The organism is Thermosynechococcus sp. B3 (assembly GCF_030323045.1).
GTDB lineage: Bacteria > Cyanobacteriota > Cyanobacteriia > Thermosynechococcales > Thermosynechococcaceae > Thermosynechococcus.
In genome coordinates this window covers 341,858-451,320 of the sequence record NZ_CP097584.1, presented here as the reverse complement: position 1 = coordinate 451,320, position 109,463 = coordinate 341,858, and the positions used below count along the sequence as shown (strand labels likewise).

The following is a 109,463-nucleotide window of genomic DNA, read 5'->3' as shown; positions in this document are numbered from 1 at the left end:
CGGCCAGCCACTGCCAGAGTCATACTTGGTCTCAGAGCGAAAGAGCGGCGTGCCACAGCAGACACAGCGATAGAGTCCGGGCTTTTTGTTGTTCCAGTAGCAGCCCGTGAAGGCACGCTCCGTTCCTTTCTTGCGGGTGACATAGTACTGCTCAGGGGTAAGTTGAGCTTGCCATTCCGCATCTGTTTTTACAACCTTAGCCATGCTTGCCTCAGAAATAGACAGTGATCCTACTCCTCAGCATAATCAGGCAGACAGGGAAGTTCCAGTCTTTTTGCCAAAGGTTCCCTGCCAAGGGGAAAATGTAAGGGCAATCTTGACCTTGTTTGGTTATGCCCGTTTCGCTGCCCCTTACTTTTGATTTGTCCTCTGAGTCCGAGTTTTATACTCAGGTCAGCGCTGGAATGCAGGCAGCACAGCAGGCCAATTGTCAGTTCCTGAGTTTAGGCATCTCCTTACCCACCGTTGATCCCCTGATCCTATTGGCTGGGCTGATGCAAGTCAGTGGCGAAAGTGAGCATTTTTACCTTGAGCAAGCGGGGGAGATTGTTGCTGCCTGTGGTGCGGTGGCGACCCGCAGTGTTCAGGGACATCAACGGTTTGTGGAACTCCAGCGTTTTAGTGAACAAACTCTCAGCCGCGTGTGGGCGATCGCTCCAGCCGAACCGCGCCTGTTCTGTCAATTTAGTTTTTGGGATCACCTAGGCTCTAACTGGGGGTTCTTACCCCGCTGGCAGGTGATTCAGCGTCTGGATCAGGTTTGGCTCACCCTCAGTTGTGCCCTAGAGACCAGTACACCCCATCGCCTCTGGCAAGACTGGCAACTAGTGCAGCGGGCACTGACCCACATTCTGGCTGAGCCGCCCCCCTGTCCAGCGCCCTCGGCGATCGCTCTTCCGCCTCTAACTGAGCAATACGGGCAATTTATTACCAGTGTCCAGCAGGCTCTCAAGCTCCTTGAGGAGGGAGACCTCGAAAAATTGGTTTTGGCCGCTGCCCTCACCCTAGAGCAGCCTCAGGGGTTCAACTGGCTGGGAACGTTGCAAAACCTGCGTCAGCAGTACGCCAATTGCTACATCTTCAGTGTTGGCCAAGAGCGGCAGCAGGTCTTTTTGGGGGCGAGTCCCGAACGCTTGGTCAAAATTGCCGATGGCGTTCTCTGTGCCGATGCTTTGGCGGGTTCCCGTCCCCGCGGGCAAACCCAACAGGAGGATCAAAGCCTGCGCAATGGCCTTTACCACAGCCCCAAGGAGCGCTACGAGCATCAGGTCATTGTTGAATTTCTCTGCCAAACCCTCCAACAGTTGGGCATGACCTGTGAGGTGCCGACCAAACCACGTATCCTTGAGCTAAGTCATATCCAACATCTGCAAACGCTGATTCAGGCCCCGCTGCCGCAACCCATTCATATTCTCCAAGGGGTGGCGGCCTTACATCCGACGCCAGCAGTGGCAGGGTATCCTGCTTCACGGGCACAGGACTGGCTGCGGCAACTGGAACCCTTTGATCGCAGTGGTTATGCTGCCCCCCTTGGTTGGGTGACACCCAGCGGAGAAGGGGAATTCATTGTCGGAATTCGCTCTGCCCACCTTCAGGGCAACTCTGCCCATCTTTTTGCTGGGGCGGGGATTGTCAAAGGCTCTCACCCGGAACGGGAATGGCAGGAAATCCTGTGGAAATTTCAGACGATGATCTCGGCTTTGGCTTAGCGCAGGGGGGGCTGTTTTTTGCTCATCGTCAGCATCGGCAAGGGCTGGGAGGATTGGGGCGGCAGCGCATACTGGGGCACTTTCTCAGGGAGAGGACGTTCGGGCGATCGCTGGAGCAGGCGATAGAGCAGCGCGCTGCCCATCAAACCTAGACCCAATAGCAGCAGACCGTTGTAGCCCCCCAAGCCACCAATGGTCGAATCCACCCCTCCCATTAGCAGAAGGAAGGCGGAGATGGGTTCTTTACGGTAGGCTTTGCGCAGAAAGCGAGGATAAATCATAGGCGATCGCTGGGTACTCACCATACCATTAGAAGAATACGAGAATGCTCATGACTTGGCGTTAAATAGGCTACATTCTAGCAACCGTACGCCAAACATCTTTCAGGAACAGCTCCATCAGGCGACTTACTTCTATCCTGACAGATCCAAAGGGCAATTGGCATTGAGGAAAAAAGGGGGCGATCGCCCCCCAACTGATCTTCCTAGTAGGTTTCCACGTGCCAACGGCCTTCTTTTTTGAGCGTGCCCTTGAGGAACTCTTGCCAGTCGGCACCATTTTTGGCTGCCACTGCTGCCATTGCTTCATCAATACCCGACTCCATGCCCTTCAGACCACACATATAGACATGGGTGTTTTTCTTCTGCAGGAGTTGCCAGATCTCATCCGCATGCTCAGCAATGCGACCTTGGATGTACATCTTGCCGCCGTCGGGGGTTTTCTGCTCACGGCTAATGGCATAGGTGAGGCGGAACTGATCGGGATACTTCGCCTGCAGTTCTTCTAACTCATCCTTATAGAGGATATTCGCGGTATAGGCAACGCCAAAGAAGAGCCATGCCAGACCCTTGAATTGATAGTCTGGATTATTTTCTTTGAACATGCGCCACAAAAAGGCACGGAAGGGAGCAATCCCCGTTCCTGTTGCCAACATAATGATCGTTGCTTCTGGATCATCGGGCAGGAGCATTTCTTTACCGACAGGCCCAGTGATTTTCACTTCATCGCCAGGTTGCAGTTGGTTCAGGTAAGAAGAACAGACCCCATAGATGGTTTCGCCGGTTTCTTTGTCTTTGTACTCTAGACGGCGCACACACAGGGAGACGGTTTTGTCATCTTGAAAGTCGCCGTGGCGGGTCGAGGCAATCGAGTAGAGGCGCAGCTTGTGGGGTTTGCCGTTGGCGTCAGTACCCGCAGGAATAATGCCAATACTTTGGCCTTCGAGATAGCGCAACTCAGTACTAGAGATGTCAAAGATGATGTGCTTGACGGTTCCCTCGCCCCCTTCGCGCACCAACTCTTCATTGGAAATGACCTTACCAACGCAGGGATTATTGGGACGATAGATATTGACGGGAATATCAACTTTCTTTTCTTTAACTGGGGCAGCACTATTATTGGATACGGGTTCCGTGGTGGCAGCCGTACCATCGAGGGGTTGAATGCTCACAATTTTGCCCCCCCAGCGGGTAATCTGCTGCATAAACTGATTCATGCGGTCATAGGGAACGTTGAAAAATTGACTGCCACTGTTGCGGATGGCATAGTCGGTTTTATCGGTTTCGGCATTTTGTCGCAGTCCCACCACTTCATAGCGAAACATCCGACTGCCAGAATTCGTCGCATTGTACATGGGCTACACGATCTCCAAAAATTTACTCAGCTTTACATTCTGCAACACAACGTCCCAACCGCGATCAACTATCACGTTTTGGCTACGGGATTGCCGTGCTTTGGCCACCCACATTATATCTAGCAGAGGCAGCTACAGGGGCTTTCCCTAGGGGTAGGGCTGAATTTCTTGGCTGGAAGAGACAGGCGCACTCATCCAAGCATAGGTTTGTAACACATAGCGATCGCGCCCTGAGCGTTTGGCCTCGTACAAGGCAGCATCAGCAGTCGCTAGCAGCTCTGCCATTGGGCAGTCCCTAAGGGTGGCGCTCACGGTGCAAATGCCGGCACTGACGGTGAGGTAGGGTTGCACTGGTGAACTGGCATGGGGAATCCCTAGGCTGCGAATGTAGTTAAAAATCCGCTCTAAAACGCAAATGGCAACGTCATGGTGGGTGTGGCGCAACAGGAGAATAAACTCTTCACCGCCATAGCGAGCCACGAGATCAGCTTCCCGCACTTGGGATTTAATGGCATGGGCAACCCGTTGCAGGGCGCGATCGCCCGCCAGATGGCCGTAGGTGTCGTTGTAGCGCTTGAAGTGATCAATATCCAGCAGAGCAATGGCAAAGGGAAGATGGGTGGTGGCCGATTCCCGCCAAGCCGACCGCAGACCGTCTTCAAAGGCACGCCGATTCGCCAATTTGGTCAGGCTGTCCTGCTGGGAGACCCCTTGGAGATGGCGATTTTCCGCCTCTAGCTGTTTTTGCCGCTGCTGTAGCTCCACAATTAGAGCTGTTTGCCGAGCCATTTGCTCTTGCAAGCGCTGAAACTGCTGCCGTTGGACGATGAACTGTCGCAGAAAACGGGGCTGGCGAAACAGGCGCAGGAGAATCAAGGGGGGCTGGCAACGGTGGATACCCACGGCTTCCACTTCGATTTTTTGTCCTTGGGGACCTCGAAGAGTGCCGGGCACCATTTGCGTCGCCTGTTGCCAGAGGGGCAGCCATTTATTGAGTTTCTCTGGGGGGGTGGCGACCAGTTCCCGAAGGTTGCAATTGAGCACACTGCTGCCAAAAAATTCACGGCCACTGGGGTTAATGGCCACAATGTTGCCTTGGACATTCATGACCAGCGTTGGCTCTGGCAACAGATCGATCCATGCGCCAATATCGAGTGTAAAGTCGCTCATCTTAACCCCGCCGGAATGTAAGGACTTGACTGGCTTAGACTGACTCAATGCGATAGTATTCTCGCCCCTTGGCCGCTGAGGCCGCAGCAGTAGGTTGGGTATAGATCACCACGTGGCACCCTTGATCCCCATTGGCGATCGCCTTTTCAATACAGACCTTGGCATAGCCCAAATGGTGCGCCACAATCACGCCAAACACATTTGAGGTCATCATGCACAACGAGGGATGACCCACCACACCATTGCCAAGGGGGCAACGCTGATTCCCTAAGATAATACGTTCCTCATCCTGCTCAATCAGGAAAAATCCCCCTTCAATGCGATTTTTGAGATCCACAAGAATTTGGGCAATCGTCTTGGCATCAAGGGGGCGATCGCCAAGGGCTTGAGTGTAGAGAGCGTTGATTTGATTGCCCATTTGCTGCCCTACAAGGGCAATAAACCCAGAGGCATCATCGAGACCCACGACATCTTCTAGCGTCTCCGCTACCAACCCCAGCAAACTTTGCAGAAAGCTCGAGGACTGTAGGCTGATTTGCAGATTCCCTATCTCTATGGGAGTCTCAACAGGGGACGGTTCAGTGGCTGTCATGGGTAATGTCCTCAGGGAACCGCGGTTAAGCGACCCTCGCTATATGAGTGTATAGTAAATAATATCGAGAAAAGCAACTAGAATTTATCAAGAATTCTTTATACTTTTTTGATTTTTTAATCAGAAGCTACTCCTCGCCTCAAGGGGTGCGCTTACTCGGCATTTTGCGATCGCTGGGCTTGATAGGCTTGCCAACTCTCGATCACACGACCAAAATTGGTGCGAAACTCTCGCCAGCCGAGCCAACTTCCCTGCTCGTGCTCATCCCAAGACGCAGAAAGAATGCCATAGCTCAGTCCCAGCGCCCCAAGGCCAAACAGGCCTAAGCTAACGATAACCACTGCCACATTGGGCAACTTGAACCAGCCCTCGTGGACGACCAAATAGCTCAGGGGAAACGTCATCAATCCCAAAAGCGTGGGGGTACCGCAGCAGATTGCCATCCGGGTAACCATGCGTTGGCTGACAATTTCTGGAATGCCTGGACTTTTTTTGGCTGGCTTGGCTGGGGATTTTGGGGCATTAGAACGGACGGCTGCGGCAGCAGGAGCTTTGGCAGGCTTGGTTGCTCCTTTTTTCTTTTTAGGCTCAAAAGGCAGATCCGACCGTTTTGCCATTGTCTTTAACCCCGAATTCCTAAACGTTCAATGAGTTGGCGATAGCGCTGGGCATCGTGGCGATGGATATAGGCCAGTAGCCGCTTGCGACGGCCAATAATTTTCAGCAGTCCTCGGCGAGAGGCGTGATCTTTTTTATTCGCCTTGAGATGCTCAGAAAGCTGCTTGATCCGCTCTGTGAGGATGGCAACTTGGACATCCGCAGAGCCAGTATCGGTACCGTGAATCTGGTAGGTGTTGATGATTTCTTGTTTAACGTCGTGTTGCAGGGCCATGGTCATCAGTTATGAATAGCGCGATCTATTATCATACTCCGATCTTTTGAAATAATAAACTCTCCTGAGCGCGACTATTCTGCCTGTTGGCTGCCACTGCGTCGCCCTAAGAATTACTGACATTGGTGCTGTTTTCCTCAAGGGGGGCGATCGTCAGCAGTTCCTTAAGGGGTTTTTCACTATCGGAGATGGGGGACTTGGCCGTTGTCAGTTCTGTATCAATGGCAAAGGTGGCAAATTGGGTGAGAATTTCACGGCAGAAGACCTCGGCTGCCCGCGATCGGTAGCGATTGGGATTGGTAATCAGTGACAGGGTGCGTTTCACCACCACATTTTCGATACCTATCCGCCGCAGGCTCCCCAGTTGTAACTCCTTCTCAATGGCGGAAATGGAGACAAAGGCAGCCCCCAAGCCCGACTGCACGGCGTTTTTAATCGCCTCAATGGAATTCAGCTCCATCTCCACCTTCAGGCGGCGGGGGTCAATGTTGGCGCGCTGCAGCACCTGATCAATCACCTTGCGAATGGTGGATTGGGCATCGAGGGCAATAAAGCCCAGCTTGTACAAGTCTTCTTTGGTGAGGGTTTCGGCACTAGCCAAGGGATGATCCACGGGTAAGACCAGTGCCAGTTCATCCTCCGCATAGGGGGTGATGGTAATTTGCTCACTCAGTTCTGAGGGGACTTCCCCGCCAATAATCGCCAGATCAATTTGACCGTTGACCAAACTCCAGCAGGTGCGGCGGGTGGAATGCACATGGAGTTGAACAGCGACTTCGGGATATTTGCTGCGAAACAGGCCAATCATGCGGGGCATCAGGTAGGTGCCGGTGGTTTGGCTGGCTCCAATGATCAATGTCCCCCCCTGCAATTTTTGTAGGTCTTCGATGGCACGGCAGGCTTCATGGCACAGGGAGAGAATTTGATCGCCGTAGGCCAGTAGGAGTTGTCCGGCTTCGGTGAGTTGGGCGCGGCGTCCCCCGCGATCAAAGAGGGGAACATCCAGTTGGCGTTCAAGGTTTTGCACCTGTAAACTCACTGCGGGTTGGGAGACGTAAAGGCTGTCAGCGGCTCGCTTAAAGCTTCCTTCGAGGGCGATCGCCTTCAGGATTCGCAATTGATCAAGGGAAAAGGGCAGTTCGGACATAGGCATTGAGGCCATAGGCGTGCCACTAAGAGGCGTTTTTCTGAACTTATCAGGAATCATGCCCAATTGATATCTATCCCCGCACAAGAAAGCTGAGTTTGGCTTGCCAGTGACGCAAAATAGCACATCTGAAACCTATTGTAAGGGTTCAGTTTCCCCCGCGCGATCGCTGACTTTTGTTACATGTTGTTACATTATTGCGCTGGGGAGCGAGCGATCGCCATCTAGCACCAAGAGAACAGTTGCCTCTATTGGCTGCTTCTTAACCCCCTATCCCGTTGCTCATCCCCTAGCAGCAGCGGAAAGGGAAGATGGCGGTTCGCTAAAATCGGTCTAGCGATGCTCTCGGGGCGCCGCTGCACAATTGCGCGAGGAGTTGAAATCGTGCCCTACCCTTGGCCAAAATGGCTGCCGATGCCGGTTGTTGCCACCACACTGGGAGTAACCGCTGTGGTGATCGGTGTGCGCCAACTGGGACTGCTTCAGCCGTCGGAACTGAGTCTGTATGACTTCTATGTGCGATCGCAACCCGCCCGTGACCCTGATTCGCGTATCCTGACGGTGCTGGTGACGGAGCAGGACATTCAAGCCCAAAAAACGTGGCCCCTGCCGGATGCTACCGTTGCCGATCTCCTCACCCGCCTTAATGCCGCTAGCCCGCGTGCCATTGGCTTGGATATTTTCCGCGATTTGCCCCACCCCCCCGGCCACGACGAGTTGCAAAACATGATTCGCATCAACCCGCGCATTATTCCAGTGTGCAAATCAACGGGGGAAACAGCGGAGCAACCCGAAGTGCCACCACCACCCAGTATTCCCGCAGCACAGGTGCCAGAGCGAGTGGGCTTTGCCGATATCCCCCTCGATAACGATGGTGTCATTCGCCGCAATCTATTTGTGATCAGCAATCCTAAAGCACAGCGGTGTACAACGCCCTTTTCCTTTGCCCTGATGCTGGCACTGCGCTACCTAGAACAAGACCCCGCTCAGACTATCAAACTCGATGACAAGGGTTTGACGCTCAATGATGTGCATTTTCCCCTCCTCAGCAGCGATGCCGGTGGCTATGTGGGGGTGGACGATCGCGGCATGCAAACCCTGCTGAAGTACCGCTCACGCAACGCAGTGGGGCCAACGGTTTCCCTAACGGATGTACTGACCGGACGGGTAAGCGAAGACCTGATTCGCGATCGCGTCGTTTTGATTGGGGTGTCTGCGCCGAGCATCAAGGATATTTTCCTCACCCCCTATAGCGGTAGTGATGCCGTGACGCAGCAAATGCCGGGGGTGGTTGTTCATGGCCAGATGGTGAGTCAATTCCTGAGTGCGGCCCTCGACGGCGAAAGTCCCATTTGGTATTGGCCGCTGCCAGTGGTGCTCGGCTGGATTCTGCTGTGGGCTGGGGTGGGCAGTGTCCTTGGCTGGTGGTTGCGGCAACCCCTGGGGTTGGGGGGCGCGGTAGTGGGGGGGCTAATTGTCCTTTTTGGTGGTGGCTTTGGCATTTTTGTCATGGGGAGTGGCTGGATTCCCGTGGTGCCGCCGGCGATCGCCCTAGTGCTCAGCAGTGTCGGCATGGTTGGCTACGTTAGCTATCAGGCGCAGCAGGAGCAAAAATCTTTCCAAGAAAAAGTACAGGAACAGGAAAAAGCCTTGGCACTGTTGCGATCGCTGATGGCCGAGGATACGGCAGCCCTCAATGCAGCCCTGCGAGAACCCACAGAAATTACCGGCAAACCCCGTTCTCTCCTCAGTGGTCGCTACAAAATCCAAAAAGTCTTGGGGTCAGGGGGCTTTGGCCGCACCTATTTGGCTCAGGATACCCAGCGACCGGGGAACCCCCTCTGTGTGGTCAAGCATTTGCGACCGGGACGCACCGATGAGCGCTTTATGCAGGTGGCGCGACGGCTCTTTAATACCGAAGCAGAAATCCTTGAAAAGCTAGGACGCCACGATCAAATTCCCCTCTTGCTGGCCTATGTTGAGGAAAATCAGGAATTCTATCTGGTGCAGGAGTTTATTGATGGTGCTTCCCTAAGTGAGGAACTGCAACGCAAACACACGGAAGCTGAGGCCATTCAACTCCTACGGGAAATCTTGGAAGTGCTGAGTTTTGTCCACAGTCACTATGTGATTCACCGCGATATTAAGCCCGATAATATTATTCGCCGTGCCAGCGATCGCAAGCTGGTGCTGATTGACTTTGGGGCAGTGAAGCAAATTCAACCCCAAGAAGTGGAGAAAACCCAAGGGAGCACCGTGGTCATTGGTACGATGGGTTATGCTCCGCCAGAGCAGCTCTCCGGTCAGCCCACCCTCAGCAGTGATATTTACGCTGTCAGCATGATTGTGCTGCAGGCTTTAACGGGTATTAAACCCCGCGATCTACCGCGAGATCCGCGCACGGGTGAAGTGGATTGGCAGCAGTGTGTCACAGTGAGTGAAGGTCTAGCGGCAGTGCTCAATAAGATGGTGAAATTTAACTTTAGCGATCGCTACCCCTCCGCCAAGGAAGCCCTTCAAGAGGTCCGGCGCTTGGCGACACCTGCTTCACCCGTCTCATGAATTATCCTGTGGTGCTCTCTGACCTCCCCCTTGGTACTTCGGCGCGGATTACTGCCATTGAGGGAACCCCCGCTTGGCAACGGCGCCTTGCTGCCGTGGGGTTTACCGTCGGCCAAACCGTCACCCTGTTGCGTCGTGCCCCCTTCAGTCAAACCTTGGCCGTACGGGTGGGTGCCCTGACCGATGTGGCCATACGGGCAACAGATGCCAGCACTATCCTTGTGGAACCGCTGCGAAATCTAGAGGCTTGGGACTAACTGTGAATTGTCACGATTAGAATTCTTGGCTGCCGCTGCCAGCAAGCCGTAAAAGAGAGGATGAGGCGCATTGGGGCGGGAACGAAACTCGGGGTGAAACTGCACCGCAATAAAGAAGGGGTGAGCCGGATACTCGATAATTTCTACTAAGCGGCCATCAGGAGAGGTGCCTGTAATTTGATAGCCCGTTTCTAAAAAGAGGCTGCGATAGGCATTGTTAAACTCGTAGCGATGGCGGTGCCGCTCGTAGATGACCGTTTCGCCGTAGAGCTTTTCGGCAAGGGAATTGGGGGCTAGGCGGCAGGCATACAAGCCCAAGCGCATCGTTCCCCCCAAATCCACAATGTCCTGCTGTTCAGGCAACAGGTGAATCACCGGATGGGGGGTATTGGCATCAAACTCAGCACTGTTAGCATTTTCTAAACCGGCAATATGGCGTGCCCACTCAATCACCGCGCACTGCATCCCCAAGCACAACCCCAAAAAGGGAATTCCTTGCTCACGGGCGTACTGAATGGCGGCAATTTTGCCTTCGACGCCGCGAATACCAAACCCCCCCGGCACAACAATCGCCGCGACATTGCTGAGGGCATTTTCTACACCATTTTCAACAATTTCTTCGGAGTTGACCCAGCGGATACGCAGTTCCTGATCAAGGGCGATCGCCGAGTGCCGCAGGGCTTCCACCACCGAAAGATAGGCATCGCTGAGGCGGACATATTTGCCCACAATCGCCACCTCCAACGGCGTATGGGAACGGTAGAGCCGCTCCACCAGAGCCTGCCACTGACTGAGATCCGGTTGCCGTTGCTCCAAGTTCAAAAGACTCAAAACTTGGGTGGCTAACCCTTCGCGCTCAAGCAGCAGAGGCACTTCATAGATACTTTTGGCATCCGGCGAGGGAATGACACATTCCACAGGGACATCACAAAATTGGGAGAGCTTTTCCTTGATGCCCGGTACAAGGGGGCGATCGCAACGACAGATCAGAATATCCGGCTGAATCCCAATGGAGCGCAATTCCTTCACCGAGTGCTGGGTGGGTTTTGTTTTCATCTCCCCTGCCGAGGGAATCCAAGGCACCAAGGTTACATGCATAAACAGCACATGGTGCCGCCCCACCTCCGTGCGAAACTGACGGATGGCCTCTAGAAAGGGCAGCGACTCAATATCGCCAACGGTTCCCCCAATTTCAATAATCACCACATCGGGGTTTTTGTCCTTCGCCACCCGTAGAATGCGTTCTTTAATCTCATTCGTAATGTGGGGGATGACCTGCACCGTTCCCCCCATATAGTCGCCGCGTCGCTCTTTGTTAATCACCGCTTGGTAAATGGATCCCGTCGTGACGCTATTGAGGCGGGACATGGGTGTATCCGTAAAGCGCTCGTAGTGCCCCAAGTCCAAATCCGTTTCGGCACCATCGTCGGTCACAAACACTTCCCCGTGCTGGAAGGGACTCATCGTGCCCGGATCCACATTGATATAGGGATCAAGCTTGAGAATTGACACGGAATACTGCCGCGATTTCAATAGACGCCCCAGACTAGCGGCGACAATTCCTTTCCCAATACTGGAGACGACACCGCCAGTCACAAAAACATATTTCGTCATTGCTGAATGCTAGTGCTAAGCCGCAGAGGCCATACTCATCAAAACCTACGCAACTATTCTCGCATATTGGGGCATGGCGCCTAGGAGAAATTGTGCACCAATTCCTTGACGACTTGGGATTGCTCCTCAATGCGCTGCCTCAGCCGCTGGCACACCAGATCACACAGCGGAAAGATCGTCGGGTCAGCAATTTCGTAATAGACGGTAACCCCTTGGGGTTGTCGCCGCACCAGACCCGCCTGAGCAAGGGTTTTCAAGTGCTTTGAGACATTGGCCTGCCCCAACCCCGTTTCCTGAATAATCTCCGAGACATTGCGCCGTCCCTGTTTTAGGGCACAGAGCACTTGCAGGCGACTCGGTTCCGACAGCACTTTGAAATACTCGGCAACGTGGGTGAGCAAGTCAGGGGAGGGGAGGTCAACCATAGGGGATATCGCACACTAGAGACACAGATCAAGATAACTTAGCTTAATAACTCTATTATATGACTGTACAGTAAATAAAGCAGCCCATCCTAGGGATGGGGAATGCTGCGAGGAGCGTTAGCGCAGCTTCACTGGCAACTTGATGGCCGATTTGGGCGAGGTGGCCGTTGTGTTTTTTTGCCGTAGCCGTTGGGCATAGAAGGACGCCGCCTCATCACCACGGGCACATTCTTGGGCAAAGTTAATCAGATGATGCCCCACCACACCCACGTGGATCACTTGTTCAATTTGGCCTTTTTTCAGGGCAGGCCCTGCCAGCTTCCAGAACGTCTTGCGGTAGCTCCCCCAAAGCCCCACGTGCCAGAGGAGATTTTTCATGATCCGCAGTCCCCGCAGGATATTTTCGCGGCTGAGGCGAGCTGGGCTATTCGGCACTGCAATGCGGTTGGGATACGTGTGTTCCATTTGATAGGCAAACCGCTCGTAGAGAAACTCCGGTTCATAGGCGGTGGTGATGGTGCGGCGCCACATTTCCACTACTTCTTCGTAGGGCATCAGGAACTCAACATTGGATTCGCGGTTTTCGTCATGGTTGAGGCGGCCTTCTGCTTCCAGCCGACGCCAGAGGGGGGTACGGGGTAGGGCGTGCAGCAGGTTAATCGTCAATGTGGGAATGTGGGAAGCGCGAATAAACTCAAGAATGCGATCGCCCGTTTGGGGTGTATCGGTATCAAAGCCAATAATGATCCCAGAAACCACTTCCATGCCGTAACGATTGAGGGTTTGCACCGCCTGCAAAATCGGCATACTTAGGTTTTGATCCTTGTGGATGGCGTGGAGCGCTTCAGGTTCCGGGGTTTCAATGCCACAGAAAATCGTACAGAAATAGGCTTCCCGCATCATTTCTAGAAGTTTTGGGCTTTGGGCAATGTTCAGGGTCGCTTCACAGGCAAATTGCAGCGGGTAGCCATTGGCCCTTTGCCAGTCAATCAGATGGGGCAGCAGTTCCATGACGGCGCGGCGATTGCCAATAAAGTTATCGTCAACGAAATAGACCGCCCCCGGATTTCCTGAAGCCAGCATTGTATCCAGTTCCTTGAGGATTTGCTGCGGCGTTTTCAGGCGCGGATTGCGGCCATAGAGTTCGGGAATATCACAAAACTCACAGCGAAAGGGACAGCCACTGGAAAACTGCACACTGCCGAGGAAGTAATTTTCCATGCGCACGTGCTGGTAGGCAGGCACAGGAAATTCACTCAAGGGTAACCGTGCCGTGGTTTCAAAGATCAGTTGTTGGGGCGGGCGCTGGCTGCCGTACTCGTCAAAGTAAGCAATCATTTTATCGGTGGCATCCCCCAGTTCCCCTAGGTGGAGAATATCCACATCGGGATAGTATTCCGGACAACTGGAGACCGAAGGCCCGCCGAGGGCAGTGAGTTTACCGTGACGATGGGCAATGTCGTTGATTTCTAAAATTTGTGGCCGCTGAATGTGCATGCCGCTAGTAATGACAATATCAGCCCAAGCATAGTCAGCATCGGTTGCTGGCCGTACATTTTCATCAATCAGGCGCACTTCCCAAGAGTCTGGAAGATAGGCGGCCACCAACAAAATCCCTTGGGGTGGCATAAAGGCGCGTACCGTGCCCATGAGGGGGTAGGCGTGGTGAAACGTACCAAAGGAGCGGCTATAGCGGGGGAAAATGCAGAGAATACGGCGATGGTTGCGGGGGGTATAGGGGACTCGACCACCGGTCATCTCGGGAACCAGTTTAATCTCATCGGTGTTCCGACTGAGGTTCATAGCCCACCACTCCTACCTACACGCACTTTTCAATAGGTATAGCCTACAAATGCGGCTATCGCCTAGGTTTTAGTACCCTTTGGCACTAAAGTCCAAGGTGAGGGGAATCTCTACCCGTTCAATGTGGGTTCTAAAGGTGCCATCGGGGTATAACAACAGATGACGAAAACCGGGACCAATGGGTTCAAGGGAAAATTCAGGGGCGCGAGGCAAAAACTGGATACAGGTGGAGGGGCAGCCGAGATACGTCACCCCTTGCCGCTCGGTGGCAAATTCCTGATGGATATGACCAAAGAGGACAAGCTTCACCTGCGAATGGCGATCCAAGACAGCAAAAAGGTGCTCAGGGTTTTGTAGGCGGCTACTGTCGAGCCAAGGGGCACCGGTCTCAAAGGGGGGATGGTGCAGGGCAATGAATGTGGGGCGATCGCCCGCGCGACTCAAGGTTGCCTCTAGCCAGCTTAAGGTTTCAGGACGCAATTCACCATGGACTTTGCCATCCGCTTGGGAACTGAGGAGCAGGCCTTGCCAAGTCCCAAGATTGATCTGGCGATCGCCCCTCAGCGGCGGACGTTCCAACGCCGGCAGCATTACCCTTGGTTCATCATGGTTACCGGGAATCCAATATACGGGACATTTAAAGTCCCCGAAAGCAGTAGCCAAACGGTCGTAGGTGGTGGCAACGGGTTCCTGTGCCAAGTCTCCCGTCAGCAGCAGGGCAGCAGGGGCATGACGGTGAATTACCCCTAAAACAGCAGCTAGGGATTGAGCCGTGGGCAAGCCAAGGAGTCTGCCTTCATCTGTAGCAAATAGATGCAGATCTGATAACTGGATCAGGTGAAAGGGATCATTCATAGACTTGCTGGGGTGTGGGGACGCTGGGCAGGAAACTGACCTATTTGACTGAGGTTAATCGACTACTTTTGATCGACTACTTTAACGCTGACCGAAGTTGCCGATTCCCGCAAGCGGGTGGGTAAGGGGAGTTGTTGCCACCACCGCCCCAGCACTTGGCGCTGATTGATGATGTAAATGCTAACCAGCGTCAGACCCACTCCTAGCAACTGAACTTGACTCAGGGTTTCCCCCAAGAACCAATGCCCAAAGGTGAGGGCAAATACTGGGGTGAGGAAGGTTAGAGCACTGAGACTAGTCAGATTCCCCTTGGCAGCGAAATAAAAAAAGACACCGTAGGACAGGGCACTACCGAAGAGGGTGGCATAGCCCAAATTAAAGACATCTGGCCACTGTAGAGCCGCCCAAGGTGCTGGGGTATTCAGGCTCGGCAAGAGCAAGAGGGGCAACCCGCCCAAGACCATGTGCCAGCCGGTAGCCACAACGGGATCCGCATAGCGTGCCAAGGGACGCATGAGAATGGTTCCCACGGCCATTGAGAGGGCAGCCAACAGCATCCACAGTTCACCTCGCTGCCACCACTGTCCCCAAGGAATACCTTGCCATGCGCTGGGTTGATGGAGCAACGTCAAGAGATCATCGCCTAGACCAATACCGCTAATGCCCACTAAGCCAAGAAATAGCCCCAGCCAGCCCCAGCCGCCAACGCGCTCTTGATATAGCCAGCGGGACAGCAATGCCACCGCAAGGGGTTGGGAGTCAATCATGACAGAACCCAGCCCGGCTCCCGTTTTTGCTAAGCCAGTGGCCAGAAGCCCCTGAAATAAAAAGCCATCCACAAGGGCAAAAAGACTAATCCATCCCCACGCCCGTAAGCTATTGGGTTGGGGCTTACCGAGGGCGATCGCCACCGCTAACACCAGAAGGCCTGCGGGCACAAGGCGCACACCGGCAACCCACAGCGGCGAGGTATGGGGCATCACCTCTTTCATGGCCACCATGGCAGTTCCCCAAAAGAAAAAGGGGGAGATTAAAATCAAGCGTTGCCAGAGTGCGGTCACAGGCGTTGCAAAATCAGGAGAAATGTTAAGGATTATTGCGATTCGTATCCTTAAATTATAATCCTGCCGTGGGAAACGGCAACTTCAGGAGGGAATTGCCAAGTTGATTTGCTATAAAAGTTCTAACGACCTCCCTAGTATCCTAGGGAAATTTGAGGCAGTGGGTGAGGAGCCGCAGCAGGAAATGAAAGCACTAGAGGTTTGGCAACGGTGGTTGCGGCGGGTTCCTAAGTCAGCGGAGCTAGCGATCGCCCCTGTGGGGACAACAGTCACTGCATCTCTGCCCTCCCGCTGGCAAACCTACCGCCAACGACTCATGGCCTATGAGGGGTGGCCTTGGCTCATCCCCTTTTTAATCTCCGGCGCAACCCTGATGACCGCCAGTGCTTGGCTATTGGTTTTACCCCCCTTGCCCGATTGTCGTCGCCCCGGCCTCGTCATGAGCGATGGCGATCGCCTCTACTGTGCCGATCAAGCCGCCCTCCACGGCAACTTACCCTCTGTTGCTCAAGCCATTGAAACCGTCGGTCAGTGGCCCGAAGATCACCCCCTTTTTCCCCAAGCGAAGCGGCGCGTGGATGAATGGTCAGCCGCCCTACTCGTGATTGCCCGCCAACAGTTGAGCCAAGGCAACATCGAACTGGCAACGCTGCTGCTGAAAAAAATCCCCACCACTGCAGCCAGCTACTCCCAAGCCCAAGAGCTACTGAGCGCAACCAATGTGGGAGAAGGGGGAAACTTGTTGGCCACGGCGGAGGCGGCACTGCGCCAGCAGGATTGGGGGCTGGCATTACTGCAAGTGAAACTGATGAACCAGTTGGGCACCGACTACTGGCGCGAACAGGCCCAAAAGCTCTCGGTGCGTATCTCCCAAGAACAGGATGCGTGGGTGCAATTGGTACAGGCACGGGATTTGGCGGCTTGGTTAACAGCCAATGAACTGGCCGAGGCGGTCATGCTGGCTCTGCAAATTCCCCCCGAGGCGGTTGTTTATTCCCAAGCCCAAGCGGATATTCGCCGTTGGATTCCCGAAGTGTTTGTGTACGCTGAAGAACGCCTAGCGGCCGGCGATCGCGAGGGTGCCCTAGCCCTCATTGAAAAAATTGCCCCCGCTCTCGATGTGTCCTACCACGATCGCCCGATTGTCATCTTGGGGCAGGCCAAAGCCCTTGCGGCCAAGGGAACGGTTTTGGGCTACTGGGAAGCGATCGCTCGCGTGCAGCAGATTCCCACCACGGATCCCTTCTATGCATCGGCTCAGGCCTACCTCAAGACATGGCAGCAGCAGTTGCGCAACCAGCAGCATCTTCAGTGGGCATCGTGGCTCGCCAATTCTCATCTGCGCTGGGGGTATGCCTTGGCCATTGCTCAAGCTCGGCAGGTGCCCCTTGGTCAGCCGGAACGGGGTCAAGCCCAAGGTTTGATTGCCCTTTGGCAGCGGGATCTGCGTACGATTGATGAGCAGCCCTTGCTCCATGCGGCGATCGCCCTCGCAGAACAGAAACAGTATCAGGCCGCCCTAGGGGTTCTGCAATACTTCCCCAGCAATGCTGTGCTTGCTTCTGTAGTGGCCAACTACCGCAACGAGTGGCAGGAAAAACTGGAAGAAATTGAGGATCGTCCGATTCTGGATCGAGCCATTCGCTTGGCACGGGAAGGCAAACTAGAGGAAGCCATTCAAACCGCTGAGCAAATTGGTCGCGATCGCGCCCTCTACCGTGAAGCCCTCAATCGCATCTGGCAGTGGGACTATGAACTCAGCGTGCGCCAACGTCAACAGGCAGCACCCACGCCCGCTTGGTGGGAAAGCCCCCCCAGTCCCCCTGAAAGGACTTCTGAACCAGTAACCGAACCAGAATCAGTGCCGCCGGCCACACCCACCCCTGAAGCCACTGCTGCTCCTAAGCCGACACCTGAGACATCTCCAACGCCTACGCCCACCCCTGAAACCACCGTTGCTCCTACCCCTGCCAGTCCTGCACCGACACCTGAGGCCACGGTTGCCCCGATGCCGACACCTGTTCAACCGCCAGCAGCGGACCCCGAACCAACGGCTACCCCCTAGCGATCGCTGGTCATCGTAAAATAGAGGCTCTGTGCAGTATCGGTAGCCCAGCTATGCGCCTCTCGCAAATGCTTTTTGTCACGCTTCGCGAGGATCCAGCGGAAGCGGAAATTCCCAGCCACAAATTGCTCCTGCGGGCGGGGTATATTCGACGGATTGCCAGTGGCATCTATAGCTATCTGCCCTTGATGTGGCGAGTGCTGCAAAAAGTGAGCGCCATTGTCCGTGAGGAAATGAACCGCAGTGGTGCCTTGGAATGTTTGCTGCCGCAATTACAACCCGCTGAACTGTGGCAAGAGTCGGGACGCTGGGATACCTATACCAAGGCCGAAGGGATCATGTTTTCCCTCACCGATCGCGCTGAGCGGCAGTTGGGACTAGGGCCGACCCATGAAGAGGTCATCACCACCCTTGCTAAGGACTTGATTCGCTCCTATCGTCAGTTGCCCGTTCACCTGTACCAAATTCAAACCAAATTCCGCGATGAGATTCGCCCGCGATTTGGTCTGATGCGGGGACGAGAATTCATTATGAAGGACGGCTACTCCTTCCATGCCGATGTGGCCAGCCTCAAGGAAACCTATCAGGTGATGTACGACACCTATAGCCGTATTCTTCAGCGCTGTGGCCTGACGTTTCGAGCTGTAGAGGCGGATTCGGGTGCGATCGGCGGATCGGGATCCCATGAGTTTATGGTGCTGGCTGCCGCCGGCGAAGATGAAGTGCTCTATACGGCTGACGGCCAATATGCCGCCAATGTGGAAAAGGCCGTTTCGCTGCCCCCTGACGCGGTGCCCACAACCTACAAAAAGGTGGCGACACTAGATACCCCCAATACGGCAACCATTGATGCCCTTGTTGAGCACTTGCAGTGCCATCCGACGCAAATTGTGAAAAATGTCCTCTATCGAGCGGTTTTCGATAATGGGCGGGTGGGTCTCGTGTTGGTGAGTATTCGCGGTGATCAAGAGGTGAATAGCGTCAAGCTGCACAACACCCTCACTTCCCTTGCGCCCAACTACGGGGCAACGAAATTGCTGGATCTGCGGGTGGCGGATGCCAATACCGCCCAAGAGTGGGCAGCCACCCCCATTCCCTTTGGTTACATTGGCCCTGACATAGAGGACGGCGTTATTAAAGCCGATCCCCAGATCATTCCCCACTGGATTCGCATTGCCGATCACACCGTAACGGAGTTAAAGCGGTTTATTACAGGAGCCAATCGCGATCAACAGCACCGTGTCGGTGTCAATTGGGGCAAATCCTGTCCATTACCGGCCATTGTCGCCGATGTGCGCAAAGCCCAAGCCGGCGATCGCGCCTGCCACGATCCAACACAGCACCTAGAGACGGCCCGTGGCATTGAAATTGGCCATATTTTCCAGTTGGGGACAAAGTATTCTGAGGCGATGAAGGCCACCTACACCAATGAACAGGGGGAAGAAGTGCCTCTGGTGATGGGCTGCTATGGCATTGGGGTTTCCCGCTTGGCACAGGCGGCAGTGGAGCAGCACCACGATGCTCAGGGGATCATTTGGCCGCTGGCGATCGCCCCCTATCAGGTGATCATTGTCGTTCCCAACATCGAGGATGGGCAGCAAATGCAGGTGGCTACTGACCTCTACGATCAACTTCAGGCGGCAGGAATTGAGGTGCTCCTCGACGATCGCGATGAGCGGGCAGGGGTGAAATTCAAAGATGCGGATCTCATTGGCATTCCCTATCGCCTAGTGACGGGGCGGGCGATCGCCAATGGTGAAGTGGAACTGGTGATCCGGGCAAGCGGTGCCAAATCCACCCTCCCTATCAGCGAAGTTGTTCGTTATCTTCAAAAGGAGATTGCTCAGCAGTTAGGTCGATGATTCTCAATCCCTACCAGCGCACGAAACTGGATAACCGCAGCGATGATCTCTTTTACGCGGCGCCGCGCTTTGTAACCCATGTGGATGATTTCTTTCTGGCGCGCCTCACAAATCTCTACCGCGAATACCTGCAGCCACAAATGCGGGTTTTGGACTTAATGAGTAGTTGGGTGTCCCATCTACCACCAGAGCTATCCTTTGCGGAGGTGGTGGGTCATGGGATGAATGCGGCGGAGCTAGCCCGCAACCCTCGGCTGGATCGCTACTTTGTCCAGAACCTCAATGAAGCGTTGGCCTTGCCCCTAGAGGAGGCCAGTTTTGATGCCGTGCTGATGGCGGTGTCGGTGCAGTACCTCCAGTATCCTGAGGCCACTTTTACAGAAATTGCCCGTATCCTCAAACCCCAAGGGGTGGTCATTGTCAGCTTCTCGAATCGCATGTTTTTTGAGAAGGCGATTCAGGCGTGGCGCGAGGGTACCGAGGGCGATCGCGTGCGCTTGGTGCAAACCTACATTGATAGCATTCCCTCCCTCAAGGTGGTAGAAACCCAGCTGCCCCGTCGCTGGCCTTGGCTGGGATTCACCGATCCCTTCTATGCTGTCGTGGGTCAAAAGCAGTCGGCGTGATGGTCAGAGGGGGCGTCTATGAGCAGTTTCGCGGTGCCCTCCTTGGACTTCTGTGGGGCATCGCTAAAGAGGATATCTATCTAGCCCAAGCACTGCCCCACCAATGGTTAACCCCCAACCAAGGGGAGTGGCCCGTTCAGCTGCCGCAGTTGTTGGCATCATGGGATCAACCTTTGATCTCAGTCCCCGCGGCGTTGCAGGAGATTCAGACCCTACTCCATGAATACCTCGCGGCGGCTTGGGCACCTGAGCCTTTGGCCGTACCTCTAGAGAGAGGAGAGGTGATCCGCTATGCCTTGGCGATCGCCCCTTGGGACTTAGAATTAGCCCATGAAATTGTTATCAAGCAGCAACCCAGCGCTGGTTTTCTCTTAAGCTGTCTTTTTGGTGCCTATTGGGGGGCATTGGCCTTGCCCCTTAGCGCATGGGAACATTGGACGCCCACCGTAGCTGCAGTACTGGCGAATGTGATGGCGCAATGGACAGGGGGGATAGGAACCGAGATGGCACTTGCCCCCAAGGACGGGCTAAAAAACTGGAGAAGGGGCTGTACTCGGAACATAACGCTCTAGCTGTGCACCCAAACCCCGCAGCTTGGCTTCAATTTGCCAGTAGCCCCGATCTAAGTGCTGCAAGCCATAGACGTGGGTTTCGCCGTGGGCAGCCAGTCCAGCAACGACTAAAGCCGCTGTGGCACGTAAATCTGTACCTGTTACCGGTGCACCGGAAAGATGGGGCACCCCTCGGATGGCGGCGTGATTTCCCTTGACGCGAATATCGGCACCCATGCGATTCAGTTCAGCCACATGGCCAAAGCGATTTTCAAACACCGTTTCGCTGACTAAACTATTCCCCTCACTGATGGCCAGCAATGTCATCATCAAGGCCTGCATATCCGTGGGAAAGCCGGGGTAGGGGAGCGTTTCAATGTCGGTGGCACGGTAGTGCAGAGCAGGGGTAAAGCGGACACGGGTGGGATCGGGAAATTCAATCCTCGCTCCCATTTCTTCCAGTTTGGCAACCACAGGTGTCAGGTGACTGGGAATGACCGGTGCCAATGTAATGGCAGAGCGGGTGACGGCAGCCGCCAAGAGAAATGTTCCCGCTTCAATGCGATCAGGGATAATTTCGTATTCAGTGCCGTGGAGGCGATCGACCCCAACAATGGTAATCGAATTGGTGCCTGCGCCATAGATTTTTGCCCCCATGGCGATACAGAAGTTGGCCAAATCCACCACTTCCGGTTCTTGAGCGGCATTTTCAATCGTGGTTTCCCCCTCGGCAAGGGTGGCGGCCATCATCAGGGTTTCCGTTGCACCAACGCTGGGATAGTCCAAATAGATGCGGGTTCCCTTCAGTTTGGGGGCACTGGCGGTAACAACACCGTGGTCAATCGTGACTTCGGCTCCCATCGCTTGCAGACCGCGCACATGCAGTTCCACCGGACGAGCGCCAATAGCGCAGCCGCCAGGCAAGGGAACACGAGCAATCCCCAACCGTGCCACCAATGGACCAATGGCAAAGAAACTCGCCCGCAGTTGGCTGACCAAGCGATAGGGGGGATCATTGGTATTTAATTCCGTGGCATCAATGGCGATCGCTTCACTACCGAGGCGTTGTACCTTGACCCCCAATGCCTGTAAAATTTCCCCAAGGCGACGAATATCCGCCAAGTCAGGCACTGCATGGAGAATGGTTGTATCGGCTGCTAAGAGTGCCCCCGCCATCAAGACTAATGCTGAATTCTTGGCTCCGCTAATCCTCACCTCCCCCGATAACCGATAGCCCCCCTGAATCTTGAGGTGTGCCTGCTCTGTGGTCAGCGGCGTTGCGGTCGAGGTTAGCATATTTCACTCTCACAGCCAAAAGAATTCCAAGCGATTATATCCTATCAGTGCGAATTTTATGCAAAGATCAACAAGAGAAAGACTGTGATTGTGCAAGTAATTTAATCATTCATTTGATGGAACACCAAAACCTCAGCGATCTACTGCGGCAAGAGGCAGCCAAACAAAGTCAAGCGCCCAGCAAGCGGAGTCGACACCAGCCCACCAAGGCAGAACTAGAGCAAGAACTGGCCACCCTCAAAGCAGCGTTAGCAGCGGCAGAAGCTGAGAAAACCGCTCACAGCACCCAGATAGAGCAACTGCAACAGGAAGTGCAAACGTGGCGCGATCGCGCCCAAGCCCTCGAAACTGAGCTTCAGGACCTCCAAACCCGCCATCAGGCTCTAGAAGCCGAATTTGAAGAGGCCAAAGAAGTCATTCGCCAACTCACGGTGCCTCAGCCCTACCGCTTTGAGGATGTGGGATTTAAGCCCCTTGTCAATGAAATTCCCATCTCCAATCCCAATGCCTCTCACCTTGGCGATGCAGAAATTGGTTGGTTTGATTAGGGATTGTCCAAGGGATTGGATCACTCTTTGAGAAGATTAAAAAAATGTAAAGGCAGATAAATCAATTATTAAAATTCCCGCAGCGGTAATCTAATGTACATTTCACAAATCTGTATTAGCCTTAAGTTAAGTTATTTCCGATTCCTTCAGAGCCACAGGTTGCATGAATAGTTCCTCCACTCCTAACGGTCATCCTGTTCATTCAGTTTCCCACACCAACCCTACTGCCAACGACGAACACTGCGATTTGTATATCGAGAGCGATCGCACAGGGATGACAGTGCAAACCCTGAAGCGCGCCTTTGTGGATAACCTGCACTACATCCAAGGCAAGGATGCCATGTTTGCCACGCCCTACGATTACTTCATGGCACTGGCCTACACGGTGCGCGATCGCCTGCTGCATCGACGGATTAAAACTGCCCAAACCTATTTTGAGCAGGATGCGAAGGTGGTCTATTACCTGTCGGCAGAGTTTCTCATTGGTCGCTTGCTCCTGAATAACCTGATTAACGTCGGCCTCTATGAGCAAACCAAACAGGCCATGACCGACTTTGGCTTAGATCTCAATGAACTCATGGATCGCGAACCTGAACCAGGCTTAGGAAATGGCGGCCTAGGACGGTTGGCGGCTTGTTTCCTCGACTCCTTAGCCACCCTCGAAATTCCCGCTGTTGGCTACGGCATTCGCTACGAGTATGGAATTTTCGAGCAAATCATCACCAATGGCTGGCAGCACGAAGTCCCCGACAACTGGCTGCGCTTTGGTAACCCTTGGGAGATTGCCCGGCCCGACTACAATGTCGAAGTTAAGTTTGGCGGCCACACCGAAGCCTACACCGATGTCCAAGGGCACTACCGGGTGCGGTGGGTTCCTAGCACTACCGTTTTTGGCACGCCCTACGATACGCCAATTCCAGGCTATGGCAAAAATACGGTGAATACGCTCCGTCTGTGGAGTGCTCGTGCTGCTCAGGATTTTAATTTACAGGTCTTCAACGCCGGTGACTACACCCAAGCGGTCTCGGAAAAAACCTTTAGTGAGAATATCTCGAAGGTTCTTTACCCCAACGACAACACTCCCCAAGGCAAGGAGCTGCGCCTGCGGCAACAGTATTTCTTTGTCTCCTGTTCGTTGCAGGACATTATTCGCCTTTACCTGCGGCGGCACACCAGCTTTGATGCCTTCCCCGACAAAGTAGCCATTCAGCTCAACGATACCCACCCTGCCATTGGTGTGGCTGAACTGATGCGATTGCTGGTGGATGAGTACCAACTCCCGTGGGAAAAAGCGTGGGACATTACCCAGCGCACTTTTGCCTACACCAACCATACCCTGCTGGCGGAAGCCCTTGAACGCTGGTCGGTGGAACTTTTTGCGCAACTACTGCCGCGCCACCTTGAAATTATTTACGAGATTAACTACCGCTTCCTCAACGAGATTCGCCAACGCTATCCCGGCAACATTGCCCGCTTAGCACGCATGTCCTTGATTGAGGAAGGTCATCCCAAGCAGGTGCGCATGGCGCATTTGGCCTGTGTCGGCAGCCATACGGTCAACGGGGTCGCCGAACTGCACACAGAGCTGATCAAGCAGGAGCTGATGCGGGACTTCTACGAGATGTACCCCAACAAGTTCCAGAACAAAACCAATGGCATTACCCCCCGCCGTTGGCTATTGATGAGTAATCCCCGCTTGGCCAGCCTGATTACCGAAACACTGAAGAGCGATCGCTGGATTACCCACCTTGAAGACCTGCGCGGCCTAGAACCCTACGCCACGGATCCCGCCTTTCAGGCCAAGTGGCAGCAAATCAAGCAAGCCAACAAAGAACGCCTAGCGGAGTACATCTGGCGCCACAACCAGATTGAAGTGGATCCCTATTCCCTGTTTGACATTCAAGTGAAGCGGATCCATGAGTACAAGCGGCAGCACTTGGCGGTGCTCCACATTATTACCCTCTACGAACAAATCAAGGCCAACCCCAACATTGACATTCAGCCGCGCACATTTATTTTTGGTGGCAAGGCAGCCCCCGGCTACTTCATGGCCAAGATGATCATTAAGCTGATCAATGCGGTGGGGGATATGGTCAACCATGATCGGGATGTCAATGGCCGTCTGCGGGTCGTGTTCCTCAGTAACTATTCCGTTTCCCTTGGGGAAATGACCTATCCTGCGGCTGATCTTTCAGAGCAGATCTCCACCGCTGGTAAGGAGGCCTCCGGCACCGGCAATATGAAATTTGCCCTCAATGGCGCCCTGACGATTGGTACTCTGGATGGGGCAAATGTGGAAATTCGCCAAGAGGTGGGGGCAGAGAACTTCTTCCTCTTTGGTTTGACGGCGCAAGGGGTAATGAGCCTGAAAGCTGAGGGCTACAATCCCCGCGAGTACTACAACAGCAACCCAATGCTCAAGAAAGTGATTGACAGCCTGATTTCCGACTACTTCAATCCGCGTGAGCCGGGGCTATTTGAACCGATTGTCAGTTCCCTGCTCAACGAAGATCCCTATATGCTGTTGGCGGACTACCAATCCTATGTGGACTGTCAGCAACGGGTTGCCCAAGCCTTCCGCGAGAAGAGCCACTGGACACAGATGTCTATTCTCAATGTGGCGCGCATGGGCAAATTCTCTAGCGATCGCACGATTGCGGAGTACTGCAAAGACATCTGGCACGTCAAACCCGTCCCCGTTTCCCTAGATACCTGTCGGCCCGCTTTTCGCCCCAGTCGCATCAATCAAGCCAGTAGTCTTTAGGTGACTGCCCCTTTTGCTCTACACTAGGGCAAGTCTCAAGCAGGGGAACGACATGAATGGCGGGAATCGGCGCAGCTCTACGGGTGTTTCAAAGTCGCAAAATGGCGGCCCTGCTCTTGTTGGGCTTTTCCTCAGGGTTACCCCTGTTTCTCACCAGCCGAACACTGCAGGCATGGATGACCGTTGAGGGCATTGACTTGACCGCCATTGGCCTTTTTAGCCTCGTGGGGTTGCCCTACTCGCTGAAGTTTCTCTGGTCACCCTTGCTAGATCGCTATACAATTCCCTTTTTGGGACGGCGGCGGGGCTGGTTACTGCTCATTCAGGTGCTCCTCTTGGGGGCGATCGCCCTAATGGCGGTACAGGATCCCAGTACGAGCCTACGGCTATTGGCAGTGAATGCCTTCGCCATTGCTTTTTTGAGCGCCAGCCAAGATATTGCGGTGGATGCCTACCGTGCCGATGTCCTAGAACCCCTTGAAATGGGGGCGGGTGCGGGTATTTACGTCCTTGGCTATCGCATTGCGCTCTTGGTCACGGGTTCCCTAGCCCTGATTCTTGCCGATCAACTGCCTTGGCCCGTGGTTTACGTCCTGATGGCGCTGCTGATGCTCGTGGGCATGGTCACGACCCTTTGGGCACCGGAACCCGAAGTCCATCCCCCGGCTCCTCCTTCATTGGCGCAAGCAGTGATTCGCCCCTTCCTTGATTTTTTCCAGCGCTACGGCTGGGGAACGGGGCTGATTATTCTGCTCTTTATCTGCCTCTACCGCTTGGGGGATGCCCTCACAGGGAACATGATGACCCCTTTCCTGTTGCAGCAGGGCTTTAGCCAAACCCAAATTGGTGCGGTGCAAGGGGGTGTCGGGCTGATTGCCACCATTGTTGGTGCCCTTGCCGGCGGGGCGGCCATCAGTCAAATCGGTATTCACCGTGCTCTTTGGATCATGGGGGGATTGCAAGCTTCTAGCAATGTCTCCTATTTTGTTTTGGCCAATGCCGGTGCCAATCCAACGGTGATGGTGGCCGCCATTAGTATTGATAACTTCTGTGCCGGACTGGCGATCGCGGCTCTAACGGCACTCTTAATGAGCCTGTGCAACCCTCAATTTAGTGCAACACAGTATGCCCTGCTCTCCAGTTTGTTTGCCTTTAGTCGGGATGTGTTGGCAGCGCCCGCGGGTAAAGCGGCAGAGATCATGGGCTGGCCGCTCTTTTTTCTCTTTACGATTGGTGCTGCCCTACCGGCACTTCTCCTCCTGCCGTTTTTTGCCCCTTGGCAAGCGAAGCCAGCCTTTCCCCGCCCCGGCAGTGATGACTGAAAATACTTAAAGATACTTAATGTAGTTGTCCCCAGCAAATCCAACAATGACGACCCTGATTCCCGTTCCCCTTGGTGAGCACGCCTACCGCATTGCCATTGGTGTCAACACACGGCGGCAGTTGCCTGCACTGTTGGCCGAATATACGCCGTTGACGCCGAAAGCACCCGCCCTCATCGTTTCCAATCCGCAAATTTGGCAGCACTACGGCACGGATGTGCAAGAGGCATTAACGCAAGCAGGCTGGCAGGTCACCCCCTGTATTCTGCCAGCAGGGGAACGCTACAAAACCCTCAGAACCGTCGAAAAGATCTATGATGCGGCCCTGAGTCAGCGTTTAGAGCGGGGTTCCACCCTCTTTGCCCTTGGCGGTGGCGTCATTGGCGACATGACTGGCTTTGCAGCGGCCACTTGGCTGCGGGGGATTGCCGTGGTTCAGATTCCCACCAGTCTCTTGGCGATGGTGGATGCGGCGATTGGCGGGAAAACAGGGGTGAACCATCCCCAGGGCAAAAATCTCATCGGTGCCTTTCATCAACCCCGTCTTGTGGTCATTGATCCCGATGTTTTGGCAACCCTGCCCCCCAGAGAATTCCGGGCTGGTATGGCAGAGGTGATTAAGTATGGTGTGATTTGGGATACTGAGCTGTTTGATTTGTTGAGTCAGCTGCCGCGCTTGGATCGCATGGCTGCTTTGCCTACTGAGCAGTTGCTCCAAATTCTGCAGCGTTCCTGCCAAGTGAAGGTGGATGTGGTCAGCAAGGATGAGCGCGAAGCCGGACTGCGGGCCATTTTGAATTACGGGCACACCATTGGCCATGCCCTTGAAAGTATGGGCAACTATCGTCTTTTGAACCACGGCGAGGCTGTGGCCATTGGCATGATTGCCGCTGGAGAACTGGCGGTGGCCTTGGGGTATTGGTCAGTAGAAGCCGCCGCCGCCCAACGGGCATTGATTCTCAAAGCAAAACTACCGACAACGATCCCGCCTCACTTTGATGTCGAGGGACTGCTGGCACTCCTCCAGCATGACAAGAAGGTTCAGGCACAACAGGTGCGGTTTATTCTCCCCACTGCCATTGGCCATGTGGACATTTTTGATCAGGTGCCGACCGAACTGATTCGGGAGACGCTTCATCGCCTCCAAGCCTAGCTAGGGGGCGCAGTATCTAGCAGCGCTTTTTTGGTTGCTTTCAGTTCTTTCCAAAGGCGTTTAATTTGCTCATAGGCTTCCTGAGGGGAAAGCTTGCCACTGTTTTCCAGACCGGAAATGTAGCTCACTTGGGTCGCAAACTCCTGTAAGTTGGCATCAAATAAAAAGTTTTCGGGTGTAAACTCACCGTGGTAACGGCTGTGGGGATGTAAAAATTCGTATTTATTCATTGCTTACCTATCCTTTTTTCTCAGGGGTTAACCTATTCTTAACTTCATTTTAACCGTTTTCTCTCGGATAACCGTAGCTGCCGTAACAAAACGGTGATCTCGCTGGTGGCAAAACGGCGCTTTGTTAACAACTATGGGCAAAAAATTAAGCATTATTAACTTTGATTGATCAAATAAAGGAGACTTATCACACTACATATACGAGAGTGATCCCTTGCGATCGCTAGATATCAATGCTGTGATTTAGGAAATGGATAAATGATGCACGGACTCTCCTTGGCTCCCCGTTATCGCTTAGATGATGTTGATCCTTGGCTTCTGGGAATTGATCCCAGCCGTCATTATTGGCTGCAAGTCAATGGGGATCCCCAGCAGCGGGTGGCCATTCCGGGGGTCTGTGTCCAGAGCATCTCGGAACTACGGGAGATTATGGACGCGGTGCGATCGCTCCTACCGGGGCAGCAGTTGCAAATTCAGCGAGCAGCCACCTGTTTAGAAATTCACTGCGTGGCTGAAAATCTGCTGGCGATCGCCCACCATGTTGACGGTGCCCCTGTTTGGCATCTTTTTGATCGCGAAACCCTCGAAAGTTTAGTGATGAGTGCCCATCCCCACTGGCAATGTCGGCCTGAGGATGTGGAGTTGGGGCGGCAGCAATTGTGGCAGTCGTTTCAGTTACCAGTGGCCGCCTGAGCCGTGTCAAGGGCTTCACTGATCCGCCGCAGCACACCATTGATAAAGCGATGACTACCTTGGTCGCTGTAGCGCTTGGCCAGTTCGATCGCTTCGTTGATGGCCACTGGCTTGGCCACGTCAAGATAGCGCATCTCTGCGACGGCCATTTCAATAATGGCGCGATCTAAGTGTGTCAGTCGCTCCAGTTGCCAATCCACCATTGAGCGATTCACCAGTTCTTGAATCTCCGTTTGGTGTCGCTGCAAACAGCGCAGTAGGGCGATCGCGTAGGCTTGAACTTCCTCTTGATGGGCAAAGTAGAGAATTTCGGGTAAATCGAGGGCAGCACCTATTTTGTTCAAGCCCTTTTCCGCCCGATTGAGGGCATCTTGAAGCACCATCTGTGCCTTTTTGAGGTGGGGCAACTGAAACTCGCTATGGTTGAGCAGTCGCTGACTTTCACTGAGTTCAGTGCCGGCCTGTTCGAGGGTATCGCGCACATCACTCGCCAGCGTCCGTACCGCCATCAGGATCAAGCTGCGGCAGTCACTTTCATCGAGCAGTTTCGGTTGGCGTAACACTTGAGCGGCACTGAGCAACGCCAATTCACGGGCAACACGACGAGCAGTAATCATGGGTAAATCCTCAAAAACGAGTTCTTAACGCAACGACGCAGGGGCGGGGGGCAGGGTCGAGGTCGGAACTGATCCCGGTGTGACAATCCCCCCGGAAATAATCAGCTTAAAGGCATCCTCGATCGAAATATCCAAATCTCGCACATCCCGCTCACTGGCAATCACATACCAACCGGTGGTGGGGTTAGGCGATGAGGGGATAAATAGACTCAACATTGGCTCGGAAAAAACCGTTTGCAATGAACCATTAATCGTGCCAGTGACAAAGGCCACGGCCCACAGACCCGGCCGCGGGTATTCTACGAGCACTACTCGGCGAAAGCGATCGCGCGAGTCCCGCAGAATCGTCTCTAGGAGTTGTTGCAGCACTTTATAAATAGTGCCCGCCAAGGGGATGCGCTTGAGAATGCTCTCACCTGTGTTCAACAGCCACTGGCCAAAGATATTGCGTGCCATCAAGCCAATGAGCAAGATCCCTGTTAAGGGCACAACAATCCCCACCGCCACATTGAGCAGATCCACCAACAGGGGGTGCCATGTTTTGAAGGGGTTCACCTGCTTAGGAATACGGGTGAGGAGATCCAAGACCCAACTGGAAACAGAAATCGATAGCCAAATCGTTGTTGCCAGCGGGATCACCACCAGCAGACCAGCAATGAGATCATTTTTAATTGCTTGTTGGAGTCGGTGCAGCACAGATACTCGCACGAGCAGACTTCTGTTTCTAGCTTAGCGGTTGCTGCCACTGCGGTCACGGTGAAAGGCCAAACTGCTGTAGAGCATGAAGGCGGCATCCCAAGGACTTTCCTCACGGCGAAAGAGGTTAATGTGGGGGGGAATTTTACTCAGGAGTTCCGTAAAGTCCAAGGCGGTTTCGGCAAAACTGGTAAAGTCTTGCCACACGGGGCGATCGCCACAGTGCTGCTGCCACAGACTCGATAACTGCCGCCACTTCACCCATGAGGTATTTTGATCCAAATCCAAATCACTCTGGATCACCTCTGCCACTTGATTGAGGGGAATCCCTTGGTGAAACTGGTAACCGCCGCGATAAAAGCGCAGGATTTGATTTTGCTGAAACAGGTGAAGATCACAGCACTGGGCATGATCCTGAATTTGTTCTTTACGGGTAACTTTTCCTTGGCGATCGCGATCGAACACCTGCTCAAAAATCGGCAGCAACCCCTCTACCCGCTGGCTCACCTGCGACCAAGTAAACGTTAACGCCACTGGCTCTGGCGAGAGCGAAGTGGTACACACCACACGCGGCTGTGGCTCCAAGGCCACAAAATAACGCACCTGCAAGACGGGTGTGGCTGTCAGTGCCTCAAAGGGGACACAAAAGAGGGTAAACCCCTGCTGTTTCAGTTCTTGGCAATAGACCCTGAGTTCCGCAAAATTGCCCGTGCGGATCAAACGCCAGCCCCGCGACGGAATCAACAGTCGCGCCGTGTAGGGGTCAATCTTAAACATGGTGGCCAAAAGACGGGCGAGGATCGTCCGCTGCTCAGAGCCAGCCACCCCCTCCAAAACCAGAACGCCCTGCTGCTCGACTCCCACCACGGCATGGGTTGCTAAAATGGCCTGTTGCCGCTGCTGTTGGCGAATTTGCTCAATTTTTTCGAGGCCACGCCGAGCCATTTGCGTCAGCTTGGGGCCACAGTTCAGCCGCAGTAATTGGCGAAAGTCTGACTCCGCCTCCTCTAGCCGCTCTGTCTTGAGATAGAGTTGACCTCGGCACAGGAGGACACGGGGATCCTCAGGAGGCAAGGTGGCCAGCAATTTTTCTGCCTGTTGAAAATTTCCTTGATCCAGTGCTGTCAAAACCTCAGTCAGCATGGCCGGCGCCCCCAACGGTTTTTTCTATTTTAGGCAACACGCCCTAACCACCAAACAAGCTGCCGAGGAAGCCCTCTAGACCGCCTTTGCCCATACGCTCGCCGCGAATCTTGGCCAATTTCTCCAGCAGTTCTCGCTCTTCATGGGTGATATGGGTGGGAATTTCGACATCAACGGTAATGAGGTGATCGCCCCGCGCCACAGGATTGCCCACACGGGGGACGCCTCGGCCTTCTAGGATGAACACCGTACCGGGTTGGGTGCCTGCGGGAATCTTCAGTTCTGCTTCGCCATCCACGGTACTCACGGGAATCCGACAGCCCAGAATCGCTTGCAGGTAGCTAATTTTAATCCGCGATAGGATGTTGTTGCCTTCGCGCTGAAACTCGGGATCGGGTTCGACAAAAAGATAGACGTAGAGATCGCCGGGAGGGCCTCCGCGCAGACCGGCATCCCCTTCCCCTGAGACCCGCAGCCGGGTGCCATTATCCACCCCCGCAGGAATCGTAATTTTCAGCTTTTTACTGACTTGGATGTGGCCTTGGCCGCCACAGGACTCACAGCGAGATTCAATCACTTCCCCCGAACCGCCACAGGTCGGACAGGTGGTCAATTGGGTAAAACTGCCGAAGGGAGTGCGTGCCGATCGCCGCACTTGACCGATGCCACCACAGGTACTACAAGTGACTGGCCGTGTGCCGGGTTTGGCCCCTGTGCCTTGACAGGTTTTACAGGTTTCCAAATGATTAATGCGAATTTCCTTCTCACCGCCAAAAACAGCTTCGCGAAATTCTAGTTTGAGGTCATAGCGCAGATCTTCACCGCGGGTTGGCCCCTGTGACCGCCGCCCACTGCTGGTAAATCCACCAAATCCACCCCCAAAGAAGGTTTCAAAAATATCGGCGAAGCCGCCCATGTCACCAATGCCAAAGTCACTGAAGCCAGCAGCCCCGACGCCACTGACCCCGGCTTCACCAAAGCGATCGTAGTTGGCTCGCGCTTGGGGATCCGAGAGCACCTCGTAGGCGCGGTTGATTTCCTTGAACTTTTCTTCAGCGCCCGGTTCTTTATTGACATCGGGGTGATACTTGCGAGCCAAGCGCCGATAGGCTCGTTTTAATTCTTCAGCATCCGCAGAGCGTGAGACACCTAAGATCTCATAGAAATCACGAGCCATAGCCACCGTTACCTAAATTAATCAACCGCTTCATAATCTGAAACAACTGTTTCTTCATTATCGCTGATTATTGTGGCCTCACTATCTAAAACTTGAGTGGCTTGGGAACTAATCGTAGCACCTCCCATTGTCGGGGTTGAGGTCATCATGGAACCGCCTGCGGTTTGTTGATACACCACCGTTCCCAAGGTCACCAAGGCCTGCTGCAGGGCTTCCATCCGCTTGCGAATTTCATCGGGAGTAATATTGTCATCCACCATTGCTGCCTGCATACTCTGAACCACCGGCTCAATCCGTGCCCGTAGATCGGGAGTTAATGTGATGCCATGGTTTTTGATGGTTGATTCATAGCTGTACAGCAGGGCATCGGCTTGGTTGCGCAATTCGGCAATCTCTTTCTTGATTTGGTCGGCTTGGGCATAAATCGTTGCCTCTTGGCGCATGCGCTCGATTTCCATAGTGCTGAGGCCACCGCGATTGGTAATGCGCACACTTTGTTGGCGACCGGTGGCGCGATCGACGGCAGACACACTCAGGATACCGTTGGCATCAATATCAAATGTGACATCAATTTGCGGCACACCCCGAGGGGCGGGAGTAATGCCGGTGAGTTCAAAGCAGGCCAGTTGTTTATTGTCCTTGGCAATGGGGCGCTCCCCTTGATAGACGGCAATTTCAACCACGGTTTGGCCATCAGTGGCGGTGGAAAAGGTTTGGGTTTTGCTGGTGGGGAGGGTGGTATTGCGCTCGATAATTTTTGTAAAGACACCGCCCAGGGTTTCCAACCCCAAAGAGAGGGGCGTGACATCCAGCAGCAGGAGATCTTTAACCGTCGTTTCCTTGCCCAGAATGCCCCCTTGAATAGCTGCCCCGACAGCAACGGCTTCATCAGGGTTGACGGAGCGATCGGGATTTTTGCCACAGAATTGCTTCACTAACTCCTGAATCGCAGGAATACGAGTAGACCCACCGACGAGTAAGACGCGGTCAATATCCTGAACAGTCAGACCCGCATCGGCGATCGCCTGCTGCATGGGTTCGAGGGTGGCCTGAACCAAGTGGGCGCAGAGTTCCTCAAACTTACTGCGGGTGAGTTCCATTTCAAGGTGCTTAGGCCCCGTTTCATCAGCCGTAATGAAGGGCAGGTTAATGGAAGTGCTCAGGGTGCCCGATAACTCCACCTTAGCTTTTTCGGCAGCTTCCCGCAGGCGTTGCAGTGCCATTTTATCTTTCGAGAGATCGATCCCCTCCTGCTCCTTAAAACAGGCCAAGAGCCAATCAAGAATACATTCGTCAAAATTATCGCCCCCTAGGTGGTTATTCCCCGCTGTGGAGCGCACCTCAAAGACGCCATCCCCTAGTTGCAGAATCGAGACATCAAAGGTGCCCCCGCCCAAGTCAAAAACCAAAATGGTTTGATCTTGATCCTGCTTGTCGATGCCGTAGGCCAAGGAGGCTGCCGTTGGCTCGTTGATAATGCGCATTACCTCAAGGCCGGCGATCGCCCCCGCATCTTTGGTGGCTTGGCGTTGCGCATCACTAAAATAGGCTGGCACAGTAATGACGGCTTGGGTCACGGGTTCCCCCAGATAGGCTTCCGCATCCTGCTTCAGCTTTTGCAGGATCATGGCGGAAATTTCTTGGGGGGTATAGGTGCGATCGCGAATCTGCACATCCACCATGCCATCGCGACCCGGCACACAGGTATAGGGCACGCGCGCCCGTTCTTCAGCGGTTTCCTCCCAGCGGCGACCAATAAACCGCTTGATACTGAAAATCGTGTTCTCGGCATTGGTGACCGCTTGCCGTTTCGCCAGTTGACCCACCAACCGTTCGCCCGATTTGCCAAAGGCAACAATACTAGGGGTGGTGCGCCCGCCCTCTGCACTGGGAATTACGACGGGATTCCCCCCTTCTAAGACTGCCACACAACTATTGGTGGTTCCAAGGTCAATGCCAATGACTTTACCCATAGCCGTAATCGCCGTTTCCAAAAATGCGTTGTTAGGAGGAGACTGCTTGCAAAAAAGTCTTACTCTTTAGGCTAGAATGCCGCAATGATGATGCTATCGTAACACCTGAATTCAAGGCAAAACGGTTTACCAATCATCTTAGTCAACTGGAACAGGGTTGACCACAGCCTTACTCGCGCATGAGTGCCACCGCCACACGGTTGTTTCCCTGATCCATAATGCTTACCCGAATATTGGGGCCAAAGAATGTCTGCATCTTGGCTTGCTTCGATTGCCACACCTCAAGGGGAACCGCCGGGGAGTCAAATTCTAAAATTAATGTATAGGCACCGTCCGTTAAGGTCTCGGCGATCGCCACCAAGACAGGACGCTCAGCATCCGAGGGACTCAAGCCTAAAGTAGCCAATGTGCTATCTAGGTGTGCTTCTTGGCCATAACGATAGCGGGTGACATCCTTACGGATTTGGGTTTGGGTGGGGGTTGCTTGGGCACGGCCAGCGATCGCCGCCGCGGTGGGGGCTTCACGATAGGTTACCGGCTTGAGTTCCGCCGCTTTGAGTGCCAAGCCGCCCAAGAGTAGGGGCACACCGTAGAAAAAGCCCGCTAGATTCAAGGTGGCATTCCCCGTGGCATAGGCCACCACTCCCACCACCGTCAGCAGTGAACCGACAATTAACCCCAACGTTCCCAGCGATACAGACCCCAACATGACCCTTGAACCACTAACGGTAATTTGTAAATTGTAATGGCACGGGGTAATCCTCAGTTTTCAGGCGTTGGATCACCGCTTGTAGATCATCCTTTGATTTGGCACTGACCCGTACCACATCCCCTTGGATCGAGGCTTGCACCTTCTTAAATTCATTGCGGATAAGCTTGCTAATCTCCTTGGCTAGTTCTGAATTGATCCCGCGCCGCAATTTGATCAACTGTTTGACCCGTTGACCACCCGCTGCTTCCACAGGCCCATAGTCAAAAATTTTCAGAGACAACTGCCGCTTCGCCGCCTTCTGTTGCAGAATCGTTTGCACTGAATTGAGCGTAAATTCACTATTGGTGTGAATCGTCAGTCCCTCTTTGGTTAATTCAAGGGTGGTCTGGGTATCCTTGAGGTCATAGCGGGCTTTGATCTCTCGCTCCGTTTGATCCACTGCATTGACCAGCTCCTGCCAGTCAAAGTCACTCACAATATCAAAGGAAAAGGTGCTTGCCATGCCTAGGGTTTTTGGGGATTCACTTGACCAATTACCTTTAATTTACCGTCATCCGTGACCTGCCAAATGTCGTACACCCCCACAACATCGCCATTTTCATCAATATCGACATTGCCACTAGCGCCTTGGTAGTTAATTTCTTTGCCTTCCCGCAGCAGCGCTAGGGCAGCGCACACATCATCCACTTCTTCCCCCGGTGCGTTGGCCACCTCTCGCACTTTGCTGCGAATCCCTTCACCCGTATTTTGTCCTGCGGCTTGTGCAGCCAGTACAAGGAGCGCGGCGGCATCCCAAGCTTGGGCACCAAAGGCCGGCAGATCGCTCCCTTTTTTAGCACGCCACAGTTCTCGCAGGCGACTCAGGGCTTGACCATCGGCGCCGGGAACCGTTCCCTTGGCACCGGCAATAATATATTTGCCATCGGGAGTACGGCCCACTTGCTCAGGGAAACTTTCGGACTTGACACCATCGGTGAGGAGAATGGCCACGTTTTGGGTGAGACCTTGCTCAAAAGCGGATTTCAAAAGCAAGCTCCCTGTTTCGGGATACAAAATCGCCACTACCGCATCGGGCTTGCCGCCAAAGGCAGCAGCAGCTTCTGTCGTGAAGGTGGTTGCCCGCTCATCATAACGGGTCGGGCGGTCTTCATTGATCACTGTGCCCCCTAGGGCTTTGAAGGCGCGGGTAAATTCCTGCTCAAAGCTGCGGCCATAGTCATTGTTGATCACCACAGTGGCGACTCGTTGATACCCCTGTTCTTTGGCCAGTTGGGCAAGGGCTTGGGCTTGGTAATTGTCGGGGGGAGCAGTGCGTGCCCAATAGCCGTTAAAGTCTCCTTTTTTGGCGCGTTCAGTCAGGAGTGTACTCGTACTGCCGGGGGAAATTAGCATCACTTGACCCCGGGTGGCAATATCGGCGGCGGCATTGGAGACACTACTGCCAAAGGAACCAACGACTCCGGCAACTCGGTCAATCTCCACCAACTTCGTCATCGCTTCTGCCCCAGAGGCAGGATTGGATTGATCATCGGCAGCAATGAGCGTAACGGGCTGGCCATTAACACCACCACAGGCATTCACCGTTTCCACCAGCAGGGGGACAACTTCAGCTATAGGGGTTCCCACGGAGGCTAAGTCACCGGTTGAGGGCAATAATGAGCCAATGCGCAGTCCCTCACCCGTTGGGGTTGTGGTGGTGGTGTCCGCCTCGCAGGCACCAATGGTAAAGAGGAGAAGTAAGCCTGCAAAAACCTTGGCGGCTGCCCATCCGCTTGACGGTTTTTGACCCATAGTTGTACACCCTCGTAATTTGCCAGCATCCTACTGCAACTGGGGGCATCTTGCAATGCGCAGAGAGGATACCTTGCACAAAAAAAGGGGCATTCCCACATCAACAGCCCCTTTGCATCCAATGCTCTGTGGATGAGGTGTCCTAGGTAGAGGGACGAACTTGCCGCGCCATATTCAAGAAGGCAGCCATATTGGCTCCGGGACGACGCCGCGCAAACCGGGTGTAGGGAACACTGGGGGTGACAGGGGTCGGTGTGGGTGCTGCGGGAGCTGTGGCAACGGGTTGAGCGGGTTGAGGGGCAGTAGCAGGTTCAGGGGTCGGGGCAGGTTCTACCACTTTAGTAGGGGTTGGCGGTGCGGCAGGGGCCGCCGTGCTCTTATCTAATTCAATGTAAAACTCGCCCTTTTTGCCCAAACCAAAGAGTTTCGCGATCGCCCCCAATAGGCCAAAAATCGCACCAAAGAGTTTCTTCAACAGATTCATCTCAAAGCCTCCCAAGCGGTCGTTGTGAGTAAGGTAGCAGAGGAGACAGCCCCAAGTCAGCATCCTGAAGCTGTTGAGACTTTATTATCGGACGGTGGGTGGCAGCAATCAACTGAATATGGAAAGTCTGAGAGGGCATATGTTACATTTTTCAAAGTAAAGCAGCGGTTTCGCAGGACTAATCACTGTTATGAACAAAGTTTACGACTGGTTTGAGGAACGCCTCGAAATTCAGGCGATCGCTGACGACATCACCAGCAAGTATGTACCGCCCCACGTAAACATTTTTTACTGTCTGGGTGGCATTACCCTCACCTGTTTTTTAATCCAATTTGCCACGGGCTTTGCCATGACGTTTTACTACAAACCGACGGTGGCTGAAGCCTTTGCCTCTGTGCAGTACATCATGAATGAGGTCAACTTTGGCTGGTTGATCCGCTCCATTCACAAGTGGTCCGCCAGCATGATGGTCTTGATGATGATTCTGCATGTCTTCCGCGTCTATCTTACCGGTGGCTTCAAGAAACCCCGCGAACTCACTTGGGTGACGGGTGTGGTCTTGGCGGTGATTACCGTCAGCTTTGGTGTCACGGGCTACTCCCTGCCTTGGGATCAAGTGGGCTACTGGGCGGTCAAAATCGTTTCTGGTATCCCTGCGGCAATTCCCGTGGTGGGTGATCAACTGGTGGAACTGATGCGTGGTGGTGAAAGTGTCGGTCAAGCGACCCTCACTCGCTTCTATAGCTTGCACACCTTTGTGCTGCCTTGGTCGATCGCCGTCTTTATGCTGATGCACTTCCTGATGATTCGTAAGCAGGGCATTTCGGGTCCCCTGTAAGCCAAGCATCAAGAAATGTAACAGGGCCTGCTATTCTCGGCGGTTTCCCTTGTTATGCTCCAAGTAATCTCCCCCCTTGCTGACCCTCTAGGAGAACGATTGATTTATGGCAAAAGTTTTGAAAAAGCCTGATTTAACGAATCCGGCGCTGCGGGCAAAACTGAAAAAAGGCATGGGCCACAACTACTATGGCGAACCCGCTTGGCCCAATGACCTGCTCTATATCTTCCCCGTGGTGATTATGGGCACGATCGCCCTTGTGATCGGTCTAGCGGTGATGGATCCTGCCATGGTCGGTGAGCCAGCGGATCCCTTTGCCACCCCCTTGGAAATTTTGCCGGAGTGGTACCTCTATCCCACCTTCCAGATTTTCCGGGTGGTGCCCAACAAGCTGCTGGGGGTGCTCATGAATGCCTCCATTCCCTTGGGCTTGATGCTGATTCCTTTCATTGAAAGTGTCAACAAGTTCCAGAATCCTTTCCGTCGTCCTGTGGCCATGACGGTCTTCCTCTTTGGCACATTGGTGACGCTATGGCTGGGGATTGGTGCTGCTTTCCCCTTGGATAAGTCGCTGACTCTCGGCCTGTTCTAGGCATTTTAAGAAAACACTTCATTTGCTTGCGCATCTGGCGATCGCTGGATGCGCTTTTTAGTTGGGATTTTGCGAGTCAGTTTTTTCAATAAAAGGCCGAATTTCGTTCAAATCAATGTAGCGATCGGTGGCATTGCGCAGCTCACGGGCAATCATGCCTTCGGTGGAGACAACCGTAATGTGGGTGTTTTTGGAGCGCAGGAGTTCGATCGCCCGCTCAAAATCGCCATCGCCACTAAAGAGAACCACGCGATCGTACTGACCGACGGTGTTGAACATATCAATCACAATTTCAATGTCTAAATTGGCCTTTTGGTAATACTTGCCTAGGGTCTCGTCGTAATATTCCTTCAACAGTTTTGTGCGTACGGTATAGCCAAGGTTAATGAGGGCATCGCGAAACGAACGCTGATCTTGCATGTCCTTGAGGCCGGTGTACCAAAAGGCATTCACCAATACAATGTTGGGATCACGGGTGAAGAATTCGAGAACACGACGGGGATCAAAAAACCAGCCATTTTTCTGCTGGGCATAGAACATATTATTCCCATCGATAAAAATTGAGAGCCGTTCTTGATGGGTAAGCATAATTAGGGAGAACCTATAGATCAGTGATGTATGTGTAATAGAAGAACCGTTGATAGAAGTTTGAATAGGCGATGGGTTTTATACATTCTATAGGAGAGAATTTGACAGGATTCAAGAGAGCAAGAGCTAGTCCTTCAACAGGTAACAAGATAAAAAGAAGGTAAAAGGAAATATACGATAAGTTTTGCGATCGCTCGTAATCAGAAAAATAAAAGTTCGCTAATGGTTCAGTGGGAACACTTTTAAGAAAAAGAAAACATTTATTAATGCTTTTTAACCACTGCAATCTATTTTAATAGAACTGCATAGCGGATGCTATAGTTTTTTCCTTGGCGATCGCCCCTTAAACACCAAAAAAGGGGGCAGTGCCCCCAATCCTTCATGTTGTTCACTGCGTTTAATACAGGGCACGTACCGGCGGAGCTGGCATCACCGCTGGGGGGGGTGGGGGGGTCAAGAAGGGCGGTTGCGGTGGTGGTAAGGGAGACTCCACCATCAAGTTACAGGGGAAGGGAGTACCATACATTGAAGTGCAGAAGGGGCTATCGAGATCGCGGGTGCGAATCGGTGGTTGGTTGCTTTGCTGGTACCAAGCATCGGTGGAAAGGTAGTTGATCCGCCGTCCTCGATTCACGATATCATTATCGCGAAAAGTGGGAGCGCCAAATGTAAAAGCAGCATCTCCTGCGATCGAATCATCTTGCCAGTACCCCTGACTGCCATCAATACGCTCAAAAGCTTGGGGTAGGGTAGGTTGGCTAATGGGAAATTGTTGGGGATTGATGGGTTGGCGGCGGCTTTGGGCAGTTGCCGGAGCGACCACCGCTGCCAACATTGCCACGCACACCAGCGGCACAAATTTCATGCCCATAGGTTCATCTCCATAAGCGTTTTACACTTCGGCAACAGTGATAGGCCTAAAGGGTCTTAGGCATCCTAGGATTTCTTGCTTAAAATTATTCTAAATTCACTCCTCTTGCTGTTCCCAGAAGACTGTGCCGCTTTTTGCAACGCTGAGACTTCTCATCAAGGCTTAAGCCAGTGCAATGCCGGATGCCGATATAGATCTCATACAGGCCGCCCTACAACAATACTGGGGCTATTCTGAGTTGCGATCGCCTCAAGCAGAGGTGATGACGGCACTCTTACAACGGCGGGATGCCTTAATTGTCCTCCCTACTGGAGCGGGCAAAAGTCTCTGTTTTCAGTTGCCAGCAGTGCTGCAGGGCGGATTGACGCTAGTGATCTCGCCGCTGCTTGCCCTCATGGAAAATCAGATCACTGAATTGCGGCAACGGGGTCTGGCGGCCGCAGCCTATCATAGTGAACTGCCCAGCCGCCAACGCCGCCAGATTCTCTCGCACCTAAGGGACTACCGTTTGCTGTATCTTTCGCCGGAGTCCCTATTTTCCACACCCCTTTGGCAGCACCTCTGTGCAGCACCGATTCAACTCAATGGCTTGATTGTGGATGAAGCCCATTGCCTTGTACAGTGGGGCGATCGCTTTCGACCTGTTTATCGTCGCTTGGGAACCGTGCGGCCTGCCCTGCGCCAATGTAAACCACTGCACCCGCGGCTGGCGATCGCTACCTTTACTGCCACTGCCGATCCCAAGACCCAGCGCACCCTCATTGAGGTTTTAGGTCTAGAGCAGCCTGTGCAGATCATTCACAGCCCCTATCGTGCCAATCTCCATTTAGCCGTACGCTCTGTGTGGAGTCGGGGGTATCGCCGCCATTGCCTCCAGCAATTTCTCAAGCAGCAGGGCAGAACCTCAGGCTTGATCTATGCCCGCACCCGCCGCGACTGTGAAACCCTTGCCACTTGGCTTCAGGAGCAGGGGCACCGCACCACCGCTTACCATGGCGGACTACCGGCAGCACAGCGACGCCAAATCGAGAGCGATTGGTTGCAGGATAAGCTGCCCTTTGTGGTCTGTACCAATGCCTTTGGTATGGGGGTCAATAAACCCAATGTGCGTTGGATTTGCCACTATCAGCCACCCCTGCAACTCAGTGAATACCTCCAAGAGGTGGGACGCGCTGGGCGAGATGGCCAACCAGCACAGGCACTGGCCTTGGTGAGCGATCGCTGGGGTTTAGATTGCGAAGATCAACAGCGTTGGCACTTTTTTCAGCGCCAAAGTCAAGATACTTACAATCGCGCCATGGCACTTCAGACGCATCTGCCCCTCAGGGGTAATCTTCCGCAATTGCGACAACACTTTCCTGAGGTGGAATTGACCCTAGCATTACTGCATCAACAGGGGGCACTCCGCTGGCAAGACCCTTTTCACTATTGCCGTCAACCCTTAGCACAGGTGCCACCGCCGCCCAAAGACACTCAAGAACAGTTGATGCAAGAGTTTCTCTATCACCGCGGCTGCCGCTGGCAGTTTCTCCTCCAAGCCTTTGGTTTTGCCACTGAGGCAAGGGGATTGCGTTGTGGCCATTGCGATCGCTGTCGGCCTGCGAACCGCACCTGTAAAATACCGTAAATTCACAGATTTGTATCACTGGGACTTTGTGTACACTGGCACATAGAATGGCAGATTTACCATCGGTAAGCAAAGGTTGCCCAACAGTCATTCTGTTGCCACAAGGTAGGGGTTGCGGGCATGGGGCTACTACAAGTTGAGCAAATTCGTGAAATCCTTCAGGACGTTCTTTCAGAACATGCCGTTGTGGTTCAAGTCAATCAGTTTCGCAACCAATTAAACATTGTTTTGAATAAGCCCCCCGGCACCGTTGCCCATTATTCTGCCTTGGTGGATCTGCTCAAATCCCGCTTGGGACAGTTTCACCTCGACGATATTGCCCGCATTAAAATTATTGGCCGCATTCAAGGGTCGCCTAAACCCGATTGGGAAGAGGTGATTGATCTACGCCCCCCCAACCCAGCCCTAGCTGCCCCTGTGTATGCTTCCTCAGCTCCGTGGGTGGTGGCGATCGCCGCTGGGGTTGTGAGTTTACTAGTGATCTTTGGCTATCATCTCGGTCAGTGGCAGCAACAGCAACGCATGCAGCAGTTGATTGGCGGTACCCTTGCGCAACAAGGCGTCACCATGGCCGATTTTAAGTGGCACCTCGAGGGCGGTGCACCGTTTATTGTGGGCGTTCTGAAAAACTACAGTGAAGAGCACTTTCGCATGATTCAGGCGGATTTTGAACTCTTTGACAAGGCCGGGCAGCGGGTCGGTGCCGTTTCGGTACAGGTTTATGGCCTTGGTCCTGAGGAAACTTGGCACTTCCGTGAACCCGTGGGCAATCATCAGGCAGTGCGAGCACGACTGGTAAAATTACAGTCATTCCATTAAGTTTTCCCCTAAAAGGGGTAGAGTAAAAACCCTCTATGGCTCACCTCAAAGCCCTGATTTTTGACGTGGATGGCACCTTAGCGGACACTGAGCGGGACGGCCATCGCATTGCCTTCAATAAAGCCTTTGCTGCGGCAGGCCTAGATTGGGAGTGGGATATTCCCCTCTATGGTCAACTGCTGGCGGTGGCGGGGGGTAAGGAGCGGATGAAGTATTACCTTGATCGCTTTCGTCCCGATTGGCTACGTCCCCAAAATTTGGATGCCCTGATTGCCGACCTGCACAAGGCGAAGACCCGCTACTATACGGAGCTATTGGCAGAAGGGGCGATTCCCCTGCGGCCGGGGGTGAAACGGCTGCTCACTGAAGCCCGTGAAGCAGGATTACGTTTAGCGATCGCCACCACGACCACCCCTGCCAATGTCACCGCGCTCCTTGAAAATGCCCTTGCTGCTGATGGCGTCAGTTGGTTTGAGGTGATTGCCGCTGGGGATGTGGTGCCCGCCAAGAAACCTGCGCCCGATATTTACTTCTACACCCTTGAAAAGATGCGCCTCTCGCCCCAAGAGTGCCTTGCCTTTGAGGATTCCGCCAATGGGATTCAGGCAGCCACCGCCAGTCGCCTAGCGACCATTATCACGATCACCGACTACACCAAGGATCATGATTTTCGGGATGCAGCGCTTGTCTTGGATTGCTTAGGGGAACCCGACTACCCCTTTCAAGTGATTCACGGTGAGGTGGGTTGGACGACCTATGTCGATGTGCCCCTATTGCGATCGCTCCACCAACAGTGGACAAGTACGTTGAGTCACCGATGATTTTCTGGCCACAGCGTTTTACAGTGAAGAATATACGAACCTAGCCTGAGTGATTAAAGAACGCAATGTACACGATTGATTTAATTCTGCGTCATGTCCCCATGCCCGTGAGCATTGAACGCAAGGAAAGTGCCGCAGCGACAGCAGCCTATCAGCAAATTCAGCAGGCGATGGCCAGTGGCACCCCGACTGTCCTCGAACTGACGTGCGATCGCCAAGTGGGCAAGAAGTTAACTGTCCTCACCTCAGAAATTGTGGCTGTGCAAATGGCTGATAAGGATGCTCCCTCCAGTGTCACCAGTCGTGGGGGATTCTTTGCCCAGCTCGTGCAGCAAACCAGCAACTAAGGAAAAATCTCTCAACAAAGTTTAATTTTTCTTCGCAATGGTGATTCTTTGCCGTTAGGATACTAAGCAGACTGATCCGTAGGGGAACGTCTAGCGAATCCTCCCCGTCTGAAAGTCAGGTATCTGTGGTGTGTCGTAATAGGGTTGTCTATGGTGAAGCGTTTCCTACCGGTTCTGATTCTGTTGGGGTGTAGTCTTGGTCTTGTGACCCCTGCCCTTGTGCGAGCCCAAGCCAATCAGGGCTTTACGTTTACTTGGGGAGATGGCCCTAGTGGACGGCAGCAACTCCAATACCATCTAGAAAACGGCACCCCCGGTTTTATGGGCGATCGCTACTGGCTGCGCTTGGGTGAACAAAAAGTCGCGATTAATCGCATTAACATTACTTATCCCGATTACTACAATGGCATTATTGATCCTAGGGGTATCGAGGTGCGGGTAGGGGGCGATCGCGGGAATCGCTTTTTTCAATTCCGCCGTAATCTTGGCCAAAAAATTGAATTGGCGGAGGTGTCCCTTGACCGCGATAACCGCGTCATTGACATTGTGCCCGCAGAGGTCATTCCCGCAGGTACGCCAGTACAAGTTGTCTTGAACAATGTCCGCAATCCCAATCATGGCGGGATGTACTACTTCAATGCGCGCATTGGCTCCCCCGGCGATATTCCCCTGATGCGTTATATCGGGACTTGGATTCTGAGTATTGCCAATAACTAAGCCAATAACTCACTGGAACTCAATTTGCCAATTTGCGAACTGGTTCGCCATCCCTAGCCAGATTCGGGCGATCGCCCTAGGCTAGTCCTTGTGTGTCACAGCCGGTTCACTCTTCACGCCTGATGCTAGATTCTGTCAAGTCCTCATTCCCCCACATTTCGCCTCTCCTCACTCCCCTGATGTACCGTCTGGTGGGGGATATTGTCCTGCGGCGCTATTTTCGTACCCTTGAGGTGCAAGGGCAGGAGCAGATACCCAAAAGGGGGCCTGTGATCTTGGCACCCACCCATCGTTCCCGTTGGGATGCGCTCATTATTCCCTATGTGACGGGACGGCGGGTGAGTGGCCGCGACCTCTATTACATGGTCTCCCACGATGAAATGCTGGGACTGCAAGGCTGGGTGATTGGTCAGTGTGGTGGTTTTCCCGTCAATACCCAAGCGCCTTCGGTGAGTGCCTTGCGGACAGGTGTGGAACTTCTGCGGCAGGGACAGGCGTTGGTGGTCTTTCCTGAGGGCAATATCTTTCGCGATCGCCAGATTCATCCCCTAAAGCCGGGCTTGGCGCGTTTAGCCCTTCAGGCAGCTCAGCGCTGTCAAGAAGCGATCCAGATTCTGCCGATTTTACTCGATTATGCTCAGCCCTATCCGCAGTGGGGAAGCGAGGTCAAGGTGATCATTGGTGCCCCCTTGAGTACGGGCAATTACGATGTCACCCACCCAAAAAGTGCTGCCCAAGAACTGACGAGTGATCTTTTGAGGGCACTGCAGCAGCTTCAAGAGGGGCGATCGCTCCTGTGCTTGGCTTGAATCCCTCTAAGAATCCGTAGGCACAATCAAGGCTTCAAATTGTTGGCGAATCTGATCAGTGACTTCCTTGACGGCCTGACGTGCCCCTTGGCGATCGCGCCGATACAGCGGCCAATAGCTCTCTAAATTGAGCGGGTCTCCGACACTGAGGCGCACCTGCCGCAAGCCCACCAAGCGATTCACATTTGGGCTTTTTCCCTCGAGCCAATCAAACGTCCGCCAGAGAATCAGTGCCACATCGGCAAAGCGATCAATCGTGAATTTCTCACGGATATAGCTACCCGTAATCGAGGTAAATCGCTCCGCAAGGCGCATATGACGTAATCGCACATTGGCTTCCTCGGCCAACCAATCGGCTAGACAGCGCTCTACGGCAGACAGTTGTGCCAAATCACCGCGAAACATCCGTTCCCAAGCAGCCTGCTCAATCCGTCGGCAGCGACTCACAAAATCTTCACTGGCCTTAAGACCAAAGTAGGACTCTGCCACTACAAGGGCACTGTTGAGGAGTCGCTGAATTCGTGCCGCCAATTCCGCATTGGGGGAGTCAAAGGGGGGCAGCTCTGGAAAGACTTGGCGGTAGGACGTGGCATAAAAGGTCTCTAGGCGATCCAGTAGGTGCATCGCCAAATTGAGCAGGCGGCGGTAGAGTTCCTCTGGCTGGGTACTGTCGCTATTGGTGGGGCAGCCGAGGCGGTTTTCCAGTTGAGTCATCAGCCAACCCATGCGTTCCCAAGAGGGCTGACTGAGGCTGTACTGAATGCCAACGGGGAGAATGACCACAGGGAGCGATCGCCCCGCCTTAGTTAAATCTTCCAGACACCAAAATCCCAGTTGTGCCACGCCCGGCTCTAAAGGTGCGACCAGTTCATTGTGTTCATTCGTTGCCCCCTCCGGCGCTGCTGCTAGGGGAAATCGTCCCTCCAAGAGTAACTCCCGTGCCGATCGCAGGGCTTGGCTATCGAGCTTGCCGCGCATGATGGAAATCCCCCCCAACCGTGAAAAGAGCCAACCAATTTGCTCCCCTGCCCAGAGGGGAATTCCGCGATCGTAGAGAAAATAACCATTTGTCGGTGGTTGCAGCCGAATCCCCAGTCGCTGAGCGGTCTGGGGCAACAGATGCCACATCAGGTAGCCCATCACCAAAGGATCATCCGTACAAGGATGGCGAAAGGCAATCAGCAGCCGTACCTGCCCCCGTTGAAACTGTTCGTAATAACGGGCAAGGGTCTCGACATTCACCCCTTCCACCCGATTGAGACCAAGGCCGTAGCGGATGTAAAAGGGCAGGAGCCGTGCCGCCGTCCACCAAACTGGATAGCTAAACCGCTGGGGGAGAAAATCCAACGGGGGTTGGGCAGTCGCAACCACACTGGACATGACACAAACTCCTCAGAAACAAGAGTTTAGACTGAGGCAGTGGCCAACTCCGCAATCAACTGTTCCAACATCGGCTGATCCGCCCAATAGACAGCATTACAGAACTGACAGGTGGCTTCCGCCTTCGCCTCTGTGGCTAGAATATCCTTTAATTCTGCCTCCCCTAGGAGCTTGAGTGCCGCTAGCATCCGTTCATGGGAACAGCCACAGTGGAAGCGCACCATTTGCCGTTGGGGCAAGATTTGCAAGTCCATATCCCCAAGGAGTTCCTGAAAGATATCTGGCAGTGTCCGCCCCGCCTGTAGCAGGGGTGTAAAGCCCTTGAGATTGGCCACCCGTTGTTCAAGGGTGGCGATCAGGTGTTCATCATTGGCAGCTTTGGGTAGCACCTGTAACATCAACCCACCGGCGGCAGTCACCCCGGCCTCTTCAACAAAAACACCCAACATGAGGGCTGAGGGGGTTTGCTCTGAAGTGGCGAGGTAGTAGGTGACATCTTCGGCAATTTCCCCGGAGACAAGCTCTACCGTGCTGGAATAGGGATAGCCGTAGCCAAGATCGTGGATGACGTAGAGATACCCCTGATGACCCACTGCCGCACCCACGTCCAGTTTGCCCTTGGCATTGGGGGGCAGTTCAACACTGGGATACTGCACATAGCCGCGAACTGTGCCATCGGCACCCGCATCCGCGAAAACCGTTCCTAGGGGGCCATTGCCTTGAATGCGCACATTCACCCGCGCTTGGGGCTGTTTGAAACTAGAGGCGAGAATTAAGCCAGCGGCCATGGTTCGTCCCAAAGCAGCCGTGGCCACGTAGGACAGTTGGTGGCGTTGGCGGGCTTCATCGGTGAGTTGAGTGGTAATGACGCCCACTGCACGGATGCCTTCAGCCGCAGCCGTTGCTCGCAACAGAAAATCTGCCATGATTAGCCTAAAGAAATGTTTCGTTACACTTAGTTTATCTCCTTTCAATTGACCCTAAGGGCAGCCACCTGACGGGCAACATTTGGGAGACCCCTAGCAAGAACCTCAGGAAATTGGCGATGATAGGCAAACAATCGTGATGCAGCGTCCAGTGATTGCGCCTATGGCCATGTCCTTAACTGTTTTGTCGGCGGCAACTGTCTTGGCAGAAGCAACAGAATTGCCTGAAGGGGGTCTGATTACGGAGATTCCGACGCTGGCGATCGCCCACCGCTTGGCACACCACCTCCGCCACCACTGGCCTTTAGAGACACCCTTGACACTCATTGACGCCCAACACCAGAGCACACTCCTCACCCTTGGCGAATTAGCAGAACTAACGGAGGCCACCTGCCCGCTACAACTGTATGTGCCACCCCCCCTACCAGAGGTACTGATTCAGTTTCAACGCTTGATTGACGTGGTTCGAGAACTGCGCCATCCTGAGCGAGGCTGCCCTTGGGATTTGCAGCAAACACCCACCACCCTCATTCCCTACGTTCTTGAGGAGGCCTATGAAGTCGTCCATGCCCTTCAAGAGGGAGACACCGGGGCGATCGCCGAAGAATTGGGAGACCTGTTGCTGCAAGTCGTGCTCCAGAGTCAACTGGCCCAAGAAGCCAACCAATTTACCCTTGCCCAGGTCATTCAAGGAATTACCGATAAACTGATCCGTCGCCATCCCCATGTCTTTGGTGAAGTGGCTCTCACCACTGCGCAAGAGGTGCGCGACCAATGGGAGCAAATCAAAGCAGCTGAAAAAGGGACAGAAGAACCTCTCCCCCTGAGTCAAAAGCTGCAACGCTATGCCCGTACCCTGCCCCCCCTGATGGCGGGGATGAAAATTGGTGAGCGAGCTAGTCGCGCTGGCCTAGATTGGCCGACCATTAGCGGTGCGTGGGAGAAATTTTACGAGGAACTGGCGGAATTTCAAGAGGCGCTTCTGCAAGGGAATGCCGAGCAACAGGCTGCGGAATTGGGAGACCTGCTCTTTAGTGTGATTAACCTCGCCCGCTGGTGCCAACTTGACCCCGTGCATGCCCTGCAACAAACCTACCAACGCTTTATCCAACGCCTCGAACGCATTGAGGCTGCCATCGATCGCCCCCTTGAAACTTACACCCTAGAAGAACTGGAAGCCCTATGGCAACAGGCCAAGGTACAGTTAGCCGCAGACAACCGAACCGAAGTGCCACCGGAGACCAAACCCGAAGAGGCCTAATCCATGGCTGCCATTTCCACTTTCAGTTCATCGAGATTCCACAGGGCACCCCCCAGCGCCGTGGGATTCGCGCCCACCACATGATTGCGAAAAGCCGTGAGGGAGAGGGGATTCACCAAGTAGATAAAGGGGAGATATTCCTGAGCCAGCCGCTGGGCTTCAGCATAGATTTGCTTGCGCTGTTCTAGATTGAGTTCCTGTGCCCCCTGTACATAGAGATCACTAATGCGCTGCTCCCAGTCAGCCACGACTCGACCCGTAATCGGCGGTTGGTTGGGGGCCGGTTGCTGATTGAACGTATGCAAAAGGCCATCCACGCGCCAGATATTGGCACCGCTATTGGGTTCATTGCCACCCCCTGTAAAACCAAGGATGTGGGCTTCCCACTCTAGGGAATTGGACAGGCGATCTACTAGGGTACTAAAAGCCAAAAATTGCAGATCCACCTGCATCCCGATCGCCCCCAAGTCCTGCTGAATTTGTGTCGCTATCGCCTCACGGATTTTGTTGCCCGCATTGGTAATCAGTGAAAAGCGGACGCGGTTCCCTTGAGCATCAAAGAGGCGACCTTGATTGTCGTAGCGGAAGCCTGCCTCTTGCAGTAATGCCTTGGCTTTGGCCACATCGTAACGGTAGGTGGGCAGTCCCTGCTCTGGGGAGAAGTAAAAGGGGCTTTGTACGGGAATCGTTGAGTGTTGGGGCGCCCCTAGGCCTTGGTAGATATTGTTAATCATCCGCTGGCGATCGAGGGCATAGGCCACTGCCTGCCGGAAGCGGACATCGTTAAACCACGCCGATTTCACCGGATCTACGAGGGGCTTGCCATTGCGCCGCCCACGATTCAGATTAAAACACAAGAAGAGGGTGTTGGGACTCGGTCCACTGTTGTAGATGCGAAACTGGCCGCGCTTTTCTTCCCGCTTGAGGAGGGAAAACATCTCAGGGGTAACGGCAAATAAATCCAGACCGCCTGAGCGAAATTGCAGCATGGCGGTGTCGGTGGATTCCACAATTTGCCAAATAAACCGTTCAAGATGGGGTAGGGGCGATCGCCAGTAAAAGGGATTGCGCCGAAAAATCAGCCGCTGGCTATTCACATAGCGATCCATGACAAAGGGACCATTCCCCACAATCTGCCGTGGATCCGTATCAGTTCCCCACATTGACAAAAACTTCAACCGCCCTTGACTATCCCGTTCTCGTACGGCCTCCCGCAGCAGATGGGCGGGCAAAATCGGCAGACCCGTGTTTCGTAAAAAAGGGGCAAAGGGTTCGGGGAGCTTAAAGGTTACTTGGCGATCGCCTTGGGCAGTCACTTCAGGGAGCAACCCCTTCTGGCCAATACGGAGAATATCGCGGCTACTGGTGGGAATTTCCGGATTGAAATAGATCTCGTTGTAGGTAAAGACCACGTCCTCACTGGTGAGGGGCATCCCATCCGACCACTTTAGGTTGGGCCTAAGTTGGAAAACAATCTCTAGCGTGTCCGGCTTGATTTGCCAAGACTCAGCAAGGGCTGGCTCCAGCTCACCTGTAAGGCCATTTTCTTGAATTAACCCTGTGTAAAGGTAGCCAAAGACATTGGGGGATTCTTGACTGAGGGCATAGTTAAAGGTTTTTGGGTCTGAGGTGACGGCGGTCACCAATTGGTTGCCACGCGGCGTAATTAGGCCAGCACAGCTTCCGAGGCTGAGGGTGCATAGACAAACCAGTAGCGCAATTAGAGGCCATCGCCACCCGCGCATCAGCCGCCACCGACAATCGTGACAATTTCCAAGCGATCGCCCGCCTGCACATAGGTGGTGTCCCAAAACTGCCGATGCAAAATCTCACCATTGTATTCAATGGCAACAAGGCGGGGATGAATATTGAGCAGGTCACAGAGTTCTGGAATTGAGAGCGATCGCCTCAAGGTGTGAGGAGTGCCATTGACATGGATGACGATCGCTGGCTCAACAGGAACCATAGTGACAAGGGCATATCCAACCTAGAGGAACTGGGCAAGGGTTGCTTCAATTTTGGTTTTGGGTACTGCACCCACCAAAATATCCACCTTTTGACCGCCCTTGAAAATCATCAGTGTTGGGATGCTGCGAATACCGTAGTCGGTGGCCACTTTAGAGTTTTCATCGGTATTCACCTTGACAACCTTGACCCTGCCCTGATACTCATTGGCAATTTCGTCAACAACGGGAGCCACCATGCGACACGGTCCACACCAAGGCGCCCAAAAATCCACCAGTACAGGAATATCACTATTTAATACTTCTTCTTCAAAGGTGGCATCCGTGACGGACAATGCACTAGACATAAACAGAACCCTTATAACGAATCAGCAGCCTTAAAAATATACTCTAGCAACCTTTAGGCCACCCTTGGGCTTCGGATTATTTTTTGGTGTTCCAGACCCTAGGCAGTTGCAGCTAGAATTCATTTGAAGTATATCATGCTGTCCCAAGCATCCGAGGGGCTATCGGCGTATAATAAAGTTACCGTTTCCTATCCAGAGGATGTCAACTATGGCAACAAAATCTGCAAAACCCACCTACGCTTTCCGTACCTTTTGGGCTGTGCTGCTGTTGGCCATTAACTTCTTGGTTGCCGCCTACTACTTTGGCATCCTCAAGTAGGACTTCAGAGGAAGGGATGGAGGGGGCACCCTAGCCCCCCATTACTGGTAATCACTTCAACTCACGGCCAAAGGGCAGTAATCCTAAAATCATCAGCTTGAAATGCTGCTGTGCAAAGGGCAGGCCAATAATCGTCACCGCCAAGAGCAACCCCCAAAAGAGGTGATTGAGGGCAATACCCCAGCCCACGACCAAAAGCCACAGGATATTAAAGATCATCGTTAGGGTGCTGTTGGCATCGGGCGCTTCAACAACTTGCTTCCCAAAGGGCAATAGAGCACTCCAGCCCAGTTGAATGGCTTTAATCCCAAAGGGAATGCCAATGATCGTCAGGCACAGCGTCACACCGCCCAGCATATAGCCAATGCCCGTCAGGAAGCCGCCAAAGATTAGCCAAATGATATTGCCCAGAAGACTCATGATCCGCTGCTCCAAACATTACCTAAGCCTAGCCTAGCAAGTAGCCAGTCGAGGAATTCTGCATAGGCAATCTAAGTCTGGAACCATGACGGTGGCAGTTGTCCAAAATAGGTCATCGCGAGGATCAGGGTGAGAATCGTTGTTAAAACTGCAAAAACAGTATTTTTGAGCAGGTTTTGGGGAACGCGATCTTGGCGATAACGGGTAATGGCCTCACGAATGGGCTGGGCGAGTTCAATGGCTATTTCTTCTTGCGTTTCTAGGCGATCGCCCACATCGGCTTTTGTAATGGTGACGAGCGGGCGGTTGTCTTGAACCACGCTGACATTGTCGCGATCGCCCACTCTTTTGATCGTAATGCTCTCAACGGGAATATCTTCATCCTCTGCCACTTGCAGGATACGGCGTTGAATCGCTGCCGCCCGTTCCTCGGGGGTAAAGGAGCCAATGCCTTCACGCACCTCAAACAAAACTTCGCCATCATTGATCGCCTTCACGGGTGCGAAAGGTGACGTCGGGAACCCGTTGCCCTTCACGGTTGGGTAGCATGGTGGAGTCCTCTACATAACGTTGCTTTCTAAAGCGTAGTTGTTATGACTTTAATTTGTCAAGCGACAATGGCTAGTTTTTGATCTCAGGTGCTCCCCTCTAACCTAGGAAGTGATCTACAGCCTTCTGATAGGGTCTCCTGATTGACAGGCTATTTGGAAAACTTTGTGGTTTGACTCAAGTTTGCTATCGTACAGGTAGACTTACTCAGCGTACGATTACGACCACAACCTTTGGCGAGCTTCTGATGGAAGAACTGCTTAAAACCAGCCAAGAATTAGCTGAACTGTTCCCTGACGGTGCGATTTTTATTGGCGGAATCGCAGTTTATCTGCATAGCAAATCCCAAGGTCTATTGCATCTTGCTGAAAGCAGTCATGATGGAGACTTCTACATCTCCCTTATTGATTTTGCAGATTTACGAGATTTGGAAGAGATCACACCAAACCGGCGCTTAAATAAGTATCAGCTCATTAAGAATGGATGGGAATTTGATGTCTATGTTGAAAGAAATAATCATCTCGCTATACCCTTTTGTGAGGTCAATGCAGAAAAAATAGTTATTGATAATTTGCCCTGTGCGTGCTTAGAGCATCTATTAATTCTTAAGTTAGATGCTTATTCTGACAGGTTTCATTCATCAAAAGGCGATAAAGATAAGCGAGATATTATTCGCATCTTAAACATGATGAAAAGTCCAAGAATTGATATTTTGAAAAACTACTTAGATCAAGAAAAAATAAAACTTATTAAATTGGCAATTAGTGATAATTCAAAGTATCTAGAAATGTGCAAAAACAATTCTCAACAAGCAAGTGCATTACGTAAGTCAACACAGAAAAATAGTCAAATTTTGCTCGATTTAGAAGTATGAGAAAACTATATCGCGTTTTTATACCACCGCCAAAATATGAGAAAAGGTGTTACTCCTATGAAATGATTTATACACTTGAGGAAATATGTGAAAAAGCGGGCTACAAATTAAAAGTAACAGGATGCCTAACACCGAAAATAATTTTAGCAGAAAAAGAAAATACAATTGCTTTTGATCGAGAGGGAAATCCAATCTATATCGTAGATGTTAGAGGTATTGATTTGTCGAGACCTGAAGGGTGGGAAATGATTTTGGAAACATTAGCCTATGGCTTTATGGATTACGCCACACGAGAAACGGTGCGTCACCGGTCTTGATTGAACTTCACGGGAGCGTTGATGGAGCAGCAAATTGTCCATGCCACAACAGGACGGGTGCGCTTTCGCGTGCCGCGTGTGCAGCGAGATTCGGCCTACGGAGAGTTATTGGTGCAGTTGCTGGAGTCTTTGGCCATTGTCGAGCGGGTACGGCTCAATCCCCAAGCGGCAACGGTGGTGGTGGAGTATCAACCCCATTTGCTCCATGAAGCGGCGGTCTATGAAAGTTTGAATCACTGTTTTCAGCAAGCCATGGTGGCCATGCCGCAGCCCTTGCCGGATAGTGCGGCTCCTGCGGATGCGATCGCCCTTGAAGATTACGAAGCACAAGTAGAGGCCGATGCTCGCCTTGAAAGCGATTGGGAACGCTTGGGACTGCCCTTGGTGGCCTTGGGGGTCTCGCTCCTCAGTGTGCCCTTGGAATTGCCCTTCGCGGTGGTTGGGGCTACGGTCTTGGCCAGTGCTTGGCCTTGGTTTCAGCGGGTGGGGCATCAGATGTATCAGGGACATCCCCCCAATGTGGATTTGCTCGATAGCCTCTGGATGGCACTGCATACCGTCAATGGCCAGTTCTTAGCGCCTGCCTTGAAGACTGCCCTAGTGGGGGTACGGGCAGATGTGCGCGATCGCCAGCGACGACAACAGTTGCATCGATATCCCAGTGTCTTGATGGCTCACTACGAACACCTGACGGTGGAACGCCAAGGACATTCCCTGACGATTGAAAGTCAGGAGTTACAAGCGGGGGATCTCCTGTGGCTGCGGCCGGGGGATGTTGTGCCCGTAGATGGCAGTGTTGTTGCTGGATTGGCGGAAGTGGAGCCTGCCCATTTTGAATTCTCGCGACAGGTGTGGGTGTGTCGTCCCGGCGATGCTCTCTATGCCGGCTGTCAAATCCTGACAGGACAAGTCCAGCTGCGGGTAGTGCGTACTGGCTGGCAAACACGCCTTGGTCTCATTACAGATCTGCTACACACTGAACCGGTCTATGACAGTGCCCTTGCCCACCAACAGGGGGAATTTGCGCGCCATGCGGTGCTGCCAACCCTTGCCCTCAGTGGTGCCCTCTGGTTGGCTACGGGAGCCTATGGGCCAGCGATCGCCCCCCTACAATTTGACTTTGGCAGTGGTGTGCAACTGTCGCTGCGGACGGTAATGCTCTCGGCGCAGGTATTTGCTGTGCAACAGGGGATCTATTTACCCACCGCTGGTACTTTAGAGCAACTGGCACAACTAGAGAGCTTGGTGATTGATGCGCGCGCAGGTCTTCCCCAGCCCCAACGGGCACAAATCCTGATTCAGCAATTGCGACACCTTGGCCTTCATATCTATCTGCTGCAAGATCAAGGCTCGCCCCTTGAGGGCACCACAGATCTGACGAGCGATCGCCTCACCGATCTGCAGGCCTACCTCGTGGGTAAGCGGCGGCGGGTGGGTTGGATTAGCTTTGGTGACACCTGCTCCTGTCCTGAAGCCACATGGCTACCGATTCGCTGGCAGCCCCCTACCTTTGCCCCCAATGCCAAAGTGGTCGTTCTCTTGGATGGCGACTGGTCTGCCCTTGGCCGTGGCATGGCCATTGCCCGCGATGCCCTAGAGCGCACCTATCAAAATGTCGCCTTGATTTCTCTACCCAATTTAGCCGTTACCTTTGGCGGCATGTTTTTGGGCTTGCATCCTGTGGTCAATGTCGTTACCAACAACGCCACTGCCTTTATGGCCGAGTTTTGGCATGGAAACTCACCCCAGTTTCGTACCGCCCTATTGCCAAGTACACCAACGACCGTCCCCCTGCAACCGCTGCCCCTAGAATCCCCGCAACTAGCGGTGGCCTTATAGAGCGAGGCTATCAAAGCGTCAATAGCGCTGCTTCAAGAAGGTGAGCAGCAACCAAAGTCCCGTCAACCAACTGGCCATGGCAAGGATTAAGAAAATTCCTCCCGGCAGCATCGTCAGCCAACCGGTTCCTCGCAAGAGGTAGAGAATGAGGAAGACGGTGAAACAAGTACCAAAAACATAATAGGCACGGCGCACGGCAAATTAGGTAATGAAGTGTTATAGTGATCTCGTAATGTAAGGGCATGGGACTTGTCAACAGTGAAACAATTGACGTTGATGGGCTATCCCAACATCACCACTTGGTATCTCGAAATGGGGTTGCGCCAACGGCGAGCAGCCATCCCTGCACTCTCGGTTGTGGATAATTGCGAAGGACCGAGTATGAGCTGATCGGCCTGCAACTGGAGGTTCACACCGTTGTGAACTGGGTCGATCAGAAGTGTTGAGCACGTTCCGCCCTGTTACGGCACTTTAAGTTTTTAGCTATTCAAAATCATGAAACACCCCTCAGCGGGTTAAGCAATGCTATGGTTGGGGTAGTTCCCGCCTGAGCGGCTGCGCCTGCTGTGGAATTAGCTTGCGAGGAACGACCGATGTCTGCATTTGCTACCCCCATTACCCCTGCTCCCATTCCCGATAATATCAGCCTGACAGAACTCATTGATAAATACTTCACCGCCTATAACTCAGCACGGCTACGGGAAATTTGCCAATTGTTGAGCCAACGGGTGTTTCGGCCAGAAGTGACGGTTGGTCTGAGCCTCTCAGGGGCGATGACGCCTGCGGGTTTGGGAATCTCGGCTCTGGCGCCTTTGGTGCGCGCTGGGTTTATTGATTACATCATCAGTACTGGAGCAAACCTCTACCACGATATTCACTATGCCCTCGGCATGGATCTCTATGCGGCGCATCCTTTTGTCGATGATGTGCAACTGCGCAAGGAAAGCAAAATCCGCATCTATGACATTATCTTTGACTACGATGTGCTCCTTGAAACTGACGCCTTTTTGCGGCAAGTGCTGCGCAGTGAAACCTTCCAACGCCGCATGGGCACCGCCGAGTTTCACTATCACCTAGGGCGCTATGTCCGCGAACTGGAAGTGCAGCGGGGACAAACCCATTCCTGTCTCTTGGCCACGGCCTATGAGTGTGGGGTGCCCATTTACACCTCCTCCCCCGGTGATAGCTCCATTGGTATGAATGTGGCGGCGATCGCCCTCGAAGGGTCGAAACTGATCATTGACCCCGCCATTGATGTCAATGAAACCGCTGCGATTGCCTACTTTGCCCGCGAAGCCGCTGAAGGAAATGGTAAGAGTGCCGCTCTCATTATTGGTGGCGGGAGTCCGAAAAACTTCCTGCTGCAAACCCAGCCACAGATCCACGAGGTTTTGGGATTAGAGGAACGGGGGCACGATTACTTTATTCAGATTACCGATGCGCGGCCGGATACGGGTGGCCTCTCGGGCGCTGTGCCCAGTGAAGCCGTCAGTTGGGGCAAGGTGGATCCCCAAGGGTTGCGGGATACCGTGGTCTGCTACACCGATAGCACGATCGCTCTTCCCATCCTTACCGCCTACTGCCTCAATCGCTGTCAACCCCGTCCCCTCAAACGCCTCTACGATCGCCGCGGCGAAATGGTCGAACGCCTCCAACAGCTCTACCTGCAAGCGCAACTTCAGCACAAGGTGAAAGACCTGCCCCCTGCAGCACCTGTAGCCACCTATCCCTGTGGTACACCGATTCGTCGGGGCTAGTCACAGCGGCGGGGGATCCGCAGGGATCCCTCGAAGGCTCGCGCGAGATTTTCAGGGGTAAAGACCTCACTGGTGCGGCCATAGGCTAGGATGCTGCGGTTCACCAGCACCACCTGATCACAAAAGGTGGTAATCGAGGAGAGATCATGAGTGGAGATGAGAATTGTGTGCCCCTTCTCCCGCTCCGCCATGAGGAGATCAATAATCAGTTTCTCCGTTTTTACATCCACACCCGCAAAGGGTTCATCCAAGAGCAACACCTGTGCTTCTTGGGCAAAGGCGCGGGCAAGGAACATGCGTTTCTTTTGTCCGCCGGAGAGTTCGCCAATTTGGCGGTGCCGCAGAGGCCACAATTCCACCTGTTCTAGACTTTCCCCTACCCGCTGGCGATCGCGCGCGGTTGGTTGGCGCAGCCAGTTCATTTTGCCATAGCGCCCCATCATCACGACATCCCAGACCCGCAGCGGGAACTGCCAATCGACATCTTCACTTTGGGGTACATAGGCCACAAGGGACTGCCGTTGTACCTGCTGTCGGGGTAAGCCATGAATGCGTACCTGACCTCGGATCGGCTTGACAAACCCCATGATGGCCTTGAAAAGGGTGGATTTACCAGCCCCATTCATCCCCACGACCCCACAGATCGTGCCGGCGGGCAGTTGCAGCGTTGCCCCATGGAGGGCAAGATGGCGATGATAGGCCACCGTCACATCTTGTAAATCAATGGCAGGGCTAGAAATCATGAGGCTGTCCTCCCGGTAAGACCGCGAATCAGGGTGTGGATGTTGTAGCGCAGGAGTTCAAGATAGGTGGGTGCATTGCCCTCAGGGGGCGATAGGGAATCCACATAGAAAATGCCGGCAAAGGTAGCGCCAGACTCCCGTGCCACCTGTTGTTGCGGACCTGCATTAACCGTACTTTCGCAAAAGACAGCGGGAATCTGTTGCCGTCGCACAATGTCAATCACCCGTGTCATTTGTCGCGGCGTCCCTTCCTCATCGGCATTCACAGGCCAGAGATAAACTTCTGTGAGGTTGTAGTCCCGTGCTAAATAGGAGAAAGCGCCTTCACAGGTGACGATGTAGCGTTTGTTGGCGGGGAGGGCTGCTAGGGCTTGACGTAGCTCTTGATCAAGGGCGCGAATTTGGGCTTTATAGGCTGCGGCGTTGGCGGCATAGATCTCCGCGCCAGCAGGATCGAGCTCTGTGAGCGCTTTGCGAATGTTGTCAACATAAATCAGGGCATTTTGGGGTGACATCCAAGCATGGGGGTTGGGTTGTCCGCGGTAGGCATCCTCTTGAATGGGAATGGGGGTAATCCCCTCTGTGAGCGTGACGCGGGGCACATTCGGTAGGCTGCTGTAGAAGCGATCGCCCCAGCGTTCGAGGCCAAGGCCATTTTCTAAAATGAGGGCGGCTTCCTGTCCCCGCACCAAGTCACTGGGAGTAAATTCATAGCTGTGGACTTCCGCTCCCGGTTTAAGGAGGGATTCCACCCGCAGGCGATCGCCCGCCACCTGCTGCGCCATATCCGCAAGGACTGTAAACGTGGTCAGCACCAAGGGGCGTTCATCCCGGTCGGTTTGCATTTGACCAGTTGTTTCCCGCTGCTCAGGCGCAAGAGCGGCACATCCCCCCACTACGAGTACTCCCACCAATAACCAACTCAGTTTCCGCATTGCATTTTCATAATCCTTTCATAATTCTCAGGCTAACACAGAAGCTTCAAGAAAATGAAATAAAAATGAAAAGCTCCCCCTTGGAGGGCGATCGCCCCGTCCGATACACTGAGGGGAGACGAAGTCATGGGAAAAAACGGTGAAACGACGCAAACGCTGGCTCGCTCTTTTGGTGATACTGCTCCTCTGGTTGGGAACCTTCCTGCTGCCGCCGCTGGCGATCGCGCTGCCTGTTGAACATCCGTTAATTGCTGCCCTGCCCCAAGGGAATGCCATTACTGATCCCAAAGCGCTGCTCCGTTGGGCCTTACCGATTGACAATCCAACGGTACGAGAACTGCAAAAGGATCTGGAACAAATCTCTTTTTGGGTGCGGGGCAAACAGTGGTCAAAAATTGCCAGTAACATCAGCAAGGCGAAAGCCATTGTTCGCGATCGCGCCGATGAACTGCTCAAAAGTATCCCTGCCGAGAAACAGGCGGCGGCCAAAACCCTCTTGGCGGAGTTAGAGACCTCCCTCGATACACTTCAGGAAGCCGCCAAAGCCAAAGATCGCAGCCAACTCTTGCCCGCTAAAGCCGCTGCCCTCGACAAAGTGGGGGACTTGGAGGCCATGATGGTACAAAACGTGAGCTATACGCCTCCCAAGGGCTACGAGAACCTGCCGCGATTGCTGGGGCGTGCCACCGTGGAAATGGAAACCACTAAGGGGAACCTGACGATTGTTGTCGATGGTTACAGTGCCCCCCTGACCGCCGGCAACTTTGTGGACTTAGTACAACGCCACTTCTACGATGGCCTCCCCTTTACCCGTGCTGAGGAATCCTATGTGCTGCAAGCAGGGGATCCCCCAGGGCCAGAGGTGGGCTTCATTGACCCCAAAACCCAGCAGTACCGTGCCATTCCCCTTGAAATTCTGGTGGAGGGCGACAAGTATCCCCTCTATGGCATCACCCTTGAGGATGCAGGGCGTTACTTAGAACATCCCGTGCTCCCCTTTTCCGCCTATGGCACTGTCGCCTTGGCGCGTCCCAACGATGATCCCAATGGTGGCTCGTCACAATTTTTCTTTTTGCTCTTTGAACCCGAACTGACGCCCGCCGGCCTAAATCTCTTGGATGGTCGCTATGCCGTCTTTGGCTATGTCGTAGAGGGAGAAGAAACCCTGCGGCAATTGCGCCAAGGAGATAAAATTCTCTCGGCTAAGGTGGTGGAGGGCCTTGAAAATCTGATACAACCGGCGTAGGTTAGGATGTCCAGTATAGACACCGTTGAGAGAGTGCGATGATTGTCAAGGTTGCGCCTGCCCTTTGCCTGCTCCTAGTCAGTACCCCTGCTTGGGCTGCCAATCCAGCCCATTTAGAACAACTGCGGCGCACGGGCAACTGCCCCAACTGTGATCTCAGCTATGCCCGCTTGCGGGGTCGGAATCTTCAAGGAGCGGATCTGCGGCGGGCAAACCTCAATGCTGCCAATTTACGCGGTGCCAACCTGAGCAGCGCCAACCTCAGCGGGGCTGTCCTCAATAATGCTGATTTAACGAAGGCCAATCTCACCAATGCCAACCTCAGCGGGGCAAGCCTACTCATCACTCGTTTGGATCGAGCCATTCTCGTGGGGGCGAAGTTAGTGGATGCGATTCTCGGGGGGCGCGATCGCCTAGCACGGGTACGGACATTCCGCGATGCCACCTTGCTCAATGGTCAAAAGGCGCTCTTTCTCGAAGAACCAACTGGCCGCTAGCCTATGGGGATTGCGATCGCCAGCTTTATTATTTTGTTCCTGCTCAGCGAAGCCGTATTGCACCTACGGCAGTGGGTAATTCCCTTTCCTGTCGTCTTAATTGCTGCGGTTGGTTTAGTGGTGGCCTCCAATTGGTCGCTCCTTCGCCGTGAGTAGCCTCCCTATCCTAGACATAACGGCTAAATGTCTAGAGGAACTCCTCGCGTGGCATCAGGTGCACCATCCGCAATTGAGTGCCCAATGGCAGCCCCTCTATGAGTTGCGCGATCGCCTCCACCAGAGCGCATGGCACATTGTTGTCTTGGGTCAAGTGAGCCGCGGCAAGTCCACCCTTTTGAATGCCCTCTATGGCGAAGCGATTTTTCCCGTGGGCGCCCTTCATGGCACGACTCAATGGCCGCGAACGGTTCGCTGGCACTGTCAAGATCAAATCGTCGATCTCACTGATACCCCTGGGCTGGATGAAGTAGCGGGTAGTAACCGCGAAAGCATGACATGGAGTGCCGTTGAGACTGCCGATCTTGTCCTTTTTGTGACCCAAGACAGCCTTACCCCCGTCGAATGCCAAGCCCGCGATCGCCTAAACACCCTTAGGATTCCCCACAAGCTGATTCTCACCAAGGCGGATCTCTACCCGCCAATGGCCGAAGGTATTGCCGTGAGCAGCACAACAGGTCAAGGCATTCCAGAACTGCGACAGCTTCTTCAGCAGTGGTTACAACAGGAGGCTCCCCAAGCCCGTGCCCTGCGAATTCTCCACCAAGCCAGCCAAGTTGAACAGAACCTCGGGGCAGCTCTTGGCACGCAAGACACGTCGGCATGGTCTTGGTTAACCGCACAGATGGTGGGTAGCCTGCTGCTGCCGGGGGGATTTTTCGATGTCGTGCTGGCGATAATCAGTACCCTTGCCTATATCCGCAAAGCGTGCCAAGCCTATGCCGTGCCCTTTCCCCTACCGGCCTTTGGGAGTCTGAGTCAGTTTGTCTTACTGTGGTATGCGGCGATTTATCTTTCTAGTTGGCAAGGCTTGACCTTCGGCAGTGAACTCTGGGGAGTCAATACGACTGTTGTCCTCCAGGGGGGAGTGATCTTCTGGGGCTACCAACAGATTCGCCGCCGCCTAGACCCCTATCTTCAGCAGGGCTATCAATGGGGACACCATGGACCCCAACGGCTGTTGCAGCAACTCACTCAAACCCGTGCCAATGTGACGGCCTCCGGCTGATCTTGGTATTTGCCCCGCCGCGTTTCATAACTGACATCGCAGGGTTCACCCTCAAAAAAGAGCAATTGCACCACTCCCTCATTGGCGTAGATGCGACAGTCTGCACTGGAAGAATTTGAGAATTCTAAGGTCAGATGGCCTCGCCAGCCCGCCTCTGCCGGTGTCAGGTTAGCAATAATCCCCGCACGGGCATAGGAGCTTTTACCAATACACAGAACCGTGACATTTTCAGGAACCTGTAGGCGTTCTAGCGCCACCCCAAGACCGTAGGAATGGGCGGGCAAAATAAAGAAGGCACCATTGGCATCTTCATGGAGGGGCGCAGATTCCAGATTGGCAGGGTTAAAGTTTTTGGGATCCACCACTGTCCCCGGCACATGGCGAAAGATACGAAACTCCTTCGGGCTGAGGCGAATATCGTAACCGTAGGAAGAAAGGCCAAAACTAATCACGGGCTGCTCAGCCACCCGCCGCACCAGTGTCGGTTCAAAAGGCTGAATCATGCCCTGAGCCGCCATGGCCCGAATCCAAATGTCATTTTTAATCATTGTGCTGTCGCGATCGCACAAACAACCAATGTATCTTACAGCCCTTTTCCCATGAATAGAACACGCTCAACACTGTGCAGAGACTTAACGCTTTGCTTCCCACTGACCCCAGCGATAGCCGAGTTCAAACCAAATCAGCGAATTGACAAAATAGATCGCGACCACCGTTAACCCTTGCCATAGTTGACCCAACTCAGGCCAAAGCCACGGCAACAGAACAAATCCAACGGCGAGACCAATGAGGAAGCCAAGACCTGTTCCCCCTGCCATGACAAGCATGATGAACAAGCCCCCCAGTTCTAGCTTGCTAGGCAACTTGCGGCGAAATAGCCAAAAATAAAACTGCATGAGGTAGAGATGCGGCCACGTCAGCAGGAAGATAACCGCCAGTAAGAGACTAGAGAATAGGCCTCCCACACTCTAGAAAATTCCAGAAACAACAGTGGTGCTGCGCCCCAGTATAGCGAGAAGGCGCTAAATCCGATCCAAAACCCGAATCCCCAGTAGGGATAGCCCTAGCTTCAGGGTCTGAGCAGTGAGATAGGCGAGGGTCAAGCGGGATTGCTTCGTTGGCTCAGTTGCCGAAAGGATGGGACAGCGATCGTAGAACTGGTTAAAAAGCTGGCTCAGTTCAAAGAGGTATTGGCAGAGGCGGTTGGGCAATAGCTCAGCGCTCACAAGGTCAAGGGTTTCCTCCAGTTGCACAAGGTGCTTGGCCAAGTTTTGCTCGGTCTCATCCTCTAGGAAGAGGGGGGTATCTGGTGAGAGGGTGCGCCAATCAATGTCGCCGCGCCGTGTCAGTCCTTGGACACGCACATAGGCATAGAGCAAATAGGGAGCAGTATTCCCCTGTAGGGAGAGCATCTTGTCGTAGCTAAAGACGTAGTTACTGTTGCGGTTTTGGCTAAGATCTGCGTATTTGACAGCACCGATACCGATCGCCCGTGCCACGGTGTCAATGAATTCTGGAGATTCACGACGGCCTTCAGTGGCAAGGCGCTGTTCTAAATCCGCTCGACTGCGGGCGATCGCCTCCGTCAACAAATCCATCAGGCGAATCGTTTCCCCAGAACGGGTTTTCAAGCGTTTGCCATCTTCCCCCAACACTAAGCCAAAGGGGACATGGGTGAGGGTGACATGGGGCGGCACCCAACCCGCGCGCTGCGCCACTTGAAAGACTTGGGCAAAGTGGGTGGACTGCCCAACATCGGTAACATAGATAATCCAATCTGCTCGGTCTTTGTCAATGCGGTAGCGCAGGGCGGCTAAATCCGTGGTTGCGTAGTTGTAGCCCCCATCGGACTTCTGAATAATTAAGGGTTGGGGCTGCCCCTCTTTATTGGTGAAACCTTCCAAGAAGACGACCTTTGCCCCCTGATCCTCCACCACGAGGCCAAGAGCGGCTAAGTCCTCAATCACCGCGGGCAAAAAGGGATTGTAGAAGGACTCCCCTCGTTCGGTGAGTTCAATATCCAGCAGATCGTAGATCTTTTGAAACTCGCGGCGGGATTGCTCACACAGCAGTTGCCAAGCGCGGCGACTCTGTTCTTCTCCCTGCTGGAGTGCCACCACCTGCTGCCGTGCCTTCTGCTGAAAGTTTGGATCGCTGTCAAAGCGTTGCTTGGCCTTTTTGTAGAATGTCACCAAGTCACCTAAGTCAAGGGCATTGGCGGTTGTGAGGGCGTCGGGATAAACCTCCTCAAGGTAGGCAATGAGCATGCCAAACTGCGTTCCCCAGTCCCCCACATGGTTGAGCCGCAGGACATCGTGGCCTTGAAATTCAAGAATGCGGGCAATGCAGTCACCAATAATCGTGGAGCGCAGGTGACCCACGTGCATTTCCTTGGCAATGTTAGGGCTAGAAAAATCAACCACCACCCGGCGTGGCTCTTGTGCTGGCGGAATCCCCAAGCGATCGCTCCCAATAGCGGCTTGCAGGCTGCACGCCAGAAAGTCCGGCTTGAGACGAAAATTGAGAAAGCCCGGACCAGCAATTTCGACGGGTTGACAGAGATCCTCAACATTGAGATGTGCCACCACCTCTTGGGCTAGCTCACGGGGTGCTTTGCCCACCTGCTTGGCGAGGCTCAGGCAAACATTGGATTGATAGTCGCCAAACTTGGCTTGACTGGCCGGCAGCAGGAGCGGCTGGGGATAGGTATCTAAAGGAAGTGCGGTTTGCAGAGCACTGAAGAGGCGATCGCCCAAAAGCCTTAGAGGAGCAACCATTAACGTTTGCGCCCCCGCCGTTGTTCTTTTTGCTCCGCTTGCAGCCGCCGGCGATCGCGCCACTCCGCAAAAGTCAGATAGCCAATGCCACCAGTGACGACAATCAGCAGCAGCAAGGCCACCAGAACCAGAAGATCCGCCAATGAAACCGTCATTGCCCCAGTCCTAGGTGGCTACATGCCGTGGCGACCCCACACCACAAAGGCGATCGAGAGCGTAAAGACACTGAGAACACCCACCCAACCGAGCGTGATAATATCCATTGCATGCGATCCTAAACTCAATGCAGACCTCATTTTAACTCAGATAGATTATCTTTTCTTTATTAGAGGCAGGCTACAGGCAATGACGCAGGGGATGACAGCAATTGAAACCGCCATTGAGCAAGGAGACCTGACCGCTGTCCAGGAGGCGATCGCCAACGGTATCGAGATGAAAACGGAAGCGCTGGCACTGGCAGCAGAACTGGGGCACACTGAAATTGTCAATGCCTTGATTGCCGCAGGCGTCGATGTCAACCAAGGGGACAGCGAGGGGTGGACACCATTGATGGCTGCTGCCGGCGGTGGACATACCGCCATTGTGGAGAAACTGCTAGCCGCCGGTGCCAATGTCAATGCTCAAACAGCCTTTGGTCTGACCCCATTAATGGCCGCAGCCGCTAAGGGACAAACAGCTACGGTCAAACAACTGATTGCAGCAGGTGCAGATCTCAACGCCAAGGATCAGAATTCTTGGACAGCTTTGGTGTGGGCGCTGGATGGGAAACATGCCGACGTGGTGGCAGTCATTAAAGCCGCTCGCGCACAATCTTTAGGACCATGATTAAGTACCTCAGTTTATTTTTAGCAGCAGCCCCTTCAAGTATTCTCATTGCTCAACTGGCGCGAACTCAACGGCTGCGGGTCGCGTTCATTGAAGCGGCTCAAATTGTGGGGATTGTCGGCATTGCGATTCTCACGGACTGGCTCCTGCTGAACTTGGGGATTCATCAACTGCAACAGCGGCTTGACCAAAAAGCCAGCCAACAATCCCAGCCTTGGCTCTCCCTTGGCGCTAGTCTATTGCGCCTGACGCTGCGGATTTTACTCTGGGCACTCGTTTTATCTTGGATTCTGCAATCGGTTCAAAGTCTTTCCCCTTGGCATGAGCGCATCGATAGCACAATTCAGTTTCTCCTCGAACGGGTGGCCGTGGTGTTTAACACCCCCTTTATGGAGTTGGGGCGCACCAAGGTCACGCTGAACTTTCTCTTCCTAATTCTCTTTTTGTCCCTCGCGGTGATTTTTATCTCCCGCTGGGTGAGCGAGTGGCTCAAGAGTCGGGTTCTCATGCAGTTGCGGGTGGATCGCGGTAGCCAAGAAACCATCACCCGTGTGGTTAGCTATAGCCTCAGCTTTATTGGCTTTATTGTTGTTCTGCAAACCGCGGGCATTGACCTTAGTTCCCTCACAGTGTTGGCGGGGGTCTTGGGGATCGGTTTTGGTTTTGGTTTGCAAACCCTCGCCAGTAACTTTATTAGCGGTTTAGCGATTTTGTTCGAACATCCGATTAAAGTCGGAGATTTTATTGAAGTGGATGGCCTGCTGGGCACGGTGGAGAAAATTTCAATTCGCGCTACGATTATCCGCACCAACGATAGCCAGTACGTGATTGTCCCCAACAACCGCTTTATTGAAAAGAACGTCGTTAACTGGAGTTACGGTAGTCCCGATAGCCGTATCCATATCCCTGTGAGTGTCGCCTATGGCAGTGATACAGTTCTGGTGACCGAAGCACTCCTCAGTGCCGCCCGTCAGGATCCGCGCGTCCTGCTCACCCCACCCCCCAGCGTTTGGTTTCGCGGTTTTGGCGAGAATGCCTACCTCTTTGAATTGCTGGTGTGGATTAACCGCCCCCAAGATTCTGAACCCATTAAAAGCGCCCTCAATTTTCTCATTGAGCAGGAATTACGGCAGCGGCAGATTGAAGTGCCTTTTCCCCAGTTGGATTTGCGGTTGCGCGACTTGGGGGAACTGCGCTCCTTGGCTCATTACTACCACCGTTCTGTGGCCAGTGTGCCCGAAACCGCAGCGGTGAGTGAGCCAGTAGCTCCTGAAATGGTCAAAACCGAACCCTCCCTTGCTGATTTACTGCGCAATATCAGTTGTTTCTCTCGCTGCTCCAATGCGGAATTGCAAATGCTGATTGAGTTGGGCAATCGTCAATTTTATGGTGTCGGGGAAATTATCTGCTCTGAGGGCGATCCGGGGGATGCCTTTTACATTGTCCTTGAGGGATCCGTGGAAGTCCGCTCCGAGCACCTGAATCAGATTTTAGCCACCCTCTATGAGGGGGAGTTTTTTGGTGAAATTGCCGTGCTGACGGGGATGCCGCGATCGGCCACGGTGCGAGCCTTGGAAGAAACAGTTCTATTTGTGGTGCATCGTTCAGCCGTACAGCGACTGCTGCAAGCCCAACCCCAATTGGCGGAAGATATTGCCCACGAGCTAGCGGCACGACAACAGGTTCTTCAAGAACTCGGCCTCGTGAACTCCCAAGAAATCAAAAGCCTGCCCCCCTTGCAGTGGATTCGTCGCCGTTTGCAAACGCTCTTTAATGTCTAGGGCGTCAAGCGTTCAATTAATCTCTGGTGCTGAGGAAACTGCTGCTGCAATTGCTGGCGATCGCCCAATTCAAAATCGCGAAAGTCAAATCCCGGCGCCACCGTACACCCCACAAGACTAAAACTGTCTAGCGCATCCACCGTTGCTCCAAACCATGCCCCCGCTGGTACCACCTGTTGCCATTGCTCCCCCTGATCGATATTCATCCCCAAGCGCAGGGGCTGATACTCGCCCGTTGGTAGAATCACATGAATCGTTAGGCTACTGCCCGTGTAAAAGTGCCACAGTTCATCACTGGCAATGCGGTGCAGTCGCGAACAGGCCGTGGAGGGGAGCAAAAAGTAAATACTCGTACAGTAGGCGCGATCGCCCCCCTGAAAGCCTGAAGGCAAAACCGCGGCGGGAAGCCTCCCTGCTGAGCGATAGACCTCACGGAAATAGCCCCCCTCTGGATGGGGTTGCAGAGCCAGTGCCTCAATCCACGCCTTAGCTGGCCAAGTATTCATACATTTGCTGCCGCCGCCGCCGCAGGTGATCAAGGGCTTGCCGCTCCAGTTGCCGCACCCGTTCACGGCTGAGGTTGAGTTGCTCACCCACCTTGGCAAGGGACAGTTCTTGGCCATCCCCCAAGCCGTAGCGCAGGGTGAGGACTTGCCGTTGTTGCGGGGTGAGTTCCGCCAGCCACAGGTTGACATCATCGCGGAGGGACTCCACCGTGGTAAATTGCTCTGGCGAAAGACTATCATCCTCGAGCAGTTCACCGAGTTCAGTGTCCTGATTGTCCCCAACGCGCAGATCAAGGGAAACGGGTTGGCGCGCAAGGGTCAGGTATTCACGGATTTGCTCCGGTTCGAGTTCTAGGGCTGCTGCCACCTCAGCAGGGGTGGCACTCCGTCCCAATTTTTGCGCCAATTCGCGTTGGGTGCGTTTGATCTTGTTCAGCTTCTCGGTAATGTGGATGGGCAGCCGAATGGTTCGCGCCTGTTGGGCGATCGCCCGCGTAATGGCCTGACGAATCCACCAGTAGGCATAGGTAGAGAACTTATAGCCCCGCGTGGGATCAAACTTTTCCACACCGCGTTCAAGGCCAAGGGTGCCCTCTTGCACCAAGTCCAGCAATTCAAGGTTGCGTTTTTGATACTTCTTGGCCACCGAAACCACCAGCCGTAGGTTGGCTTCAATCATTTTTTGCTTGGCGCGTTCGCCGCGCTTAAGGAGATTGCGCAATTCCGTCGGCGTGAGATGAGAGGCCGCCGCCCATTCTTCAAAGGTTGGTTCACGTCCCAGTTCTTTGGTGAGAGCCTCGCGTTTTTCCCGCAGTGCCATCATTTGCTGTACCTGTTTACCCAGAATAATTTCCTGCTCATGGGTCAGCAGCGGCACGCGCCCAATTTCCTGTAGGTAGGTGCGCACCATATCGGTGCTAACAGTGGGTGTAGGGGATGGGGTTTTGGAAGCGGAGTTCATCATAGCGGCTCAGATTCTAAACAGTATTTGGCAAGGAAGAATGTAGATAAAAGATTTATCGCGATGAAGATGACGACTCGCACTGATGAAGCTGAGGTTTGTATAGCGTTAGCCTAGCAGGTGAGAGGGAGTTGGCCTGTATCCTAATCTACTTAGACTTAAATTGTGCCCCGAAAGTTGCCAATTCATAACAGCCGATTCCTGAAATAAAGATTAAAGTTTGTCAACTAGAGACCGGGATCAGGAGATCGGCAAGGGCTTTGGGGGCAAATTCGAGGGCAAAAACACGGCCAAAGGCAGCAACAAACTGCTGGCGCACCTCCTCTAAGGTAATGTCGGCACAAAACTGCCGTAGGTTCCCGACGGGGCGATCGCCAATGCCACAGGGGACAATACGCCCAAAGCCCTTCAAATCGTTCACCACATTGAGGGCAATGCCGTGGAAGCTAATCCAGCGGGTCACCTTGATCCCAATTGCGGCCACCTTGTACCCCTCTACCCAAACACCCGTAAGGCCAGCAACGCGTTCCCCTTTAATGCCATAGTGCCCTAGGGTTTGAATCACGACTTCCTCCAACTGGTGGAGATACCAATGCAAATCGCAGCGGTGGCGGCGTAAATTCAAAATCGGGTAGGCGACCAATTGGCCGGGGCAGTGGTAGGTGACATCGCCTCCGCGCTCAATGCGCAATACCTCAATGCCCGTAGCCACAGGATCAAAGTGAAGGTGGGCGGTGGTTGCCCCTTGACCAAGGGTGTAGATGGGGGGATGCTCCAAAGTGAGTAGGACATCTCGGGCAGTGGGATTGTGGCAGCGCTCAGCCACCAGTTGCTGTTGCCAGCGCCAAGCATCGCGGTAGGGAATGATCCCCAAGGCACAATGCCAACCAAGGGCAGTTTTCATAGGGGGTGCCAGATTGTCAAGAGCTAGAGGATAAGAATTATCACAGAACACGAATAAAGGTGAAGAGCCTCAGGATGCCCTGTAATCCCCGATACGAAGATGTTAGGGTGGAAGTAGATCAGCCTTAGATGTATCTGTTTTGCTCAGGGGAGGCAACCCTATGAGGCTAGTGATTCACGGTAAAAACATTGATATTACGGATGGCATTCGCAGCTATGTGAACCAAAAAATTGAGCGAGCCACCAGTCATTTCCAAAATGTGATTAACGAAGTTGATGTGCATCTGTCCGTGGCTCGTAACCGTAGCACTGCTCCCAAGCAAACCGCTGAAGTAACCCTCTTTGTTAATGGCTGCGTCATTCGCGCCGAAGAAAGCAGTGAAAATCTCTACGCCAGTATTGATCTCGTTGCCGACAAAATTGCCCGCAAACTGCGCAAACTCAAAGAAAAACGGCAAGACAAATCCCGTGCCAAAGATACCAATAGTGTGGTGGAGCCCGCAGTGGTGACCGACTTAGTGGGCGATCGCACACCGCAACTGCCCGAACAAGTGGTGCGCATGAAATACTTTGCCATGCCGCCGATGACGATCCAAGAAGCCCTTGAGCACCTAGAAATGGTGGATCACGACTTCTATGTCTTCCGCAATCGCGATACGGGAGAAATCAACGTGGTCTATGAACGGAATCATGGGGGCTATGGCGTCATTCAACCCCGCCCCACCTCCCAAGAGAATCATCACGCTGCTGCTAAACCCATGGCGAAAACCAGCCACTAGCAGCGATTCAGCGAGCCATTGAAGAGGCTAATTTGCATCGCTGTTTGTACAAGCCTTGGCACAGCGAGGAACTGGTGGAAACCATCCGTTCGGGTCTTTCTTCAGAGGCCTCCTAGGGACGCAGGATCAACTGCCATTCCTGCGTTTGGCGATCGCGCTGAAGTTCGCTATTTTCACCAATGACATAGGGCCCCCAGTAGCGTTTGGAACCATCGAGGGTAAAGGCCAAGACAATATCCCCCGATTGGAGGGTGAGCTTACCTTCGGGCAGCGTTAATAGTAATCCCTTAATATTGCCTTCCATAGGAGCAAAATCCCAGTGAACGGCGCCCTGATCAGGATGGGCGCGATCGCGGGCAGCGAGCAACACCACGCGCACCGGAAAGGCCGTTTGATTACTGATGCGTAGCCCATTCGGTTGCGGGTTGGCTGGCGTTTGGGGAGGGGGTAAGGGCTGAACAGTAGTGGTTTCTGGTTCTGCCTCGACAATGGGGGGCGGTTGGGTCAGCAGGTCTGGCTCCCACCAGAGCGCAAAATGTAGTTGTGAAAGAATAATCGCACCCATCACCCCGACCAGCACTGCCACGAGGTAAGGAAGAAATTTAATTCGGATAGACATAGAGATAGGTTACTGCGGATGCCGCGCCTTTCTTTCCAGTTTAGAGAGTTGTGGCAGAAACCGCAGTGGGCAAAAAAGTTTGATCTCAATTGCCAGTGCCCTGAACTTCGGAGGAAAGTCGCTCTTGCAAGCGTTGCAAAGAAATCTGGGCTGCCGTCGCCACATGGGGATGCTCATCTTTAGCGAGGTATTCCAAAGCGGCTTGGGTTTTCGGGCTAGGGAGATTGCCCAGAGCTTCAGCGAGCCGTTGCCGTACCAACCAATCCTCTGCGGTCACAAAGGGCAAAATATCTTCGACAACACTGGGATCGCCAATTTCCCCCAGAGCGGCGATCGCCCCTTGGAGCATCACGACTTCCTGACTTTTCAGCGCCGAGCGCAATACATCCACCGCGCGGGGATCCTTAAGATTGCCCAGCGCCACAGCGGCACTAAAGCGCACTAACCAATCGGTGTCTTCATAAAAGGCGCGCACTAGCGGTTCAAAGGCACGTCCATCTTCGAGATAGCCCAAGGCACCCGCAGCATCGGCACGAATACCATAATCCGGTTCACTTTCGAGCAACTGCACCAGAATGTCAAAGCACTCCGGTGTGGATTTGACCCCAAGGGCAAACACAGCCATTGAGCGAATCTGTAGATTTTCGTCCCAAAGAACTTTTTTAATCAGGGGTACGGCATCCGCAGAGGGGACATCCCGTAGCGCGGCTAGCGCCAGCAGGCGATCGCGGGAATTGGGACTTTCCAGTTGATGGGCAAGCTGTTCGAGGGAAGGCATGGCAGTAACCTGAAAGCTAATTTACAAAAGTTAACAATATACTTCCTATTATAAAAAAGTCTCCCCGAAGTAAAACCAAGATCACACTCGGTCTGGTTCCTTGGGGAGCGCTTGCCCAACAATTCTACAGAGGATACAGCCGTATCAATGTCCTAGGCTGCTTTGGCTTTTTGCAGGAGCTTTTGAAACTGCTTGACAGCATAGGGCAGAATGTTACGAACTGCCCAACCCGCAGCCAGTAGGACAGGTAACAGGACAATCAGGACACGCCAATCCATACCCATAACCTCCCAAAACGTTTTCTGAAAACTTTATGAATTATTGTACAGCCTTCTCTAAGGAGAGAAGGGGAACTTTCTATGGATGTAACGAAGAAAAATCTGATTATGATTGGGTTAATTCCTGAACTGTAGGCCAAATCCTGATGGGCGAAGACAAAATGACCCTCCGTGACAACCAAACGGCGGCTGCTTTGCGTCTCAGTAAAGTGTTAGCCGCTCGTAATCGTTGGCGCACGGGTTGGCAGTCTCTGCGTTCGGTGTTGATGCCGATCGCCATGGTCACTGTCTTGGTGGCTTGGGGACTCGATTGGGATGCGGTGGGTGTGGTGGCTGCTTTGGTGCTGGGGGGACTGAGTTTCCCCTTGGTCTGGACTTCGACCTATCACTGGTTTACTGAAGATCTCACGGAACAGCAACGGCAGTTCATTTTGGCCTCACTGGGTCTGAGTTTGACGGTGGTGGCACTCATTGCCATGACTGGCGCCATGGACTGGATTCGAGGACGCTTTCAAGGTACGAATTGGGATGCGGTGGGGGCACTGGCGGAGGGCTTCGGTGCCTTGGGACAAATTTTGGTGGCGCTCTTGGCCGCCTATGTGGCTTGGCGACAATACGTGATCTCGCGGGATTTGACGACGCAACAAAACCGCATCACCCAACAGCAAACGATTGACAGTTATTTCCAAGGGATTGCCGATCTCATTCTTGACGATGAGGGGTTATTGGAGGATTGGCCGCCGGAGCGGGCGATCGCCGAGGGACGCACTGCTGCCATCTTAGGGGGACTCGATGCCGAAGGCAAGGCCAAAATCATTCGCTTTTTGTCAGGCGCAAAGTTACTCTCGCCGCTGAAGCGCGATCGCCGACTGGGACGGGCGATTTTTGATGGGCTGGGTGGCTATGAGGAAGACGTTGAGTATGGTGTGCGGGTGATTAACCTTGGCAGTATGCTAGCGGGCGCTGATCTCAGTGGTACCGATTTGCGCTGGACCGAATTGAGTGATGCCAATCTAACGGGAACGCTCTTTCGCAACTGTAATTTGACACGAGCCAATTTGGCAGGGGCGATTTTGCAGGGGGCAGATCTCACCAATGCCGATCTCAGTCGGGTTCGCTTCTTTTATGGCACCGCTGATCAGGCCAGTCCCCGCGATCGCCTGAATCCTCCCAACTTTCGCACTGGGGCGCAGACGGGTGCGGTCGTCGAGGATGTCAACTTTACCAATGTCAAGAACCTCTCCGAAGAACAACGCTACTATTGCTGTGCTTGGAGTGGTAGCCGCTCCCGTGAAACGATTCCCGGTGGCTGTGAGGGCATTCCGAATAAACTAGGACGCTAGCGCCTCGGTTAGTAGCGCGATCGCGGGCGATGATTCGCCACGGAGAGCACCATACCTAAGCCAAGATAGGTCGCCAGCAGGGCTGAGCGGCCATAACTCACCAGTGGTAACGGCATTCCTGTCACGGGGAGCAGACCAATGGTCATGCCAATATTCACCACCACTTGAAACAGGATCATGGCAAATAGACCGATCGCCAGCAACGAGCCAAAGTCATGACCTGCACTATTGGCAATTTGCAATAAGCGCAAACCGATTAACCAAAAAAGGCATAGGAGAACTAAACTGCCAATGAACCCCGTCTCCTCAGCGATCGCTGAAAAAATAAAGTCTGTATGCTGTTCGGGAATAAATCCCAACTGGGTCTGGGTGCCTTGAAAAATGCCCCGCCCCCATAGCCCACCAGCACCAATGGCAATCCGCGATTGAATCAAGTGGTAGCCAGCCCCAAGGGGATCCTTGTCGGGGTCAAGAAACATGAGAATACGGGTTTTTTGATAGTCCTTGAGCACGCTCCAAAGCAGTTGCCCCAAGCCAGCCCCCCCGAGATTGAGTACCAGTCCTCCCAAGCCACCGACCCAGCCCAAGGGCAAGCTCCGCCATGCAACGATTGCCATCGCCAGTGTCCACACCAACCAGAGGCCGATATTCAGTTGGTAGGGTAGGGGCAGGGCAACGAGAATTGCCGCCACCAAAGGGGAAAGCATCAAGATAATCCAACTGCCGGGGGTATTCGCCCAGTAGAGCATCGTCAATGTAATGGCAATGAAAACAAGGGACGTGCCCAAATCCGGCTGCGTCAAAACCAGGAAAAAAGGGGGGGCGGTGGCTGCAAAGACACTGAGAATGCCCTTCAGAGAGTGGCCTGAAATGCGGTGCAACAGTGCCGCTTGGGTAAGAATGAGGGAGATTTTGGCAAACTCCGAGGGTTGCAGGTTAAAGCCGCCAATCGCCAACCAGCGCTCTGCTCCCTTGGCCTCTACCCCCACGAGATCAACCGCTAGCAGCAGGGCACAGCTCAGGCCGTAGATGACCCAATGACTGCCCATAAAGACCGATTCCGGAACGCGGGCCAGGATCAGGGCAAGCATCGTACCCATCCCCCCCACCAATAAATGCTGGAGACTATCGTTTTCCTCTAGGTGTAGTTGACTACTGTGGATGAAGACCGCCCCAATGACCGTGGTTGCCCAAACAGCCCCCAACAGCAGCCAATCCACGCCTCGCCATGGATAAAACCAGCCAAAAGTCCGCCGTCGGGGTACTCGCCAAGTCATCAGCCACTGTCCTGTCTCTCCTAGGGGGTTAGTCTATCGGCTGGCTCAAAAGGTTGCAAACGGCCAGCGCGGACAACCGACATGGCACCTTGCCTTGGTGTATTATCCGAAGGGTTGAGCTTCTATTCCGACAAGGAGCGATCGCAGTGGCAACCCTAGGGGTCAACATTGATCATGTGGCAACGATTCGCCAAGCGCGGCGCACAGTTGAACCCGATCCCGTAGCCGCAGCCGTTTTGGCAGAACTGGGGGGAGCTGATGGCATTACCGTACATCTGCGGGAAGATCGTCGCCATATTCAAGAGCGAGATGTGCGCCTCCTGCGGCAAACGGTACGCACCCATTTGAACCTAGAGATGGCTGCCACTTCCGAAATGGTGGCGATCGCCCTTGACATTCGGCCAGATTACGTGACGTTGGTACCTGAGCGGCGCGAAGAAGTCACCACCGAAGGGGGGCTAGATGTGGTGGGTCAGCAGGAACCCTTGACCCAAGTGGTGCAAACGTTGCAAGGCGCAGGAATTCCTGTGAGTTTATTCATTGACGCGAATCCGGCCCAACTGGAAGCCGCCGCCAAAACCACGGCTCAATTTATTGAACTGCACACCGGTCGCTATGCTGAAGCCAAGGGGGAAGCGGCGCAACAACAGGAGTTAGCGATTTTAGCTCATGGTGTCCAACAAGCAAAATCCTTAGGCTTGCGGGTGAATGCAGGCCATGGCCTGACCTACACCAATGTGGGGGCAATCGCCCGCCTTGAAGGCATTGAAGAACTCAATATTGGCCACACAATTATTAGCCGCGCTGTTCTTGTGGGCATGGTGCAAGCCGTACGGGATATGAAAGCCCTCATTAGCTCTTAAACTCAGCCCTGAGGGCGTCATCATAGTCATCAGCGAGTGTCGCCACAATCGTAATTAGGCGGGAAATTTCACCCGCAGTAATCCCCCCTAGGGTGCGGGTAGCCACGACTTGGACTTGGTCTTCAGCAATGGCAAAGTGTGCCTCGAGGGTGGTGAGCCAGTTCAACGTCAGGAGCTTACGATAGAGTGCCAATTCATCCGCTACGGGCAGAGGCAGTACCGGTGACCAAATGGTGAGAAAGTCTTCCGCTGTATGGCCACTCAACTGTACAAAGACCTCGGCACTGCCATAGCGAAACATCCAAATTTTGCCACTGTCCGTTTGGCCAACGAGGGGGGCGTCCCCTTGGTGGAGACTAGAAATCACCGTTTCAATAATCTCAACCGCATTTTCTGGGGGCGTGTCAAGGGATGTTGCGGGGACGGGCTGCACTTCACTGACCATGGTCATTCCTTTCGTGAATCAGGACAACTTGTTAGAGGACTTGGTGGGTGTAGGCGTGTTGTTTGACATTGTCGGCAGCGGTAACGATACGCTCGGAGTTGAGCACCCGTTTGCGTTCTGTGGAGGTATTAAAGTTGCGGTAGGTTTCGCCAAGGGGAATATGGCGGGTACTTTGGGGACGGGCAATGTAGGTGCGTGCCGCTGCTGCAAGGCGATCGCCATAGTCATCACACAGATGGGCACTGGGGGGAAACTGCTGCTGCACCTGCTGCGGATCCTGGGCTGTACCATAGGTGAGGGCATGGGCTTCACTATAGGAAGTGGGCAAGCCATGGAGCAAGGCTTCCAACGCCGCTGAGGGAATCGGCTCAATCACCTCTACGGGCTGGAGTTTTCCCTCCACCTGCACAAAACAATGAGCCAGTCCAAGCACCACATAGGCTTCTGGGGGGGGAATCTCTTGACTCATTGCAACCTCACAATCCTGTGGTTCCCCTCAAGTCTAGCCTGCTTTTCGAAAAATTAGCCTAGGGGGCAACATAAAGATAGGCGGCAGTCGTCAGCGAAGAAACGGCTAAGATCGTTTAGGCCTATTTCACCATGAGTCCTGTCATTATTGCTGTATAGTGAGCACTCTAGAGAGTATGGAAACGGCAAACTCAATGCCAGCAACAATCGAATCCCCTGAAGTTGAGCTATTACCTCCGATGTTGGCAGCACTGCCCGACCCCCAAGGGGTGAGTGTGTGTCCTCGGCGGGCACGTTGGCAATTAGACTTATTGTTGCTTGCCCTAGAGTGCGTTGATTTGCATGCCTCTGAGTTGATGTTGCAAGTGCTGCGAGATCTGCAACTGCAAGGGATGATCCCCAATCGGGTCGTATTTTGGCAAATTCGCTGCACCAATCCCTTTCGCCAAATTACCCAGCGTACCCCCTTGCCCTTAGCGGAAACAAAGGCACTCACCGCAGTGGTTGTGCAAGTGGCGCGGCGGCAGACGGCAATCCTGCGGCATTTACTTTTGGTGTTGGATCAATTGCAGGCGCAAAATTTGCCCCCGGAAACCTATGCCCCCTTGGCGGAGTATTTAGACCGCTTTCGCCGCCATTTTCGCAAACGCATGAACCTCCAGCGATCGGGTCTCTTTCTCTACAAAAATAACCAAGCCCTCAATGAGTTGGGTCTAAAGCTGTTGGCACAACTTCTGCTCTGTGCAGGTACAAAGGGCATGGAACGCCTTTGGTTTAGTTTATTTGACGGGGAAGTAAGTTAATGCTGCTGCAACGCCAGTATTCATTGCCCAATTGCACACTGCGAATTGAAGGGCTGAGTGGTCAAGCCGGCGCAGAGCAGTTGGATATTGTCACCCTCTGCGAGTGGGAGATTATTGGCCAGAATCAGCGGGTCAAGGGCGGGAAAGAATTCCTTGTGGCATTGCTCAATAGTGTGCCCGCAGCAGCGCAAACGTGGTTGAGTGGTGTTAAGTTACGGCGATCGCCCGAGTACCCCATTCAAGTCGAGATCAAACCCTCTAATCAGGTAGTGCTGCATATTCCCCGCCAGCTATTGCAAGGCTCGCCTACAGAAAATGCCGATACCCCTGCCCAAAATGGCGCTGGTGAAACCCTAGAAGTGCAGCTCACTTGGTTGCAGCTAGCGGATTTAGTGGAGGCGCTGGATCAACTCTGTAGTGATGGCCAAACACTGCCTACCCTGATACCGACATTCCATTCCCTCCCTCGGCGGGCGATCGCCCCTGCTGTGCCTTTGCGCAAACAACTGATGCCTTTGGGTATTGGCGCTGCTAGCTTAGCCGTCATGGCTGCGATCTTTTTCCATCTACCAGTGCCCGAACGCCGTCCCCCCCGCGAGGAAGCTGTGCCCCTCACCCCCGAAGCCGTCACGCCCTCACCGGCACCCACAACACCAGAAACCCCGAATCCGTAAGCCCATTTCAGGCTTACCCGCAGTTTGGAAACTGTCGTTTAGCTTTTTGATGCTTGGGATAAAATGGTAATCACTGCCCCTAGTGCTTTTTGGCCCCCCGTTGCCAGCGATCGCGCTGCCTTTATTGCCCCCAATGCCACCCTTGTTGGCGATGTCCGCTTGGGTGAAGGCTGTAGCATTTGGTATGGCGCTGTTTTACGCGGTGACGTGGCGTACATCGAGATTGGTGCCCACACCAATGTTCAAGATGGCGCCATCCTCCATGGTGATCCGGGACAACCCACGATCCTTGGTGAAGAGGTAACTGTCGGGCATCGCGCGGTTATTCATGGGGCAACCGTTGAAGATGGCTGCTTAATTGGCATTGGCGCCGTGATTCTCAATGGCGTTCGAGTTGGAGCGGGCAGTATTGTCGGTGCAGGGGCAGTGGTGAGCAAAGATGTCCCCCCACGCTCTTTGGTTGTGGGCATTCCCGCTAAAGTGGTGCGGGAAGTGAGTGACACTGAGGCCGCCGATCTACGTCAGCATGCCTGTAAGTATGAACAACTGGCCCATGTCCACAGTGGCACAGGCACCGATCTAGGGTTCTATCCGTAGAAGTTTGTCCTAAACTGCCCCTCATCGTGTTCAGTGTCCGCCATTCTTAGGAAAAGGGCTGTCATCTGCTAAAATTCTGAAGGATTTTCTCGTAAGAGTTCAGCCAATGACTCGTGCACGGATTGCTGTGGATGCCATGGGGGGTGACTATGCTCCCGATGAGATTGTTGCCGGTGCCCTCAGAGCCAGTGAAGAATTAGATGCCGATATCCTCCTTGTGGGTGATCCGGTGCCCATTCAGCGCTACCTCAATGAACATGCCCCCACAGCCAAGCCCCAAATTGTCGAAGCGAGTGATGTTGTGGAAATGGGGGAAGAACCCCTGACCGCCCTGAAAAAGAAACCCAAGGCCTCAATTAACGTGGCGATGGATCTGGTCAAAGCGGGTGCGGCTGATGCGGTTGTTTCCGCTGGTCACTCAGGGGCAGCGATGGCTGCGGCACTATTGCGCTTGGGTCGACTCCCTGGCATTGATCGCCCCGCCATTGGTGCCGTCTTACCCACCCTCATCCCCGGCAAATCCGTTCTTGTCCTCGATGTCGGTGCCAATGTGGACTGCCGCCCGAAATACCTTGAGCAATTTGCGGTCATGGGTTCGATCTACAGCCAGTACGTCTTGGATGTCGAAGATCCCAAGGTGGGCTTGCTTAACATTGGCGAAGAGGACTGCAAAGGCAATGATCTGGCCCTAAAGGCACATCAACTCCTGCGGCAAAATCGCCAAATCTCCTTCTTGGGCAATGCCGAAGGCCGCGATGTTCTGTCGGGACAATTTGATGTCGTGGTCTGTGATGGCTTTGTTGGCAATGTTCTGCTTAAATTTGCTGAATCCTTGGGTAGTGTCCTTGTCCAAATTCTCCGTGAAGAGCTACCTCGGGGCTGGCGCGGGCAACTGGGTACGGCGCTGCTGCGTCCCAATCTCCGCAAAATTAAGCAGCGCATTGATCATGCCGAACATGGCGGTGGTTTGCTGTTGGGGGTGGATGGCATCTGTATCATTAGCCACGGCAGTTCCCAAGCGCCCTCGATTTTCAATGCCATTCGCCTAGCCAAGGAAGCGGTGGATCATCGCGTTTCAGAGCGGATTCAGGCCTGTTATCAGCATGCCGTTGCCGTTGAGGATCAGGCTTAGTGACTGTGCAGGGCGTTAAATTTAGCGGCGTGGGCGCGGCAATCCCCCGTCAATGCTTGACCAATGCCCACCTCAGTGCCCTTGTGGATACGTCTGATGAGTGGATTCAATCCCGTACGGGCATTCAAGAACGGTACGTGGCAGCTCCTGACCAGCGTCTTGTGGATTTGGCCAGCGAAGCGGCGGGCGCAGCCCTACAGATGGCCGGCCTAGAACCCACAGCAGTCGATTTAATCATCTTGGCGACCTCTACGCCCGATGATCTCTTTGGCACCGCCTGCTTGGTGCAAACTCGCATTGGTGCGGTAAATGCCGTGGCCTTTGACTTAACGGCTGCCTGTTCTGGCTTTCTCTTTGCCTTGGTTACGGCGGCTCAGTATTTGCGCACCGGTGCCTACCGCAGTGCCTTGGTCATTGGTGGTGATATTCTGTCTCGCTGGGTCGATTGGGGCGATCGCCGCACCTGCATTCTCTTTGGCGATGGCGCCGGCGCGATGGTCTTGCAAGCCAGCGATGCTGATCAACTCTTGAGCTTTGAATTGCGCAGTGATGGTCGCCTCAATGAGCACCTTACCCTTGCCTTTGCTGGTACTCCCCAGACCTTAGGGGACAATCTCGCGATCGCCCAAGGGGGATTTGCTCCCATTGCCATGAATGGCCGTGAAGTTTATCGCTTTGCCGTCACCCAAGTCCCTGAAGTCATTGAGAAAGCCCTGCACCGCGCGGGGTGTACGGTTGAGGAAATTGACTGGCTGGTGTTGCATCAGGCCAATCAACGCATTCTGGACGCGGTTGCCCAGCGTTTGGGCATTCCTCAGGAAAAGGTGATTAGCAATGTGGGTCAGTATGGTAATACCTCCGCCGCCTCGATTCCCCTTGCCCTGACGGCTCCGATTCAACAGGGGCATATTCAACCCGGAGACTTAATTGCCACCGCTGGCTTTGGTGCGGGGTTAACTTGGGGAGCGGCCCTGTTCCGCTGGCAATAGCCTATGCAAGGGGACACTGACCTGCGTACATTAACGATGCGGGTGGAGGCCATTCTCTACCTGAAGGCGCAGCCCCTGACCCTTGCTGAACTAGCAACCCTTGCCGCCACTGCTCCTGAGGCCGTTGAAATGGCACTGATTGAGCTACTCAACGACTATGCCCATCGCCAAACGGCCCTTGAAATTGTCCAAATTGACGATAGATACAGCCTGCAACTCAAGCCCGCCTTTCAAGAATTGGTTCAGTCCCTTATCCCCGTTGAATTGGGGGTTGCGGCACAGCGCACATTAGCCCTGATTGCTTTTCGTGGCCCCATTCGCCAACCAGAGGTGATTGAACTGCGGGGATCCAGTGCCTACCAACACATTCAAGAACTCCTCACCCTTGGGTTTATTCAGCGGCGGCGGGATAGCCAAAGTCGCTCCTACATCCTCCAAGTCACTGAGCGCTTTCACCAGTATTTTCAGGTGGATCAACTGCCAACTATTCAGGGGGAAAGGGCGGGCGATTGACATACTCACTGAGCAACTGGGAGGGCAAATCATCATTGGTCGCCAATTGCAGATTCAAAAGAGCCACTGCGAGCCTGTCTTGCTCTAGTTTGTTGCGTCCCAAGGCCTTGAGAATGCGCCGTAATTGAGCTGCAATTTCTGCCCCAAACATGGTGAGATTTTCATCGGGCAGTGCGGGCAGCCAATCAATTGCCCCATGTTCTACTGCCCATTGTCGCTGCATGGGGGAAATATGGTTGTCGTAGCGGTCAATAATGAAACTGCGCAGCTTGGGATAGGTTGCCTTGATCCAATTCAAAAGGTTACCAATATCCGGGGTTTCCAGTTGCGAATCAAGGAGCAACAGGTCAGGGTTGCGCTGCATCACGGTCACAAAATCACTAATAATGCGGCGGCTATTGATTTGCCCCGATTCAACGATAACTTCTAACCCCTGACTGCGCAGCAATTCTTGCCAAATTTGTACTTGAATGCCGGGGGGTTGAATGATGAGAATGGTGGGTTGAAGGGCAAGAGGGGCAGCCGGCGGGGTGGTGGAGACAGCCTCATCGGTACGAAATTCAAGGGTTGTTTTGCCGATAATAAAGCGATCGCCCGTTTTGAGGAGCGTCGGCACCTGAATCATTTGACCATTCAGCACACAGCCATTACGACTCCCCAAATCAATGAGATAATAATCATCATTATCCAGACGCTGAATCATGGCATGGCGACGGGAAGACCAGCGATCCGCCAAAACAATTGTGCAGTCTTTACCTCGACCAATCACCCATGAATTGCCTTGGGTAAGAGGGACGATATAGGTGCTGGCCTCGGTGGAGATGACCAATTGTGGATACTCTGGTAACAAGGTGATCCCTCTTCCAACTCCCTGTAGGAATAAATTCGGTCTCTCAGTCCTTTATTCAAAATGATAATCGGGACATTCAATGGCGGCTTCTGTTGCTGCCCAATCGGGATGTAGTGAACACTTGAGGCGATAGTCTCCTGAAAAGAAACGACAGCGAGAACAGGGAATTTGATGTAAGCGGCGGGCGATCGCCAGCCCCTCCTGTGTGAAGTGCCACACATTCCACGCCATGATTGCCAGCAGCAGCCAAGCAAAACAAAAACAAATTGGGACTAGTAATGGCTCTACGGTATGTAAAAAAGATGACAACCAAACAACCATAGGCTGCAACAGAAGAAGAAATGAGAATGATGTGGGCGACTGCTAGCCTTTAATTATTTCCTACGACAATTTTACCACTTGGCTATACAGGTATGAAGATTTCGTAGGATTTGGCAGTTCTTTGCAACAGTTCTTATCGTTATCTTAGCGTTACCGCCTTTTTCTAAAATATGGACTACATACAGTGCAAAATTCCCCCTGCCCTTGGCAGTTCCTCGGCATATACTAAATTTGAGTGGGGGAGTGCCCCTACAGCAATTACGGCGGAAACACGTATGGGGATTCAAGAGATTGTTGAACAAGCACTGCGCAATGGTTATCTCACACCAACGCAGGAGGCAGAAGTAGGACGCATTTGCGACAAAGCCACCGAACTCTCCGTGGAAGACTATATGGCGTTGGATCGCCTTATGGGTGCCCTATTGACGGGGCAAGTGGTGGCGGTTCCCCGCAAGCAATTTATCAACGTCATGGAAGAATTGGTGCTCACCGAGGCAATTACCCGCATTGCTGCCATTGAAGCGGAGCAAGAATGCGCCCTTGATTTGGGAGATATTGCCGCCTACGCCCTCAACCGCCTTCCCCCGCTCTACGCCACAACCGAAGAGGGTGCACAGTATCAACGCCAGCGGGCTGAAGAGGAACTCATGGATCTGATTCGCGCCCAAGTCCAAGAGGCCATTAACCGCAGCATGGCACGGCCACAATTTCATCCGGAGCGATCGGCCATTGGCAAAACCTCTGGTAAAGAGGTCTTTTCCCAAGTCAGTTCTTTGCTGCAGGCTTACGCCAATGACTATGAGCATCCCAAGGGAGAGTCGGCACAGTGAAAATTTGGCTGTACGATACCACTCTCCGCGATGGCGCCCAGCGGGAAGGTCTCTCCCTCTCCCTCGAGGATAAACTGCGGATTGCCCGTCAACTGGATCGCCTTGGCATTCCCTTTATTGAGGGGGGGTGGCCGGGTGCCAATCCCAAGGACGTACAGTTTTTTTGGCAGTTGCAGGAAACGCCCCTCCAACAGGCAGAAATCGTTGCTTTTTGTGCTACTCGTCGCCCCGGCCGCAAGGCCGCAGAAGAGCCAAGGTTTGAGCCGATCCTAGCAGCCGGTACCCGCTGGGTGACACTCTTTGGCAAATCTTGGGATCTGCATGTCACCGACGGCCTCAAGACCACCTTGGCCGAAAACTGCGCCATGATTGCCGATTCCATTCAGTTCTTGAAATCCCATGGGCGACGGGTGATCTACGATGCCGAGCATTGGTTTGACGGTTACTTTGCCAACCCCGACTATGCGCTACAAACTCTTGAAACCGCTTTAGCGGCGGGTGCCGATTGGTTAGTTCTCTGCGATACCAATGGCGGTTGTTTGCCCCATCAAATTCAGGCAGTGGTCGCCGAGGTGGTGGCGCATTTTGGTGCCTTGGACTGCTTGGGCATTCACACCCACAACGATGCTGGCACAGCCGTAGCCAATGCCCTTGCGGCGGTGCAAAGTGGTGTGCGGATGGTGCAGGGAACGATCAACGGCTATGGCGAACGCTGCGGCAATGCCAATCTGTGCACCCTGATTCCCAATCTGCAATTGAAACTCGGCTATGACTGTGTCACTCCGGAGCAGTTGGCGACACTGACGGAAGTCAGCCGCCATGTGAGTGAAATTGTCAACCTTGCCCCCGATGATCACGCGCCCTATGTGGGTCTGTCGGCCTTTGCCCACAAGGGGGGAATCCATGTCAGTGCCGTGCAGCGTAACCCCCGTACCTACGAACACATTGAGCCGCATTGGGTGGGCAATCAACGGCGCATTATTATTTCTGAGCAGGCGGGTATCAGCAATATTTTGGCGAAAACCAGTGAACTCGGCTTTGAGTTGGATCGGCAGCATCCCCTGAGTCGGACGATTTTGGAGCGGATTAAACACCTAGAAAGCGAAGGCTATCAATTTGAAGCGGCGGAAGCGAGCTTTGAACTGCTGATTCAGGAGGTTCTAGGGCAGCGCCAGCGACCCTTTACCCTCAAGGGCTTTGATGTTTTTTGCCGCACCGATTCACGCCAACTAGAGGCCACGATTCGCAGCCAGTCTCTGGCCACGGTCAAAGTTGAAGTCAATGGTGAGGAGATGCTCACGGCGGCAGAGGGCAATGGTCCTGTCTCAGCATTAGATCAGGCGCTGCGCAAGGCCTTGATGTCCTTCTATCCAGAGATTGCCGAGTTTCACCTGACGGACTACAAGGTGCGGATTTTAGATGGCCATGCCGGCACGGCAGCCAAAACACGGGTGCTGGTGGAATCCAGTAATGGGCGCGATCGCTGGGCAACAGTCGGTGTCTCTGCCAATATCATTGAAGCTTCCTACCAAGCAGTTGCCGAAGCCCTCGAATATGGCCTACAGCGCACTCGGCGATCGCAACCTTCCCCTTTGGTGGCCTCCTGAAGCCTCTTAGACCTTGGCAAAATCCGCTAAGATCAAAACTGCTGTTTAGGTTGCATCACTGCCAAGGAGCCGCGTGTGCTCAGCACCCTCAAAGCAGATTTCCAAATTATCTTTGAGCGGGATCCCGCTGCCCGCAATTGGTTAGAGGTTGTTTTTTGCTATCCCGGACTTCAGGCCATTGTTCTCCATCGGTTGAGCCACTGGCTTTGGCGGCGGGGTATTCCCTTTATCCCCCGCTTTATTTCTCACATTGCTCGCCTGCTGACGGGGATTGAAATTCACCCCGGCGCCACGATTGGCAAGGGCGTTTTCATTGATCACGGCATGGGGGTCGTCATTGGTGAGACCGCGATTGTGGGCAATTACTGTTTGATTTATCAGGGAGTGACCCTCGGCGGTACCGGTAAAGAAACGGGAAAGCGGCACCCTACCCTCGGTGAAAATGTGGTTGTCGGTGCTGGGGCAAAGGTGTTGGGCAACCTCACGATTGGGGACAATGTGCGCATTGGCGCGGGGTCTGTGGTGCTGCGGGATGTGCCCTCGGATTGTACCGTGGTGGGGATTCCCGGGCGAATTGTCTATCGTGCAGGTGCCAAAATTGCCCCCTTGGAACACGGTCAACTGCCAGACTCTGAGGCCGAAGCAATTCGCTATCTCTTGGATCGCATTGAACTCCTAGAGAAACAGGTGCAAACACTGCAACAGCAGGAAAAGGTGCCTGCTCTGGCGCAAGGACATTTGCAAGCTTCCCAAGGTCAAGCCTGCCGCCTGAGCGATCGCCCCATTGAAGAGTTTCTCAACGGCTCTGGTATTTAGAGCGATCGCGTGTAACACAGGCCACAACGCCCCCAGCGCTGTAATTCCTCAAGGGGAGTGGGGCACTGACAGCGGGGGCAGAGGGGATAGTCTCGCGATCGCTGGCGCACTTGGGCTTGCCATCGTTGAAAAGCCTCTTGGGGAGTGGCCGCAGGCGCCACACTGGGAAGATTCCCGACTTTCGGTAAGGCCTCATGGCTAGCGATCGCCGAGCGTTGGGGTTGCCAGTCCCGATTGGAAAAGCGAATATCACTGAGGGGAATACCAAGGGTCTGCTGAATTTTGACCATGACGGGCGATCGCGAGAACATCAGATGATGTGCCCAAGTACTACTGGCAACGGCCACATGCAAAACCCCTTGACTGGTGAGTTCCACAGGAACAGCGTGCTCAGCGACGACCGCCCCCACGAGCTGCGGCCACTGCTCCAAAAGACGCAAGAAGTGTTGCGGCTGTTGCCATTCAGGAGCCTGCTGCCATTGCTGAAGTACCGTGGCCAGTGGGACATAGGCCATTGTGGACTATTCCCGACTATTCGTGATCGTATTCCTCTTGCTTCTGCCGCTGCTCAAGGCGAATCGGTTGTTGTTCTTCCCAAGGATCGGCAGTGGGTTCCGATTCCGGCAGTTCTACGGGCATGGCTGGAGCTGGAGGTTTAACTTGACGCGAGCGGGGACGCTCTTCGTACTCATACTCCTCCTCATACTCCACATACTCGGGCTGGCGACGGCGCCGCCGGGGAGCGGTTTCCCAATCGGCTTCGTAATCACTGCGGCTGCGTTGGGGGGGATAGACAGGCGATCGCGCTCCGGAGGGCAATTGATTACTGCTCGGCGTAACGGGTTGATAGTACTCGTCCTCGTCGCTTTCCCAAGGGGGTGCCCCCAAGCCGACCCGTTCTAAGAGACCCACTGTTAATTGCCGCAGGCGGGTTTCTGCCCCTTCAAAGACAATAATGCGATCAGGGCCGGTGCTGACAATTTCCTCAATGGGCAACTCGTAGGTGCTAATCAGTTGCGCCGGAATCCAAGGCAAGCCAATGGAAGCCAAAATCAAATCCGTAATGTCGCCCGTTTCAGGATCAAACTTAAAGCCCCGTACCTTACCCAGCACTTCGCCGGTTTCGGTGACAATCTCACTATCAATCAGTGTGCTGTAGTTGTAGGTATTGAGAGCTTCGGTGACATCATCATCGTGCTCAACGAGAATGACATCGCCAATTTGGCGAATACTGTCGAGAAGAATGTAGCGTTGCTCCCCTGTAAAGAGGGTATTGCGTACCCCCAAGGCCACCACTTGCCGCTGGTCAATATCGACCCAAACTTGATTAATGACGCCTAACTTCCGACCAGTATCACGGGTAATTACCTGTGTACCGATCAAATCTGCCCGTTGCAGCAATTGCGCCGATATGGTCATGCCTTTGTGTATCCCAATGAATCTTAGTAATACTATAGCGGCGAATACCAATGGTACGCCAAAGGCGATCGCAGGAGTGATAAATTGCCCCGTGCAATCGGTGCTTCTAGGCTAGCGCATTTTTGCCACACTGCTCAGGTGCTCAAGCCGATTCCCCTAGGATGGACTGGGTCAGTGCCATCACAGGCTGCATTAACGGTGTTTCCTCTCCCGAGAGCACTTGATTGACCGCTTGGGGCAGGACTTGGTACGTCACTTGTGCCACCTTTTCATCCTTGAAGGCCTTAATGATCGTGCGGTACCACAGCAAGAAGCCATCCCGCAGGGCATCCAAATCGGCAAATAACATCGCCGCTGCCGCTAGGCGCAGCACATGCTTGCGATCGCGCCGACACACGGCGGAATAGTCGTGATTGCCCTTACGGAAAATATGGGGACTTTTGGCGCGCAGTTGCTGCTCCACCTGATCTAGGATTTTCTCTTCAGCATCGCGGATTTTTTCGTAGGCACTAATGCGCTGCTCCGCTGCTGCTAGATAATTTCTGAGAAATTCCAGTTCCTTGGCACTGGCATAGCGGCCATCGGCCTCAAGGCTGAGTTTTTCTAGTTGACGCAGCATCAGTCCCACCCCACAACAACTCTATTCTGACAAAATTGAACTGCCGAGGGCAAGGACAGGCTGCATCACCCGTTGTTCTTCGGGCGTGAGCAGTTGCTTCATCATATTCGGCAGGTACTTGCCATAGGTGGAGGAGGCAGTTGCTTCGTAGTTAAAGGATTTGACAATGGTGCGGTACCAAAGTAAGAAATTATCCCGCAGCAAGTCCAACTCCGCAAAAAGCATGGCCGAGGCACACAGACGAATGGTATCCACTAAATCACGACGGCAAATTTCTGAGCGATCGCCATTGATGAACTGGAAGCAGCGGGGATTTTCTGCCTTTTGCATGGATTGAATTTTATCCGCCATCATTTCCGCCTCAGTGCGGATTTTTTCGTAGGCACTGATGCGACTCTCCACCGAGGCCAGATAATCCCGCAGAAAGTTCAATTCCTCAGGACGGGCATAGCGACCATCGGCAACAACGGTTAAGTGATTCAACTGACGGAACATAGGGCAACCCTCGCTAGAAAATAAATGAACACACTCACCTGGAGCTTATCGTTTCACCAACTCCCCTTGGCGCAGGCGTTTTTCAATATCCCGTGCCGTGGCTCCTTCGTTTTGCCAGAAGGCAGCAGCATCAATGCGATCCTGTTTACCGACGAGAAACTTACAGTAGGTTTCCCCCATGGCATAGCACTGCAACTCGATACAACTCAGGGGCTTTTGAATCAATCCCGTAAAGAAGCCCGCAAACAGACCGGCATAGATGTAGCAGACGGGCTTACCCACATCCCCAAGGGTGCGCGCCACCACGGAGTCAAAGATATTGATGAACATAAAACCATTCTTTTGCTCCGTGAGATCCACTTCCCAGTTGCCCCAGCCTAGGGTTGTAAAGGGCCACCACCAAGCCTCAAGGATAAATGTCAAGGCGGCCTTGCGTAGTTCGCGCTGGTACTCTTGCTCAAAGTGTTGCTTAAAGACAACCGCATCGCGTTTGCCCCACTCTTCGCCAATTTTGTACATGACGAGGGCAGAAGCAGGGCCAACTTCCTCTTCGAGACCTTCCACTAGGCCAATGACAAAGTCTTCTGTCGCTAGAGCGATCCGCTGATCATACCAGTCGGTAATGCTGCCCCGTTGGCGATCAAATTGCAGATAGTCCCGCAGGCTATAGTGATTGGTGCGCGTCGGATGAGTTTGGTGTAACTGATGCTGATAGCCCTGAGCACGGGTCATAGCATTGGCACTCCCAGCAGGTCGAGACGGCGTGACAGAAACCATAGATCAGCGAATTGCCCCCTATTGTGCTTGAACGTTAGGTACTAAGCAGCCACACTTTTTAGGCTAAAAGATTTTTCAGGGTCGTGACGCCGTACTCCCACTAATTTTTTGTCTAACGACACATTTCTATAAGTTCTGTTTCACTGATGCAGGGGATGCCCAATTCTTGAGCGCGTCGCAGTTTACTCCCCGCTTTTTCGCCCACCACTAGATAATCCGTTTGCCGACTGACACTCTCACTCACTTGACCGCCATGTTGCTGGATCAGCGTTTTGGCTGCTTCACGGGTGAGGCTGGGTAGGGTGCCTGTAATCACAAAACGTTTGCCCGCAAGGGGTTGCCCAGTCGTTGGTGCAGTGGCGATCGCCGCCGCCAGTTGTAGCCCCAAGGCTTTGAGATCAGCAATGAGGGTTTGGTGCGCTGGGTCTTGGAACCACTCGTGAACCGCTTGGGCAATTTCCTCACCAATGCCATAGACCCCACACAGATCGGCGACGGTAGCAGCGGCCAGCTCCTCAACAGACTTGAATTGATCGGCAAGCACTTGGGCATTGACACTCCCCACATGGCGGATGCCTAGGCCATAGAGCACCCGTGGCCACGGTTGTTCTTTCGAGTCGGCGATCGCCTGCAACAATTTAGCAGCGGACTTTTGACCCATGCGCTCAAGGCGCAACAGTTGTGCTGCCGTCAGGCGATAGAGATCCGCTGGGGTGTGCACCAACTCCTTGGCCACCAATTGCTGTACTAGCTTTTCCCCTAACCCTTGAATATCCAAGGCATCCCGACTTGCCCAGTGGAGGATTTGGCCGCGCACGATCGCCGGACACCGCGGATTGACACAGCGACTCACCGCTTCATTGGCAGGGCGCACCACCGGCTGATGACATTCAGGACACACGGTGGGCATCGTAAAGGGTTGAGCCGTTGGCGATCGCAATTCGGGAAAGACCCGCACAATCTCTGGAATGATTTCGCCGGCTTTGTGGATCACCACCTTATCGCCAATGTGCAAATCCAATTCGGCAATGTAGTCTGCATTGTGCAGCGTTGCCCGTGATACCGTGGTACCCGCTAATTGCACTGGCACCAGTTCAGCGACTGGGGTGAGCGCACCCGTGCGTCCCACTTGAATGGTAATGGCCACCACATCAGTAATGGCCTGCTCGGGTTCGTACTTCCAAGCAACACAGCCGCGGGGAAACTTTTGCGTAAAGCCAAGAGCCTGTTGCAGCGTTAAATCATTGAGCTTGACCACAATGCCATCGGTCAGATAAGGCAGTTGGTGGCGGGCGGTTTGCCAGTGGTCGTAGTAGGCTTTCACCGCCTCTAGGTCAGGGCAGTCGGCATTGTGGGGATTGACCCGAAAGCCAAGGCGTTGCAGCGCATTGAGCACTTGCCGCTGCGATTGGGGTTCCCCTGCTTGCTTCTCATCCCAAGGAACGCTACCCCCTTCAGGTAAATGCAGCGCATAGGCAAAGAAGTCCAGTTGGCGTTGGGCAACAATGCGCGGATGCAGTTGACGGAGAGTACCGGCGGCGGCATTACGGGGATTAGCAAAGGGAGCTTCTCCTTGGGCTTGGCGTTCTTGGTTGAGTTGATGGAATCGCGCCAAAGGCAAAAAAGCTTCCCCACGAACTTCAACGATTGGTGGTGGGTTCTCGATGGCTAGCCGCAGGGGAATGGTGCGAATCGTGCGCACATTGCTGGTAATATCCTCACCGCGTTGGCCATCGCCCCGAGTTGCCCCCCGCACCAATAACCCGTTTTCATAGGTCAAAGCAAGGGCCACACCATCCATTTTGAGTTCGCAGACATATTCCGTCGGGGGAATTGGCTCCTCTTGCCGTAGGCTACGCCAATAGCGCTGCCAGCGTTCCTGCCACGCCACCATATCGGCAAAGGTAAAGGCATTTTCGAGGCTATAGAGGGGAATGCGATGGCTGACACTCTCAAATTGACTGACGGGAGCTTCGCCGACCCGCTGGGTAGGGCTGTCGGGGGTGATGTACTCAGGATGAGCCGCTTCGAGTTCCTGCAGTTCGCGATAGAGCTGGTCATAGACTTCATCTTCCATGATCGGCTGATCGAGGGCATAGTAGGCGTAGCTCGCACGCTGAAGCAGGTGCCGCAGTTGTTGAATCCGTTCGGCTGCTGTTGTCATCGGGGGTTCCTTCGAGACCATTTGCCCTAGGGATTTGGACTATTCTTGGGGCGTGGTTTGGCTACATGGGGCAGTCCCCAGCCCAGTTTTTGCCGCAGCACATGGAAGAATTCTGGCGCACGCAGGCGAATGAAGCGGGCACGGTAGGGGGCACGTTGCACAAAAACTTGATCCTCTGGCTGAATGTAGCAGCCCGCATTGCCATCCACCACCAGAATGAGATGCTTGAAGGGGTTCGCTGGATAAATCCACACCGGTTCGCTGTTGGCAAAGACAAGGGCACGGGAGGCTAAAGAGTGGGGACAAATGGGCACCAATTGTAAAGCCGCCACACCGGGGGTAATCACAGGGCCACCCGCCGAGAGGGCATAGGCCGTAGAACCGGTGGGGGTGGAGAGAATCAAGCCATCAGCAGCAATATCCACGCGGGCATGGGCACCCACATCCACTTCAAAGTGGCACATTCCCGTCAGGGGTTCTTTGTGGATCACCATTTCATTGAGGGAGAGGGCTTCCCAAATAACGGTTTGATCGCGCAGGACTTGAACCGTGAGCATCGTGCGATCTTCAATCGTGTAGTCGCCGCGCAGCACTTGATCAAGGGCAGGTTCTAAATCGGCGACATAGCCCTCGGTGAGAAAGCCCAAGTGGCCGGTGTTGATGGTGAGCAGCGGAATCTCACAGGGAGCCAACTGGCGAAAGGCAGAAAGCACAGTGCCATCGCCGCCAAGAACCACCGCAAAGGCCATGGAAGCATCAAAGCCGGGGGGCACCAGTTGATCAATGGGGGTATGGCAGACGGGACTATCGGGACGGGAATAGCCAAGAATGCCACCAATCCCCGTGGCCATGTGCACTTCCCAGCCCTGAAGCTCTAAGATTTGACGGACATGGGTAGCCAATTCGACCGCAAGGGGTTTGCCTTCGTTGTAGATGATCCCCGCCTTCACAGCAACTCCTAGGGGGTGGACTTAAAGGGACTGCGTTTTTTGCGTCCAGATTTTTTCTGTTTGGCTTTTTCGTAATCCAATTCTTTGAGTTTACGCAGAATTCGGGTGAAATAGTCCTGTAAATAGGCCTCAAGGGTCAGGGTTTCGCTGGGATCGAGGTCAAAGGTGCGATAGACTTCCTCCATCGGGGCATTGAAGACTTGACCACTGGCAATCACTTCCGTAAAGGCAAGGCGATCGCTAATGTTCCATGTCCACTGAAACCACTGGGTGGCCTGCCGTGCGGCTCGCAAAACCCCAATGGGCAAGCGGGTAATTTTTGCCTCCTGCCCTGAGAGATTTTCACATAGCTTAATAATTTCATCGGCTGTCCAAGCGCGGGTGCCCGCTAGATCAAAGGTTTTGCCATAGGTCGCTGGCCGATCAATGGCACGCACGGCAAATTTGGCCACGTCCTGAGTATCCATGTAGGCAATGGCGGTGGACTCTCCCAAAACCCAAATGGATTGATTTTCCAGAATCGGGATCGCGTATTGGCCAATCAAGCCCTGAAAGAAGCCACAGGGACGCAGGATCGTGTAGTTTAGCCCTGATTCGCGCAAGAAGTCTTCGGTACAGTGTTTGATTTGCATCAGGGGCACGTGGGGATAGTCCTGCGCTCCCATAATCGAGAAAAAGATCAGGTGCTCAATATCAGCAGCTTGGGCAGCCTGAATCAAGTTGACTTTGCCTTGCCAATCCACTGCTTCGATGGTTAGGGTATCGGTGGGGCGAGTGGCAGAGGCATCAATGACCACTGAGGCTTTGGCGTACTGCAATGCCTCAAAAATACTGTCAGCAGCACAGAGGTTTCCCTGAAGAATGGTGGCGCCCCATTCCCGCAGAAAGGTGGCTTTGGCTGGACTGCGGACAAAACAATAGACCTGATGTCCTTCATCTAAAGCGCGGCGCACAATTTGCCGCCCTAGGGTACCCGTACCGCCAACAATAAAAACGTTCATGAAAAACTCTAGTCATAAATCTTAACTTTTGTAATACTTTATCAGAATTCCCGACACGGGCGATCGCGCAGCGTGTCCTACGGACAATCGTGGGGATCATCCTGAGCAAACGCAGACGGATTAAGTGGCAAAGTCTTCACAGTGGAGCGTTTCCCAGGTTTTGCGCCCCGTCACGGGATTGGTGCCACTGGCAACTTTGCAGAGCTGGCGCTGGGCGTCTTCCCGCAGTTCCACATCGGTAAAGTCAGCACCGGTGATAATGGCATCGTCAAAGTTGGTATTAAAAGCAAAGGCACCTTCAAGGATGGCATTGGTGAGATTGGCCTTGGTCAGCCGTGCGGTGTCCAATGTGGCGTAGCGTAAATCGGCACCTTCAAGGTTAGCCGTTTCCATGTTGGCACCAAAGAAGCTTACCCCCTGAAGATTGGTGTGGCTGAGGTTACTGTGGAAGAGGTTGGCTTTTGTGAATTCCGACCCCCGCAGATCCCGCCCGGAAAAATCCATATTGATCAGGGCTTCTTTCGTGTAATCTTCGGCGATCGCCCCCGTAGGGGTGAGCAGAATCCACAGGATGGCCAATAGCAATGCTACACACCAGCGCCAGTAACGGCTAATGGTTGTCGTGACAGCTGAGGATGAGAGTAGCATAGGCAACACTAGAGTTAATGTGAAGTGTCTATTGTTCAGATTATCAGCATGGAGATTTCTGAGGCCGAGTGGGTACGCGATACCTTTATTGATGATGGCTATGCCGAAGGCTACTTTCTCATGGGGGAAGGCGATCACCTAGAGTGGTACACCAGCCGCCAGCGGGCATTGATTCCCCTCGATGAGCGGTTTCGCTATCCGAAGTCTTTGCAGCGGGTGCTCAATCAAAATCGCTTTCAAGTAGCGATTAACCGGGACTTTGCTGCTGTGGTTGAGGGGTGTGCCGATCGCCCGAGTACATGGATAACACCCCGTCTCAAGGAGGTGTACCATCTGCTTTACGCCACGGGTTGGGCAGTAAGTTTTGAAACGTGGCAGGGGAATGAACTGGCAGGGGGCATTCTCGGTATTGTGATTGGCGGCGCATTTATTGGTGAGTCCATGTTCTATCGCATCCCCGACGGCTCGAAAGTGGCGATGGTGAAACTGGTGGAGCATCTGCGGCGTCGCGGCTTTCTGCTGTTTGATGCCCAACTGCAAAATCCCCATCTTGAGCGCTTTGGGGCATATGTTGTCAGCGATCGCGAGTATCGGCAGTTATTGGCACAGGCAATTCGTCAACCCTGTCAATTTCTCTAATGCTCTCAGACCAGTGCCTGCGTCAATTATCTATCAGAAACAATTAATCTATTCTTAAACGAAACTTAGTCATAAATTAGTCATCAATACACACATTTTGTGAATGTTTTTGAGCAGAAAAGCTATACTGTGAGCCAAGATGCACTCCTTTCAGAAAAATGATGACTTTGCGCTGGCGAAACCGCCCTTTGTTGCTGATCCTTTCTGTGGTGGCCGGTTTGATGTTGACGCTGGCGCCGTCGCCGATTCAAGCCTATGTGCGCTTCCCTGATTTACCCGATACCTACATCAACGATCTAGTGAAGGTGTTAGAGGATCCCCAGCGGGAACAGGTTCGCTCCGAACTTCAAGCATTTCATCAACGCACGAATCAGCAAGTCCTGCTGGTAACGATTCCTTCCTACCGCGACTACAGCAACCAACACCCGAGTTTTGAAGCCTTTGCCACGGATTTATTTAACCATCGGGGCGTGGGTAGCCGTTGGCGCAATGATGGCGTGATGATGTTGGTTGCCCCTGGCGATCGCAAGGTGCGGATTGAATTGGGCAGTGCCTATGGCAGTGGTTGGAACCCACGCATGCAAACCGTGATTGATCGCTATATGCTGCCGGACTTTCGCCGGGGCCAGATGGCGCAGGGCATCATGAATGGGGTGCGTGCTCTGCTCAATGAACTGGGGACCAATCAGTTGACCACCTCCAGTAGCTCTGTCCCCTCAACTTACACCAGCACTGCCGGCGGGGACATTATTACGGGCATCTTTATCGTTGTTGGTCTGAGCATTCTTATTCCTTCCAGCATCATTTCTGCGATCGTCAAGTTTATTTTCAATTTCTTTTTTGGCAACTGGCCGCAGCCTCAGGATCGCTCTCGCCCCTCCTACGACGATGATGACGATCGCTACCACAGTTACTCCAGCTATGACGACAGTTACTCGAGCCGCAGTGATGATGAGGGTGGGCATTCCTCAGGTGGGGGGGCTTCGGGCAGTTGGTAACTGGATTCACCCCTACTAGAATTGAAGGCCAAAATGCTAAAATAGCGTCGTTCCGTAGCACATGAGACACGCTCTTGACGCAGGCGACGAATCTTCCGGGCATTGATTCCCCCCAAATTGATGAGTTTTTGCAGGAATTAGCGACAATCCAAGACTCTGGTCCGAAGCGGATTGCGCTCCTTGGCTCGCGTCACGTCCCGATTACGCATCAGCACCTCATTGAAATGATGAGCTATGCCCTCGTGCTGGCGGGTAACCGCTTGATGACCTCAGGTGCCGTTGGAACCAATGCAGCGGCAATTCGGGGAGCCATGCGGGCAGATCCCAATTTGCTAACGGTGATCTTACCCCAAAGTCTTGAGCGCCAGCCTCGCGAGTCCCGCCAACAGCTGGACAAGGTGATGCACTTGGTGGAGAAGCCCGAAAACGATCACCTGCCCCTCGCAGAAGCCAGTTCCCTCTGCAATCAGGAAATTATTTCCCGCTGCCAACAACTGATTTGTTTTGCTTTTCACGATAGCCACACACTGCTGCAAACCTGTGAACTGGCGGAAGAGCAGCATAAGGTGGTGACGCTCTTTTACTTTGATTAACCGCGGACGGTTTTCCCCACCTAGGGTCATTGAGTCCCTATGCCAGAATAGGAGCAGGATTCAAGGTTGATACGCCATGAGCGGCTTCTACAACTGGTATCGGAATGTGTTGCGGCATCCTAAATATCGCTGGTTGATCATTGCCGCCAGCTTGATCTATTTGCTCAGTCCTCTGGATATTTCACCCGATCTAGTGCCGATCATCGGTCAATTGGATGATGTCACGGTCATGGTGATCCTTGCCAGTGAGCTAACGCAATTGCTGGTGGAGCGGATTAAAAGCCGGCGATCGCCCAACATCACCACCACGGTAGATGTGGAAGCAGAGCAAGTTTAGGGATTAATCCCGCGATCGCAAGTCACTGCCAACAGAGCGCAGCAGCCAGCGGTTTTGCACATAACTCAGGCCACCGTTAATGAGTGCGGCGGCCATTAAGATGCCAATCGCGGGCATAAAGAGGGGTTCCCAGAGGCTGAACCAGAGATCAAAGCCAAGGGGTAGCGCCAAGGAGCGCCCCACAAGGGCGACCACAAACCAGCCAAAGCTAGCCAAGACAAAGAAGGTATCCGCCACCAAGAGCCAATTGATCACGTCCCGCAGCCGTGCCATAGCTATCCCCCCAATACCCACTGTTTGACGCGGGCAAGGCTCTCCCAATTGGGTTTGCGCTGCAGGCCGTCGGCAAAGTTATCGATGACCTCTTGGCGCAGCTCAGCGACAGCAGCAACAACGGTTTGCGCCAATTCGATGTGGGGACGAACCCCCTTTTGGCCTGTTTCTAGCATCGCTACCGCAAGGTTAATGCGGGCTTGGGGGTCTTCAGGATTTAGCTTGACCGCTTTTTGGGCAGCCTTCAGGGCAGATTGGGGCTTGTCATCGAGGAGATAGAGCCACGCTAAGCACGTCCAAGCGGCGCTACTTTTTTGAGCACGCTGGCAAATCTCTTTGAAGGTGGGAATCAGTTCCGCCGGCGGTGCCCCTTCTTTGTAGCGGGCGATCGCCGCCTCAAATTGACGTTCAACGTCACTCACCGGTTGAGATGTGGTCAAGGGCAGGACTCCTTAGGCAGAAAATGAGGTACCACAGCCACAGGTTTGGGTGGCATTGGGATTCGTAAACTTAAAGCCGCCACCAATGAGGGCGTTGCTGTAGTCGAGCACCAAGCCATAGATGTAGAGCATACTCTTGGGATCGGAGACCACTTTGAAGCCATCATAGTCAAAGACTTCATCATCGGGACGGATATTGGCGGGGTCTTCAAAGTCCATCGTGTAGGACATGCCGGAGCAACCACCTCCTTTGACGCCGACCCGCAAACATAGGTCTTTGCCGTGCTTATCGCGGAGTTCAAGCACGTGCTTGAGAGCAGCTTCGGTCATCATGATTCCCTTGGCGGGCTGTGTGGCCTGTGTCATCACCCACTCCTGAAAGACTCCAAACTTTATCGTAGCAAGTTCAGCGGTGGCTCACCATCTCGTGGGCACGCTTAAAGGCTTCGTCAAGGACCTCCGAGAGGGTGGGATGGGTGTGGACATTAAAGGCTAAGTGGCTCACGGTTTGGCGATCGCGAATGGCATTGGCGGCCTCTTGAATTAAATCCGAAGCATGGAGACCAAAGATATGCGCCCCCAGTAGCTCGCCGGTATCCGCACGGAAGATCACCTTGGCAAGGCCATCGGTTTCGGTTTCCGCCAGCGCTTTTGAGTTGCCCTTGAAATAGGTGCGTGCCACTTGGACTTCAAAACCTTCTTTTTCCGCCAATTCGCGGGCTTGGGGTTCCGTCAGGCCAACAAAACTGATTTCTGGATGGGTAAACGCCGCTGCAGGAATACTGCGATAATCCACTTGGCGTGGTCGGCCAACAATGGTTTCCACGACAGCAATTCCCTGCGCCGAAGCGGCATGGGCAAGCATCATTTTCCCCGTGGCGTCACCGATCGCCCACAGGTGGGGAACGGGTTTCCCTTTTTTCGTTACTGCCAAATACTCATTGACGGGGATAAAGCCACGCTTATCGGTGTTGACGCCCACACTCTCTAGGCCAATATCTTGAGTGGCGGGAATGCGACCGGTGGCCACAAGGCAGGCATCCACCTCTAGAACCTCCACCACTTCGTTGGTTTTGGCATCCGCCAATTCAATGACCACCGGACTACCGGGAATCACCCGCTTGGCTAAGGTACCGCTGTAGGTTTCAATGTCGCGAGGGGCAATCAAGACCCGCTGTGCCTGTTTGGCAATATCTGGATCAAAGGTGGGCATGAGTTGATCCAGTGCCTCAATCATGGTCACTTCGCAACCCAAGGCGGTGTAAATATCGGCAAACTCTAGGCCAATATAGCCACTGCCAATGATGGCTACCCACTGCGGCAACCAATCCAGCTTAATGGCATCATCACTGGTATAAACGGTCTTGCCATCCACTTCAATGCCGGGGGGAACCCAAGGCACTGACCCCGTGGCAATGATAATGTCCTTGGCGGTAACAATTTTTTCCCCTGTGGGGGTGCTGATGCTCACTTTTTGGGAACCCGCCACTTTCCCGCGGCCAATGAGCGTATCCACACCGAGACGCTTGAGGCTGTTTGTCAGATCACTGCGGATTTTTTGTACCAAATTGGCGGCATGGGCAGCCACACCCGCGCGATCCACATTCACCTGCCCCAGTTGAATCCCTAAGGCTTGCCAATGATTGGTTTGACGCAGTTCCCGTACCCGTCCGGCTGCTGCAAGGAGTGCCTTTGAGGGAATACAGCCGCGATTGACGCAGGTGCCCCCCATTTCTGCGGCTTCAACAATGGCCGTTTTCAGACCGACACTCACGGCATGCAGGGCAGCCCCATGTCCCCCCACACCCGCACCGATAATGACGAGATCGTAGTCAAAGCTCAAGGACGGTTCTCCCCAACAGCATTTTCCTAGCTTATCAAAGGCCGTCCCCCCTGAGAACTTAGACCTTTTGGCTATAGGCGGTTAGGGGTTCTTTGATCCAACGAATATAGAGATGTTTGAAGGTGGATTTGAGGACACGCGGCGCGCCAAAGTCAATGGGCATCATCTGCTGCGGCAGTTGCCAATCCCGAATCGCCAATTCATGGGGCTGTGCCAAGGGAAAGTCAATCTCACTGAGGTCATAGTTGTAGCCAAGGGCGGTGGCGGCACGCTGGGTGGGAACGCGATCCGGATCAACATTCAGAACCGCCACAAGAGCGCGATCGAGGGCAAAGACATCGCGACTGGCACCCAAAATATTCAGGGGGCGCGGCGTTCCCCCACTGGGGCCATTGCCTTCATGGCCGATAATGCCATCCACAATCGTGAGGTCGGGGGCGATCGCCCGTGCAGTTTCCACGAGCATGCGGCCAAAGCGATCGGCATCCTTGCCGGCTTCCATATGCCACCATGCCTTCATTTTGCCGGGGACACAGCCAAAGAGATTCTTGACCCCAAGGGTGAGGGTGAGTTGCACATGGGATTTGACCTTGGGTAGGTTAATGACGACATCGGCGGCCATCGCTTCTTTGCTCAGGCGCAGGTGAGCAAATTCAGGATTGGCGGTGGCATAGCGATCGCCATGGAATTCAATGACCGGTAAATTCAATTCCTGAATAAAGGGCAAATAGCCATTGTTGCGGGCGACCCCCAATGCCGAGCCAAAGGCAGGTCCATCCCCTAGGAAGGGTTGTCCCCCCACCGCCTGCACCATTTTGGCAACGCAATAGACCAGTTCTGGGCGAGTGACGCATTCGTGTTTTGGTCGTGCGCCGGTGAGTAAATTCGGCTTGAGCAGCACGCGATCGCCCGGTTTGACGATCGCCGCCATTCCCCCCAAGGGCGCTAGGAGTTCCTCAAGGGATGCACTGAGACGGTCAAGGTCATAGGATGTTGCCCGCAGTAAACTCACGCTTGGCATCGGAGGCTCCTTGTCACTGGCATTGTTTCTCAACAGTGTGCCACAAAGATAAAATTGAGGCTTTGCAATCCCTGCCCAATGATCCTCTCAAACCAACATTAGATGATGAGAAAGCTGCAAAAAGATACGATAGAGAAGAGAAATGTCTGCTAACGAGCGATCGCGAATGCCCCAAGGCCTTGAGTCAGAATTTCGGCAGCAGGTGGATCGCCTGCATCGCTTTACCGTTCTCATGCGCTGGAGTGTGGTGCTCTTTCTTTGGCTGACGGTTGGCACATTGAGTCTCTGGGGCTTCCGTTATGAAATTAGCCTGATGCGGGAGCATTTTACGTGGGCAGCGTTGCGTTATGGCATTCTCTTCAATCGGCTGCCGGCGATCGGTTTGGCGCTGTGCATTGGCATGACCCTGAGCGTTCTCTACTGGCAGACCCGCAACATTTTCTGGGGCAGATCCCCCAAGTGGCAGCAACGCCTAGAAAAACAAGTCCTGCGCATTCGTCAACAGGGGCAACGCCATCCCCTATGGCATTGGGTGTGTCGGCAGTAGCAAATCCCCCAGAGGTGCCGGCACCGGCAAAATAATGAGCAATAGCAACACCAGTGCCATCAAGCCAAGGGCATCGCGCCAGTTATCCAATTCACTGACATCATTGAGGGCAGGTTCATCAAAGGCAGGCATAAAGAAGAGGATCAAGGCCCAGACAAAGAGCCACGGTTGAATAAAGGAGAGAATCAGCACCAGTAAACGGCTGACTTGGCCAATGACTGCCCCCGCCCGATGACCATACATCGCATGGACAATGTGCCCCCCATCCAATTGACCCACCGGCATCAAGTTCAAAGCCGTCACCACCAAGCCCAGCACCCCCGCCACTGCCATCGGATGGAGGTGTAGCGCACTATCACTCTTGAGGGCAGCGCCAAAAATGGCTTTGGCAATCAGGGCAAAGAGAAGCGAAATGCGGGGACTAAACACTTGGGGATTGAGGGGCTGCTCGGAAGCATTGGCGGGCAGTTGTACCACCTCGGACTGCTGTAGTCCCCAAACTAGAATCGGTAGCGTCACGAGCAATCCCGCAAGGGGACCCGCCATACTGATGTCAAAGAGGGCACGGCGATGGGGAACGGGCGATCGCATCTGGATAAAGGCCCCCAGTGTGCCCATGGCAAAGGGGAGAGGAATAAAGTAGGGCAGCGTTGCTTTGACGCGGTAATACCACGCGGTGGCAAAGTGTCCCAGTTCATGGATGCCCAAAATCAACAGCAGACTGACACTGTAGGGCAACCCCTGCCAGAGCAAACTGGGATTGAGTCGCAGCTCCGCCGCCGTCAGATCAGGCGCCACGAGTGCCAAGCCAGCAACGGTGGTGGTGAGAAAGGTTAAGGCAAGTAGGCCAAGGCTAAGACCGGGACGAAAAAGCTGTTGGGGCTGGGGCAGGCGATCGCGAGGAATCAAGGCAAAAAAGGGCTTATTACTCAAACCCATTTGAAACATGACCAGAAAGCGATCGCCAAAGCGTTGGGCAATATTGCGCTCCACGGTTTCATAGACTTGGTTGGCATCCCCGCGCATTTGCCCCCGGCAGATCACCGCCTGCGGACGATACTCAATTTGTTGCAGATAGTACATGCCCCAAGGGAAACAGCTCTGCAATTGCGTTTCTTCATCCTGATTGAGGAGCTTGCCATTTTCCGTCGGTGTGGGCGGTGGGGGTGTGGGTGGTGCCGCTGGTAAGGAGGGCTGGCCTCGGCGCAAAAGCACAAGATAGAGCACCGAACTGGTGACAAAAACAAGGATCAACCATCCCGACGGCACAGGGGTATTCCCTAAAAGCAGCATCCAACCCCCAATAAAAAATGCTGGCAACATCAGCACCAGCCATAGGAGCCACCAAGGGGTTTGACTGACACGGGCAGCACTCTGGCGGACAATAAACACCAAGATCAAACCCAATACAATAAGGGAAATCCATGTCATGATTTCGATACCTGTGGCTCAACAACAGAAACCGCCCCGCCTTGTATTGCCCATGGTTTACGGGTTTCCACCAAACCGCGAGACGCTGGGAGGCACTGCTTATCTCATTGTAGAAAATGATGGCAATACCCTTATTGATTCCCCCCCTTGGACAGAGAGCAGCCAAAATTGGCTCAGGGAGCAGGGTGGCGTTCAGCGCCTCATCCTTACCCATCGAGGGGCGATCGCCCGCGTTCGTGAGCTGCAGCGCACCTTTAACTGTGAAGTGATCATCCATGCCCAAGAGGCCTACCTGCTGCCCCAAGTGGCCGTGACCACCTTTGGGAACCATCTGCAAGTCAGTGAAACCCTCGAAATCCTCTGGACACCCGGTCACTCCCCCGGCAGCGCCTGTGTCTATTGGTCTGGCCAAGGGGGTGTTCTCTTTAGCGGTCGTCACCTACTCCCTACGCCGACGGGAGAACTGGCACCGATGAAAACGGCGACCACCTTCCACTGGCCTCGACAACTGCGCAGTGTTGAGACATTAAAAGCCTTTTGTCGGCAGAAGTCCCTGAGTTATCTCTGTCCGGGGGCAAATATTGGTTTTCTGCGGGGGACACTGGCGATCGCCAATGCCCAAGCCATTCTGCAAGAAATCCCTGTTGATAACCTTTTGGCTAACAAGGTTTAATGTTTGCTTAATTTCCCTATCAGGATAATACAGGTTCGGGAAAAGGAACTTGGAGAGATCGTTAAACCCCACTTGGATCAAGACTTGCATCCTCTATAGTGAAGGTAGGCAGAGGGAATAAGCCCAAGCAATACCAAGGGAAACAAAAACAAAGTTAATTGTTGGTGCTGTTCTCTCTGTAAATCATCCCGTGGGCAATCTAAAACCTTAAGGAATACAGGAGGATAAGCGTATGGCACTCGTTCGTTGGGAACCGTTCCGCGAAATCGATGCGCTACAACGCCAAATGAACCGTCTATTTGATGAATTGATTCCCTTGACCGAACGTCGCAGCGATCTCAGCTTCCTGCCGGCAGCCGAACTCGAAGAAACCCCTGATGCTTTGCTTCTAAAAATTGAACTGCCCGGCATGGAGGCCAAAGACCTCGACATTCAAGTGACGGCGGATGCGGTCTCTGTCAGTGGCGAACGCAAATCTGAAAGCCAAAGCGAAAGCAATGGTATCAAACGCACCGAATTCCGCTACGGTAAATTCCAACGGGTCATTCCTCTGCCAGTGCGGATTCAAAACACCGATGTCAAGGCCGAATACAAAGATGGCATCTTGCACCTGACCCTGCCGAAAGCGGAAGAAGAGAAAAACCGCGTCGTCAAAGTGAACCTTGGCTAATCCGCCATTCTCTCGGCCAAACGGTCAAGGTTGTTGAACAGATGATGAAGCTCCCCCAGCAATGGGGGATTTATTTTGGGCGTCAGTGTAAGGTGAGCAAAAACTATGAAGCGAAGGCCACCTCAACCAGTTGTTGCAACTCACCACTTTGGTATAGCTCAATGAGAATGTCCGAGCCACCAATAAACTCACCATTGATAAACACTTGGGGAATCGTTGGCCAGTTGGAATACTCCTTAATCCCTTGGCGAATCTCAAAATCCTCAAGGACATCCACCGTTTCATAGGGAACACCGAGGGCATTCAGGATTTGCACCGCATTGTTGGAAAACCCGCATTGGGGCATGAGCTTGCTGCCCTTCATAAAGACAATGATTTTGTTGCTTTTGACGAGGTGATCAATTTTGGCGTGGAGTTCGGGTGTCATCGTTGGCTTTCCCTCTTGAGTTCACAAGTTACAAAAGAACAGCAATAGATTGCATTCTAAATCACTGGCGTTGTGCCCATTGCTGGGGGGTATAGGTCTTGAGGGCAAGGGCGTGGAGTTCATTGCTGGCCATGAGATCCTTAAGGCTGCTATAGACCAATTGGTGCTGCTGCACCAGTCGCTTACCCTCAAAGGCGGCAGAGACCACTACAGCTTCGTAATGATCGCCACCCCCGGTCAAATCTTGCACTTGCACAAAGGCATCGGGCAAGCTGGATTGAATTAAGGTGGTCAGTTGTTCAGGGGTAACCATAGATAATTATTTATTCCTGACTGGAATTAAGAACCAGTTAATCTATCTCTTTAGTCTATCGCTAAATGTTAAGTTGTTGAGGTCTGGAGGGGATGGCACTGACGGAGGGCACGCACCAAGTCTTCAAGGTTAATGGGCTTGCTCACATAGTCGTCCATACCTGCATCCAAGCAAAGCTGGCGATCGCTCTCCATGGCATTGGCGGTCATGGCAATAATTCGCGGACGGGGTTGGTTCAGCTGTTGAAACAGATTAATCACCTCACGGGTAGCCGTTATCCCATCCATCTCCGGCATCTGCATATCCATCAAAATCACATCGTAGGGCTGCCGTTGCACCGCATCCAGCACCTCCAAACCATTGGCAGCAATATCACCGCGATAGCCCAATTTTTCTAAGATGCGCAGTGCCACCATTTGATTGACTTTGTTGTCCTCGGCAATGAGAATCCGCAGCGGCGGCAGACCAGCTTTTAAGTCTTCAAAGGATAGGGCAGCCGCTGGCTTAGGCGATACCGTTGTCGGCTCTTGGCCAAATAAATGGTTAAGGACATTGTACAGGGTGGACTGTTTGACCGGCTTGCTGATCAGGGCAGAGAATAAAGCAGTTTCCGACTCTGGCAGTGTATTGCCCAGGGAGGTTAGCAGAATCAGGGGCAATTGCGTGTAGGTGGCGCGAATTTTACGAGCAAGGGAAATGCCATCCATCTCCGGCATTTGCAGATCTAAAATGGCCACATCCGGCAGGGCTTGTTGTTGAAGAAGCACAAGGGCCTTGGGGCCACTCTCAGCCACAAGGGGGTGCATTTTCCAGTTTTTGGTTTGTAGGGCCAAAATTTGACGGTTGGTGGCATTGTCATCCACAATGAGCACGCGCCGATTTTCAAGATGGCCGACCCCCCTGCTCTCTTTGGCAATGGCCCGCGGATTGACGAGAAATTTGACAGTAAAGTAAAAAACAGAGCCACTTTCTTCAATTGGGATCGATTCATAGTTGGCTGGGGGTGTGCCGCCAACGGCCAAAGGATCTGTAGCCGTTTTACTTTCTACCCAAATTTGCCCCCCCATATGCTCCACAAGGCGTTGACAAATGACAAGACCCAAACCTGTGCCGCCGTAGTGGCGAGTGGTTGAGGCATCCACTTGCATAAAGGGCTGAAAGAGGCGAGCCATGCCCGTTGGCGAAATGCCGATGCCCGTATCCTGAATGGCAAACCAGTAGGAGTAATAGCAGGGCATAAACTCATACTGGCTCATTGGTGCAGGCATGCCCTTAAGGTAGAGGGTCACATTGCCACCTTGGGTAAATTTGATGGCATTGCCCATGAGATTCACCAAGACCTGCCGCAGTCGCCCCATATCACCAATGACCTCATAGGGAATCCCTGGCTCAATATGGGCAGCTAGTTCCACCTGGCGATCGCTGGCTCGACTGGCCAAAAGGTCGAGGACTTCTTCGACACAGTCACACAGGTTGAAGGGATAGCTCTCTAACTGCAGCTTGCCCGACTCAATCTTAGAGAAATCGAGAATATCATTGATGATGGCAAGTAGGGCATCACCACTGAGGCGAATGGTGTTGACAAATTCCCGCTGTTGGGGATTGAGGGGGGTATCCAGCAGTAATCCAGTGAGGCCAATGATGGCATTCATTGGGGTGCGAATTTCATGGCTCATGGTGGCCAAAAATTCACTCTTGGCCCGGCTGGCTTCCTCGGCAGCCCTACGCGCTTGCTCTAGGAATTCCTGCTGCTGGATCATTTGGGAGATGTCTTCCCAGGTGCCAACAAAGCGATCTTTGCCACGGCTTTGCTGCAGAGGAATAATCCGCGCCCTAATCCAGCGACTACTGCCGTCTTCTTGAACCACCCGGAAGCGCTCGTTGAGGGGTACCCTCTTTCGCTGGCAGCCGGCCCATGCCTTCAAGACGCGATCGCGATCCTCAGGGTGCAGGCGTTCTATCCACTGTTGTTCGGCTTCCTCCAGACTGTTGACGCCCAACAGGTCTAGAAGTGCCTGATTCAAAAAGGTGGGTCGTCCCTCGGCATCTAGAGTAAAAATGCCCACCGGCGCCATTTTGCTGACACTACGAAAGCGCGCTTCACTTGACCTTAGGAGTTCTCGCAATTCCTCTTTGCGCTGGCGATCGCGGGCAATGATCAAGAGAGCACCAGCCGCCAAAACGGATAGGGCAGCAAAGAGGACAAGGAACTCCTGGTGGAGGCGGCGGCTGTATTGCGCCAACAGGGTGTCAGAAAGCCGCGAAACCAGCCACCAACGGGTGCTGCTCGAGTCCCTAGCCGAATTGGTTGCTCGATCAGCAGAGAGGTAGTTGGCCTTTAGGGGAAAAAAGGCTTGATAGACAAATAGCCCCTGGGGGCTCAATAGGCTGCCTCGAGGCCGTCGTTGCATTTGTTGCCACAGCAGCGGATATTGATTGCGGATCGTAAACTGCTGTCGCTCAGGATAATGGAATCCCCATTCTTGGTGATTATTTTCTGCAATGAACCAATAGCCTTGGTCATCTGCTAGGAGACAGCTGCTGTTCCCTAGATTGCAATTGTTGATCAACTGATTGAGAAGGTGGCTGGCGCGGTAACGAACCAGCAAAACCCCCCTTGGTGCTGCTTTTTGGTACAGGGGTACCCCAATATACAAAACAGGTTGAGCCAAGCTGATACCAGTGCCCTCTATTATATCCAAGGGGGAAATAAAAATCTGGTTGGGGGTCAATCGCTGTAGGATAGGCCAGTAGCGGTCAATTGTCTTGGTCGCAGCGGCATCCGTCGCTTTGGGTGTTGCATGCCACTGAAAACGCACCCTGCCCTCTGGATCAAGAAAATAAAATTGATCATAGTGTTTTTTGAGGTGTTGCCATGCTGCCAGTCCTGCCTTTGCCTTTTCGTGAGCCTCTTCCCCAGCAGAAGCCTCCATTAAATTAGACAACACCTGCAGTGCCATCAAAGCTCTCAACTCTTCAACCGCGTCATCCAAGATCATTCTTAGGAGCAGCCGGCTGCGCTCTAGTTTATACTCCTCTTGCAGTTGTAAGTCCTTAAGAAGGGCGTGGCGTTGGCTAAAATAGAGGGGTGTTAACAGAGCGGCAATGACTGCTGTTGTGGGCAAAAATAACTTAATGAAAGAGAAAAGAGGAAAGCGAAACATGGACGTTCTCGCTGGCGGTGAGGATGATTTTTCCTGATCAACAGGGAGATGCCGGTACAGCGCCCATTCATTAGTGTATCGTGGGGAATGGAGTTCATGGTTAAAAGGGGTGTAAGGCCATGATTGAACCTTTACTGTGTGGCATTGTGCTGGGGCTAATTCCAGTCACATTAGCGGGCTTGTTCTTTGCTGCCTACCAGCAGTACAAGCGCGGCAGTCAATTTGAGACCTAGGTTGAGGGGTAAACTAAAGCCTGATTCTGCAAACAACACGCCTATGGCTTTGCCCGTTGTTGCCGTTGTAGGACGCCCCAATGTGGGCAAGTCCACCTTTGTCAATCGCTTGGCCGGGGAACGGGATGCCATTGTCCACGATCAGCCCGGTGTAACCCGCGATCGCACCTACCGCCCAGCCTTTTGGCGCGATCGGGAGTTCTTGGTGGTGGATACCGGCGGACTCGTCTTTGACGATGACAGTGAGTTTCTCCCCCTGATTCGCCAACAGGCGGAACTGGCTCTGCAGGAGGCAACAGCTGCAATTTTAGTGGTAGATGGCCAAGCAGGACCCACTGCCCTGGACTATGAGATTGCGGCTTGGTTGCGACAGCATCCTGTTCCTGTTTTACTGGCGGTCAACAAATGCGAATCTCCTCAAATGGGTCAGGCGCAGGCGGCAGAATTTTGGGCGCTGGGTCTAGGGGAACCCTACCCCATTTCCAGTATTCATGGCAGCGGTACGGGGGAATTGCTGGATCAGTTGATGACCCACTTACCCGCAGCGGCAACGCTCCCCGAGGCGCCGGAAATTCAGGTGGCCATTGCTGGGCGTCCCAATGTGGGCAAATCCAGTTTGCTCAATGCCTTGATTGGGAGCGATCGCGCTATTGTCAGTCCGATTTCAGGTACCACCCGTGACGCCATTGATACCGTGATTGAACACAATGGCACCCAGTACCGCTTCATTGATACCGCCGGCATTCGTAAGCGGAGTCATGTGGCCTACGGGCCTGAGATGTTTAGCGTCCACCGAGCTTTTAAGGCCATTCATCGCTCTGATGTGGTGCTTCTGGTTTTAGATGCCTTGGAAGAAATTACCGAACAGGATCAGCGCCTTGCCGGTCACATTGCCGATCAAGGACGAGCCTGTGTGCTGATCATGAACAAGTGGGATGCCGTTCCCGAAAAGGATACCTATACGATCAATACCTATCGCGATCGCCTGTATCAGCGGCTGCATTTTCTGGAGTGGGCAGAGGCTCTCTTTGTGAGCGCAAAGACAGGTCAACGCCTCGAGAAAATTTTTGCCGCTGTGGATGCGGCAGTTGAACAACATCGTCGCCGCGTCAGTACGGCAGTGGTCAATGAAGTCATCCAAGAAGCTCTGCGCTGGCATACGCCCCCCGCGACTCGCCAAGGCCGCCAGGGGAAAATCTACTACGCCACCCAAGTGGCCACCCAGCCGCCAACATTTGCGATTTTTGTCAACGATGCCAAACTCTTCAAGGACAACTATCGCCGCTACATTGAAGGGCAAATTCGCCAACAACTGGGATTTCGAGGCACCCCCATTCGTCTCCTTTGGCGCAGTAAGAAACCTCGTGAAGCTGCTGAGTTAGTTGCCCGTTAGGGTTGGCGTTCAACTTTTTTCACCAAACTAAACTTCCCACTCTGGCCATCCTCACTCATCTCAATCTGGCCAACGTAAAAGAAGCGTTGCAGCACTTCGCCTTCAGGGGTAAAGCGAATTTCCCCAAGGGGGGTTTCATAGACTCCCTTGAGAATCTCTTGATTCAAGGCCTGACGCAAATCAGCAAGGGGCAATTCCGACAGGTTCTTTTCTTGAGACAGTCGTGCCAAGGAGTCCGCAAAGACTTGAACTGCCGTAAAGGCTTGAGCACTGAATTGAGAGGGGGCTTGACGATATTTGGCTGTAAAGGCGTCGCGAAACTTGACATTCATGGGATCGGGGTTTTCGGGATTATAGGCCTGCGCCACCAGAACGCCATTGCAGAGGCGACGACAAACGGGGAAGAGGTTGACTGTGTTGACGCCATTCCCGCCCAAAATTAGACCTTGGTAGCCCAATTCCCGTAGTTGACGAATGAGATTACCGCCGTCTGCTGCTAAGCCGGAGATAACAATTAAATCAGGTTTGAGATTGAGGGTGGCATTGATTTGGGCTTGGAAGTTGGTATCCGTGGTTTGGGTCTGCTGGACAGTCACCAATTCAAGCTTG

At 53.5% G+C, this 109,463-nt stretch carries 125 protein-coding genes and 1 pseudogene (2 of these 126 running past the window's edge); 55 read left to right on the top strand and 71 right to left on the bottom strand.

What is annotated here, in order from left to right:
* Positions 1-204: the 5' portion of a peptide-methionine (R)-S-oxide reductase MsrB gene (msrB, locus tag M0646_RS02295; protein ID WP_149817785.1), read on the bottom strand. Its footprint begins 201 nt before the window's first position; 204 of the gene's 405 nt are visible here — the first part of the coding sequence; its start codon is at positions 202-204; the stop codon falls past the left edge of the window.
* A 158-nt stretch (positions 205-362) separates the two neighbouring features.
* Here msrB and M0646_RS02290 point away from each other — a divergent pair, with 158 nt between their 5' ends.
* The gene (locus M0646_RS02290; RefSeq protein ID WP_286626419.1) at positions 363-1,709 is read left to right on the top strand and encodes an isochorismate synthase MenF; all 1,347 of its coding nucleotides are present in this window, start codon (positions 363-365) and stop codon (positions 1,707-1,709) included.
* Here M0646_RS02290 and M0646_RS02285 read toward each other — a convergent pair.
* The 7 genes from M0646_RS02285 to M0646_RS02255 form a co-directional block, all read right to left on the bottom strand.
* Positions 1,706-2,014, bottom strand: coding sequence for a hypothetical protein (locus tag M0646_RS02285; protein WP_226971987.1), 309 nt, complete (start codon positions 2,012-2,014; stop codon positions 1,706-1,708). The two genes, M0646_RS02290 and M0646_RS02285, sit on opposite strands and share 4 nt — an antisense overlap.
* Before the next feature lie 179 nt (positions 2,015-2,193).
* A complete protein-coding gene (gene petH / locus M0646_RS02280; protein ID WP_149817780.1) occupies positions 2,194-3,342 on the bottom strand; it encodes a ferredoxin--NADP reductase in 1,149 nt (382 codons plus the stop codon).
* Between the two features lie 147 nt (positions 3,343-3,489).
* Complete coding sequence (locus tag M0646_RS02275) at positions 3,490-4,512, bottom strand: diguanylate cyclase domain-containing protein (RefSeq protein WP_149817778.1); 1,023 nt, start codon at positions 4,510-4,512, stop codon at positions 3,490-3,492.
* Positions 4,513-4,546: 34 nt separating this feature from the next.
* Complete coding sequence (locus tag M0646_RS02270; RefSeq protein WP_286649827.1) at positions 4,547-5,104, bottom strand: methanogen output domain 1-containing protein; 558 nt, start codon at positions 5,102-5,104, stop codon at positions 4,547-4,549.
* A 152-nt stretch (positions 5,105-5,256) separates the two neighbouring features.
* Entirely contained in the window at positions 5,257-5,721 is a 465-nt protein-coding gene (locus tag M0646_RS02265; RefSeq protein WP_286649826.1) for a PAM68 family protein, read from the bottom strand.
* Between the two features lie 5 nt (positions 5,722-5,726).
* Positions 5,727-5,996 carry a 30S ribosomal protein S15 gene (gene rpsO, locus M0646_RS02260; protein WP_149821602.1) on the bottom strand — a complete coding sequence of 90 codons (270 nt, stop codon included), beginning with the start codon at positions 5,994-5,996 and terminating at the stop codon, positions 5,727-5,729.
* A gap of 106 nt (positions 5,997-6,102) precedes the next feature.
* Positions 6,103-7,143 carry a LysR family transcriptional regulator gene (locus tag M0646_RS02255; protein WP_149817772.1) on the bottom strand — a complete coding sequence of 347 codons (1,041 nt, stop codon included), beginning with the start codon at positions 7,141-7,143 and terminating at the stop codon, positions 6,103-6,105.
* Positions 7,144-7,527: 384 nt separating this feature from the next.
* Here M0646_RS02255 and M0646_RS02250 point away from each other — a divergent pair, with 384 nt between their 5' ends.
* Together M0646_RS02250 and M0646_RS02245 are read left to right on the top strand one after the other, a co-directional pair.
* Positions 7,528-9,705 carry a CHASE2 domain-containing serine/threonine-protein kinase gene (locus tag M0646_RS02250; protein WP_286649825.1) on the top strand — a complete coding sequence of 726 codons (2,178 nt, stop codon included), beginning with the start codon at positions 7,528-7,530 and terminating at the stop codon, positions 9,703-9,705.
* Complete coding sequence (locus M0646_RS02245; protein WP_286626411.1) at positions 9,702-9,962, top strand: FeoA family protein; 261 nt, start codon at positions 9,702-9,704, stop codon at positions 9,960-9,962. The genes M0646_RS02250 and M0646_RS02245 overlap by 4 nt, the downstream gene beginning before the upstream one ends.
* Here M0646_RS02245 and M0646_RS02240 read toward each other — a convergent pair.
* From M0646_RS02240 to M0646_RS02220, 5 genes are all read right to left on the bottom strand, one after another.
* Positions 9,945-11,576, bottom strand: coding sequence for a CTP synthase (locus M0646_RS02240; RefSeq protein ID WP_149817766.1), 1,632 nt, complete (start codon positions 11,574-11,576; stop codon positions 9,945-9,947). The two genes, M0646_RS02245 and M0646_RS02240, sit on opposite strands and share 18 nt — an antisense overlap.
* Positions 11,577-11,656: 80 nt before the next feature.
* Positions 11,657-12,001 carry a helix-turn-helix transcriptional regulator gene (locus M0646_RS02235; protein WP_149817764.1) on the bottom strand — a complete coding sequence of 115 codons (345 nt, stop codon included), beginning with the start codon at positions 11,999-12,001 and terminating at the stop codon, positions 11,657-11,659.
* Between the two features lie 117 nt (positions 12,002-12,118).
* On the bottom strand, positions 12,119-13,804 hold the full coding sequence (locus M0646_RS02230; protein WP_286626408.1) for a B12-binding domain-containing radical SAM protein: 1,686 nt from the start codon (positions 13,802-13,804) through the stop codon (positions 12,119-12,121).
* 69 nt (positions 13,805-13,873) lie between these two features.
* The gene (cpdA, locus tag M0646_RS02225; RefSeq protein WP_286649824.1) at positions 13,874-14,659 is read right to left on the bottom strand and encodes a 3',5'-cyclic-AMP phosphodiesterase; all 786 of its coding nucleotides are present in this window, start codon (positions 14,657-14,659) and stop codon (positions 13,874-13,876) included.
* A gap of 62 nt (positions 14,660-14,721) precedes the next feature.
* Positions 14,722-15,660: a DMT family transporter gene (locus M0646_RS02220; RefSeq protein WP_399374959.1), complete on the bottom strand. Its 939-nt coding sequence runs from the start codon at positions 15,658-15,660 to the stop codon at positions 14,722-14,724.
* A 244-nt stretch (positions 15,661-15,904) separates the two neighbouring features.
* Between M0646_RS02220 and M0646_RS02215 the strand changes: the two genes are divergently transcribed.
* Genes M0646_RS02215 through M0646_RS02200 form a run of 4 tightly spaced genes read left to right on the top strand, consistent with a single transcriptional unit; the run spans position 15,905 to position 20,845 of the window.
* The gene (locus tag M0646_RS02215; RefSeq protein ID WP_286649822.1) at positions 15,905-17,785 is read left to right on the top strand and encodes a hypothetical protein; all 1,881 of its coding nucleotides are present in this window, start codon (positions 15,905-15,907) and stop codon (positions 17,783-17,785) included.
* Between the two features lie 53 nt (positions 17,786-17,838).
* A complete protein-coding gene (locus M0646_RS02210) occupies positions 17,839-19,647 on the top strand; it encodes a proline--tRNA ligase (RefSeq protein WP_286649821.1) in 1,809 nt (602 codons plus the stop codon).
* Positions 19,644-20,273, top strand: a complete 630-nt coding sequence (locus M0646_RS02205) for a class I SAM-dependent methyltransferase (RefSeq protein WP_286649820.1) — start codon at positions 19,644-19,646, stop codon at positions 20,271-20,273. The genes M0646_RS02210 and M0646_RS02205 overlap by 4 nt, the downstream gene beginning before the upstream one ends.
* The gene (locus M0646_RS02200) at positions 20,273-20,845 is read left to right on the top strand and encodes a hypothetical protein (RefSeq protein WP_286649819.1); all 573 of its coding nucleotides are present in this window, start codon (positions 20,273-20,275) and stop codon (positions 20,843-20,845) included. Before M0646_RS02205 ends, M0646_RS02200 begins: the two co-directional genes overlap by 1 nt.
* On the opposite strand, the gene murA is transcribed toward M0646_RS02200, so the two are convergent.
* Positions 20,801-22,120 (bottom strand): UDP-N-acetylglucosamine 1-carboxyvinyltransferase, encoded by a 1,320-nt coding sequence (murA, locus tag M0646_RS02195; RefSeq protein ID WP_286626397.1) that lies wholly within the window; start codon positions 22,118-22,120, stop codon positions 20,801-20,803. The genes M0646_RS02200 and murA overlap by 45 nt on opposite strands.
* 116 nt (positions 22,121-22,236) lie before the next feature.
* Here murA and M0646_RS02190 point away from each other — a divergent pair, with 116 nt between their 5' ends.
* The 4 genes from M0646_RS02190 (at position 22,237) to aroB (ending at position 27,907) form a co-directional block, all read left to right on the top strand.
* Positions 22,237-22,668 (top strand): hypothetical protein, encoded by a 432-nt coding sequence (locus M0646_RS02190; protein ID WP_286626396.1) that lies wholly within the window; start codon positions 22,237-22,239, stop codon positions 22,666-22,668.
* A gap of 163 nt (positions 22,669-22,831) precedes the next feature.
* A complete protein-coding gene (locus M0646_RS02185) occupies positions 22,832-25,432 on the top strand; it encodes a glycogen/starch/alpha-glucan phosphorylase (RefSeq protein WP_286626395.1) in 2,601 nt (866 codons plus the stop codon).
* Between the two features lie 56 nt (positions 25,433-25,488).
* Complete coding sequence (locus M0646_RS02180; protein ID WP_206201371.1) at positions 25,489-26,754, top strand: AmpG family muropeptide MFS transporter; 1,266 nt, start codon at positions 25,489-25,491, stop codon at positions 26,752-26,754.
* Positions 26,755-26,800: 46 nt separating this feature from the next.
* The gene (gene aroB / locus M0646_RS02175) at positions 26,801-27,907 is read left to right on the top strand and encodes a 3-dehydroquinate synthase (protein ID WP_149817740.1); all 1,107 of its coding nucleotides are present in this window, start codon (positions 26,801-26,803) and stop codon (positions 27,905-27,907) included.
* Here the strand turns inward: aroB and M0646_RS02170 are convergent.
* Positions 27,904-28,137 (bottom strand): hypothetical protein, encoded by a 234-nt coding sequence (locus M0646_RS02170; protein ID WP_149817738.1) that lies wholly within the window; start codon positions 28,135-28,137, stop codon positions 27,904-27,906. The two genes, aroB and M0646_RS02170, sit on opposite strands and share 4 nt — an antisense overlap.
* Positions 28,138-28,395: 258 nt before the next feature.
* Between M0646_RS02170 and M0646_RS02165 the strand changes: the two genes are divergently transcribed.
* The gene (locus M0646_RS02165) at positions 28,396-28,830 is read left to right on the top strand and encodes a hypothetical protein (RefSeq protein ID WP_149817736.1); all 435 of its coding nucleotides are present in this window, start codon (positions 28,396-28,398) and stop codon (positions 28,828-28,830) included.
* Here M0646_RS02165 and nusB read toward each other — a convergent pair.
* The 9 genes from nusB to M0646_RS02120 form a co-directional block, all read right to left on the bottom strand.
* Positions 28,809-29,447 carry a transcription antitermination factor NusB gene (gene nusB, locus M0646_RS02160; protein WP_149817734.1) on the bottom strand — a complete coding sequence of 213 codons (639 nt, stop codon included), beginning with the start codon at positions 29,445-29,447 and terminating at the stop codon, positions 28,809-28,811. The two genes, M0646_RS02165 and nusB, sit on opposite strands and share 22 nt — an antisense overlap.
* Positions 29,448-29,471: 24 nt before the next feature.
* On the bottom strand, positions 29,472-30,143 hold the full coding sequence (locus tag M0646_RS02155; RefSeq protein ID WP_149817733.1) for a DUF502 domain-containing protein: 672 nt from the start codon (positions 30,141-30,143) through the stop codon (positions 29,472-29,474).
* A 33-nt stretch (positions 30,144-30,176) separates the two neighbouring features.
* A complete protein-coding gene (locus M0646_RS02150; protein WP_286626393.1) occupies positions 30,177-31,286 on the bottom strand; it encodes a M48 family metallopeptidase in 1,110 nt (369 codons plus the stop codon).
* A gap of 43 nt (positions 31,287-31,329) precedes the next feature.
* On the bottom strand, positions 31,330-32,463 hold the full coding sequence (gene dnaJ, locus M0646_RS02145) for a molecular chaperone DnaJ (protein ID WP_190278165.1): 1,134 nt from the start codon (positions 32,461-32,463) through the stop codon (positions 31,330-31,332).
* Between the two features lie 17 nt (positions 32,464-32,480).
* The gene (gene dnaK / locus M0646_RS02140) at positions 32,481-34,436 is read right to left on the bottom strand and encodes a molecular chaperone DnaK (protein WP_286649991.1); all 1,956 of its coding nucleotides are present in this window, start codon (positions 34,434-34,436) and stop codon (positions 32,481-32,483) included.
* A 169-nt stretch (positions 34,437-34,605) separates the two neighbouring features.
* A complete protein-coding gene (locus M0646_RS02135; protein ID WP_286626391.1) occupies positions 34,606-35,145 on the bottom strand; it encodes a DUF2854 domain-containing protein in 540 nt (179 codons plus the stop codon).
* A 13-nt stretch (positions 35,146-35,158) separates the two neighbouring features.
* The gene (locus M0646_RS02130) at positions 35,159-35,650 is read right to left on the bottom strand and encodes a YajQ family cyclic di-GMP-binding protein (protein ID WP_286626390.1); all 492 of its coding nucleotides are present in this window, start codon (positions 35,648-35,650) and stop codon (positions 35,159-35,161) included.
* Between the two features lie 2 nt (positions 35,651-35,652).
* Positions 35,653-36,939, bottom strand: a complete 1,287-nt coding sequence (locus M0646_RS02125) for an ABC transporter substrate-binding protein (protein WP_286626388.1) — start codon at positions 36,937-36,939, stop codon at positions 35,653-35,655.
* Positions 36,940-37,081: 142 nt separating this feature from the next.
* Positions 37,082-37,423, bottom strand: coding sequence for a hypothetical protein (locus M0646_RS02120; protein ID WP_190278164.1), 342 nt, complete (start codon positions 37,421-37,423; stop codon positions 37,082-37,084).
* 190 nt (positions 37,424-37,613) lie between these two features.
* On the opposite strand from M0646_RS02120, the gene petB reads away from it, so the two are divergent.
* Together petB and petD are read left to right on the top strand one after the other, a co-directional pair.
* Complete coding sequence (petB, locus tag M0646_RS02115) at positions 37,614-38,261, top strand: cytochrome b6 (RefSeq protein WP_011056639.1); 648 nt, start codon at positions 37,614-37,616, stop codon at positions 38,259-38,261.
* 106 nt (positions 38,262-38,367) lie between these two features.
* Complete coding sequence (gene petD, locus M0646_RS02110; RefSeq protein ID WP_011056640.1) at positions 38,368-38,853, top strand: cytochrome b6-f complex subunit IV; 486 nt, start codon at positions 38,368-38,370, stop codon at positions 38,851-38,853.
* 57 nt (positions 38,854-38,910) lie between these two features.
* On the opposite strand, the gene M0646_RS02105 is transcribed toward petD, so the two are convergent.
* Both M0646_RS02105 and M0646_RS02100 read right to left on the bottom strand, forming a co-directional pair.
* On the bottom strand, positions 38,911-39,441 hold the full coding sequence (locus M0646_RS02105; protein ID WP_149817720.1) for an NYN domain-containing protein: 531 nt from the start codon (positions 39,439-39,441) through the stop codon (positions 38,911-38,913).
* Positions 39,442-39,838: 397 nt separating this feature from the next.
* A complete protein-coding gene (locus M0646_RS02100; RefSeq protein ID WP_149817717.1) occupies positions 39,839-40,312 on the bottom strand; it encodes a hypothetical protein in 474 nt (157 codons plus the stop codon).
* Positions 40,313-40,487: 175 nt separating this feature from the next.
* On the opposite strand from M0646_RS02100, the gene M0646_RS02095 reads away from it, so the two are divergent.
* The 6 genes from M0646_RS02095 to M0646_RS02070 all read left to right on the top strand — a co-directional run bounded on the left by M0646_RS02095 (position 40,488) and on the right by M0646_RS02070 (position 45,452).
* The gene (locus tag M0646_RS02095) at positions 40,488-41,939 is read left to right on the top strand and encodes an ATP-dependent DNA helicase RecQ (protein WP_286626386.1); all 1,452 of its coding nucleotides are present in this window, start codon (positions 40,488-40,490) and stop codon (positions 41,937-41,939) included.
* A 120-nt stretch (positions 41,940-42,059) separates the two neighbouring features.
* Entirely contained in the window at positions 42,060-42,758 is a 699-nt protein-coding gene (locus tag M0646_RS02090; protein ID WP_190278163.1) for an FxLYD domain-containing protein, read from the top strand.
* Between the two features lie 35 nt (positions 42,759-42,793).
* Positions 42,794-43,579, top strand: coding sequence for an HAD family hydrolase (locus M0646_RS02085; RefSeq protein ID WP_286626385.1), 786 nt, complete (start codon positions 42,794-42,796; stop codon positions 43,577-43,579).
* Between the two features lie 65 nt (positions 43,580-43,644).
* Positions 43,645-43,926, top strand: a complete 282-nt coding sequence (locus M0646_RS02080; protein ID WP_149817711.1) for a hypothetical protein — start codon at positions 43,645-43,647, stop codon at positions 43,924-43,926.
* 150 nt (positions 43,927-44,076) lie between these two features.
* Positions 44,077-44,643, top strand: a complete 567-nt coding sequence (locus M0646_RS02075; RefSeq protein WP_149817709.1) for a DUF2808 domain-containing protein — start codon at positions 44,077-44,079, stop codon at positions 44,641-44,643.
* A gap of 122 nt (positions 44,644-44,765) precedes the next feature.
* Positions 44,766-45,452, top strand: coding sequence for a 1-acyl-sn-glycerol-3-phosphate acyltransferase (locus M0646_RS02070; RefSeq protein ID WP_286649818.1), 687 nt, complete (start codon positions 44,766-44,768; stop codon positions 45,450-45,452).
* Between the two features lie 6 nt (positions 45,453-45,458).
* Here the strand turns inward: M0646_RS02070 and M0646_RS02065 are convergent, their stop codons facing one another.
* The gene (locus M0646_RS02065) at positions 45,459-46,832 is read right to left on the bottom strand and encodes a 1-acyl-sn-glycerol-3-phosphate acyltransferase (RefSeq protein WP_149817705.1); all 1,374 of its coding nucleotides are present in this window, start codon (positions 46,830-46,832) and stop codon (positions 45,459-45,461) included.
* A 26-nt stretch (positions 46,833-46,858) separates the two neighbouring features.
* A complete protein-coding gene (gene hslO, locus M0646_RS02060) occupies positions 46,859-47,758 on the bottom strand; it encodes an Hsp33 family molecular chaperone HslO (protein ID WP_149817703.1) in 900 nt (299 codons plus the stop codon).
* 139 nt (positions 47,759-47,897) lie between these two features.
* Between hslO and mazG the strand changes: the two genes are divergently transcribed.
* Positions 47,898-49,019, top strand: a complete 1,122-nt coding sequence (gene mazG / locus M0646_RS02055) for a nucleoside triphosphate pyrophosphohydrolase (protein WP_315863176.1) — start codon at positions 47,898-47,900, stop codon at positions 49,017-49,019.
* Here the strand turns inward: mazG and M0646_RS02050 are convergent.
* Genes M0646_RS02050 through trxA form a run of 3 tightly spaced genes read right to left on the bottom strand, consistent with a single transcriptional unit; the run spans position 49,016 to position 51,330 of the window.
* Entirely contained in the window at positions 49,016-50,764 is a 1,749-nt protein-coding gene (locus M0646_RS02050; protein WP_286649817.1) for an ABC transporter substrate-binding protein, read from the bottom strand. The genes mazG and M0646_RS02050 overlap by 4 nt on opposite strands.
* Positions 50,764-50,985: a sulfur carrier protein ThiS gene (gene thiS, locus M0646_RS02045; protein WP_149817699.1), complete on the bottom strand. Its 222-nt coding sequence runs from the start codon at positions 50,983-50,985 to the stop codon at positions 50,764-50,766. The genes M0646_RS02050 and thiS overlap by 1 nt, the downstream gene beginning before the upstream one ends.
* Before the next feature lie 21 nt (positions 50,986-51,006).
* Entirely contained in the window at positions 51,007-51,330 is a 324-nt protein-coding gene (gene trxA, locus M0646_RS02040) for a thioredoxin (RefSeq protein ID WP_149817697.1), read from the bottom strand.
* A gap of 208 nt (positions 51,331-51,538) precedes the next feature.
* On the opposite strand from trxA, the gene psaX reads away from it, so the two are divergent.
* A complete protein-coding gene (gene psaX, locus M0646_RS02035; RefSeq protein ID WP_081711791.1) occupies positions 51,539-51,649 on the top strand; it encodes a photosystem I protein PsaX in 111 nt (36 codons plus the stop codon).
* A gap of 51 nt (positions 51,650-51,700) precedes the next feature.
* Here psaX and M0646_RS02030 read toward each other — a convergent pair whose 3' ends face one another.
* Positions 51,701-52,069 carry a YccF domain-containing protein gene (locus M0646_RS02030; protein ID WP_149817695.1) on the bottom strand — a complete coding sequence of 123 codons (369 nt, stop codon included), beginning with the start codon at positions 52,067-52,069 and terminating at the stop codon, positions 51,701-51,703.
* Between the two features lie 71 nt (positions 52,070-52,140).
* Positions 52,141-52,566 (bottom strand): hypothetical protein, encoded by a 426-nt coding sequence (locus M0646_RS02025; protein ID WP_286649816.1) that lies wholly within the window; start codon positions 52,564-52,566, stop codon positions 52,141-52,143.
* A 299-nt stretch (positions 52,567-52,865) separates the two neighbouring features.
* Here M0646_RS02025 and M0646_RS02020 point away from each other — a divergent pair, with 299 nt between their 5' ends.
* From M0646_RS02020 to M0646_RS02010, 3 genes are all read left to right on the top strand, one after another.
* Positions 52,866-53,492 (top strand): hypothetical protein, encoded by a 627-nt coding sequence (locus M0646_RS02020; protein WP_149817687.1) that lies wholly within the window; start codon positions 52,866-52,868, stop codon positions 53,490-53,492.
* Between the two features lie 62 nt (positions 53,493-53,554).
* Entirely contained in the window at positions 53,555-53,809 is a 255-nt protein-coding gene (locus tag M0646_RS02015; RefSeq protein WP_149817685.1) for a hypothetical protein, read from the top strand.
* Positions 53,810-53,830: 21 nt separating this feature from the next.
* Positions 53,831-55,648 carry an HMA2 domain-containing protein gene (locus M0646_RS02010; protein ID WP_286649815.1) on the top strand — a complete coding sequence of 606 codons (1,818 nt, stop codon included), beginning with the start codon at positions 53,831-53,833 and terminating at the stop codon, positions 55,646-55,648.
* Between the two features lie 18 nt (positions 55,649-55,666).
* Here the strand turns inward: M0646_RS02010 and M0646_RS02005 are convergent, their stop codons facing one another.
* Positions 55,667-55,843: a hypothetical protein gene (locus tag M0646_RS02005; protein ID WP_286626373.1), complete on the bottom strand. Its 177-nt coding sequence runs from the start codon at positions 55,841-55,843 to the stop codon at positions 55,667-55,669.
* A 63-nt stretch (positions 55,844-55,906) separates the two neighbouring features.
* On the opposite strand from M0646_RS02005, the gene M0646_RS02000 reads away from it, so the two are divergent.
* Positions 55,907-56,038, top strand: a complete 132-nt coding sequence (locus tag M0646_RS02000) for a hypothetical protein (protein ID WP_255451698.1) — start codon at positions 55,907-55,909, stop codon at positions 56,036-56,038.
* Between the two features lie 203 nt (positions 56,039-56,241).
* Positions 56,242-57,405, top strand: a complete 1,164-nt coding sequence (speY, locus tag M0646_RS01995) for a homospermidine biosynthesis protein (protein WP_286649814.1) — start codon at positions 56,242-56,244, stop codon at positions 57,403-57,405.
* Here the strand turns inward: speY and M0646_RS01990 are convergent.
* Together M0646_RS01990 and M0646_RS01985 are read right to left on the bottom strand one after the other, a co-directional pair.
* On the bottom strand, positions 57,402-58,148 hold the full coding sequence (locus M0646_RS01990) for a metal ABC transporter ATP-binding protein (protein WP_149817677.1): 747 nt from the start codon (positions 58,146-58,148) through the stop codon (positions 57,402-57,404). The genes speY and M0646_RS01990 overlap by 4 nt on opposite strands.
* Entirely contained in the window at positions 58,145-59,083 is a 939-nt protein-coding gene (locus M0646_RS01985; RefSeq protein ID WP_149817675.1) for a metal ABC transporter substrate-binding protein, read from the bottom strand. Before M0646_RS01985 ends, M0646_RS01990 begins: the two co-directional genes overlap by 4 nt.
* A 190-nt stretch (positions 59,084-59,273) precedes the next feature.
* Here M0646_RS01985 and M0646_RS01980 point away from each other — a divergent pair, with 190 nt between their 5' ends.
* The 4 genes from M0646_RS01980 to M0646_RS01965 are packed head-to-tail and all read left to right on the top strand — an operon-like array spanning position 59,274 to position 62,051.
* Positions 59,274-60,329 carry a peptidylprolyl isomerase gene (locus tag M0646_RS01980; RefSeq protein ID WP_399363169.1) on the top strand — a complete coding sequence of 352 codons (1,056 nt, stop codon included), beginning with the start codon at positions 59,274-59,276 and terminating at the stop codon, positions 60,327-60,329.
* Positions 60,330-60,367: 38 nt separating this feature from the next.
* Complete coding sequence (locus tag M0646_RS01975; protein WP_149817671.1) at positions 60,368-60,826, top strand: pentapeptide repeat-containing protein; 459 nt, start codon at positions 60,368-60,370, stop codon at positions 60,824-60,826.
* Between the two features lie 3 nt (positions 60,827-60,829).
* Positions 60,830-60,982, top strand: coding sequence for a hypothetical protein (locus tag M0646_RS01970; protein ID WP_190278162.1), 153 nt, complete (start codon positions 60,830-60,832; stop codon positions 60,980-60,982).
* The gene (locus M0646_RS01965) at positions 60,975-62,051 is read left to right on the top strand and encodes an Era-like GTP-binding protein (RefSeq protein WP_286626365.1); all 1,077 of its coding nucleotides are present in this window, start codon (positions 60,975-60,977) and stop codon (positions 62,049-62,051) included. The genes M0646_RS01970 and M0646_RS01965 overlap by 8 nt, the downstream gene beginning before the upstream one ends.
* Here M0646_RS01965 and dcd read toward each other — a convergent pair.
* From dcd to petN, 5 genes are all read right to left on the bottom strand, one after another.
* Positions 62,018-62,599, bottom strand: coding sequence for a dCTP deaminase (gene dcd / locus M0646_RS01960; protein WP_181496856.1), 582 nt, complete (start codon positions 62,597-62,599; stop codon positions 62,018-62,020). The genes M0646_RS01965 and dcd overlap by 34 nt on opposite strands.
* A gap of 84 nt (positions 62,600-62,683) precedes the next feature.
* Positions 62,684-63,016: a hypothetical protein gene (locus M0646_RS01955; protein WP_286626364.1), complete on the bottom strand. Its 333-nt coding sequence runs from the start codon at positions 63,014-63,016 to the stop codon at positions 62,684-62,686.
* Positions 63,017-63,073: 57 nt separating this feature from the next.
* On the bottom strand, positions 63,074-64,828 hold the full coding sequence (gene argS / locus M0646_RS01950; protein WP_286649813.1) for an arginine--tRNA ligase: 1,755 nt from the start codon (positions 64,826-64,828) through the stop codon (positions 63,074-63,076).
* Positions 64,828-64,983 carry a hypothetical protein gene (locus M0646_RS01945; RefSeq protein WP_149817663.1) on the bottom strand — a complete coding sequence of 52 codons (156 nt, stop codon included), beginning with the start codon at positions 64,981-64,983 and terminating at the stop codon, positions 64,828-64,830. The genes argS and M0646_RS01945 overlap by 1 nt, the downstream gene beginning before the upstream one ends.
* 18 nt (positions 64,984-65,001) lie before the next feature.
* Positions 65,002-65,091 (bottom strand): cytochrome b6-f complex subunit PetN, encoded by a 90-nt coding sequence (gene petN / locus M0646_RS01940; protein ID WP_011056671.1) that lies wholly within the window; start codon positions 65,089-65,091, stop codon positions 65,002-65,004.
* Positions 65,092-65,185: 94 nt separating this feature from the next.
* Between petN and M0646_RS01935 the strand changes: the two genes are divergently transcribed.
* The gene (locus tag M0646_RS01935; RefSeq protein ID WP_226971985.1) at positions 65,186-65,653 is read left to right on the top strand and encodes an ankyrin repeat domain-containing protein; all 468 of its coding nucleotides are present in this window, start codon (positions 65,186-65,188) and stop codon (positions 65,651-65,653) included.
* On the top strand, positions 65,650-67,434 hold the full coding sequence (locus M0646_RS01930) for a mechanosensitive ion channel domain-containing protein (RefSeq protein WP_149817659.1): 1,785 nt from the start codon (positions 65,650-65,652) through the stop codon (positions 67,432-67,434). Before M0646_RS01935 ends, M0646_RS01930 begins: the two co-directional genes overlap by 4 nt.
* Here the strand turns inward: M0646_RS01930 and M0646_RS01925 are convergent.
* From M0646_RS01925 to lipB, 3 genes are all read right to left on the bottom strand, one after another.
* Positions 67,431-67,940, bottom strand: a complete 510-nt coding sequence (locus M0646_RS01925) for a cupin domain-containing protein (RefSeq protein WP_149817657.1) — start codon at positions 67,938-67,940, stop codon at positions 67,431-67,433. The genes M0646_RS01930 and M0646_RS01925 overlap by 4 nt on opposite strands.
* Positions 67,921-68,904 (bottom strand): RNA polymerase sigma factor, RpoD/SigA family, encoded by a 984-nt coding sequence (locus M0646_RS01920; protein WP_149817655.1) that lies wholly within the window; start codon positions 68,902-68,904, stop codon positions 67,921-67,923. The genes M0646_RS01925 and M0646_RS01920 overlap by 20 nt, the downstream gene beginning before the upstream one ends.
* 220 nt (positions 68,905-69,124) lie before the next feature.
* Positions 69,125-69,805 (bottom strand): lipoyl(octanoyl) transferase LipB, encoded by a 681-nt coding sequence (gene lipB, locus M0646_RS01915; RefSeq protein WP_149817653.1) that lies wholly within the window; start codon positions 69,803-69,805, stop codon positions 69,125-69,127.
* Between the two features lie 160 nt (positions 69,806-69,965).
* Here lipB and hpf point away from each other — a divergent pair, with 160 nt between their 5' ends.
* Together hpf and M0646_RS13100 are read left to right on the top strand one after the other, a co-directional pair.
* A complete protein-coding gene (gene hpf, locus M0646_RS01910; protein WP_286626355.1) occupies positions 69,966-70,583 on the top strand; it encodes a ribosome hibernation-promoting factor, HPF/YfiA family in 618 nt (205 codons plus the stop codon).
* Between the two features lie 2 nt (positions 70,584-70,585).
* Positions 70,586-70,699: pseudogene (locus M0646_RS13100) on the top strand (response regulator); the annotation flags it as partial.
* Here the strand turns inward: M0646_RS13100 and M0646_RS01905 are convergent.
* The 3 genes from M0646_RS01905 to M0646_RS01895 form a co-directional block, all read right to left on the bottom strand.
* Entirely contained in the window at positions 70,696-71,202 is a 507-nt protein-coding gene (locus M0646_RS01905) for a hypothetical protein (RefSeq protein WP_286626353.1), read from the bottom strand. The pseudogene M0646_RS13100 and the gene M0646_RS01905 overlap by 4 nt on opposite strands.
* 85 nt (positions 71,203-71,287) lie before the next feature.
* Entirely contained in the window at positions 71,288-71,980 is a 693-nt protein-coding gene (locus tag M0646_RS01900) for a HEAT repeat domain-containing protein (RefSeq protein ID WP_286626351.1), read from the bottom strand.
* Between the two features lie 152 nt (positions 71,981-72,132).
* Positions 72,133-72,264 carry a photosystem II protein Y gene (locus tag M0646_RS01895; protein WP_149817644.1) on the bottom strand — a complete coding sequence of 44 codons (132 nt, stop codon included), beginning with the start codon at positions 72,262-72,264 and terminating at the stop codon, positions 72,133-72,135.
* 140 nt (positions 72,265-72,404) lie between these two features.
* Between M0646_RS01895 and M0646_RS01890 the strand changes: the two genes are divergently transcribed.
* Positions 72,405-73,601 carry a pentapeptide repeat-containing protein gene (locus tag M0646_RS01890; protein WP_286649812.1) on the top strand — a complete coding sequence of 399 codons (1,197 nt, stop codon included), beginning with the start codon at positions 72,405-72,407 and terminating at the stop codon, positions 73,599-73,601.
* A gap of 8 nt (positions 73,602-73,609) precedes the next feature.
* On the opposite strand, the gene rodA is transcribed toward M0646_RS01890, so the two are convergent.
* Positions 73,610-74,878: a rod shape-determining protein RodA gene (rodA, locus tag M0646_RS01885; RefSeq protein WP_149817642.1), complete on the bottom strand. Its 1,269-nt coding sequence runs from the start codon at positions 74,876-74,878 to the stop codon at positions 73,610-73,612.
* A gap of 146 nt (positions 74,879-75,024) precedes the next feature.
* Between rodA and M0646_RS01880 the strand changes: the two genes are divergently transcribed.
* The gene (locus M0646_RS01880; protein ID WP_286649811.1) at positions 75,025-75,741 is read left to right on the top strand and encodes a pyridoxine 5'-phosphate synthase; all 717 of its coding nucleotides are present in this window, start codon (positions 75,025-75,027) and stop codon (positions 75,739-75,741) included.
* Here M0646_RS01880 and M0646_RS01875 read toward each other — a convergent pair.
* Both M0646_RS01875 and M0646_RS01870 read right to left on the bottom strand, forming a co-directional pair.
* On the bottom strand, positions 75,731-76,192 hold the full coding sequence (locus M0646_RS01875; RefSeq protein WP_149817638.1) for a YbjN domain-containing protein: 462 nt from the start codon (positions 76,190-76,192) through the stop codon (positions 75,731-75,733). The two genes, M0646_RS01880 and M0646_RS01875, sit on opposite strands and share 11 nt — an antisense overlap.
* A 25-nt stretch (positions 76,193-76,217) precedes the next feature.
* Entirely contained in the window at positions 76,218-76,655 is a 438-nt protein-coding gene (locus M0646_RS01870; RefSeq protein WP_206201420.1) for a hypothetical protein, read from the bottom strand.
* A gap of 193 nt (positions 76,656-76,848) precedes the next feature.
* Between M0646_RS01870 and M0646_RS01865 the strand changes: the two genes are divergently transcribed.
* The 6 genes from M0646_RS01865 (at position 76,849) to scpB (ending at position 81,362) form a co-directional block, all read left to right on the top strand.
* Positions 76,849-77,457 (top strand): DUF3038 domain-containing protein, encoded by a 609-nt coding sequence (locus M0646_RS01865; RefSeq protein WP_286649810.1) that lies wholly within the window; start codon positions 76,849-76,851, stop codon positions 77,455-77,457.
* Positions 77,457-78,131, top strand: coding sequence for a DUF4335 domain-containing protein (locus M0646_RS01860; RefSeq protein ID WP_286649809.1), 675 nt, complete (start codon positions 77,457-77,459; stop codon positions 78,129-78,131). Before M0646_RS01865 ends, M0646_RS01860 begins: the two co-directional genes overlap by 1 nt.
* Positions 78,132-78,194: 63 nt before the next feature.
* On the top strand, positions 78,195-78,728 hold the full coding sequence (locus M0646_RS01855) for a gamma carbonic anhydrase family protein (protein ID WP_286649808.1): 534 nt from the start codon (positions 78,195-78,197) through the stop codon (positions 78,726-78,728).
* 106 nt (positions 78,729-78,834) lie between these two features.
* Complete coding sequence (plsX, locus tag M0646_RS01850) at positions 78,835-79,860, top strand: phosphate acyltransferase PlsX (RefSeq protein ID WP_149817628.1); 1,026 nt, start codon at positions 78,835-78,837, stop codon at positions 79,858-79,860.
* Positions 79,860-80,849: a beta-ketoacyl-ACP synthase III gene (locus M0646_RS01845; RefSeq protein WP_286649807.1), complete on the top strand. Its 990-nt coding sequence runs from the start codon at positions 79,860-79,862 to the stop codon at positions 80,847-80,849. The genes plsX and M0646_RS01845 overlap by 1 nt, the downstream gene beginning before the upstream one ends.
* 3 nt (positions 80,850-80,852) lie before the next feature.
* A complete protein-coding gene (scpB, locus tag M0646_RS01840; RefSeq protein ID WP_149817624.1) occupies positions 80,853-81,362 on the top strand; it encodes an SMC-Scp complex subunit ScpB in 510 nt (169 codons plus the stop codon).
* Here scpB and M0646_RS01835 read toward each other — a convergent pair.
* Positions 81,334-82,191 carry an FHA domain-containing protein gene (locus M0646_RS01835; RefSeq protein ID WP_286649806.1) on the bottom strand — a complete coding sequence of 286 codons (858 nt, stop codon included), beginning with the start codon at positions 82,189-82,191 and terminating at the stop codon, positions 81,334-81,336. The genes scpB and M0646_RS01835 overlap by 29 nt on opposite strands.
* Positions 82,192-82,263: 72 nt before the next feature.
* The gene (locus tag M0646_RS01830) at positions 82,264-82,443 is read right to left on the bottom strand and encodes a hypothetical protein (RefSeq protein WP_286626342.1); all 180 of its coding nucleotides are present in this window, start codon (positions 82,441-82,443) and stop codon (positions 82,264-82,266) included.
* Positions 82,444-82,808: 365 nt separating this feature from the next.
* Between M0646_RS01830 and M0646_RS01825 the strand changes: the two genes are divergently transcribed.
* The 3 genes from M0646_RS01825 (at position 82,809) to cysE (ending at position 85,786) form a co-directional block, all read left to right on the top strand.
* On the top strand, positions 82,809-83,363 hold the full coding sequence (locus M0646_RS01825) for a late competence development ComFB family protein (RefSeq protein ID WP_149821588.1): 555 nt from the start codon (positions 82,809-82,811) through the stop codon (positions 83,361-83,363).
* Positions 83,360-84,970: a citramalate synthase gene (gene cimA / locus M0646_RS01820; RefSeq protein WP_286649805.1), complete on the top strand. Its 1,611-nt coding sequence runs from the start codon at positions 83,360-83,362 to the stop codon at positions 84,968-84,970. Before M0646_RS01825 ends, cimA begins: the two co-directional genes overlap by 4 nt.
* 75 nt (positions 84,971-85,045) lie before the next feature.
* Positions 85,046-85,786 (top strand): serine O-acetyltransferase, encoded by a 741-nt coding sequence (gene cysE / locus M0646_RS01815; RefSeq protein WP_149817618.1) that lies wholly within the window; start codon positions 85,046-85,048, stop codon positions 85,784-85,786.
* Here cysE and M0646_RS01810 read toward each other — a convergent pair.
* The 9 genes from M0646_RS01810 to M0646_RS01770 all read right to left on the bottom strand — a co-directional run bounded on the left by M0646_RS01810 (position 85,783) and on the right by M0646_RS01770 (position 93,859).
* Positions 85,783-86,301 (bottom strand): DUF721 domain-containing protein, encoded by a 519-nt coding sequence (locus tag M0646_RS01810; protein ID WP_286626339.1) that lies wholly within the window; start codon positions 86,299-86,301, stop codon positions 85,783-85,785. The genes cysE and M0646_RS01810 overlap by 4 nt on opposite strands.
* 16 nt (positions 86,302-86,317) lie before the next feature.
* Positions 86,318-87,205, bottom strand: coding sequence for a PRC-barrel domain-containing protein (locus tag M0646_RS01805; RefSeq protein ID WP_190278159.1), 888 nt, complete (start codon positions 87,203-87,205; stop codon positions 86,318-86,320).
* A gap of 142 nt (positions 87,206-87,347) precedes the next feature.
* Positions 87,348-87,824 (bottom strand): allophycocyanin, encoded by a 477-nt coding sequence (locus M0646_RS01800; protein ID WP_286626336.1) that lies wholly within the window; start codon positions 87,822-87,824, stop codon positions 87,348-87,350.
* 21 nt (positions 87,825-87,845) lie between these two features.
* Positions 87,846-88,319: an allophycocyanin gene (locus tag M0646_RS01795; RefSeq protein WP_149817610.1), complete on the bottom strand. Its 474-nt coding sequence runs from the start codon at positions 88,317-88,319 to the stop codon at positions 87,846-87,848.
* Positions 88,320-88,364: 45 nt separating this feature from the next.
* Entirely contained in the window at positions 88,365-89,096 is a 732-nt protein-coding gene (locus M0646_RS01790; RefSeq protein ID WP_149817608.1) for a V4R domain-containing protein, read from the bottom strand.
* 112 nt (positions 89,097-89,208) lie between these two features.
* Positions 89,209-91,281, bottom strand: coding sequence for an NAD-dependent DNA ligase LigA (gene ligA, locus M0646_RS01785; RefSeq protein ID WP_315863171.1), 2,073 nt, complete (start codon positions 91,279-91,281; stop codon positions 89,209-89,211).
* Positions 91,282-91,286: 5 nt separating this feature from the next.
* On the bottom strand, positions 91,287-92,210 hold the full coding sequence (locus tag M0646_RS01780) for an NAD(+) kinase (RefSeq protein ID WP_149817604.1): 924 nt from the start codon (positions 92,208-92,210) through the stop codon (positions 91,287-91,289).
* Positions 92,211-92,218: 8 nt separating this feature from the next.
* Positions 92,219-93,211: an NAD(P)H-binding protein gene (locus M0646_RS01775; protein WP_286649803.1), complete on the bottom strand. Its 993-nt coding sequence runs from the start codon at positions 93,209-93,211 to the stop codon at positions 92,219-92,221.
* A gap of 120 nt (positions 93,212-93,331) precedes the next feature.
* Complete coding sequence (locus M0646_RS01770) at positions 93,332-93,859, bottom strand: pentapeptide repeat-containing protein (RefSeq protein WP_286626330.1); 528 nt, start codon at positions 93,857-93,859, stop codon at positions 93,332-93,334.
* Positions 93,860-93,907: 48 nt separating this feature from the next.
* On the opposite strand from M0646_RS01770, the gene aat reads away from it, so the two are divergent.
* The 4 genes from aat (at position 93,908) to M0646_RS01750 (ending at position 96,426) form a co-directional block, all read left to right on the top strand.
* A complete protein-coding gene (aat, locus tag M0646_RS01765) occupies positions 93,908-94,498 on the top strand; it encodes a leucyl/phenylalanyl-tRNA--protein transferase (RefSeq protein ID WP_315863015.1) in 591 nt (196 codons plus the stop codon).
* Positions 94,499-94,656: 158 nt separating this feature from the next.
* Positions 94,657-95,496, top strand: coding sequence for a YgcG family protein (locus M0646_RS01760; protein WP_286626327.1), 840 nt, complete (start codon positions 94,657-94,659; stop codon positions 95,494-95,496).
* Positions 95,497-95,570: 74 nt separating this feature from the next.
* Positions 95,571-96,089 (top strand): hypothetical protein, encoded by a 519-nt coding sequence (locus M0646_RS01755; protein WP_024125793.1) that lies wholly within the window; start codon positions 95,571-95,573, stop codon positions 96,087-96,089.
* Positions 96,090-96,165: 76 nt separating this feature from the next.
* The gene (locus M0646_RS01750; protein WP_206201437.1) at positions 96,166-96,426 is read left to right on the top strand and encodes a YkvA family protein; all 261 of its coding nucleotides are present in this window, start codon (positions 96,166-96,168) and stop codon (positions 96,424-96,426) included.
* Positions 96,427-96,429: 3 nt separating this feature from the next.
* Here the strand turns inward: M0646_RS01750 and M0646_RS01745 are convergent, their stop codons facing one another.
* Genes M0646_RS01745 through M0646_RS01725 form a run of 5 tightly spaced genes read right to left on the bottom strand, consistent with a single transcriptional unit; the run spans position 96,430 to position 100,003 of the window.
* The gene (locus M0646_RS01745; protein ID WP_286626324.1) at positions 96,430-96,699 is read right to left on the bottom strand and encodes a hypothetical protein; all 270 of its coding nucleotides are present in this window, start codon (positions 96,697-96,699) and stop codon (positions 96,430-96,432) included.
* 2 nt (positions 96,700-96,701) lie between these two features.
* Positions 96,702-97,139 (bottom strand): M48 family metallopeptidase, encoded by a 438-nt coding sequence (locus tag M0646_RS01740; protein ID WP_226971983.1) that lies wholly within the window; start codon positions 97,137-97,139, stop codon positions 96,702-96,704.
* A 12-nt stretch (positions 97,140-97,151) separates the two neighbouring features.
* The gene (locus tag M0646_RS01735; protein WP_206201439.1) at positions 97,152-97,505 is read right to left on the bottom strand and encodes an iron-sulfur cluster assembly accessory protein; all 354 of its coding nucleotides are present in this window, start codon (positions 97,503-97,505) and stop codon (positions 97,152-97,154) included.
* Positions 97,506-97,545: 40 nt separating this feature from the next.
* Positions 97,546-98,982 (bottom strand): dihydrolipoyl dehydrogenase, encoded by a 1,437-nt coding sequence (lpdA, locus tag M0646_RS01730; protein ID WP_286626320.1) that lies wholly within the window; start codon positions 98,980-98,982, stop codon positions 97,546-97,548.
* A 58-nt stretch (positions 98,983-99,040) separates the two neighbouring features.
* Entirely contained in the window at positions 99,041-100,003 is a 963-nt protein-coding gene (locus M0646_RS01725; protein ID WP_286626318.1) for a DUF362 domain-containing protein, read from the bottom strand.
* Between the two features lie 142 nt (positions 100,004-100,145).
* Here M0646_RS01725 and M0646_RS01720 point away from each other — a divergent pair, with 142 nt between their 5' ends.
* Entirely contained in the window at positions 100,146-100,550 is a 405-nt protein-coding gene (locus M0646_RS01720) for a hypothetical protein (RefSeq protein WP_149817595.1), read from the top strand.
* Here M0646_RS01720 and M0646_RS01715 read toward each other — a convergent pair.
* Complete coding sequence (locus tag M0646_RS01715) at positions 100,524-101,981, bottom strand: site-2 protease family protein (RefSeq protein WP_286626317.1); 1,458 nt, start codon at positions 101,979-101,981, stop codon at positions 100,524-100,526. The two genes, M0646_RS01720 and M0646_RS01715, sit on opposite strands and share 27 nt — an antisense overlap.
* Between M0646_RS01715 and M0646_RS01710 the strand changes: the two genes are divergently transcribed.
* The gene (locus tag M0646_RS01710) at positions 101,980-102,654 is read left to right on the top strand and encodes an MBL fold metallo-hydrolase (RefSeq protein WP_149817593.1); all 675 of its coding nucleotides are present in this window, start codon (positions 101,980-101,982) and stop codon (positions 102,652-102,654) included. The genes M0646_RS01715 and M0646_RS01710 overlap by 2 nt on opposite strands.
* 232 nt (positions 102,655-102,886) lie before the next feature.
* The gene (locus tag M0646_RS01705) at positions 102,887-103,324 is read left to right on the top strand and encodes an Hsp20/alpha crystallin family protein (protein ID WP_206201444.1); all 438 of its coding nucleotides are present in this window, start codon (positions 102,887-102,889) and stop codon (positions 103,322-103,324) included.
* Between the two features lie 103 nt (positions 103,325-103,427).
* On the opposite strand, the gene grxD is transcribed toward M0646_RS01705, so the two are convergent.
* The 3 genes from grxD to M0646_RS01690 all read right to left on the bottom strand — a co-directional run bounded on the left by grxD (position 103,428) and on the right by M0646_RS01690 (position 107,228).
* Positions 103,428-103,751, bottom strand: a complete 324-nt coding sequence (grxD, locus tag M0646_RS01700; RefSeq protein WP_149817591.1) for a Grx4 family monothiol glutaredoxin — start codon at positions 103,749-103,751, stop codon at positions 103,428-103,430.
* Positions 103,752-103,812: 61 nt separating this feature from the next.
* Positions 103,813-104,064 carry a BolA family protein gene (locus M0646_RS01695; protein ID WP_149817589.1) on the bottom strand — a complete coding sequence of 84 codons (252 nt, stop codon included), beginning with the start codon at positions 104,062-104,064 and terminating at the stop codon, positions 103,813-103,815.
* Between the two features lie 68 nt (positions 104,065-104,132).
* A complete protein-coding gene (locus tag M0646_RS01690) occupies positions 104,133-107,228 on the bottom strand; it encodes a response regulator (protein ID WP_286649802.1) in 3,096 nt (1,031 codons plus the stop codon).
* 119 nt (positions 107,229-107,347) lie between these two features.
* Between M0646_RS01690 and petG the strand changes: the two genes are divergently transcribed.
* Together petG and der are read left to right on the top strand one after the other, a co-directional pair.
* Entirely contained in the window at positions 107,348-107,461 is a 114-nt protein-coding gene (gene petG / locus M0646_RS01685; RefSeq protein ID WP_149817584.1) for a cytochrome b6-f complex subunit V, read from the top strand.
* A gap of 43 nt (positions 107,462-107,504) precedes the next feature.
* Entirely contained in the window at positions 107,505-108,854 is a 1,350-nt protein-coding gene (der, locus tag M0646_RS01680) for a ribosome biogenesis GTPase Der (RefSeq protein WP_286649801.1), read from the top strand.
* Here der and M0646_RS01675 read toward each other — a convergent pair.
* Positions 108,851-109,463, bottom strand: the 3' portion of a protein-coding gene (locus M0646_RS01675; protein WP_286649800.1) for an ABC transporter substrate-binding protein. Its footprint extends 593 nt past the window's final position; 613 of the gene's 1,206 nt are visible here — the last part of the coding sequence; its start codon lies off the right edge, out of view — the gene reads right to left on this strand; its stop codon occupies positions 108,851-108,853. The genes der and M0646_RS01675 overlap by 4 nt on opposite strands.

What these genes read in the sequence shown, in the direction of transcription:
- M0646_RS02285 (WP_226971987.1), bottom strand. Translation starts at nt 2,014, where the DNA reads ATGGTGAGTACCCAGCGATCGCCTATGATTTATCCTCGCTTTCTGCGC.
- petH (WP_149817780.1), bottom strand. Translation starts at nt 3,342, where the DNA reads ATGTACAATGCGACGAATTCTGGCAGTCGGATGTTTCGCTATGAAGTG.
- M0646_RS02275 (WP_149817778.1), bottom strand. Translation starts at nt 4,512, where the DNA reads ATGAGCGACTTTACACTCGATATTGGCGCATGGATCGATCTGTTGCCA.
- M0646_RS02270 (WP_286649827.1), bottom strand. Translation starts at nt 5,104, where the DNA reads ATGACAGCCACTGAACCGTCCCCTGTTGAGACTCCCATAGAGATAGGG.
- M0646_RS02265 (WP_286649826.1), bottom strand. Translation starts at nt 5,721, where the DNA reads ATGGCAAAACGGTCGGATCTGCCTTTTGAGCCTAAAAAGAAAAAAGGA.
- rpsO (WP_149821602.1), bottom strand. Translation starts at nt 5,996, where the DNA reads ATGGCCCTGCAACACGACGTTAAACAAGAAATCATCAACACCTACCAG.
- M0646_RS02255 (WP_149817772.1), bottom strand. Translation starts at nt 7,143, where the DNA reads ATGTCCGAACTGCCCTTTTCCCTTGATCAATTGCGAATCCTGAAGGCG.
- M0646_RS02245 (WP_286626411.1), top strand. Translation starts at nt 9,702, where the DNA reads ATGAATTATCCTGTGGTGCTCTCTGACCTCCCCCTTGGTACTTCGGCG.
- M0646_RS02240 (WP_149817766.1), bottom strand. Translation starts at nt 11,576, where the DNA reads ATGACGAAATATGTTTTTGTGACTGGCGGTGTCGTCTCCAGTATTGGG.
- M0646_RS02235 (WP_149817764.1), bottom strand. Translation starts at nt 12,001, where the DNA reads ATGGTTGACCTCCCCTCCCCTGACTTGCTCACCCACGTTGCCGAGTAT.
- M0646_RS02230 (WP_286626408.1), bottom strand. Translation starts at nt 13,804, where the DNA reads ATGAACCTCAGTCGGAACACCGATGAGATTAAACTGGTTCCCGAGATG.
- cpdA (WP_286649824.1), bottom strand. Translation starts at nt 14,659, where the DNA reads ATGAATGATCCCTTTCACCTGATCCAGTTATCAGATCTGCATCTATTT.
- M0646_RS02220 (WP_399374959.1), bottom strand. Translation starts at nt 15,660, where the DNA reads ATGGTGGCCATGAAAGAGGTGATGCCCCATACCTCGCCGCTGTGGGTT.
- M0646_RS02215 (WP_286649822.1), top strand. Translation starts at nt 15,905, where the DNA reads ATGAAAGCACTAGAGGTTTGGCAACGGTGGTTGCGGCGGGTTCCTAAG.
- M0646_RS02210 (WP_286649821.1), top strand. Translation starts at nt 17,839, where the DNA reads ATGCGCCTCTCGCAAATGCTTTTTGTCACGCTTCGCGAGGATCCAGCG.
- M0646_RS02205 (WP_286649820.1), top strand. Translation starts at nt 19,644, where the DNA reads ATGATTCTCAATCCCTACCAGCGCACGAAACTGGATAACCGCAGCGAT.
- M0646_RS02200 (WP_286649819.1), top strand. Translation starts at nt 20,273, where the DNA reads ATGGTCAGAGGGGGCGTCTATGAGCAGTTTCGCGGTGCCCTCCTTGGA.
- murA (WP_286626397.1), bottom strand. Translation starts at nt 22,120, where the DNA reads ATGCTAACCTCGACCGCAACGCCGCTGACCACAGAGCAGGCACACCTC.
- M0646_RS02190 (WP_286626396.1), top strand. Translation starts at nt 22,237, where the DNA reads ATGGAACACCAAAACCTCAGCGATCTACTGCGGCAAGAGGCAGCCAAA.
- M0646_RS02185 (WP_286626395.1), top strand. Translation starts at nt 22,832, where the DNA reads ATGAATAGTTCCTCCACTCCTAACGGTCATCCTGTTCATTCAGTTTCC.
- M0646_RS02180 (WP_206201371.1), top strand. Translation starts at nt 25,489, where the DNA reads ATGGCGGGAATCGGCGCAGCTCTACGGGTGTTTCAAAGTCGCAAAATG.
- aroB (WP_149817740.1), top strand. Translation starts at nt 26,801, where the DNA reads ATGACGACCCTGATTCCCGTTCCCCTTGGTGAGCACGCCTACCGCATT.
- M0646_RS02170 (WP_149817738.1), bottom strand. Translation starts at nt 28,137, where the DNA reads ATGAATAAATACGAATTTTTACATCCCCACAGCCGTTACCACGGTGAG.
- M0646_RS02165 (WP_149817736.1), top strand. Translation starts at nt 28,396, where the DNA reads ATGATGCACGGACTCTCCTTGGCTCCCCGTTATCGCTTAGATGATGTT.
- nusB (WP_149817734.1), bottom strand. Translation starts at nt 29,447, where the DNA reads ATGATTACTGCTCGTCGTGTTGCCCGTGAATTGGCGTTGCTCAGTGCC.
- M0646_RS02150 (WP_286626393.1), bottom strand. Translation starts at nt 31,286, where the DNA reads ATGCTGACTGAGGTTTTGACAGCACTGGATCAAGGAAATTTTCAACAG.
- dnaJ (WP_190278165.1), bottom strand. Translation starts at nt 32,463, where the DNA reads ATGGCTCGTGATTTCTATGAGATCTTAGGTGTCTCACGCTCTGCGGAT.
- dnaK (WP_286649991.1), bottom strand. Translation starts at nt 34,436, where the DNA reads ATGGGTAAAGTCATTGGCATTGACCTTGGAACCACCAATAGTTGTGTG.
- M0646_RS02135 (WP_286626391.1), bottom strand. Translation starts at nt 35,145, where the DNA reads ATGTTGGGGTCTGTATCGCTGGGAACGTTGGGGTTAATTGTCGGTTCA.
- M0646_RS02130 (WP_286626390.1), bottom strand. Translation starts at nt 35,650, where the DNA reads ATGGCAAGCACCTTTTCCTTTGATATTGTGAGTGACTTTGACTGGCAG.
- M0646_RS02125 (WP_286626388.1), bottom strand. Translation starts at nt 36,939, where the DNA reads ATGGGTCAAAAACCGTCAAGCGGATGGGCAGCCGCCAAGGTTTTTGCA.
- M0646_RS02120 (WP_190278164.1), bottom strand. Translation starts at nt 37,423, where the DNA reads ATGAATCTGTTGAAGAAACTCTTTGGTGCGATTTTTGGCCTATTGGGG.
- petB (WP_011056639.1), top strand. Translation starts at nt 37,614, where the DNA reads ATGAACAAAGTTTACGACTGGTTTGAGGAACGCCTCGAAATTCAGGCG.
- petD (WP_011056640.1), top strand. Translation starts at nt 38,368, where the DNA reads ATGGCAAAAGTTTTGAAAAAGCCTGATTTAACGAATCCGGCGCTGCGG.
- M0646_RS02105 (WP_149817720.1), bottom strand. Translation starts at nt 39,441, where the DNA reads ATGCTTACCCATCAAGAACGGCTCTCAATTTTTATCGATGGGAATAAT.
- M0646_RS02100 (WP_149817717.1), bottom strand. Translation starts at nt 40,312, where the DNA reads ATGGGCATGAAATTTGTGCCGCTGGTGTGCGTGGCAATGTTGGCAGCG.
- M0646_RS02095 (WP_286626386.1), top strand. Translation starts at nt 40,488, where the DNA reads ATGCCGGATGCCGATATAGATCTCATACAGGCCGCCCTACAACAATAC.
- M0646_RS02090 (WP_190278163.1), top strand. Translation starts at nt 42,060, where the DNA reads ATGGGGCTACTACAAGTTGAGCAAATTCGTGAAATCCTTCAGGACGTT.
- M0646_RS02085 (WP_286626385.1), top strand. Translation starts at nt 42,794, where the DNA reads ATGGCTCACCTCAAAGCCCTGATTTTTGACGTGGATGGCACCTTAGCG.
- M0646_RS02080 (WP_149817711.1), top strand. Translation starts at nt 43,645, where the DNA reads ATGTACACGATTGATTTAATTCTGCGTCATGTCCCCATGCCCGTGAGC.
- M0646_RS02075 (WP_149817709.1), top strand. Translation starts at nt 44,077, where the DNA reads ATGGTGAAGCGTTTCCTACCGGTTCTGATTCTGTTGGGGTGTAGTCTT.
- M0646_RS02070 (WP_286649818.1), top strand. Translation starts at nt 44,766, where the DNA reads ATGCTAGATTCTGTCAAGTCCTCATTCCCCCACATTTCGCCTCTCCTC.
- M0646_RS02065 (WP_149817705.1), bottom strand. Translation starts at nt 46,832, where the DNA reads ATGTCCAGTGTGGTTGCGACTGCCCAACCCCCGTTGGATTTTCTCCCC.
- hslO (WP_149817703.1), bottom strand. Translation starts at nt 47,758, where the DNA reads ATGGCAGATTTTCTGTTGCGAGCAACGGCTGCGGCTGAAGGCATCCGT.
- mazG (WP_315863176.1), top strand. Translation starts at nt 47,898, where the DNA reads ATGCAGCGTCCAGTGATTGCGCCTATGGCCATGTCCTTAACTGTTTTG.
- M0646_RS02050 (WP_286649817.1), bottom strand. Translation starts at nt 50,764, where the DNA reads ATGCGCGGGTGGCGATGGCCTCTAATTGCGCTACTGGTTTGTCTATGC.
- thiS (WP_149817699.1), bottom strand. Translation starts at nt 50,985, where the DNA reads ATGGTTCCTGTTGAGCCAGCGATCGTCATCCATGTCAATGGCACTCCT.
- trxA (WP_149817697.1), bottom strand. Translation starts at nt 51,330, where the DNA reads ATGTCTAGTGCATTGTCCGTCACGGATGCCACCTTTGAAGAAGAAGTA.
- psaX (WP_081711791.1), top strand. Translation starts at nt 51,539, where the DNA reads ATGGCAACAAAATCTGCAAAACCCACCTACGCTTTCCGTACCTTTTGG.
- M0646_RS02030 (WP_149817695.1), bottom strand. Translation starts at nt 52,069, where the DNA reads ATGAGTCTTCTGGGCAATATCATTTGGCTAATCTTTGGCGGCTTCCTG.
- M0646_RS02020 (WP_149817687.1), top strand. Translation starts at nt 52,866, where the DNA reads ATGGAAGAACTGCTTAAAACCAGCCAAGAATTAGCTGAACTGTTCCCT.
- M0646_RS02015 (WP_149817685.1), top strand. Translation starts at nt 53,555, where the DNA reads ATGATTTATACACTTGAGGAAATATGTGAAAAAGCGGGCTACAAATTA.
- M0646_RS02010 (WP_286649815.1), top strand. Translation starts at nt 53,831, where the DNA reads ATGGAGCAGCAAATTGTCCATGCCACAACAGGACGGGTGCGCTTTCGC.
- speY (WP_286649814.1), top strand. Translation starts at nt 56,242, where the DNA reads ATGTCTGCATTTGCTACCCCCATTACCCCTGCTCCCATTCCCGATAAT.
- M0646_RS01990 (WP_149817677.1), bottom strand. Translation starts at nt 58,148, where the DNA reads ATGATTTCTAGCCCTGCCATTGATTTACAAGATGTGACGGTGGCCTAT.
- M0646_RS01985 (WP_149817675.1), bottom strand. Translation starts at nt 59,083, where the DNA reads ATGCGGAAACTGAGTTGGTTATTGGTGGGAGTACTCGTAGTGGGGGGA.
- M0646_RS01975 (WP_149817671.1), top strand. Translation starts at nt 60,368, where the DNA reads ATGATTGTCAAGGTTGCGCCTGCCCTTTGCCTGCTCCTAGTCAGTACC.
- M0646_RS01970 (WP_190278162.1), top strand. Translation starts at nt 60,830, where the DNA reads ATGGGGATTGCGATCGCCAGCTTTATTATTTTGTTCCTGCTCAGCGAA.
- dcd (WP_181496856.1), bottom strand. Translation starts at nt 62,599, where the DNA reads ATGATTAAAAATGACATTTGGATTCGGGCCATGGCGGCTCAGGGCATG.
- argS (WP_286649813.1), bottom strand. Translation starts at nt 64,828, where the DNA reads ATGGTTGCTCCTCTAAGGCTTTTGGGCGATCGCCTCTTCAGTGCTCTG.
- M0646_RS01945 (WP_149817663.1), bottom strand. Translation starts at nt 64,983, where the DNA reads ATGACGGTTTCATTGGCGGATCTTCTGGTTCTGGTGGCCTTGCTGCTG.
- petN (WP_011056671.1), bottom strand. Translation starts at nt 65,091, where the DNA reads ATGGATATTATCACGCTCGGTTGGGTGGGTGTTCTCAGTGTCTTTACG.
- M0646_RS01935 (WP_226971985.1), top strand. Translation starts at nt 65,186, where the DNA reads ATGACAGCAATTGAAACCGCCATTGAGCAAGGAGACCTGACCGCTGTC.
- M0646_RS01930 (WP_149817659.1), top strand. Translation starts at nt 65,650, where the DNA reads ATGATTAAGTACCTCAGTTTATTTTTAGCAGCAGCCCCTTCAAGTATT.
- M0646_RS01925 (WP_149817657.1), bottom strand. Translation starts at nt 67,940, where the DNA reads ATGAATACTTGGCCAGCTAAGGCGTGGATTGAGGCACTGGCTCTGCAA.
- M0646_RS01920 (WP_149817655.1), bottom strand. Translation starts at nt 68,904, where the DNA reads ATGATGAACTCCGCTTCCAAAACCCCATCCCCTACACCCACTGTTAGC.
- lipB (WP_149817653.1), bottom strand. Translation starts at nt 69,805, where the DNA reads ATGAAAACTGCCCTTGGTTGGCATTGTGCCTTGGGGATCATTCCCTAC.
- hpf (WP_286626355.1), top strand. Translation starts at nt 69,966, where the DNA reads ATGAGGCTAGTGATTCACGGTAAAAACATTGATATTACGGATGGCATT.
- M0646_RS01905 (WP_286626353.1), bottom strand. Translation starts at nt 71,202, where the DNA reads ATGTCTATCCGAATTAAATTTCTTCCTTACCTCGTGGCAGTGCTGGTC.
- M0646_RS01900 (WP_286626351.1), bottom strand. Translation starts at nt 71,980, where the DNA reads ATGCCTTCCCTCGAACAGCTTGCCCATCAACTGGAAAGTCCCAATTCC.
- M0646_RS01895 (WP_149817644.1), bottom strand. Translation starts at nt 72,264, where the DNA reads ATGGGTATGGATTGGCGTGTCCTGATTGTCCTGTTACCTGTCCTACTG.
- M0646_RS01890 (WP_286649812.1), top strand. Translation starts at nt 72,405, where the DNA reads ATGGGCGAAGACAAAATGACCCTCCGTGACAACCAAACGGCGGCTGCT.
- rodA (WP_149817642.1), bottom strand. Translation starts at nt 74,878, where the DNA reads ATGACTTGGCGAGTACCCCGACGGCGGACTTTTGGCTGGTTTTATCCA.
- M0646_RS01875 (WP_149817638.1), bottom strand. Translation starts at nt 76,192, where the DNA reads ATGACCATGGTCAGTGAAGTGCAGCCCGTCCCCGCAACATCCCTTGAC.
- M0646_RS01870 (WP_206201420.1), bottom strand. Translation starts at nt 76,655, where the DNA reads ATGAGTCAAGAGATTCCCCCCCCAGAAGCCTATGTGGTGCTTGGACTG.
- M0646_RS01865 (WP_286649810.1), top strand. Translation starts at nt 76,849, where the DNA reads ATGCCAGCAACAATCGAATCCCCTGAAGTTGAGCTATTACCTCCGATG.
- M0646_RS01860 (WP_286649809.1), top strand. Translation starts at nt 77,457, where the DNA reads ATGCTGCTGCAACGCCAGTATTCATTGCCCAATTGCACACTGCGAATT.
- M0646_RS01855 (WP_286649808.1), top strand. Translation starts at nt 78,195, where the DNA reads ATGGTAATCACTGCCCCTAGTGCTTTTTGGCCCCCCGTTGCCAGCGAT.
- plsX (WP_149817628.1), top strand. Translation starts at nt 78,835, where the DNA reads ATGACTCGTGCACGGATTGCTGTGGATGCCATGGGGGGTGACTATGCT.
- scpB (WP_149817624.1), top strand. Translation starts at nt 80,853, where the DNA reads ATGCAAGGGGACACTGACCTGCGTACATTAACGATGCGGGTGGAGGCC.
- M0646_RS01830 (WP_286626342.1), bottom strand. Translation starts at nt 82,443, where the DNA reads ATGGCGTGGAATGTGTGGCACTTCACACAGGAGGGGCTGGCGATCGCC.
- M0646_RS01825 (WP_149821588.1), top strand. Translation starts at nt 82,809, where the DNA reads ATGGGGATTCAAGAGATTGTTGAACAAGCACTGCGCAATGGTTATCTC.
- M0646_RS01810 (WP_286626339.1), bottom strand. Translation starts at nt 86,301, where the DNA reads ATGGCCTATGTCCCACTGGCCACGGTACTTCAGCAATGGCAGCAGGCT.
- M0646_RS01805 (WP_190278159.1), bottom strand. Translation starts at nt 87,205, where the DNA reads ATGACCATATCGGCGCAATTGCTGCAACGGGCAGATTTGATCGGTACA.
- M0646_RS01800 (WP_286626336.1), bottom strand. Translation starts at nt 87,824, where the DNA reads ATGCTGCGTCAACTAGAAAAACTCAGCCTTGAGGCCGATGGCCGCTAT.
- M0646_RS01795 (WP_149817610.1), bottom strand. Translation starts at nt 88,319, where the DNA reads ATGTTCCGTCAGTTGAATCACTTAACCGTTGTTGCCGATGGTCGCTAT.
- M0646_RS01790 (WP_149817608.1), bottom strand. Translation starts at nt 89,096, where the DNA reads ATGGTTTCTGTCACGCCGTCTCGACCTGCTGGGAGTGCCAATGCTATG.
- ligA (WP_315863171.1), bottom strand. Translation starts at nt 91,281, where the DNA reads ATGGTCTCGAAGGAACCCCCGATGACAACAGCAGCCGAACGGATTCAA.
- M0646_RS01775 (WP_286649803.1), bottom strand. Translation starts at nt 93,211, where the DNA reads ATGAACGTTTTTATTGTTGGCGGTACGGGTACCCTAGGGCGGCAAATT.
- M0646_RS01770 (WP_286626330.1), bottom strand. Translation starts at nt 93,859, where the DNA reads ATGCTACTCTCATCCTCAGCTGTCACGACAACCATTAGCCGTTACTGG.
- aat (WP_315863015.1), top strand. Translation starts at nt 93,908, where the DNA reads ATGGAGATTTCTGAGGCCGAGTGGGTACGCGATACCTTTATTGATGAT.
- M0646_RS01760 (WP_286626327.1), top strand. Translation starts at nt 94,657, where the DNA reads ATGATGACTTTGCGCTGGCGAAACCGCCCTTTGTTGCTGATCCTTTCT.
- M0646_RS01750 (WP_206201437.1), top strand. Translation starts at nt 96,166, where the DNA reads ATGAGCGGCTTCTACAACTGGTATCGGAATGTGTTGCGGCATCCTAAA.
- M0646_RS01745 (WP_286626324.1), bottom strand. Translation starts at nt 96,699, where the DNA reads ATGGCACGGCTGCGGGACGTGATCAATTGGCTCTTGGTGGCGGATACC.
- M0646_RS01735 (WP_206201439.1), bottom strand. Translation starts at nt 97,505, where the DNA reads ATGACACAGGCCACACAGCCCGCCAAGGGAATCATGATGACCGAAGCT.
- M0646_RS01725 (WP_286626318.1), bottom strand. Translation starts at nt 100,003, where the DNA reads ATGCCAAGCGTGAGTTTACTGCGGGCAACATCCTATGACCTTGACCGT.
- M0646_RS01720 (WP_149817595.1), top strand. Translation starts at nt 100,146, where the DNA reads ATGTCTGCTAACGAGCGATCGCGAATGCCCCAAGGCCTTGAGTCAGAA.
- M0646_RS01710 (WP_149817593.1), top strand. Translation starts at nt 101,980, where the DNA reads ATGATTTCGATACCTGTGGCTCAACAACAGAAACCGCCCCGCCTTGTA.
- M0646_RS01715 (WP_286626317.1), bottom strand. Translation starts at nt 101,981, where the DNA reads ATGACATGGATTTCCCTTATTGTATTGGGTTTGATCTTGGTGTTTATT.
- M0646_RS01705 (WP_206201444.1), top strand. Translation starts at nt 102,887, where the DNA reads ATGGCACTCGTTCGTTGGGAACCGTTCCGCGAAATCGATGCGCTACAA.
- grxD (WP_149817591.1), bottom strand. Translation starts at nt 103,751, where the DNA reads ATGACACCCGAACTCCACGCCAAAATTGATCACCTCGTCAAAAGCAAC.
- M0646_RS01695 (WP_149817589.1), bottom strand. Translation starts at nt 104,064, where the DNA reads ATGGTTACCCCTGAACAACTGACCACCTTAATTCAATCCAGCTTGCCC.
- M0646_RS01690 (WP_286649802.1), bottom strand. Translation starts at nt 107,228, where the DNA reads ATGTTTCGCTTTCCTCTTTTCTCTTTCATTAAGTTATTTTTGCCCACA.
- petG (WP_149817584.1), top strand. Translation starts at nt 107,348, where the DNA reads ATGATTGAACCTTTACTGTGTGGCATTGTGCTGGGGCTAATTCCAGTC.
- der (WP_286649801.1), top strand. Translation starts at nt 107,505, where the DNA reads ATGGCTTTGCCCGTTGTTGCCGTTGTAGGACGCCCCAATGTGGGCAAG.